The 115,343-nt window shown below is 30.5% G+C and carries 115 protein-coding genes and 1 tRNA gene (2 of these 116 running past the window's edge); 80 read left to right on the top strand and 36 right to left on the bottom strand.

All coding sequences use genetic code 11. The annotated features are described in order from the left end of the window. The 5 genes from G6N05_RS08070 to G6N05_RS08050 form a co-directional block, all read left to right on the top strand. On the top strand, positions 1-747 hold the 3' portion of the coding sequence (locus G6N05_RS08070; RefSeq protein WP_166126470.1) for a TerC family protein. Its footprint begins 201 nt before the window's first position; only the last 747 of its 948 coding nucleotides appear in the window; its start codon lies beyond the left edge, outside the window; the stop codon is at positions 745-747. Beyond that, positions 747-1,316 (top strand): cob(I)yrinic acid a,c-diamide adenosyltransferase, encoded by a 570-nt coding sequence (locus tag G6N05_RS08065; protein ID WP_166126468.1) that lies wholly within the window; start codon positions 747-749, stop codon positions 1,314-1,316. Before G6N05_RS08070 ends, G6N05_RS08065 begins: the two co-directional genes overlap by 1 nt. 173 nt (positions 1,317-1,489) lie before the next feature. Further along, complete coding sequence (locus tag G6N05_RS08060) at positions 1,490-1,711, top strand: DUF2795 domain-containing protein (RefSeq protein ID WP_022828503.1); 222 nt, start codon at positions 1,490-1,492, stop codon at positions 1,709-1,711. Between the two features lie 138 nt (positions 1,712-1,849). Further along, complete coding sequence (secA, locus tag G6N05_RS08055; protein WP_166126466.1) at positions 1,850-5,209, top strand: preprotein translocase subunit SecA; 3,360 nt, start codon at positions 1,850-1,852, stop codon at positions 5,207-5,209. Positions 5,210-5,661: 452 nt separating this feature from the next. Beyond that, positions 5,662-6,051, top strand: a complete 390-nt coding sequence (locus G6N05_RS08050) for a hypothetical protein (protein WP_166126464.1) — start codon at positions 5,662-5,664, stop codon at positions 6,049-6,051. A gap of 320 nt (positions 6,052-6,371) precedes the next feature. Here the strand turns inward: G6N05_RS08050 and G6N05_RS08045 are convergent, their stop codons facing one another. Beyond that, positions 6,372-7,775 (bottom strand): FAD-binding oxidoreductase, encoded by a 1,404-nt coding sequence (locus G6N05_RS08045; protein WP_166126461.1) that lies wholly within the window; start codon positions 7,773-7,775, stop codon positions 6,372-6,374. A gap of 253 nt (positions 7,776-8,028) precedes the next feature. On the opposite strand from G6N05_RS08045, the gene meaB reads away from it, so the two are divergent. From meaB to G6N05_RS07995, 10 genes are all read left to right on the top strand, one after another. Continuing rightward, complete coding sequence (gene meaB / locus G6N05_RS08040) at positions 8,029-9,114, top strand: methylmalonyl Co-A mutase-associated GTPase MeaB (RefSeq protein ID WP_166126458.1); 1,086 nt, start codon at positions 8,029-8,031, stop codon at positions 9,112-9,114. Between the two features lie 44 nt (positions 9,115-9,158). Then, a complete protein-coding gene (locus G6N05_RS08035) occupies positions 9,159-9,854 on the top strand; it encodes a hypothetical protein (protein WP_166126456.1) in 696 nt (231 codons plus the stop codon). Between the two features lie 79 nt (positions 9,855-9,933). Beyond that, on the top strand, positions 9,934-10,506 hold the full coding sequence (locus G6N05_RS08030) for a hypothetical protein (RefSeq protein ID WP_166126453.1): 573 nt from the start codon (positions 9,934-9,936) through the stop codon (positions 10,504-10,506). 73 nt (positions 10,507-10,579) lie between these two features. Continuing rightward, positions 10,580-11,221, top strand: coding sequence for a hypothetical protein (locus G6N05_RS08025; protein ID WP_166126450.1), 642 nt, complete (start codon positions 10,580-10,582; stop codon positions 11,219-11,221). Positions 11,222-11,462: 241 nt separating this feature from the next. Beyond that, on the top strand, positions 11,463-12,815 hold the full coding sequence (locus G6N05_RS08020) for an RCC1 domain-containing protein (RefSeq protein ID WP_166126447.1): 1,353 nt from the start codon (positions 11,463-11,465) through the stop codon (positions 12,813-12,815). 174 nt (positions 12,816-12,989) lie between these two features. After that, a complete protein-coding gene (locus G6N05_RS08015) occupies positions 12,990-13,571 on the top strand; it encodes a hypothetical protein (RefSeq protein WP_166126444.1) in 582 nt (193 codons plus the stop codon). A 67-nt stretch (positions 13,572-13,638) separates the two neighbouring features. After that, on the top strand, positions 13,639-14,424 hold the full coding sequence (locus G6N05_RS08010) for a hypothetical protein (RefSeq protein WP_166126442.1): 786 nt from the start codon (positions 13,639-13,641) through the stop codon (positions 14,422-14,424). Positions 14,425-14,696: 272 nt separating this feature from the next. Continuing rightward, on the top strand, positions 14,697-16,022 hold the full coding sequence (locus G6N05_RS08005) for a DUF262 domain-containing protein (RefSeq protein WP_166126440.1): 1,326 nt from the start codon (positions 14,697-14,699) through the stop codon (positions 16,020-16,022). Then, positions 16,016-17,044 (top strand): AAA family ATPase, encoded by a 1,029-nt coding sequence (locus G6N05_RS08000; protein WP_166126437.1) that lies wholly within the window; start codon positions 16,016-16,018, stop codon positions 17,042-17,044. The genes G6N05_RS08005 and G6N05_RS08000 overlap by 7 nt, the downstream gene beginning before the upstream one ends. Position 17,045: 1 nt before the next feature. Continuing rightward, entirely contained in the window at positions 17,046-17,909 is an 864-nt protein-coding gene (locus G6N05_RS07995; protein ID WP_166126435.1) for a hypothetical protein, read from the top strand. 72 nt (positions 17,910-17,981) lie between these two features. On the opposite strand, the gene G6N05_RS07990 is transcribed toward G6N05_RS07995, so the two are convergent. Beyond that, complete coding sequence (locus G6N05_RS07990; RefSeq protein ID WP_166126433.1) at positions 17,982-18,527, bottom strand: hypothetical protein; 546 nt, start codon at positions 18,525-18,527, stop codon at positions 17,982-17,984. Between the two features lie 327 nt (positions 18,528-18,854). Here G6N05_RS07990 and G6N05_RS07985 point away from each other — a divergent pair, with 327 nt between their 5' ends. Further along, entirely contained in the window at positions 18,855-19,355 is a 501-nt protein-coding gene (locus tag G6N05_RS07985; RefSeq protein WP_166126431.1) for a hypothetical protein, read from the top strand. A 196-nt stretch (positions 19,356-19,551) separates the two neighbouring features. On the opposite strand, the gene G6N05_RS07980 is transcribed toward G6N05_RS07985, so the two are convergent. After that, a tRNA-Arg gene (locus G6N05_RS07980) sits at positions 19,552-19,625 on the bottom strand. A gap of 150 nt (positions 19,626-19,775) precedes the next feature. Here G6N05_RS07980 and G6N05_RS07975 point away from each other — a divergent pair. Then, entirely contained in the window at positions 19,776-20,288 is a 513-nt protein-coding gene (locus G6N05_RS07975) for an adenine phosphoribosyltransferase (RefSeq protein ID WP_166126428.1), read from the top strand. Here G6N05_RS07975 and G6N05_RS07970 read toward each other — a convergent pair. The 3 genes from G6N05_RS07970 to G6N05_RS07960 form a co-directional block, all read right to left on the bottom strand. Next, positions 20,278-20,430, bottom strand: coding sequence for an SsrA-binding protein (locus G6N05_RS07970; RefSeq protein WP_166126426.1), 153 nt, complete (start codon positions 20,428-20,430; stop codon positions 20,278-20,280). The two genes, G6N05_RS07975 and G6N05_RS07970, sit on opposite strands and share 11 nt — an antisense overlap. Positions 20,431-20,520: 90 nt before the next feature. Continuing rightward, the gene (locus tag G6N05_RS07965; protein ID WP_166126423.1) at positions 20,521-21,189 is read right to left on the bottom strand and encodes a hypothetical protein; all 669 of its coding nucleotides are present in this window, start codon (positions 21,187-21,189) and stop codon (positions 20,521-20,523) included. A gap of 26 nt (positions 21,190-21,215) precedes the next feature. Then, the gene (locus G6N05_RS07960; protein WP_205729748.1) at positions 21,216-21,494 is read right to left on the bottom strand and encodes a hypothetical protein; all 279 of its coding nucleotides are present in this window, start codon (positions 21,492-21,494) and stop codon (positions 21,216-21,218) included. A gap of 261 nt (positions 21,495-21,755) precedes the next feature. Between G6N05_RS07960 and smpB the strand changes: the two genes are divergently transcribed. Beyond that, positions 21,756-22,214, top strand: a complete 459-nt coding sequence (smpB, locus tag G6N05_RS07955; RefSeq protein WP_166126420.1) for an SsrA-binding protein SmpB — start codon at positions 21,756-21,758, stop codon at positions 22,212-22,214. 237 nt (positions 22,215-22,451) lie between these two features. Then, complete coding sequence (locus G6N05_RS07950; protein WP_166126417.1) at positions 22,452-23,627, top strand: PAS domain-containing sensor histidine kinase; 1,176 nt, start codon at positions 22,452-22,454, stop codon at positions 23,625-23,627. A 198-nt stretch (positions 23,628-23,825) separates the two neighbouring features. Here G6N05_RS07950 and G6N05_RS07945 read toward each other — a convergent pair whose 3' ends face one another. The 4 genes from G6N05_RS07945 to G6N05_RS07930 form a co-directional block, all read right to left on the bottom strand. After that, positions 23,826-24,719 (bottom strand): hypothetical protein, encoded by an 894-nt coding sequence (locus G6N05_RS07945; RefSeq protein WP_166126414.1) that lies wholly within the window; start codon positions 24,717-24,719, stop codon positions 23,826-23,828. Positions 24,720-24,870: 151 nt separating this feature from the next. Next, the gene (locus tag G6N05_RS07940; protein ID WP_166126411.1) at positions 24,871-26,382 is read right to left on the bottom strand and encodes a M56 family metallopeptidase; all 1,512 of its coding nucleotides are present in this window, start codon (positions 26,380-26,382) and stop codon (positions 24,871-24,873) included. A 2-nt stretch (positions 26,383-26,384) separates the two neighbouring features. Then, positions 26,385-26,744 (bottom strand): BlaI/MecI/CopY family transcriptional regulator, encoded by a 360-nt coding sequence (locus G6N05_RS07935; RefSeq protein ID WP_166126409.1) that lies wholly within the window; start codon positions 26,742-26,744, stop codon positions 26,385-26,387. Between the two features lie 65 nt (positions 26,745-26,809). Further along, complete coding sequence (locus G6N05_RS07930; protein ID WP_166126407.1) at positions 26,810-28,042, bottom strand: MDR family MFS transporter; 1,233 nt, start codon at positions 28,040-28,042, stop codon at positions 26,810-26,812. A gap of 42 nt (positions 28,043-28,084) precedes the next feature. Between G6N05_RS07930 and G6N05_RS07925 the strand changes: the two genes are divergently transcribed. Both G6N05_RS07925 and G6N05_RS07920 read left to right on the top strand, forming a co-directional pair. Beyond that, on the top strand, positions 28,085-28,756 hold the full coding sequence (locus tag G6N05_RS07925; RefSeq protein ID WP_262887789.1) for a TatD family hydrolase: 672 nt from the start codon (positions 28,085-28,087) through the stop codon (positions 28,754-28,756). A 12-nt stretch (positions 28,757-28,768) separates the two neighbouring features. Then, a complete protein-coding gene (locus G6N05_RS07920; protein ID WP_166126402.1) occupies positions 28,769-29,485 on the top strand; it encodes a tRNA threonylcarbamoyladenosine dehydratase in 717 nt (238 codons plus the stop codon). A 56-nt stretch (positions 29,486-29,541) separates the two neighbouring features. Here the strand turns inward: G6N05_RS07920 and G6N05_RS07915 are convergent, their stop codons facing one another. From G6N05_RS07915 to G6N05_RS07900, 4 genes are all read right to left on the bottom strand, one after another. Next, complete coding sequence (locus G6N05_RS07915) at positions 29,542-30,639, bottom strand: WG repeat-containing protein (protein ID WP_166126400.1); 1,098 nt, start codon at positions 30,637-30,639, stop codon at positions 29,542-29,544. A 105-nt stretch (positions 30,640-30,744) separates the two neighbouring features. Then, a complete protein-coding gene (locus G6N05_RS07910; protein ID WP_166126397.1) occupies positions 30,745-31,692 on the bottom strand; it encodes a phosphoribosylaminoimidazolesuccinocarboxamide synthase in 948 nt (315 codons plus the stop codon). Between the two features lie 103 nt (positions 31,693-31,795). After that, positions 31,796-32,260 (bottom strand): IS200/IS605 family transposase, encoded by a 465-nt coding sequence (gene tnpA, locus G6N05_RS07905; protein WP_166126395.1) that lies wholly within the window; start codon positions 32,258-32,260, stop codon positions 31,796-31,798. A 382-nt stretch (positions 32,261-32,642) separates the two neighbouring features. Further along, complete coding sequence (locus G6N05_RS07900; protein ID WP_166126392.1) at positions 32,643-33,593, bottom strand: PhoH family protein; 951 nt, start codon at positions 33,591-33,593, stop codon at positions 32,643-32,645. Positions 33,594-33,701: 108 nt separating this feature from the next. Here G6N05_RS07900 and G6N05_RS07895 point away from each other — a divergent pair, with 108 nt between their 5' ends. From G6N05_RS07895 to G6N05_RS07780, 24 genes are all read left to right on the top strand, one after another. Further along, the gene (locus G6N05_RS07895) at positions 33,702-34,532 is read left to right on the top strand and encodes an SAM hydrolase/SAM-dependent halogenase family protein (protein WP_166126390.1); all 831 of its coding nucleotides are present in this window, start codon (positions 33,702-33,704) and stop codon (positions 34,530-34,532) included. A 52-nt stretch (positions 34,533-34,584) separates the two neighbouring features. Beyond that, positions 34,585-34,881: a putative quinol monooxygenase gene (locus G6N05_RS07890; RefSeq protein WP_166126388.1), complete on the top strand. Its 297-nt coding sequence runs from the start codon at positions 34,585-34,587 to the stop codon at positions 34,879-34,881. 63 nt (positions 34,882-34,944) lie between these two features. Then, on the top strand, positions 34,945-35,670 hold the full coding sequence (gldF, locus tag G6N05_RS07885) for a gliding motility-associated ABC transporter permease subunit GldF (protein ID WP_166126386.1): 726 nt from the start codon (positions 34,945-34,947) through the stop codon (positions 35,668-35,670). Next, entirely contained in the window at positions 35,670-37,355 is a 1,686-nt protein-coding gene (gldG, locus tag G6N05_RS07880; RefSeq protein ID WP_166126383.1) for a gliding motility-associated ABC transporter substrate-binding protein GldG, read from the top strand. Before gldF ends, gldG begins: the two co-directional genes overlap by 1 nt. A 70-nt stretch (positions 37,356-37,425) precedes the next feature. Next, the gene (gene dnaN, locus G6N05_RS07875; RefSeq protein ID WP_166126381.1) at positions 37,426-38,544 is read left to right on the top strand and encodes a DNA polymerase III subunit beta; all 1,119 of its coding nucleotides are present in this window, start codon (positions 37,426-37,428) and stop codon (positions 38,542-38,544) included. Positions 38,545-39,494: 950 nt separating this feature from the next. Further along, entirely contained in the window at positions 39,495-40,895 is a 1,401-nt protein-coding gene (gene mnmE / locus G6N05_RS07870; protein WP_166126378.1) for a tRNA uridine-5-carboxymethylaminomethyl(34) synthesis GTPase MnmE, read from the top strand. Between the two features lie 161 nt (positions 40,896-41,056). Continuing rightward, positions 41,057-42,190 (top strand): site-specific integrase, encoded by a 1,134-nt coding sequence (locus G6N05_RS07865; RefSeq protein ID WP_166126376.1) that lies wholly within the window; start codon positions 41,057-41,059, stop codon positions 42,188-42,190. Between the two features lie 4 nt (positions 42,191-42,194). After that, on the top strand, positions 42,195-42,941 hold the full coding sequence (locus G6N05_RS07860) for a hypothetical protein (RefSeq protein WP_166126374.1): 747 nt from the start codon (positions 42,195-42,197) through the stop codon (positions 42,939-42,941). A 92-nt stretch (positions 42,942-43,033) separates the two neighbouring features. Further along, complete coding sequence (locus tag G6N05_RS07855; RefSeq protein ID WP_166126850.1) at positions 43,034-43,366, top strand: helix-turn-helix transcriptional regulator; 333 nt, start codon at positions 43,034-43,036, stop codon at positions 43,364-43,366. A 32-nt stretch (positions 43,367-43,398) separates the two neighbouring features. Continuing rightward, on the top strand, positions 43,399-44,331 hold the full coding sequence (locus tag G6N05_RS07850) for a phage/plasmid replication domain-containing protein (RefSeq protein WP_166126371.1): 933 nt from the start codon (positions 43,399-43,401) through the stop codon (positions 44,329-44,331). A 104-nt stretch (positions 44,332-44,435) separates the two neighbouring features. Continuing rightward, positions 44,436-45,158: a hypothetical protein gene (locus tag G6N05_RS07845; RefSeq protein WP_166126369.1), complete on the top strand. Its 723-nt coding sequence runs from the start codon at positions 44,436-44,438 to the stop codon at positions 45,156-45,158. A gap of 35 nt (positions 45,159-45,193) precedes the next feature. After that, the gene (locus tag G6N05_RS07840) at positions 45,194-45,568 is read left to right on the top strand and encodes a helix-turn-helix domain-containing protein (RefSeq protein WP_166126367.1); all 375 of its coding nucleotides are present in this window, start codon (positions 45,194-45,196) and stop codon (positions 45,566-45,568) included. 9 nt (positions 45,569-45,577) lie between these two features. Beyond that, a complete protein-coding gene (locus tag G6N05_RS07835; protein WP_166126364.1) occupies positions 45,578-46,054 on the top strand; it encodes a DUF488 domain-containing protein in 477 nt (158 codons plus the stop codon). A 35-nt stretch (positions 46,055-46,089) separates the two neighbouring features. Beyond that, a complete protein-coding gene (locus G6N05_RS07830; protein ID WP_166126362.1) occupies positions 46,090-46,755 on the top strand; it encodes a recombinase family protein in 666 nt (221 codons plus the stop codon). A 293-nt stretch (positions 46,756-47,048) separates the two neighbouring features. Beyond that, positions 47,049-47,414, top strand: coding sequence for a hypothetical protein (locus G6N05_RS07825; protein WP_166126359.1), 366 nt, complete (start codon positions 47,049-47,051; stop codon positions 47,412-47,414). A gap of 200 nt (positions 47,415-47,614) precedes the next feature. Then, on the top strand, positions 47,615-48,862 hold the full coding sequence (locus G6N05_RS07820; protein WP_166126356.1) for an SIR2 family protein: 1,248 nt from the start codon (positions 47,615-47,617) through the stop codon (positions 48,860-48,862). Position 48,863: 1 nt separating this feature from the next. Then, positions 48,864-50,732, top strand: a complete 1,869-nt coding sequence (locus G6N05_RS07815) for an ATP-binding protein (protein ID WP_166126353.1) — start codon at positions 48,864-48,866, stop codon at positions 50,730-50,732. Between the two features lie 11 nt (positions 50,733-50,743). Continuing rightward, a complete protein-coding gene (locus tag G6N05_RS07810; RefSeq protein WP_166126350.1) occupies positions 50,744-51,556 on the top strand; it encodes an endonuclease in 813 nt (270 codons plus the stop codon). Positions 51,557-51,578: 22 nt separating this feature from the next. Beyond that, positions 51,579-53,264, top strand: a complete 1,686-nt coding sequence (locus G6N05_RS07805; protein ID WP_166126348.1) for a DUF6035 family protein — start codon at positions 51,579-51,581, stop codon at positions 53,262-53,264. Between the two features lie 3 nt (positions 53,265-53,267). After that, positions 53,268-53,981 carry an AbiV family abortive infection protein gene (locus tag G6N05_RS07800; protein WP_166126346.1) on the top strand — a complete coding sequence of 238 codons (714 nt, stop codon included), beginning with the start codon at positions 53,268-53,270 and terminating at the stop codon, positions 53,979-53,981. Between the two features lie 2 nt (positions 53,982-53,983). Continuing rightward, positions 53,984-55,726, top strand: coding sequence for a hypothetical protein (locus G6N05_RS07795; protein ID WP_166126343.1), 1,743 nt, complete (start codon positions 53,984-53,986; stop codon positions 55,724-55,726). 57 nt (positions 55,727-55,783) lie between these two features. Beyond that, complete coding sequence (locus G6N05_RS15535; RefSeq protein WP_187003003.1) at positions 55,784-58,486, top strand: McrB family protein; 2,703 nt, start codon at positions 55,784-55,786, stop codon at positions 58,484-58,486. Further along, positions 58,479-59,747, top strand: coding sequence for an McrC family protein (locus G6N05_RS07785; protein WP_166126341.1), 1,269 nt, complete (start codon positions 58,479-58,481; stop codon positions 59,745-59,747). The genes G6N05_RS15535 and G6N05_RS07785 overlap by 8 nt, the downstream gene beginning before the upstream one ends. 157 nt (positions 59,748-59,904) lie before the next feature. Beyond that, positions 59,905-60,903 carry a metal-dependent hydrolase gene (locus G6N05_RS07780; RefSeq protein WP_166126338.1) on the top strand — a complete coding sequence of 333 codons (999 nt, stop codon included), beginning with the start codon at positions 59,905-59,907 and terminating at the stop codon, positions 60,901-60,903. Between the two features lie 10 nt (positions 60,904-60,913). Here G6N05_RS07780 and G6N05_RS07775 read toward each other — a convergent pair whose 3' ends face one another. After that, positions 60,914-61,372, bottom strand: a complete 459-nt coding sequence (locus G6N05_RS07775) for an RNA methyltransferase (protein WP_091312088.1) — start codon at positions 61,370-61,372, stop codon at positions 60,914-60,916. Positions 61,373-61,533: 161 nt separating this feature from the next. On the opposite strand from G6N05_RS07775, the gene G6N05_RS07770 reads away from it, so the two are divergent. The 9 genes from G6N05_RS07770 (at position 61,534) to G6N05_RS07730 (ending at position 69,389) form a co-directional block, all read left to right on the top strand. After that, positions 61,534-61,911, top strand: coding sequence for a hypothetical protein (locus tag G6N05_RS07770; RefSeq protein WP_166126336.1), 378 nt, complete (start codon positions 61,534-61,536; stop codon positions 61,909-61,911). Between the two features lie 192 nt (positions 61,912-62,103). Then, entirely contained in the window at positions 62,104-62,964 is an 861-nt protein-coding gene (locus tag G6N05_RS07765) for a DUF3347 domain-containing protein (RefSeq protein ID WP_166126333.1), read from the top strand. Positions 62,965-62,970: 6 nt separating this feature from the next. Next, positions 62,971-63,435 carry a TlpA family protein disulfide reductase gene (locus G6N05_RS07760; RefSeq protein WP_166126331.1) on the top strand — a complete coding sequence of 155 codons (465 nt, stop codon included), beginning with the start codon at positions 62,971-62,973 and terminating at the stop codon, positions 63,433-63,435. A 1-nt stretch (position 63,436) separates the two neighbouring features. Further along, a complete protein-coding gene (locus tag G6N05_RS07755) occupies positions 63,437-63,934 on the top strand; it encodes a heavy-metal-associated domain-containing protein (protein ID WP_166126328.1) in 498 nt (165 codons plus the stop codon). Then, positions 63,934-64,749, top strand: coding sequence for a hypothetical protein (locus G6N05_RS07750; protein WP_166126325.1), 816 nt, complete (start codon positions 63,934-63,936; stop codon positions 64,747-64,749). The genes G6N05_RS07755 and G6N05_RS07750 overlap by 1 nt, the downstream gene beginning before the upstream one ends. A gap of 490 nt (positions 64,750-65,239) precedes the next feature. Next, on the top strand, positions 65,240-65,497 hold the full coding sequence (locus tag G6N05_RS07745) for a heavy metal-binding domain-containing protein (protein ID WP_166126323.1): 258 nt from the start codon (positions 65,240-65,242) through the stop codon (positions 65,495-65,497). A 25-nt stretch (positions 65,498-65,522) separates the two neighbouring features. After that, entirely contained in the window at positions 65,523-66,083 is a 561-nt protein-coding gene (locus G6N05_RS07740; protein WP_166126321.1) for a helix-turn-helix domain-containing protein, read from the top strand. Between the two features lie 94 nt (positions 66,084-66,177). Continuing rightward, positions 66,178-66,891 carry a heavy-metal-associated domain-containing protein gene (locus G6N05_RS07735; protein ID WP_166126319.1) on the top strand — a complete coding sequence of 238 codons (714 nt, stop codon included), beginning with the start codon at positions 66,178-66,180 and terminating at the stop codon, positions 66,889-66,891. 2 nt (positions 66,892-66,893) lie between these two features. Further along, a complete protein-coding gene (locus tag G6N05_RS07730; protein WP_205729747.1) occupies positions 66,894-69,389 on the top strand; it encodes a multicopper oxidase domain-containing protein in 2,496 nt (831 codons plus the stop codon). Positions 69,390-69,402: 13 nt separating this feature from the next. Here the strand turns inward: G6N05_RS07730 and G6N05_RS07725 are convergent, their stop codons facing one another. Then, positions 69,403-70,080 (bottom strand): Crp/Fnr family transcriptional regulator, encoded by a 678-nt coding sequence (locus G6N05_RS07725; protein ID WP_166126316.1) that lies wholly within the window; start codon positions 70,078-70,080, stop codon positions 69,403-69,405. Between the two features lie 110 nt (positions 70,081-70,190). On the opposite strand from G6N05_RS07725, the gene G6N05_RS07720 reads away from it, so the two are divergent. From G6N05_RS07720 to G6N05_RS07685, 8 genes are all read left to right on the top strand, one after another. Further along, positions 70,191-72,578, top strand: a complete 2,388-nt coding sequence (locus G6N05_RS07720; RefSeq protein WP_166126313.1) for a heavy metal translocating P-type ATPase — start codon at positions 70,191-70,193, stop codon at positions 72,576-72,578. Between the two features lie 102 nt (positions 72,579-72,680). Next, positions 72,681-72,848 carry a cbb3-type cytochrome oxidase assembly protein CcoS gene (ccoS, locus tag G6N05_RS07715; protein WP_166126310.1) on the top strand — a complete coding sequence of 56 codons (168 nt, stop codon included), beginning with the start codon at positions 72,681-72,683 and terminating at the stop codon, positions 72,846-72,848. Between the two features lie 13 nt (positions 72,849-72,861). Continuing rightward, entirely contained in the window at positions 72,862-75,039 is a 2,178-nt protein-coding gene (gene ccoN, locus G6N05_RS07710) for a cytochrome-c oxidase, cbb3-type subunit I (RefSeq protein WP_166126308.1), read from the top strand. Positions 75,040-75,043: 4 nt separating this feature from the next. Then, on the top strand, positions 75,044-75,214 hold the full coding sequence (locus tag G6N05_RS07705; RefSeq protein ID WP_166126305.1) for a CcoQ/FixQ family Cbb3-type cytochrome c oxidase assembly chaperone: 171 nt from the start codon (positions 75,044-75,046) through the stop codon (positions 75,212-75,214). 12 nt (positions 75,215-75,226) lie between these two features. Next, complete coding sequence (locus G6N05_RS07700) at positions 75,227-76,162, top strand: cbb3-type cytochrome c oxidase N-terminal domain-containing protein (RefSeq protein ID WP_166126302.1); 936 nt, start codon at positions 75,227-75,229, stop codon at positions 76,160-76,162. Between the two features lie 49 nt (positions 76,163-76,211). After that, on the top strand, positions 76,212-77,633 hold the full coding sequence (gene ccoG / locus G6N05_RS07695; RefSeq protein WP_166126300.1) for a cytochrome c oxidase accessory protein CcoG: 1,422 nt from the start codon (positions 76,212-76,214) through the stop codon (positions 77,631-77,633). A gap of 12 nt (positions 77,634-77,645) precedes the next feature. Then, on the top strand, positions 77,646-78,092 hold the full coding sequence (locus G6N05_RS07690) for a FixH family protein (RefSeq protein ID WP_166126297.1): 447 nt from the start codon (positions 77,646-77,648) through the stop codon (positions 78,090-78,092). 160 nt (positions 78,093-78,252) lie between these two features. After that, complete coding sequence (locus G6N05_RS07685) at positions 78,253-78,954, top strand: sulfite exporter TauE/SafE family protein (protein WP_166126294.1); 702 nt, start codon at positions 78,253-78,255, stop codon at positions 78,952-78,954. A 399-nt stretch (positions 78,955-79,353) separates the two neighbouring features. Here G6N05_RS07685 and hemN read toward each other — a convergent pair whose 3' ends face one another. Beyond that, on the bottom strand, positions 79,354-80,715 hold the full coding sequence (gene hemN, locus G6N05_RS07680) for an oxygen-independent coproporphyrinogen III oxidase (RefSeq protein ID WP_166126292.1): 1,362 nt from the start codon (positions 80,713-80,715) through the stop codon (positions 79,354-79,356). Positions 80,716-80,933: 218 nt separating this feature from the next. Between hemN and G6N05_RS07675 the strand changes: the two genes are divergently transcribed. Then, complete coding sequence (locus G6N05_RS07675) at positions 80,934-81,848, top strand: DUF4349 domain-containing protein (RefSeq protein WP_166126289.1); 915 nt, start codon at positions 80,934-80,936, stop codon at positions 81,846-81,848. 151 nt (positions 81,849-81,999) lie between these two features. Here G6N05_RS07675 and G6N05_RS07670 read toward each other — a convergent pair whose 3' ends face one another. Further along, positions 82,000-83,697, bottom strand: coding sequence for an APC family permease (locus G6N05_RS07670; RefSeq protein WP_166126286.1), 1,698 nt, complete (start codon positions 83,695-83,697; stop codon positions 82,000-82,002). A gap of 181 nt (positions 83,698-83,878) precedes the next feature. Here G6N05_RS07670 and katG point away from each other — a divergent pair, with 181 nt between their 5' ends. The 6 genes from katG to G6N05_RS07640 all read left to right on the top strand — a co-directional run bounded on the left by katG (position 83,879) and on the right by G6N05_RS07640 (position 90,321). Further along, entirely contained in the window at positions 83,879-86,074 is a 2,196-nt protein-coding gene (katG, locus tag G6N05_RS07665) for a catalase/peroxidase HPI (RefSeq protein ID WP_166126283.1), read from the top strand. Positions 86,075-86,409: 335 nt separating this feature from the next. Beyond that, positions 86,410-87,045 carry a peroxiredoxin gene (locus tag G6N05_RS07660; protein WP_166126281.1) on the top strand — a complete coding sequence of 212 codons (636 nt, stop codon included), beginning with the start codon at positions 86,410-86,412 and terminating at the stop codon, positions 87,043-87,045. 109 nt (positions 87,046-87,154) lie between these two features. After that, positions 87,155-87,463, top strand: coding sequence for a thioredoxin family protein (locus G6N05_RS07655; protein WP_166126279.1), 309 nt, complete (start codon positions 87,155-87,157; stop codon positions 87,461-87,463). A gap of 145 nt (positions 87,464-87,608) precedes the next feature. Beyond that, entirely contained in the window at positions 87,609-87,866 is a 258-nt protein-coding gene (locus tag G6N05_RS07650) for a DUF6952 family protein (RefSeq protein ID WP_166126277.1), read from the top strand. A gap of 121 nt (positions 87,867-87,987) precedes the next feature. Next, positions 87,988-88,455: a hypothetical protein gene (locus G6N05_RS07645; protein ID WP_166126275.1), complete on the top strand. Its 468-nt coding sequence runs from the start codon at positions 87,988-87,990 to the stop codon at positions 88,453-88,455. Between the two features lie 144 nt (positions 88,456-88,599). Then, positions 88,600-90,321, top strand: coding sequence for an alpha/beta fold hydrolase (locus G6N05_RS07640; RefSeq protein WP_166126273.1), 1,722 nt, complete (start codon positions 88,600-88,602; stop codon positions 90,319-90,321). 50 nt (positions 90,322-90,371) lie between these two features. On the opposite strand, the gene G6N05_RS07635 is transcribed toward G6N05_RS07640, so the two are convergent. The 8 genes from G6N05_RS07635 to corA form a co-directional block, all read right to left on the bottom strand. Next, positions 90,372-90,986 (bottom strand): arsenate-mycothiol transferase ArsC, encoded by a 615-nt coding sequence (locus G6N05_RS07635; protein WP_166126271.1) that lies wholly within the window; start codon positions 90,984-90,986, stop codon positions 90,372-90,374. 1 nt (position 90,987) lies between these two features. Next, positions 90,988-91,617 carry a class I SAM-dependent methyltransferase gene (locus tag G6N05_RS07630; protein WP_225875142.1) on the bottom strand — a complete coding sequence of 210 codons (630 nt, stop codon included), beginning with the start codon at positions 91,615-91,617 and terminating at the stop codon, positions 90,988-90,990. Beyond that, positions 91,602-91,727 carry a hypothetical protein gene (locus tag G6N05_RS15715; RefSeq protein ID WP_262887788.1) on the bottom strand — a complete coding sequence of 42 codons (126 nt, stop codon included), beginning with the start codon at positions 91,725-91,727 and terminating at the stop codon, positions 91,602-91,604. The genes G6N05_RS07630 and G6N05_RS15715 overlap by 16 nt, the downstream gene beginning before the upstream one ends. A 26-nt stretch (positions 91,728-91,753) precedes the next feature. Beyond that, on the bottom strand, positions 91,754-92,248 hold the full coding sequence (locus tag G6N05_RS07625) for a hypothetical protein (RefSeq protein ID WP_166126270.1): 495 nt from the start codon (positions 92,246-92,248) through the stop codon (positions 91,754-91,756). 18 nt (positions 92,249-92,266) lie between these two features. After that, positions 92,267-92,740 carry a DUF6428 family protein gene (locus G6N05_RS07620; RefSeq protein WP_166126268.1) on the bottom strand — a complete coding sequence of 158 codons (474 nt, stop codon included), beginning with the start codon at positions 92,738-92,740 and terminating at the stop codon, positions 92,267-92,269. 78 nt (positions 92,741-92,818) lie between these two features. Then, positions 92,819-93,142 carry an ArsR/SmtB family transcription factor gene (locus tag G6N05_RS07615; RefSeq protein WP_166126266.1) on the bottom strand — a complete coding sequence of 108 codons (324 nt, stop codon included), beginning with the start codon at positions 93,140-93,142 and terminating at the stop codon, positions 92,819-92,821. A 54-nt stretch (positions 93,143-93,196) separates the two neighbouring features. Beyond that, the gene (locus tag G6N05_RS07610) at positions 93,197-93,730 is read right to left on the bottom strand and encodes a DUF1003 domain-containing protein (protein ID WP_166126264.1); all 534 of its coding nucleotides are present in this window, start codon (positions 93,728-93,730) and stop codon (positions 93,197-93,199) included. 18 nt (positions 93,731-93,748) lie between these two features. Further along, positions 93,749-94,813: a magnesium/cobalt transporter CorA gene (gene corA, locus G6N05_RS07605; protein WP_166126262.1), complete on the bottom strand. Its 1,065-nt coding sequence runs from the start codon at positions 94,811-94,813 to the stop codon at positions 93,749-93,751. A gap of 48 nt (positions 94,814-94,861) precedes the next feature. On the opposite strand from corA, the gene hutI reads away from it, so the two are divergent. Further along, positions 94,862-96,100 (top strand): imidazolonepropionase, encoded by a 1,239-nt coding sequence (gene hutI, locus G6N05_RS07600; protein ID WP_166126259.1) that lies wholly within the window; start codon positions 94,862-94,864, stop codon positions 96,098-96,100. 361 nt (positions 96,101-96,461) lie between these two features. Here the strand turns inward: hutI and G6N05_RS07595 are convergent, their stop codons facing one another. Together G6N05_RS07595 and G6N05_RS07590 are read right to left on the bottom strand one after the other, a co-directional pair. Beyond that, the gene (locus tag G6N05_RS07595) at positions 96,462-98,117 is read right to left on the bottom strand and encodes a hypothetical protein (RefSeq protein ID WP_166126257.1); all 1,656 of its coding nucleotides are present in this window, start codon (positions 98,115-98,117) and stop codon (positions 96,462-96,464) included. Between the two features lie 127 nt (positions 98,118-98,244). Next, positions 98,245-99,915, bottom strand: a complete 1,671-nt coding sequence (locus G6N05_RS07590; protein WP_166126255.1) for an RluA family pseudouridine synthase — start codon at positions 99,913-99,915, stop codon at positions 98,245-98,247. A gap of 143 nt (positions 99,916-100,058) precedes the next feature. Between G6N05_RS07590 and G6N05_RS07585 the strand changes: the two genes are divergently transcribed. Both G6N05_RS07585 and rlmH read left to right on the top strand, forming a co-directional pair. Beyond that, on the top strand, positions 100,059-100,775 hold the full coding sequence (locus G6N05_RS07585) for a YebC/PmpR family DNA-binding transcriptional regulator (protein WP_091311983.1): 717 nt from the start codon (positions 100,059-100,061) through the stop codon (positions 100,773-100,775). Between the two features lie 124 nt (positions 100,776-100,899). Next, positions 100,900-101,373 carry a 23S rRNA (pseudouridine(1915)-N(3))-methyltransferase RlmH gene (rlmH, locus tag G6N05_RS07580; RefSeq protein ID WP_166126253.1) on the top strand — a complete coding sequence of 158 codons (474 nt, stop codon included), beginning with the start codon at positions 100,900-100,902 and terminating at the stop codon, positions 101,371-101,373. Positions 101,374-101,404: 31 nt separating this feature from the next. Here the strand turns inward: rlmH and G6N05_RS07575 are convergent, their stop codons facing one another. Continuing rightward, entirely contained in the window at positions 101,405-101,833 is a 429-nt protein-coding gene (locus tag G6N05_RS07575; protein ID WP_166126251.1) for a DUF6210 family protein, read from the bottom strand. A gap of 23 nt (positions 101,834-101,856) precedes the next feature. Continuing rightward, positions 101,857-102,684 (bottom strand): dihydropteroate synthase, encoded by an 828-nt coding sequence (gene folP, locus G6N05_RS07570; RefSeq protein WP_166126249.1) that lies wholly within the window; start codon positions 102,682-102,684, stop codon positions 101,857-101,859. Between the two features lie 47 nt (positions 102,685-102,731). On the opposite strand from folP, the gene G6N05_RS07565 reads away from it, so the two are divergent. The 5 genes from G6N05_RS07565 to G6N05_RS07545 all read left to right on the top strand — a co-directional run bounded on the left by G6N05_RS07565 (position 102,732) and on the right by G6N05_RS07545 (position 106,785). Next, positions 102,732-103,271 carry a DUF1599 domain-containing protein gene (locus tag G6N05_RS07565; protein WP_166126247.1) on the top strand — a complete coding sequence of 180 codons (540 nt, stop codon included), beginning with the start codon at positions 102,732-102,734 and terminating at the stop codon, positions 103,269-103,271. A 183-nt stretch (positions 103,272-103,454) separates the two neighbouring features. Beyond that, a complete protein-coding gene (locus G6N05_RS07560) occupies positions 103,455-104,549 on the top strand; it encodes a MauE/DoxX family redox-associated membrane protein (RefSeq protein WP_166126245.1) in 1,095 nt (364 codons plus the stop codon). A gap of 24 nt (positions 104,550-104,573) precedes the next feature. After that, the gene (locus G6N05_RS07555) at positions 104,574-105,068 is read left to right on the top strand and encodes a TlpA family protein disulfide reductase (RefSeq protein WP_166126243.1); all 495 of its coding nucleotides are present in this window, start codon (positions 104,574-104,576) and stop codon (positions 105,066-105,068) included. Between the two features lie 116 nt (positions 105,069-105,184). Further along, positions 105,185-105,934, top strand: a complete 750-nt coding sequence (gene tpiA / locus G6N05_RS07550; RefSeq protein WP_166126241.1) for a triose-phosphate isomerase — start codon at positions 105,185-105,187, stop codon at positions 105,932-105,934. 77 nt (positions 105,935-106,011) lie between these two features. Then, positions 106,012-106,785: a sulfite exporter TauE/SafE family protein gene (locus G6N05_RS07545; protein ID WP_166126239.1), complete on the top strand. Its 774-nt coding sequence runs from the start codon at positions 106,012-106,014 to the stop codon at positions 106,783-106,785. A gap of 96 nt (positions 106,786-106,881) precedes the next feature. Here G6N05_RS07545 and G6N05_RS07540 read toward each other — a convergent pair whose 3' ends face one another. Genes G6N05_RS07540 through G6N05_RS07530 form a run of 3 tightly spaced genes read right to left on the bottom strand, consistent with a single transcriptional unit; the run spans position 106,882 to position 109,830 of the window. Then, a complete protein-coding gene (locus G6N05_RS07540) occupies positions 106,882-107,286 on the bottom strand; it encodes a hypothetical protein (RefSeq protein ID WP_166126237.1) in 405 nt (134 codons plus the stop codon). Between the two features lie 19 nt (positions 107,287-107,305). Next, positions 107,306-107,893, bottom strand: a complete 588-nt coding sequence (locus G6N05_RS07535; protein ID WP_166126235.1) for a dual specificity protein phosphatase family protein — start codon at positions 107,891-107,893, stop codon at positions 107,306-107,308. Beyond that, complete coding sequence (locus tag G6N05_RS07530) at positions 107,893-109,830, bottom strand: LTA synthase family protein (RefSeq protein WP_166126233.1); 1,938 nt, start codon at positions 109,828-109,830, stop codon at positions 107,893-107,895. The genes G6N05_RS07535 and G6N05_RS07530 overlap by 1 nt, the downstream gene beginning before the upstream one ends. A gap of 106 nt (positions 109,831-109,936) precedes the next feature. Between G6N05_RS07530 and G6N05_RS07525 the strand changes: the two genes are divergently transcribed. After that, the gene (locus tag G6N05_RS07525; protein ID WP_166126231.1) at positions 109,937-111,712 is read left to right on the top strand and encodes an AMP-dependent synthetase/ligase; all 1,776 of its coding nucleotides are present in this window, start codon (positions 109,937-109,939) and stop codon (positions 111,710-111,712) included. A gap of 1 nt (position 111,713) precedes the next feature. Further along, on the top strand, positions 111,714-112,745 hold the full coding sequence (locus tag G6N05_RS07520; RefSeq protein WP_166126229.1) for a proline iminopeptidase-family hydrolase: 1,032 nt from the start codon (positions 111,714-111,716) through the stop codon (positions 112,743-112,745). Positions 112,746-112,852: 107 nt separating this feature from the next. Here G6N05_RS07520 and G6N05_RS07515 read toward each other — a convergent pair whose 3' ends face one another. The 3 genes from G6N05_RS07515 to G6N05_RS07505 are packed head-to-tail and all read right to left on the bottom strand — an operon-like array spanning position 112,853 to position 114,600. After that, positions 112,853-113,332, bottom strand: a complete 480-nt coding sequence (locus tag G6N05_RS07515) for a hypothetical protein (protein WP_166126227.1) — start codon at positions 113,330-113,332, stop codon at positions 112,853-112,855. 3 nt (positions 113,333-113,335) lie between these two features. Next, positions 113,336-113,824, bottom strand: coding sequence for a hypothetical protein (locus G6N05_RS07510; protein WP_225875141.1), 489 nt, complete (start codon positions 113,822-113,824; stop codon positions 113,336-113,338). A gap of 8 nt (positions 113,825-113,832) precedes the next feature. Continuing rightward, positions 113,833-114,600, bottom strand: coding sequence for an MBL fold metallo-hydrolase (locus G6N05_RS07505; protein ID WP_166126225.1), 768 nt, complete (start codon positions 114,598-114,600; stop codon positions 113,833-113,835). A 104-nt stretch (positions 114,601-114,704) separates the two neighbouring features. On the opposite strand from G6N05_RS07505, the gene G6N05_RS07500 reads away from it, so the two are divergent. Next, a protein-coding gene (locus G6N05_RS07500) for a TonB-dependent receptor (protein ID WP_166126223.1) crosses the window boundary here: on the top strand, positions 114,705-115,343 show its beginning. The gene runs 822 nt beyond the window's last position; 639 of the gene's 1,461 nt are visible here — the first part of the coding sequence; it begins with the start codon at positions 114,705-114,707; the stop codon falls past the right edge of the window.

Raw genomic sequence — 115,343 nt, 5'->3', positions numbered from 1 at the left:
AAACCACTTGAAGCTTCCATTAAATTCATAACAGGTTATTTAATTGAACTTTCTTTAAGCGCCGATAATATATTTGTAATCGCCATAATTTTTGCATCATTCAAAATACCACAAAAATACCAACACAGAGTTTTATTCTGGGGAATCATTGGAGCTATTGTATTTAGAGGTTTAATGATCTTTTTAGGTGTTGCGCTTATCAATAGATTCGAATGGATTATTTATGTTTTCGGAGCATTCTTAATCTTCACTGCTATGAAAATGCTTTTCAGTAAAGAGGAAGAAGAATTTGACCCAAAAGATTCTAAAATTTACAAATTCATAGGTAAAATATTTCCAGTTCATACTGAAATTGAAGGACAAAAATTCTTTATTAGAAAAAACAATATTAACTATGTAACTCCTTTATTTATTGCTTTAATCGTAATTGAAGTTATGGATGTAATTTTCGCTTTAGACAGTGTTCCTGCCATTTTAGCAATTACATCTGACCCGTTTTTAGTATTTAGTTCTAATATATTTGCCATTTTAGGATTACGTTCTATGTATTTCTTTTTAGCGAATATGATTGAAAAATTTAGCTATATCGAATATAGTTTAATTGCTATTTTAACTTTCGTAGGTATCAAAATGTTATTGATTCACCACTTTCCAGAATTTTTCCCAGAATGGTTGTCCTTAGCTTTTATTGCTTTATCTATTACACTTGGAGTTGTAGTTTCGTTACAGAAAAATAAAAACAAGTAATGAAAGTATATACTAAAACTGGAGATAAAGGTACTACTGCCCTATTTGGAGGAACACGTGTACCAAAAGACCATATAAGAATTGAAAGTTATGGAACTGTTGACGAATTAAATTCTTACATTGGATTAATTCGTGATCAAGATTTTAATCAACATTATAAAGACATTTTAATCGAAATTCAAGACAGATTATTTACTGTTGGTGCTATTTTAGCTACTCCTCCAGAAAAAGAAGTTTTGAAAAATGGCGAAAAACGATTACAAAACCTAGGAATTCTTGAAAGTGACATCGAATTACTAGAAAAAGAAATTGATGCTATGGAAGAAGAATTGCCACAAATGACTCATTTTGTTTTGCCAGGCGGACATACAACCGTGTCATATTGTCATGTAGCACGTTGTGTTTGTAGAAGAGCGGAGCGTTTAGCAGTACATTTAAGTCATAACGAACCTGTCGCTGACATAGCAATTAAGTACTTAAACCGACTTTCTGACTATTTATTTGTATTGGCACGAAAGTTGTCTCATGATTTGAACGCTGATGAAGTAAAATGGATACCTAGAAAGTGAGTTTAGAGTAAAGAGTAATTTAGTAAGGAGAAAATAGAAAAACTCTCAACTAAAAACTACTAACTCTCAACTAAAAATTAAGTTCTTAAAATTTATTAAAAAATAATTCAAAAAAAACTTGTCTTTTTAAGTAATAAATTTATTTTTGCATTAAACTAAAAAATCTAAATAAGATGTATTGGACGTTAGAATTAGCATCATATTTAAGTGATGCGCCATGGCCTGCAACAAAAGACGAATTAATTGACTACGCGATTAGAGCTGGAGCACCATTAGAAGTAGTGGAAAACTTACAGTCTATTGAGGATGAAGGTGAAATTTATGAGTCAATGGAAGAAATTTGGCCTGATTATCCAACAGACGAAGATTATCTTTGGAACGAGGATGAATATTAAAAAATAAATAACCAAATAAAAAGTCTCTTCGGTGAGGCTTTTTTTTTGGTTATCTTAGCAAACAGAAAACAAAACCGAAATAAGTTCTGGAGAAACTGAAACAAGTTCAGTTTAAACAAAATATATAAAAAACAGATTATGAGTATTATAAATTCGATATTAAAAGTATTTGTAGGTGATAAAGCTGCAAATGATATCAAAGCCATTCAGCCAATTGTGAACAAAATCAATTCTTTTCAAGAAGGATTAAAAAGCATTTCACACGACGAATTGAGAGCTAAAACTGCTTTCTTCAAAGATAAAATAAAGCAAGCTCGTTCGGAAAAAGACAACAAAATTGAAGCGTTAAAAGCAGAAGCAGAAAATACTGTTGATGTTGATGCGAGAGAAAACATATATTCAGAAATTGATAAGTTAGAAAAAGAAGCTTACGAGATTTCTGAAAAAGTATTAAACGAAATTTTACCTGAAGCGTTTGCTGTATTAAGAGAAACAGCTCGTCGTTTTAAAGAAAACTCATCTATTACAGTTACTGCAACTGCAAAAGACAGAGAACTTTCTGCAGATAAACCTTATATTACTCTTGTTGGTGATGAAGTAAACTGGGCAAATTCTTGGGATGCTGCTGGTAAACCAATTACTTGGGACATGATTCACTATGACGTTCAGTTAATGGGTGGTATCGTATTACATCAAGGTAAAATTGCCGAAATGCAAACGGGAGAAGGAAAAACTTTAGTAGCAACATTAGCACTTTACTTAAACGCACTTACAGGAAACGGAGTACACTTAGTAACCGTGAATGACTACTTAGCAAAACGTGATAGTACTTGGAAAGCACCAATATTCGAATTTCATGGTTTAACTGTGGATTGTATTGACAACCACCAACCAAACACAGAAGCTAGAAGAAAAGCCTACAACGCTGATATTACTTACGGTACAAATAACGAATTTGGTTTCGATTATTTACGTGATAATATGGCCAATTCTCCTGAAGATTTAGTACAAAGAAAACACAACTTCGCCATTGTCGATGAGGTCGATTCAGTATTAGTGGATGATGCAAGAACGCCATTAATTATTTCTGGACCAGTGGAAGATGGTGACAGACATGAATTCTTAGAATTAAAACCAAAAGTTGAAAACTTATTCGCTTTACAAAAGAAAATCGCAACAGATTGTTTAACTGAAGCAAAACGTTTATTAAAAGAAGGAAACACTAAAGATGGTGGTTTCCAATTATTAAGAACGTACCGTGCTTATCCTAAAAACAAAGCATTAATTAAGTTTTTATCTGAAGAAGGAGTTAAACAAATTCTTCAAAAAACAGAAAATGCACACATGCAAGATAACAACAGAGAAATGCCTAAAGTAGATGAGGCTTTATACTTTGTTATCGAAGAAAAAAACAACCAAGTAGAATTAACGGATAACGGAATTAAGTATTTATCACAAGATACAGATGAAACTTTCTTCGTTTTACCAGATATTTCTACTGGAATTTCAGCTATTGAAAAACAAAATTTAGATAAAGACGCGGAAGCAGAATTAAAAGAAGATTTATATAGAGAATTCTCTATTAAATCTGAAAGAATTCACACGCTAACGCAATTATTAAAAGCATATGCAGTATTTGAAAAAGATACAGAATATGTAATCATGGACAATAAAGTAATGATTGTTGATGAATCTACAGGTCGTATTATGGATGGTCGTCGTTATTCTGACGGATTACACCAAGCGATTGAAGCCAAAGAAAATGTAAAAATTGAAGCAGCTACTCAAACATTTGCAACAGTTACTTTACAGAATTATTTCCGTATGTACAGCAAATTAGCAGGTATGACGGGAACTGCCATCACTGAAGCTGGTGAATTCTTCGAAATCTATAAATTAGATGTTGTGGAAATCCCAACAAACAGAGGAATGGCTCGTATTGACAGAGAAGATTTAATTTACCGATCTGTACGTGAAAAATTCAATGCTGTTATTGAAGACGTTGTAGAACTTTCAAAAGCAGGAAGACCTGTTTTAATTGGAACAACTTCTGTAGAAATTTCAGAATTATTAAGTAGAATGTTAAAAATGCGTGGTATCAATCATAATGTATTGAATGCCAAAATGCATAAAAGTGAAGCAGAAATTGTAGCAGAAGCTGGTCAACCAGGAGTTGTAACTATCGCAACAAATATGGCAGGTCGTGGAACGGATATTAAATTATCTCCAGAAGTAAAAGCGGCTGGTGGATTAGCAATTATCGGAACAGAACGTCATGATTCTCGTCGTGTTGACAGACAGTTACGTGGTCGTGCTGGTCGTCAAGGTGATGTCGGAAGTTCACAATTCTACGTTTCATTGGAAGATAACTTAATGCGTTTGTTCGGTTCAGAAAGAGTCGCAAAAGTTATGGATAGAATGGGATTAAAAGAAGGTGAAGTGATTCAACATTCTATGATGACAAAATCTATCGAACGTGCTCAGAAAAAAGTAGAAGAAAACAACTTTGGAACGCGTAAACGTTTATTAGAATATGATGATGTCATGAATTCACAACGTGAAGTTGTTTACAAACGTCGTCGTCATGCATTACAAGGGGAAAGATTAAAAGTAGATATCGTAAATATGATTTATGATACTTGCGAAGTAATTGTGGAAAACAACAAAATTGTAAACGATTTTAAAAATTTCGAATTCCAATTAATTAGAACTTTTTCTATCACTTCTCCAGTTACGGAAGCAGAATTCGGAAAATTAAACCAACAACAAATTGTTGCTAAAACATATAAAGCAGCTTATGCTTATTATGAAGACAAAGTAATTCGTGATGCAAAAGAAGCCTATCCAATTATTAAAGACGTTTACGAAAATAACAACGGTCAATTTGAAAGAATTGTAGTACCATTTTCTGACGGAATTAAAACATTAAACGTAGTTACTAATTTAACGAAAGCCTATGAATCAGAAGGAAAATCGTTAATTACTGACTTCGAAAAGAATATCACTTTAGCTATTGTAGATGAATCTTGGAAGAAACATTTACGTAAAATGGATGAAATGAAACAATCGGTTCAATTAGCTGTTCACGAACAAAAAGATCCTTTATTAATTTACAAGTTCGAAGCGTTTAAATTATTTAAAGCGATGATTGAACAAGTAAATAAAGATGTGATTTCATTCTTATTTAAAGGGGAATTACCAAGACAAAACGCTAACGATATTCATGAAGCGCGTCAGGAAGCTAAGAAAACAAATTATACAGAATCTAAAGACGAAGTATTAAATTCTGATGAATTAGCTGAAGCGAACAGAGAAGCAGGAAACAATGCGCAACAACGCCCAGCAGTTACGGAAACTATCACTCGTGACCAACCGAAAATTAACAGAAACGATAATGTAACTGTTAAACACGTTATGACTGGAAAAAGCGAAACAATGAAATACAAAAAAGCAGAAAGCATGATTGCTTCTGGCGAGTATGTAATCGTAAATGAATAATTTGTCACACTGAGCGGAGTCGAAGTGTCTCAACAAAACAAAATCCTTAATTAGAAATAATTAGGGATTTTTTGTTTTAAAATAGTCTTCTTATCCTGAAAGGTTTCAAAAACCTTGTAGGTCTTACTTTTTAATACCTACAAGGTCAAAAAAAAGACCTTGCAGGATATCCAAAACAAAAACAAGTTGAATATGCCAATCTATTAAAGTTAAAAAACTATCTTTACTAAACAAATAATGCGCAGTAACTATAAAACTAACCATCATGGCTAAAAGTCAAGACGCAAAAAAGGTTGCCAAAAAAGAACCATTAAAAACGGCAAAAGAGAAAAAAGAAGAAAAAAGAGATAAGAAAAACAATCCTAAAAGAGATTAAATAATCCAGTCCTGAATTAGCAATAATTGAGGACTTTTTTATTACAAACTTTTAGTACTTTTACAAAAAAATTAAAATGATTTACTTAGAACCCATTCACGCCATATTTGAAGCACTAAAAACAAGTTTAGCTAACGGAACATTTGCCAAATTAACCTTAGGTAAAACCATTGGAAAAACAGAATTAACGAATATTTATTTCCGTACGATTGTAGATAACGACGTATTGAAATTCAATGTAACTTTTAGATATTTATCTGAAGAAATTGTAGAAATAAAACCAATTGAAGATGTAGTGATGCTATTAAGTCAATACATCAACAATCCGTTTTTGACTGTAATTTTATTCACTACAGAAAAAGACATCCTAATCAAACTAAACAAAAAACGTATTGCTACAGTTTCAGAAATGGACAATACATTCAAAAATGCAGATCCTGTTTTGTTAGAATACTTGAAGAAATAGTAAATACTTGTCATTCTGAACTTGTTTCAGAATCTCAAACGCTATATATCATTATTAAATTGCCACGAATTTTGAAAATAAATCGAATACTTACTTCGAAAAATTCGAAAATTCGTGGCTAAGTTTTTTATAGTGATTCTCATATAGATACTGAAATAAGTTCAGTAAGACAAGATTACAGAAGTAGATTGAGTGAGATGCTTTCAGCATGACAAACTATGCGTATAACTTATGTGAACTATTTCGAGCGGAGCGACTTTACTCACAAACCAAACTATGTTCCTATGTGTTTAAAACTAATATGACATATATGTTTTAAATTACAACTCATCCGGAAAAATTTTCCCAGGATTTAATATATTATTCGGATCAAAAATGGCTTTAATGCGTTCTAATAATTCCAAATGCACTTTTCCAAAAGCAATATCCATGTAGTTCTTTTGTACCAAACCAATGCCATGTTCACCAGAAAGTGTGCCTTTTAAAGCAACTGTCAATTCAAATATTTCTCTAATCCCTTTCGGAACTTCAATTTGCCAATTGTCATCTGACATGTTTTCTTTGATGATATTCACGTGTAAGTTTCCATCACCTGCATGTCCGTAACAAACCGAACGAAATCCGTATTTATTTCCAATTTCTTTAATTCCTTTTAACAATATTGGCAATTCGTAACGTGGCACCACCGTATCTTCTTCTTTATATATCGAATTCGATTTTACCGCTTCACCTACTCCTCTACGCATTCTCCAAAGTGCATTTTTTTGTTCTTCCGTATCGGCAAACAAAACCTCATCAATATCAAATTGCTCTACAACTTCTAGTATTTTCTCCGCTTCAATCATTAAAATTTCAGGATAATTCCCATCGACTTCAATTAACAAATGTGCTTGATGTTCGGGTTTAATATCTACAGAAATGCCGTCTAAAAATTTGACTGTCCAATCAATCGCATCGCGTTCCATAAATTCCAAAGCACTTGGAACAATTCCTGCTCTAAAAATCGCTGAAACGGCTTCACAAGCTTGTTCTGCTTTGTAAAATGGCACTAACAACAATACATTATGTTTGTTTTGCGGAATTAATTTTAAGACGATTTTCGTAATTACACCTAAAGTTCCTTCACTTCCCACCATCAATTGCGTTAAGTTGTAACCTGTTGAATTTTTTAACGTGTTTGCTCCTGTCCAAATAATATCTCCTGTTGGTAAAACGACTTCTAAATTTAACACATAATCTTTTGTTACGCCATATTTTACAGCACGAGCACCTCCAGAATTTTCGGCAATATTTCCGCCAATCCAGCAACTTCCCATACTACTTGGGTCGACAGGATAAAACAAGCCTTTTTCGGCAACTGCTTCACGTAACACTTGAGTAATAACAGCAGGTTCTACAATAACTTGTAAATTATTCTCGTCGATTTCTAAGATTTTATTCAAACGTTCTAACGACAAACCAATTCCTCCATAAATGGATAACGAACCACCACTTAATCCTGTTCTAGCACCAATTGGTGTAGTTGGGATTTTATATTGATTCGCCACTTTTAAAATTTCAGAAATTTCTTGAGTATTTGCTGGTTTTATTACGACTTGAGGCGGAAAAGATAAATCTTCTGTTTCATCGTGTCCGAAATGCAATAAAGTTTCTGCATCGGTAAAAATATAGTTTTCGCCAACAATAGCGGTTAGTTTTTGAAAGGCTTCAGTATTGAAATTCATTGTTTTAATGTTTTTTTTATTTGCCACGAATTCACGAATTTTTCGAATTAATATTCGTGCATTCATGGCTTATATTTATTTGATAATCAAATTTTTATTATGAAAACGATTGCCCTAGCCCTGATAGTAGCGGCATCCTTTTTAAAATATGTTGCCTGAGGCTCTCGAAGGCAACATATTTTAAAAAGATATAGCGGATAGCAGGATTTGGCTTCTGAAAAAAAATTCTTACTTTTACACAAAGCAATATTCATTGAGTAAAAATAATAAAATATCTGCACTTTCCGAAAAAGACGGAGTAAATAAACCTGAAATACTGAGTTTACAGGTGGCAAAGCATATTCAAGCATTTAGAAAGAAAGAAATTCTGGCGTCTGAATTAATTGAAAAAATTATTGCTGGCGATAAAGTCGCTTTGAGTCGTGCTATAACTTTAATTGAAAGTACGAATATCAATCATTTAGAAAAGGCGAATGAAGTCATCAATGGTTGTTTGCCTTATGCGAATAAATCGGTGCGAATTGGGATTACTGGAGTTCCTGGTGTTGGAAAAAGCACGTTTATTGAAGCGTTTGGAAAACATTTAACTGGTTTAGGTAAAAAAGTCGCAGTTTTGGCTATCGACCCAAGTAGTACATTGAGTCACGGAAGTATTTTAGGCGATAAAACCCGAATGGAAGAATTGGTGAAAGATGAAAATGCTTTTATTAGACCAAGTGCTTCTGGCGAAAGTTTAGGCGGAGTAGCAAGAAAAACACGCGAAGCCATTATTTTATGTGAAGCTTGCGGATTTGATACCATCATTATTGAAACCGTTGGTGTCGGACAAAGTGAAACAGCCGTTCATAGTATGGTGGATTTCTTTTTACTATTAAAGATTTCTGGTGCTGGCGATGAATTACAAGGAATCAAACGCGGAATTATGGAAATGGCAGATGCCGTTGTGATTAATAAAGCGGATGGCGACAACATTCAAAAAGCCAAAATGGCTAAAGTAGAATTCAACCGAGCTTTGCATTTATTTCCGATGAAAAATTCTGGTTGGAGTCCGAAAGTGACGACTTGTAGTGCCGTAACCACAGACGGAATTGCAGAGGTTTACGATATAATTACAGAATATATTACGTTAACAACAACTTCTGATTATTTTAACGAAAAACGTGAAAAACAAAACCAATATTGGATGTTAGAAACCATCAATGAACAATTGAAAAGTAGTTTTTACAACCATCCTGAAATCATCAAACAATTAGAATTGGTGAAACAACAAGTTTTCAATCATGAAATTTCACCTTTTTCAGGTGCGCAATTTTTGTTGGATGTTTTTAAGAAGATTTAAATTATAAAAAACCATTAGCCCAATTTACAAAATAAAACAAAAGCATGAAAAACATTGCATACATTTATTTAATAGCTTTTACTTTACTATTCGCATGTAATTCCGAAAAAAAAGAAAATATAATCGTAAAAAGTATTCCTCCTAAATTAACTGAAACAACACAAGAAAATGACGAAAAAATAATTTATGACGACAGGAGAGAAAGCTTAAAATTATTTATAAAAGACACAATAAAATCATCTAAATCATACTTTTTTTCAAACACTAAAACTAAAGATTTATTTCAGCTTACTATCATGCCTGGCTTAGTTAAAAATTCAAAGTCTGAATTACAAATAAAAAATGCAGAAAACAAAGTAATTTATTCTCAAACATTCGATTCTTTTTATTTTATTAGAGAAATTTATGACCCAGAAACTACCCCTACAACTGGTGGTCAAAAAGCTTATGAAGAGTATGTTGCTAATTATTGGAAAACATTGACACCTAAACAATTTGAAAATTTTTTCAATAAAAATGTAAAAGATTTTTTTGGTCATATTTCCTTTTTTGAGAAAGAGGACTATAAAGACATCCTTTCAACTGAAGAAATAATTAATGATGATTTTTTACAAGAAGTTAAAGCTGATTCTACTATCCTATTAATTAATGTTACCTGTTTTGATTGTGATGAAGGAGGAATGGCAATGGGATATTCTCAAAAACAAAAAAAAGTTGTAACTGTATCGGAGCATGATTAAATTATATATCTCGATAACCCACACATGCAAAATTGAATACACAATGAGCTTGTGCCACATAAAACCAAACTAATCACATATGAATTTCCAAAAAATTTTAATCGTTATTACGTTATTAACTGTATCGCAAAATTGTTTTTCAAATGAAAAACTTTCAAAAGATTTAGATAATGATAATATAAAAGACCAGATAATTTTTGATAAGAAAAATGCACAAATAATTTGCAAGTTATCAACGCAAAATTTTTTACCAATTAGAAGTCAAAAATTGGAATATTTGAATGATACTGCAGGAATTCAATCGACAAAAAATGGGTTTCAATTTTACAATCATTCTATGAGATTAGGGTATTATTGTCAATTTAGATATAACCCAACTGAAAAAAAAATTGAACTGATTGGAATGAGCAGATACAATCTAGGTAATGTAATGCAAGATGGTAGTGGAGAATCAAGTGTAAATTTATTAACTAAAAAATATATTGGTGAGTGGATTCGTTTCAATGAAAAAGCTCAAAAACACGTTAAACTACCAACAATATATAAACCATATAATATTGATAAAGTTTATTTAGAAGGTTTCAGTGTGAAACAACCTGATGATTTTGTTGCTTTTTGCGACAATCTAAGAAACAAAATTGTATATAAATAAACAATCTGCTACGCAAAGTCTCTCAGCTTTGCTCTTTTCTAAATTTAAAAAACAAAAACCACCTAAAGAAATTATGATAAGCAAAAATAAAATTACAATTTGTTTGATTTACTTATTGATAATTTCTTGTAGTGATAAGAAAGAAAGCAATAGCAATCTATTAAAAACTAGAGAAAATGTTCAAGTAAATAATTTTTCTAATAGTAATAAAGATAACGTTTTATCAGACACCAATGAAGCTGATACTTTGTCAAGTACTTATGAAGAGAGTAATGACAATTCAGAAATTGGCTATGAAGTTATGGAAAATGAAAGTGTTGGTCAACTTAAGTATGGTTTATCGTTACAAAAAGTAATTGATTTATTTGGAAACCCTAGTAAAGAAACTAAAACTGAATTATGGACTGGTGATGGTGAATATCATCAAACAATCAAATACTTTGAAGAAGGAATCGAACTTGATGTGATTGGCGAATCAGAAACTCAAAAAAAAGTAAATATGATTACTATATCCAAACCATCTAAGCTCAAAACTTTAAAAAATATTGGAATAGGAAGTGATTATAATGATGTTGAAAATGCATATAAAGATCAAATAGCTACAGATTTTTCAGATAAAGAATCTATTGTCGTTGGTTCAATATATGGTGGTTTAATCTTTACTTTAAAAAACAATAAAGTAGCATCCATTTTTATTGGATCTGCTTCCGAATAAATAACCTACAACGCAGATTTACTTCGTTAGTTCATCTAAAGCCTTGATATAATCCGACAAACTAAATCCTGAAAGTTCTATTTTCAGGATTTTTAGTTTGTAGGTTTTTTTGTATGTTTGCAATCCTCTAATAAAATGGAGATATAACTACTCTTTTTAGAATGTAGTTGCTCAATAAAAAAGGCAACAGCTAAGCTATAAATGAAGTTAACATAAACCTTAAAATAACAAACAAAAAATCATGAAACGAATTTGCAACATTAAAATAAAACTGATACTAATCATTTTTCTACTTCTTTCAAGTATAAATATATACTCCCAATGTTGGAATAAAGTGCAAGGTGGTCATTGGAACTCTTTTGGATTAAAAAATGACGGGACGCTTTGGGGTTGGGGAGATAATGATTATAGACTTCCAACAACATCGAATATTCCTTTACAAATTGGTAATGACTCCAATTGGACAAATATTTCAACTTCATATTGGTATACACTTTTACAAAAGTCAAATGGAACATTATGGGGTTGGGGTGGTGACCCATTTGGAAACGGAATAAACTATAGTGATATTCCAACACAAATTGGTACATCAAATGATTGGGTAAAATTTGAAGCAGCTATATATCATTCTTTAGCTATAAAATCAGATGGTACGCTATGGACTTGGGGGAGAAACCAAAATGGTCAACTTGGGGATGGAACAAATACATTTAAATATTTACCAACACAAATAGGTACATCTACAAACTGGACTCAAATATCAGGAGGAGATAGACATTCACTTGCAATTAAATCTGATGGTACTTTATGGGCATGGGGCGCTAACGATTTTGCTCAACTTGGTAATGGCACAACAACTGCAACAAATGCCCCAATACAAATAGGCACAGCAACCAATTGGGCTAAAGTTGAAGCTGGAGAATTATGCTCTTTTGCAATTAAAACTGATGGAACATTATGGGCTTGGGGTTATAATTATTTTAGTCAATTGGGAAATGGAAACACTCAAACCTTAGTAGTTCCTACACAAATTGGAACTTCAACAAATTGGGGTAATGTAATTTCTGGTCATTCCCATACATTAGCCACTGACAATAATGGTAAATTATATTCGTGGGGAAATAACAGTAATGGACAATTAGGAGGTGGAGGAAACAATAGTACACCTGTTAACAATGACATAGATTGGAATACGATAAGTGTTGGCTATACACATTCATTAGTGGAAAAAAACGATGGCTCAGTTTGGGTTTTTGGAGAAAATTACTTTGGTCAATTAGGAAATGGAATTTCTATAGATTTATGGACTCCAACCGTTATTAGTTGTCCTACTACTTCATTATCAATTGAAGATTTTGATACTAGTCAATTAAAAATTTATCCAAACCCAAGTAACAACATAATTAATATTGAAAATAATAAATATCAAATAAAAAAAATAGAATTATATGATGTAACAGGTAGACTCCTAAAAACAGAAATAGTAAATACAAATAATTTTATTTTAAATATTTCAGATTTAGAGAAAGCAACTTTTATTTTAAAAATTCAAACTGAAAATAATTCACAAACTATAAAAATAATTAAAAACTAAAAACAGAGAACTATCTGATAACAGCAGTTATAAGAAATTGAGTTTTAACACCCGATAGCTCAATTTTGCAATCCGCACCACAACAAAAAATCCTGAAAGTTTCTATTTTCAGGATTTTTGTTTTGTAGGAAGTTATGTATATTTGGAAACCTTAAATAAGTTAGCCAAAATCTTATGAGAAAAACATTTTATTATATAGTCCTATTAATTATAACTCTTTCTTGTTCAGAGAAAAAGACGCCATCAGAAAATAGCAACCTTAAAAATAGTAAATCTGATACGGTTTTAAAAACAGAAGAAATTAATCAATTGGAAGACAATTCTGATTGTGTTTTTGAAGATGATTACAAAAAAGTAACAGAAGATTGGCTAAATGATCTTGAAATCAAAAAATATGTTTGGGATCCAAAAACTAACAAAGCAATCGTAATCTATAATGGAGATACTTTAACTTTATATAGAGGTGGCTGTAACCATTTTATAAGTTCCGTAGAATTTAAAACAGCTATTTACCCAAATAAAACACTCGACACTACTCTATTAAGAAAAATTAAGGAGGTAGCCTGTAAATTTAAATTTGACAATTATTGCAAAAAACTTAGTGAAGGTTTGTATAAAAAAACAGAAAATAGTAATTCATCATTTTTTTTAGAATTTGAAGATGATAATACGGAAGACAATTTATTTTTTAATGGGATTCAAATTATAGAAAAAGAAAAAAGAACAAGTATTAACATATCTGAATATTACAATTAACACCCACTACGCAAAGTCTCCCACCTTTGAACAATAAACAACTTAGCAATAATTATAAAATAACAAAATGAAAATCCAAATTTCTATTATTACCCTCTTGTTTTTCATCAGTTGTAAAAAAACCGATACGAAACAAGCGACTCAAAATACCGAAAATAAAACCCAAAGCGTAATCAAATCAAAAGACACACGCAATAAAGAGAAAGTAGAATTTGAAAAATATTCCGCATCTGGAATTATTATCTATCAAAACAATAGATTATTTGACGAAAACCTAAAAGCAATAGGTCAACTCTATTCCAAAGGATTTGAAAAAGTGCAGATTTTAGAAAGATCTAAAAAGATGTATAATCTAGAAAACAGCTCTGAATATTGCGAAAAAGCCTATTTCATAAAAATAAGATACAACAACCAAGATTGCATCGTATTCGGAAAAGACGTTTATGAAATCGATATGAAACAAAAATTTTCATTTCAAGACCCAAATGGCGACCAACTATCCTTATTTCCTGTGACAAATTTCGAAATGGGCGCCTCAGATGATGATGGTTTAACGGGTTGCGATGATTATAGCTTTTTAATAATTGAAAATAAAAACAAGCGAACTTTTACTTCTATAAAGTATCCTACAAACGGAACTAATGATAAAATCAAAAAACTAGAAAAAGCAGTATTAATTCATGACGAAGGTGCTAATGAAGAAATACAAAGTGTGGCTACAAAAAAGGATACTTTAGTTATTGCCATGAAAGCAACCTATCAAGAAGGCGGAAGCACATTCAATTTAAAAACAACATTTAAAGACCATTTCTCAAAATCTATCATAACAGACAAAATTATTTTTGAAGAATGACTTTGAGAGTTTTTGTTTTTAGAATTTTGTTTTTGTAGGATTTTTTAGTTTGTGAGAATTTTTGTAGGTTTGGGAAGAGCTAAACAAAACTTCCATAAACAATCTTTTTTAGAAAGATTGTCGAAATAAAATTTGGTATATATACAAATTGGTAGTAATGTTACTATGAATAATTTTCAAAATAAAGATTATTTAAATCAAATTTTTATTAAAAATACAATTATTGAAATTTAATTAAATAAATACTATTTTTGTAATGTAAAATTTATAAAATGGATAATGAATTAATAGATCATTACGACGAAATTGAAGGAGAAGAAACTTTAAGTAATGAAGCAAAAGAAAAATTAAATAAAACTGAAACTTCAGAAGACAATCCATACCCATATGAGAATATAAATATTGGAAGAGATAATTTCTCTGCATTTCAATTATACAGAAAATACAAGGACAACATAATAAAATTAGACCCTGATTTTCAACGAGAAAGCAACGTTTGGAATCCAAAACAAAAATCTGAACTTATAGAATCTATATTAATTGGTATACCATTACCAATTTTTTATGTTAAACAAGATAAAAAAGGGAATTTAATTTTAATAGATGGTAGACAAAGACTTTCAACTATTTTCGATTATATGGATAATAAATTTTCTTTATCAGGCTTAAAAATATTATCAAAATTTAATGGTTTTCTTTTCAAAGGAAAAGATGAAGATGATGAAAAATCATTGAAAAGTATTTACAGAGGGAAAATTGAAGACGTTAACTTGACTCTTCATATTATCAAAGAACCAACACCCGAAAAACTAACTTATGATTTATTTGATAGAGTTAATCGTGGAGGAACACGATTAAACAATCAAGAAATGAGAAATGCAATCTACCAAGGTAGTTCAACCCTATTTTTAAAAACTTTAAGCAAATTAGAGAGCTTTAAGAATGTAACAGAGACTATTTCTCCATCAAGAATGAAAGATCGATATTTAATATTAAGGTTTGTTGCCTTTTATTTATGGAGAAAAAAAATAACTATTGATTTTAATAATAGAAATCCATTAGATTATAAAAGTGATTTAGAGGACTTTTTAGCCAAAACTATGGATTTTCTTAATTCTAAAGAATTTGAAGTAAAAGATCTTGAATTAAAAAGTGAAGAAATATTAACGCTAACTGTTAATAATAACGAGATTTGTTTAAAAGATAACAATGAAATATTTGTTATAAAATCAGATTTAATATTTTCAAATATTCAAATTTCATTTGAAAAGGCAATGAAAAACATTCTAAATTTATTTGGAAATAATAGTTTCAGATTACCTAAAAAAGAAGGTGGTACGTTAAGACCAATAAATATGGCATTATTTGAAGTTATTACCTATTTTTTTATTGAACTTGAAGATGAATTTGACGAAAAAAGAAAAATAATATTAGATGAGTATAATAAATTGATTAATAATGAATTATTCAAAATCACTAACAAAGAAGATGATGATTTTGTTGGAAGTTTGACCTATACTGTTGATAGTAATAAGTCGGTTATCAAAAGATTCACCATAATTGAGAAAAAAATTAAATATATAAAGGAAGAATGTTAAAAAAACTAAACATATCAAATTTTAAATGCTTTAACGAAGTATCTATTTCTTTTGGAAAGATTACGCTTTTTAGCGGAACTAATTCATCTGGAAAGTCCTCAGCCATTCAAGCATTATTATTAATAGATAACTCATCACAAAATACAAATTCACAACTCAATAGCGATTGGTTGGACCTAGGTTCCTTCGAAGAAGCAAGGAATTTCATTACAAGAGCTGAATCATTTTCAATAGAACTTGAAACAAATGACAATGCTAAAAGTAGTTTTACATATAGTGAAAAAGAAAAAATTGGATTTCCAATTACAAATTTCAATCACATTTTACTCAAATTTAATTATCTATCTGCTCATAGAGTTGGTCCACAAAATTTTTACTCTAAAAACTTTGATTCAAAAAACATTATAGGAAAAAAGGGAGAGTTTTTAATTGATTTATTAAATCAAAATAAAACATTTAACGTTGAAAAATCAAGAATTATTACCGAAGATAGTTACACACTAGAATATCAAGTAAATTATTGGTTAAAAAAAATACTAAATGTTAAACTAGATGTGCAGGATTTAGGCATTACAAATTTGGTTTCAGCAAGTTATTCGTTTAATGATAATAAAATGGTTAGACCATACCATGTTGGAGCTGGTATTAGTTACATTGTAGGTATTATTATTTTAGGTCTTTATATTGACAAAGAAAGTGTTTTAATTATAGAGAATCCAGAAATACATTTACATCCAAAAGCACAATCAGATTTAGCTGATTTCTTTTGTTTTATAGCAAACGCTGGGGTTCAAATTATTATTGAAAGTCATAGTGACCACATCTTCAATGGTATACGAAAATCTGTATTTAACAAAACTATTTCAAATGAAGATGTTAAAATTCATTTTTTTAGTATGAATGATGAAAATTTATCTCAAAATAATTTAATTGAACTCTCTGAAAGAGGAAAAATTTTGAACTATCAAAAAGGGTTATTTGATCAATTTGATAATGATTTAGACATACTTTTAGGGTTATAATATGGAAATTTTAATAAACGAATTATCTTTACATGGTCAATTCAATAATATTGAAGAATTCATTAATACTTCTTTAAATAAATTTGTAAAAATATATTCACTACTTGAAAAACAAAATATTTATCCATTAAAAAATTATAACTTTTACAATTTAAATATTACACAAAATCAGACTTTTAATTTTTTACTAACATTAAAAGATATAAATGGTGTTTCTGATGAAGTAAGAAAATTTAAAATGATAGCTGATAAATGTATAAATGAACCTTATTGGGAAAATAATTTAAAACATAATCCAAATGATATTTTCACTTGGAAAAATGAAGTTGTTTCAAACACTTCATTAGCAGAGGCATATATTCGAGATTCTTCATTAGTTTCTTTTATTCCATCACCATTTGATATTAATTCAATAGAGATAATAAATAATGATATTTCTAAAAATGTATTAAATTTTTATGATGATTTAGAATTAGCAAAATACTTATACAATAATAATAAAATGACTTTTCATCAATTTTGTATTGTGTTTTTTAGAGATTCTAAATTATGTTTTGATATGGTAAATCAGAAAGAATCTTTTGATTTAATAATTGATAAAAATGATGAAATTGAGTTTTTAAATTCATTTAAATTATTTACAGAAATGAATTGGCCTGATATTTTAGCACAAGGAGGTAAAGGAAAAAATAAAACAGGATTGGCATTTGAGCAATATCATGACCAAAATTATTTCAAAAATTATTCACCACCTAATGAGATTTGTAAATTTAGATGTTCACAGAAGTTTAGAACATACGGTTACAGAAAAAATGAAATATTCCATGTTTTAGTATTCGATTTAACACATAAATTGAGTGATTAAAATACCGACTTTGAGCTTTATTAAAACATAAAACCAAAAAGAGCACCAATCCCTTGATGCTCTTTTTTATTTCTACTTTTCCAAACCTTTTATTTTTTTTTCTAAAGTTGTTTTTAAAATCTCAAGATTTTCCTTTTTTAGCTGGAGTTCCGTTAAAGCATACAAATCATGTTGTTTTAAGGTTCTTATCGCTCGCGATCGGATGCCTTTTTCAAATGAATCGATTGGATGCTTCTCTTCTTGGTTTTCTATAAACTCGGCGACTTCTAACGCTGCAAAACATTCTTTTCTGATGTTTTCAATTCTAGCAATTTCTTTGGCAATCTTATACTGTTTGATTTTAATGGTAGTATAATCATATTGTAATTTATGTTGTAGCTTTTCAAGTTCTGCTTTTTCAAATTGTTGTCGCGCTTCTGAAAGAGGCTTCTCTTTTTTTAAATGTTGCAATAAAGCTGTTAATTTGATTGTGCCATTTAGAGGCAAACTTCTTTTACCACTTACAACCATTGACCAAAGTCCCCTACTTACACCAAAATATATTGCCGCTTCCACTTGGGATAATCCTAAGATGTTTTTTAATGTAGTATGATTTTTCATTTGTTGCATTTTTTTCAAATATAACGATTTACAACAAATTTTGTTGCAAATTTTAAAAAATTATTATTTGCAACAAAAATTGTTGCGATATTTATAAAAAAAATATTTTGCAACATGAAATATAATTATCTTGTTTATCCTATTTAGTATAAGAAAATCTGCTACTCAAAGTCTCCCGACTTTGAGCTATCAATAAATTTAAAAAAAAATGTAAGTTCAAAGTCAGGAGACTTTCCACAACATATTAAAACAAATAAAGAGTATCAATTTCATGATGCTCTTTTTAGTATATTTGTAACCATCAGTAATAAAAAAACCTTTAAAATAATTATAAAAAACAAAAACATGAGCCGATTCAAATTAATAGTAGCACTATTTATTTTCCTTCCTAATTTTATCTTTTCACAAGATGTAAAGGAATATACTAATGTAAAAACAGCAACCAGCGAAGTAAAAGTTCCAGGAAAATGGGAAACATTAAATACTATGGACGATTCAGGTCAAACCTATTTAAAAAATAATGATGGCGTAATAATTGCAATTGCTCAAAACCCTAAAAAAGCTTATCCTTTTTTTAATAGTAAGAAATCAGCTTATGAAAACGTAAAATTATTTTATACTTGGGATTCCGATTATAGAAAAGAAATGAAATCCAAAACAGATAAGATTCAAGAAAACGCTAAATCAGAATATGTAATTTGGAAATATAATGATGGAAAATTGGATAATGTATTCCTATTCGGTACAGTTAAAGATAATTTCTTAAACCTACTAGTTTACACAGACAAATGGACGGAAGCAGAAAAGATATCTTTTTTAGAAAATTTGTATAAACTAAATAAGTAACGCCATACAACAGTTACAAAAAGTATAAAACGAAAAAAGAGCATCAATAACTTGATGCTCTTTTTTGTTTGTTGTGGCCTTGCTCCTACTGGATTGACTTCATCCTTCCAGCAAAGCTCCGCTTTGAAATCTAAAAGTCATAAAAAAAACGACTAAGTAAAACTTGTCGTTTTTTTTGTGCCTTTCAGCTTTTTTGTGACCTTGTCTGGATTCAAACCAGAAACCTCTTGAGCCGTAATCAAGTGCGCTATTCAGTTGCGCCACAAGGCCTTATTTTTGTGAGTGCAAATATAGGAATAAATCCATTCCTTCCAAATGTTTTTTAATAAAAAAATAAATAAAAAAACATGGGTGATATCATTCTATTGTAAATCAACATTCTGTATCTTTAACTTATCAACATAAACTAATTAAGAACATATGAAAATTGAAGATTTTCTCAGAGATATTCCTGATTTCCCAAAAGAAGGGATTCTTTTTAAAGACATTACTCCACTATTATTGAGTCATGAAGCAACAAAATTATGTTTGGACACTTTAGTTAGTACTCTAAAAGACAGAAAAATTGATAAAGTAATTGGAGTGGAAAGTCGAGGTTTTTTCTTCGGAACGCTTTTGGCTCAAAAATTAAATGCAGGATTTGTACCTGTTCGTAAACCCAAAAAATTACCTTATAAAACCATTTCTGCTTCTTACGCTTTAGAATATGGAACCGATAGTCTTGAAATACATATTGATGCTATCCAACCTGGTGATAAAGTACTTATCCACGATGATGTATTAGCCACTGGCGGAACTGCTGAAGCCGTTTGTAAATTAGTAGAACAATTAGGTGGTGAAATTGTACAAGTAAATTTTCTAATGGAATTGTCTTTTTTAAACGGAAGAAACAAATTAACTGGAAAAGAAATATTTGCTGCTATTACTTATTAGTTTCATCTAAAGCTTTACAAGTAATAAAGTAGCGCCAAGCAATTATTGCTTTTTGTAATTTGGTAGCTTTCGCTAAATCAAGACGTTGCTTGGAATAACTTGGCAAAAGGGCTTTATTAATTTTGGCTATTATTTTAAACATTCTTTTTTTGTTTGGCGCAAAACTAATAAAAAAAATCCCATATCGTTGTTAAAACAATATGGGATTTTGAACTTTACAATATAATAACTTCTATTTATCGTCGCTAATATAGGTTTTGTTACCATTTTTATTGATGTAGTATCTTCCACCTCTTGGTCCAGTAAATACTTTTTTACCATTATAAGTTCCAGTAACTTTGTCTGCTACTTTTTTCTCTGCTGCTTTTGAAGCTGGAGTTTCTTTCACATCTTCTTTAATTTCAGCTGGTGTTTTTTTCTTTACTTTGGTTTTAGCTACTGCTTTGCTAGTCTCGGTTTTTGCTGCTGCTTCTGCTTTATTTCCGGCTGCTTTTGCTTTTCCTGCTGCCGATTTAGCCGCTCCAGTTGCAGAGGCACTATTTTCTTTTGCTTTAGCTGCCTTTGCTTTTGCCGCAGCTTTCGCTTTGTCTGATTTTGCTTTATCCGCTTTTAATTTATCTGCAGTCTCCTTGGTTTCTTTCGCTTTTTTATCAGCTACTTTGGCTCTTGCATCTGTTTTTTCTTTTGTTGCTTTCGCTTTTGTTGCTTCTTTTTTAGCTGTTGCTTCCATTTTCTCTTTGGCTACTTCAGCTTCTTTTTTAGCTTTTGCTTTTTTCTCTTTTGCTACTCGCTCTTTTTTCGCTTTTTCAATTTGAGCTCTTTTTTCACCAGCAGATGTTTCTTGAGCTATTGCTCCATAAGACAACATCAATGACAAACATAATAAAAGGATTTTCTTCATAGTTCTGTTTTGTTTTAGTTTTAATGTTAAATAATTTTATGAATTCTGTTAATAGGTATAATCACCCCTTTTTTTAAAATCACTTCATCTGCTGTAATTCCCCAAACCGTGGTTTCTGTAACTCTTTTAGAAGATTCATCTTCAAAAAAGATTTTAATTTTTAAATGTTCTAAGTTTCCTAATGTTAAAGCACGTTCTAAATCAGATTTACGTTGAATTACATCATCTCTATCCGACATGACATCTTTATGCGGAAATTTCAAAGAAGCAACTTCTTCTTTTTCAATTAGTTGAAAATCGCTCATAATAATAATTTTTTAAGTTAGTTTGGTTAAGTTATATAAAGTTACTCTTTTTTATATTTATGAACAAATGTAAATCCTAAAAATTAAATATTTTCTTTCGTATGTAGCTGATTATTGTATTTTATTGGTCATGCGTTATAGTCTATCTTTATTGGTGTTTATCTCAGTAATATATTTCCCATCGGTTTTCGATGATTTACAATTGCAAGCAAACTTATTTTTTGTGGCTATTTCAAAAATAAACCTTAATTTTGCCCTACTATGCAAAAGATTATAAACATATTAAACAAACGAGCACGATTCGACTATGAAATCATAGACAAATATGATGCTGGTATTGTATTGACTGGAACGGAAATTAAATCGATACGTTTAGGAAAGGCTTCTATTGCGGAAAGTTTTTGCGAATTTAACGAACAAACCGAATTATTCCTTATTAATGCGACAATTGAAGAATATGCTTTTGGTACGCATTATAACCACAAAGCGAAAAGTGAACGAAAATTACTTTTAAATAAAAAAGAGCTTAAAAAACTAGATAAAGATTCGGATAATAAAGGTTTAACAATCGTTCCGTTGAAATTATATACGAATGAAAAAGGGTTCGCAAAAGTAGAAATTGCATTATGCAGAGGTAAGAAAAACTACGACAAACGTGAAACCATGAAAGAAAACGATACCAAACGTGATATTGCCCGAATTAAGAAAGAATTTAGGTAATTTGGGATTTACGATTTGGGATTTACGAAGTATTCATAAAAAAGCCAAAATTTTCAAATGAAAATTTTGGCTTTTTTATGAATAACAAACACTTAGAATTTAAACAGTTAGTAATTTCATGTTAATTTTTTATTATAAATAGAAAAAATTATTTAAAAAAGATAATAATTCAAATTCATTTAACTAAATTTGAGATACCTACCGTTAATTTTTCAAAATTGACATAAAAATTCGTAAATGGCAAACAATTCTTTTACCTATCAAGAATTAGAAAATCAGATTGTAGAGCTAAAAAGACAAAATGAAATTCTAAAATTACATTCTTTTATACAGAAAGAAAAAAGAAGAGAATATTATTACACTAGTATTCTTAATAATATTGGTGACCCTGTTTTTGTAAAAGATGATCAGAGCAGATTGCTTATGGTTAATGATGCTTTTTGTGAAATTTTTAACCTTCAAAGAGAGCAAATTATTGGAAAAACCCTTTCGGAAGACGTATCTCCAGAAGAACGAGACATCTTCTTAAAAATTGACAAACAAGTTCTTGAAAATGGAATTGAAAATATAAACGAAGAAACTTTAACAGTTCGTGGAGGAGAAACTCGAATAATTTCTACAAAAAAAACACGATTTCTTGATGCAGATAATAAAAAGTATCTCGTTGGAGTTATTCATGATATTACAGATCGAAAAAAAACAGAAAATTCACTAAAAGAGCTTATCGCAACAAAAGATAAACTTTTTTCAATTGTAGCTCATGACTTAAGAAGCCCTTTTAACAGTATCATTGGATTTTCAGAATTGTTAATAGAAAACAGTAATGATATTTTGTTAGAAGATTCAGAACAGTATATTAAAATTATAAATTCTTCAGCAAAAAACACACTTATTTTACTAGATAACTTATTAAATTGGGCAAAATCTCAAACAGGACAACTGAGTTTTAACCCTGAAAAAATTCTTTTCTCAGAAGTAGCTCAAGAAATAATAACACTTTCAAAAAATATTGCAAAATCAAAAAATATTGCATTAGAATGTTCTTGTACAGATAATTTAGAAATTTATGTTGATGTAAATATGTTAAATACAGTATTAAGAAATCTAATTTCAAATGCTATTAAGTTTACCAATGTTGGTGGCCACATTAAAGTTAGTGCAGCTTCAAAACAAGATCATGTTGAAATTACAATTTCTGACAATGGAATTGGTATCCCTAAAGAAAAGTGTAATGAACTTTTTAGTATTGCTTCAAATACAACAACACTTGGAACTGCAGACGAAAATGGATCGGGATTAGGATTAGTACTTTGTAAAGAATTTATACAGAAAAACAACGGAGACATTTGGGTTGAAAGTGAAGAAAACAAAGGAAGTAATTTCATATTTACCTTACCGATTTACAAATCATAAAAACAATACCAAACGAGATGTTGCCAGAATTTAGAAAGAGTTTAGGTAAATAAGGGATAAGGCAAAAGTTATAAGGCAAAATAAAAAAGCCAGAATTTCTAATGAAATTCTGGCTTTTATTTAAGGCACTTCGATACGCTTAACAGTTTAACACTCAAAAATACGAATGAAAACTTTTTACTTTTGCCTTTTGCCTTTTTACTTCTTTCCTATAACTCCTTTATCTTTTTGTAAATCGGTTTTAAGCTTTTCCAAATCAGTTTTGGTTTTTTCTAATTCCTTTTTTAAGTTTTCTAAATCCGATTTAGTGTCATCATTCAAATTATATTTTTTCTCAATCTTCATTTTTCCTGATTGGTTTGGTGTTCCGCTTCCGAAATTCTCTGAGAAAATCATGGTATTTCCTTTTCCATCAGAATATTTCTTAGTTACGGTTCCGTTTTCATCGGTTTTTTCTTCTTCTAATTTCATATCTGGATTGTCGCCTAACATTTCACCATCTTTAAAAGTAAACGATTTGAAATTTCCACCACCTAAAGAATCCATTGAAAATCCTTTTTGTAATTCTTTTAACTTTTCTAAATCGATAGTATTATTGTCCATTAAACCTTTAAACATATCGTTATTAAACATTCCGTCGAAACCATTCATATCGAAACCATTTCCTAAACCTGCAAAACCGTTTCCAAAAATATCATTTCTTTTATCGCCAGATTGAATATTGATTAGACCTTTTCCAGTTCCATCGAATTGTTTTGTGATAGAAATTGGATTAATCGGTTTATCAGAACCTACATTATAATTTCCTGAATTGCCATCTTTGTCTTTATAAGCGATTTTAATAGCCGTAATTTCTTTTTTGTCGTTACGCTTCACACCTGTGAAAGAAACTTCAAAATCGAACTTCTTAGCATCTGATTCGTCTTGTTTCAATTGTGCGTCGGTCATCGCTTTGTCAATTCGCAACTCGAAACTATTGTTTTTGGGTTGAGACAATTGCTGTAAGCGGTTGTTTTGAGCAAAAGTTGGATTTGGCAAAAAGGTTATTGCACTTGCCAATACTAATCCTTGAAATAACATTTTAGCGTTCATAATATTTATTGTTTATAATTTTCTTGTCCAAAAATATAATTTTTATGAAAATGAAATTTTAAAATTTTGTTAATTAACGGGTTTTAACAAAAAAATAGCTTGAGATTTTATTCTCAAACTATTTCTTAAATTTTAATTTAACTTTTAATTTTTATTTTTTTTTAGATTTAATTTTTAATTGGTTTTTACCGCCAATTTCTTTCATAATAAAAACATCTTCAATTCCATCATCGTTAATTTGTTCGTATTTAACTTCTTTATTATCTGAATTTTTAGCTATAATTTTAATTGCAATTATTTCCTTTTTATTGTTTCGTTTTATATCGGAAAATTTCACACTTACATTTTCTTCTTCAACAATTGATAATCTGGAAATTAGTTCATTATCAGTATCATTCTTTGTAATATATGCTACCTTAAAATTACTGATATTCTTTCCTTCTTTCATTTTATGTTCAAAGAAACCTATTTGGCCTTTTCCATTTTCATCTGTATCAACAGAAAAATGAATAGGATCTATTGGTTCGTCACCAATTACTTCATGATCGCCATTATTTCCTTTATTGTCATTGTATGAAATTTTAATTGCGATAATTTCATTTTTTTCATTTCTCTTAATATTTGAAAACGTGAAATCTATGTTATGATCTTTTTTTAAAGATGCTGCGTCATTTTTCATTTCATCATCTGTTGAAAATTTATTTGTTACATAACCAATACCAATAGCTACAGCTGAATCTACAACTGCAATATTCTTATCTTGATATGTAGATTTAAATTTAACCGACTTTTTCTCTTGTGCAATAACTTCTACCTGAAAAAGGTAAATAAACCCTGCAATAATTGGAAGAATTAATGCCATTTTCCAAATGTTTTTTCTGTTTGATTTGTTTGTGTTTAACATAATGATTCGTTTTTTGATTGATGATTGATTAAATGTATTAATGATTGAAATATTTGATGCTTGTGTGGTGATTTTCAACATGGTTTTCTGATACACCGTTCTATCCGAAACTTGTTGAATAGCAAAACTATCTGCTAAAAATTCTAAATTTTGAACGATACTTTTTCGATAGAACCAAACGATTGGATTGAACCAAAATAAGATAATAAAAAACTGCGCTAACAATGTATCGAAACTGTGTTTTTGCATAGAATGTGCTTCTTCATGTTTGATTATGTTTTGTAATTCAATTGGATTGATGAGTTCCGAATTGAAAACTATATAATTAAAGAATGAAAAAGGCGTGTGCACTAAATTCGTGTTGATATAAACCAATTTATCTCTCTTTTCCGAATTGGAAACTTTGATGATTTTAAACAATTTGAAAAAATCGAATACTGTTTTAATCAAAAACCCAAAACAGATCATTCCGTATACCAAAAACAAGATTTCTTGATTCGTTAAAATGGGTTCTTGCACAATTTCATTAGTGGCAGTTACTGCATGAAAAAATTGGTTGTCAATTGAATTTTTTACTTCGTAATATTCAATTTTAGTAAAAGTTACAAAAGGTAATACTAATGAAACGAATAATCCTGAAAGCAAAAACCATCTCGAATGTTTGTAAAAGGTTTCTCTAGAAAGTGCCAATTGGTAAACCAAATAAAACAATACAACTAAAGCATTGACTTTTAAAATGTAGATGAAAACCGTTTCCATACCTATTTCTTTTTCTCGATGATATTTAAAATCTCACGAAGTTCGTCTGCTGATATTTTTTCTTCTTCAGCAAAAAACGAAACCAAATTTTTGTATGAATTACCAAAGTAATTCTGAATAGCCGTTTTCATAAAGGTTTTTCTGTATTCTTCAATATCCACAGTTGGATGATATTGATGCGTATTTCCATACACATTATAAGAAACATATCCCTTTTCTTCTAAATTTCTGATAATTGTAGAAAGTGTGTTGTAGTGTGGCTTGTCATCCGTAAACTCTGCCAAAACATCTTTTACAAAAGCTTTTTTTAGCTTCCATAAAATGTGCATCACTTCTTCTTCCTTGTTGGTTAACTTTTGCATAACTATAATTTTGTTATACAAACCTATAACTATATTTTTAGTTACGCAACTATTTTTATAGTTATTTAACTATTTTTAACGTTTAGTTTTTCTTTTTCAACTAAATTATACACGTAAATTCCAATTAAAGTTCCAATAAAACCAAGCGTTCCCATAACTAACCAATTGGTTTGATAACCATATTTGTCAATAATAGTCATTCCTATTTTAGCACTTAAGATATGCGCTAAACTATAACTCATAGCAAAAATTGCCATGTATCGACCTTGATGATGTTTGGGAGCACGACTCAAAGCAAACGCGTTGGAAAACGGAAAGTTGAACATTTCTGCGAAGGTCATGAACAACATCATAATTAATAAAATTCCTGCCCAAGTGTTTACTAACATTAAGAATAAACTAATGGTCATTAAGAAACAACCCAAAATAATTACTTTTAATTTATCTTTTTTATTCTTTTCGATATAGTTCACAATTGGCATTTCTAAAAAGAAAACCAACACACCGTTTAAGGTTAATAATAATCCTGTTTGAAGTTCGGTTAACCCGAATTGTTCTCTGTGATAAATTGGAATAGTCGTAAACAATTGAAAAAACATAATTCCAACAATTAAGGTTGAAGCTAAAAACAACCAATATATTTTATCTTTAAAAACCGATTCTACCAAAACATCACCAGGATGTTCTTTATCTAAATACGTAGATTTTTTCTTCTCTTTTACTTTAATCCAGAATATTAAAATTGCAATTATACAAGTCAATCCGTCAACCCAAAATAACCCTTTATAACCGATATTCATAATAATCAATCCGCCTAAAGCTGGTCCAGCGGCAAATCCTAAATTAATAGCTAAACGAACTAAAGTTAGCGCTCGAGTTCTGTTTTCTGGCTTCGCATATGCGCCCAAAGAAACGAACATTGCTGGTCGAAACATATCAGAAACCGTCATGATTAGGAACATACTAATACATAAACCGTAAAATGAAGTAACAAATCGTAATCCAAAAAACATCAGACCACTAACTAGTAAACTAAATATCATAATTTTATAAAACCCAATGGTATCTGATAGCTTTCCACCTAACCAAGAACCTAACATAGAACCTATACCAAAAAAGACCATAATGGTTCCCACTTGCGATAACGAAAAATGTAAATCTTCGTGCAAGTATTTGGACAAGAATGGTAAAACCATAGTTCCAGCTCTATTGATAAAAGTAACAAGTGTTAGTATCCAAACCTCACGAGAAAAACCCTGAAAGTTAGAAATGTAGTTGCGAAATGCTTTCTGAATCATAATAAAATATCTGATACAAATTTAGACAAATAACTTGTTAAAATGTGTTATTTTTGTGAAAACAATTATATGCAATTTGTTAATTTACATACTCATTTTTACACGAATTCTGATTCGATTTTAGAAATTGTAAATCAATATCCGAATGAATTTTCAGAAGAAATTCCGCTATATTCTATCGGAATTCACCCTTGGCATATCAACGAAGAGCGTTTGAATGATGATTTAAAAATTATTAAAGAAAAACTTTCACTAAACGAATGTATTGCATTGGGGGAATGCGGATTAGATAAACGTATAGATAAAATCTATAGTGCACAAACAGACGTTTTTGAGTCGCAACTTGACCTTTTACACGAAATTTCAAAGCCTGTAATCTTGCATTGCGTCGCTTCATTTGACGAAGTAATTTCATGTAAAAAAAACAGCGGACTCACCTCCCCTTTTATCATTCATGGGTTTTCAAAAAATGTTCAAGTGGCTAGGCAATTATTGAATCAGGATTTCTATTTATCTTTTGGAAAATACTTACTTCGAAATCCAGAATTAGGAGAAGTGTTTCAACAAATCCCGAATGAAAAAATTTTCTTAGAAACAGATACAATTGCGGAAAGTTTGGAAGAAGTTTATACTTTTGCAGCAAAATGTAAAAACATCTCTATTGAAGAAATGAAGGAAATTGTTTGGAAGAATTACCAAACCGTTTTTAAATAAAAAGTAAAAGTTATGGCAAAGTGGCAAGAAAGAGCAGAGTTATTATTTAAAGAAGAAGGCTTAAATAGATTAAAAAATTCCAACGTATTAGTTGTGGGTTTAGGTGGCGTTGGTTCGTTTGCCGCTGAATTTTTAGTACGTGCAGGCGTAGGCAAAATGACAATTGTGGATGGTGATACTGTTGATATCACAAATATTAACCGACAATTACCTGCTTTACATAGTACAGTTGGTGAACCAAAAGTTAAAATAGTTGGAGATAGGTTAATGGACATCAATCCAGAATTGAGCCTAATCAGAGTAGAAGAATTCTTATCTCCAGAACGCGCCACTGAGATTGTAACGCCTGAATTTGATTACGTTTTAGACTGCATTGATAGTTTAACTCCAAAAATTAACCTTTTAGTTGCCGCTAAACGCAAAAAAATAAAGGTAATAAGCAATATGGGTGCTGGTGGTAAATTTGACGTGAATAAAGTTGTGGTTAGAGATATTAGCAAAACAGAAGTTTGTCCATTAGCAAAAAATATCAGAAAAAGATTAAAAAAGGCTGGAATAAACAAAGGCGTAAAAGCTGTCTATTCGATAGAGCATCCTGACGCTTCAAGTTTGAAGACTACAGACGGCTCTAACTTTAAAAAATCGTTTTACGGTACGAATAGTTGGATGCCAGCACTTTTTGGCTTACACGCCGCAGAAACGGTCGTAAAACACTTGATTAAGGAATAAAAAAGAAAACCTAACAAAATGAACTGTTAGGTTTTCTTTTTTTTTATAAACTAAAATTATTTTGTTGAATAATTATTTACAGCATTAAATTTAGCTTTATATTTACCATTGGTATTAATTTTTGAAAACAAATCCAAATCAATACTTTCAAACTTTGGTTTTACAGTAAATTTTCCGCTTTTATCAATTATACCATATTTTTCTCCAGACTTAACCATAGCAAAATCTCCAAAAAATGAAGTTCCATGGGAAAACTGTGGTTTTATAACTATTTTACCTTTTTTATCAATATATCCATAGCCATTTTCAGCATCTGTTTGAACTAGCGCTAAATCAGAATTAAAAAAACCTGAAATCCAATTGTACTGAGGTTTCACAAAAACTTTTCCGCTCTTATCACACCATCCATATTGCTCGTTTTGTTGAATCATAAAATCATCCCCATCTATTCTAATTGCTTGATATTGAGGTTTTATTATAAATTCCCCATTACTATTTATCACTCCTGCTTTATCTCCTTTAAAAACAACTGCCTTACCATTATTAAAATCTAATGCGTCATCAAATTGAAAATCAATTACGACTTTTCCTGTTTTATCAATAAACCCCCATTTTTCATCATTGTTTTTAACAGCACATTTTCCTTCATAGAAATCTTTAACTCTAGCATATTTAGGTTTTATAACTTTTTCTCCTTTAACATTTACAAATCCCCAATTAGGAATTGAATCACGAATAACATTAAACGCTGCTAAATCTTCATTAAAAAACCTTAATTCATCGGCATCTTTTAGAGTAAATAATGTTATTCCTTCTTTATTAATAACAGTTGGCGCACCATTTTCTTCAACGACTACAGCCTTACCTTCATTAAATATTGATGCCATAACATATTTAGCAGTAATTATAAATTTTCCTTCTTTATCAATATATCCAAATTTACCACTATCAAAAGTTTGAACTAAAGCAATGTCTTCACTAAATACAGAAGCAGATAAAAATTGAGGTTTAATAACAGTTTCACCTTTTACATTAAAATAACCAAATTGTGTATCATTTTCAAATGGAAACAAATCTTCTTCTGAACCCGATTTGAAAAAATTACAAGAAAGTAGAATAGGAATAAATAATAAATAAAAAAATTTAGTTTTCATTTAGTTTTTGTTTTAATAATTAAGCATAGAATTACAACGATACATTTATAAATGTGTCGTTTTAGATATGCACGCTGTTTTTAATTTTGATTTTATTTTGAAATATTATTTCGCTAAATAAGCCTGAACGTTATTGAAAATTCTTTCTTCAATATTAGAAATATCACTTTTTACGAATTTTTCCCCTAAAATATTTTCGAATAATTCGATATATCTTTCAGAAACGGAAGCAACATAATCGGAATTCATTTCTGGAATTTGTTGTCCTTCTTTACCTTGAAAACCATTTTCAATTAACCAACGACGTACAAATTCTTTTGATAATTGCTTTTGTTCTTCGTTATTATTTTGTCTTTCTTGATACCCTTCAGCATAAAAATAACGAGAAGAATCTGGCGTATGAATTTCGTCAATCAATACAATTTTACCTTCTTTCGTTTTTCCGAATTCGTATTTTGTATCAACCAAAATTAAACCTCTTGATGCGGCGATTTCCGTTCCTCTTTGGTATAAATCTCTGGTATATTTTTCTAAAACTAAATAGTCTTCTTCAGTAACAATTCCGTTAGCTAAAATCGCTTCACGAGAAATATCTTCATCGTGTGAACCATTATCTGCTTTAGTTGTTGGCGTAATTATTGGTGTTGGAAATTTATCGTTTTCTTTTAAACCTTCTGGCATCGTAACACCACAAATCGTTCTTTTTCCTAAAGCATATTCACGAGCAGCATGACCAGATAAATACCCACGAATTACCATTTCGACTTTAAATGGCTCACATAAATGTCCAACCGCAACGTTTGGATCTGGAGTTGCAATTAACCAATTTGGAACAATATCTTGCGTTAATTGCATAAATTTTGTTGCAATTTGATTCAATATTTGTCCCTTATACGGAATTCCTTCAGGCAAAACCACATCAAAAGCAGAAAGTCTGTCTGTAGCAATCATAACTAATAAATTGTCATTGATGTTGTAAACTTCTCTTACTTTTCCTCTGTAAACGGATTTTTGACCTGTAAAATTAAAATTTGTAGTGGTAATTGTGTTCATTTTGACGTGTTGTTTATTCCAAAATAATTTCAGAATTTGTTGTTGTGGTGCAAAAGTAGTTGTAATTATTTATATTCAAAAGTAAATTTATTGGAAATAACATTTAAATATCAATCCACTCAAACAAATATTTTTCGTCATATTCGATTGCGAATTTCTGTAAAAAATCTAAATATTCTTCTTTGAATGTTTGTTTTCTATGATGTTGCTTTTGATTATTAATATACTTAACCACATGATCAATATGACTCTGACTGTATGAAAAAGCTCCAAAACCTTCTTGCCAATGAAAATTTGATGCAGTCAATTTTTGCTCATTTATAAAACTATTAGAAGCTTTTTTAATTTCTCTAACTAAATCAGATAAATTACAAGTAGGTTTCATTCCAATAAAAATATGAATGTGATCTGGCATCCCATTTATCGCAATTAATTTCTGACCTTTATTCTGAATTATTCCTTTAATATATTTATACAAATCATCTTCCCATGATTGGTGAATAAATGCTTTTCTGTATTTAACGGCAAAAACAACTTGAATATAAATTTGTGAAAACGTATTTGGCATGGCGTATAAAAATTAATGGTTTGGATTAAAAATTTTGATTTTGGCGATAAATATTTGATTCGGTCTAGAAATATGTGATTCCGATGGAATCGATTTAGTTTATGTGAATTGTTTTGTGTTATAAATATGTGATTCCGATGGAATTGATTTAGTTTATGTGAATTGTTTTGTGTAATAAATATATGATTCCGATGGAATCGATTCTGATTGCGTTAATTGTTTTGTGTTATAAATATGTGATTCCGATGGAATCAATTCTGTTTATCATATTATTTTTCTTTTTCAAATAAATGATTCCAGAGGAATCACACATTTCTAGAATCATATATTTATAACAAAAAAACCGTTAGGTTTTAATACGACCTCAGCGAGGTCGTACCTACTAATCTGTATTCTCTATACTTTTATAAGCATTAATAACCGCTTTCACTAAACGGTGACGTACAATATCTTTATCATCAAGATATAAAATACCAATGCCGTCCACATCTTTTAATACCAAAATGGCTTCTTTTAATCCAGAAATCGTTCTTCTTGGTAAATCGACTTGTCCAGGATCTCCATTAATGATAAACTTGGCGTTTTTCCCCATACGCGTTAGAAACATTTTCATTTGCGAATGAGTGGTATTTTGAGCTTCATCTAAAATTACGAAAGCATTATCCAAAGTTCTACCACGCATAAATGCTAAGGGCGCAATTTGAACAATTCCTTTTAAAATATAATCTTCCAAAGTTTGTGGCGGAATCATATCGCGTAACGCATCATACAAAGGTTGCATGTACGGATCTAATTTTTCCTTCATATCACCAGGTAAAAAACCTAAATTCTCCCCTGCTTCTACTGCTGGTCTGGTTAAAATGATTCGTTTGACTTGCTTTTCTTTTAATGCTCTTACCGCTAAAGCTACAGCAGTATACGTTTTACCAGTTCCGGCCGGTCCAACAGCAAAAACCATATCATTTTTATTTACAAAATCGACTAACTTCTGTTGATTTGGCGTCATCGCTTTAATCAGCTTTCCACCTAAACCGTGAACTAAAATTTGATCGCCTTTAGGCATTTCGCCTGTTTGCTGTGCATCACCTTCAATTACGCGCATAATTACATTGTCGTCAATGGTATTAAAACGGGTAAAATGCATCATTAACCTTCGGAAACGCTTTTCAAATTCATCTAAAACCTCAGCTTCGCCAAATGCCTTCAAAACCGTACCTCTGGCAACAATTTTCAATTTTGGATAATACTTTTTAATTGTCTCTAAATGACTGTCATGTGCGCCCCAAAAATCTTTAGGTGCAATGTTTTCTAGTTCAATAATTCTTTCGTTCAAAGGCTATAAATTTAAATTGTTTTTATTCTGTAAAAAAAAGATTAGTTTTGTATCACTCAAATATAGCAAAAACAACTATTCCATTTCAAATAAGTTATAAACAATAAAATGTCAATAATTACTCTTACTACAGATTATGGTCTAAAAGATCATTTTGCGGGAATTTTAAAGGGTAAGATATTCTCCATTTTGCCAGAAACCAACATTGTTGACATTACGCACACCATTGACAAGTTTAACGTTTTGGAAGCTAGTTATTTACTTTCCGTTTCTTATGCTCATTTCCCAAAAGGAACCGTTCACATAGTTTGCGTAGATGCTTCAAGAAACGCTGATACAGTGCATGTTGCAATGCTTTATGACGGACATTATTTTATTGGTGCCGATAATGGTATTTTTGGTGGATTAACCAGTAAATTAAATGCTGAAAAAATTGTTCAAATCAATATTCACGACAGATTAATCAACGGTTCTAGCGATTTAGATGTTTTTGCAACTGTGGCCACTCATTTAGCGAAAGGCGGAGAAATGAATGTCATTGGCGCTCCAATTATTGAAATCAAGAAAATGAATGTTTTGGTGCCGATTGTGGATCAAAATGCAAAATTTATTCGTGGAAATGTGGTTTATATTGACGATTTTGGAAATTGTGTAACTAATATTTCTAAAAGTTATATTGAAGAAATTGCAAAAGGCCGACAGTTTTCTATACGTTTTTCTTCCCATAGTATTAAAAAGGTAAAAAATAATTATTCCGATTTTAAAGATAATTCATCTGCAGCTTTGAATGCAATGGCTGGAAATGAAATCGCCATTTTTAATCAAGATAACTTCTTGGAAATTGCGATTTACAGAAGCAACCCTTCTCGTTCTGGTTCCGCACAAACTTTATTGGGTTTGAAAATACAAGATGTAGTAATTGTGGAATTTACTGAATAAAGCTGGAAGATTGAAGTTGGAAGTTGGAAGCGAATAAATTAAAAATATAAATATGTTTGTACGAATAGTGAAGTTAACGTTTCAAGAAGATAAAATAGACGCTTTTTTAGCCAATTTTGAAGAAATTAAGCATCAAATTAGAAATTTTGAAGGCAATGAGTTTTTAGAATTATATCAAGATAAGCAGGATGCTCGAATTTTCTTTACATATAGTTATTGGAAAGATGAAGACGCTTTAGAGAACTATAGAAAATCGGCACTATTTAATGAAGTTTGGACGTATACCAAAACGCTATTTGATGATAAACCAGAAGCGTGGAGTGTAAACAAATTGGCAACTTTAACATAAAAAGTAAACTTTGAAAAATTAGTGTTATTTTCGCAAAATATATCAACTCAATAAATTAATAGAATGAAAGCATTATTGCTACGTGAAATAAAATCCTTTTTTGGTTCGCCAATTGGTTATTTGGTTATAGCCATTTTTCTGTTATTAAACGGATTATTTCTATGGGTTTTTGATGGAGATTTTAATATTCTAAACTCGGGCTATGCAGATATGAGTCCGTTTTTTAAATTAGCTCCTTGGATTTTGATTTTCTTAATTCCAGCAGTAACCATGAAAAGTTTCTCAGACGAGAAAAAACAAGGAACCTTAGAAATCCTATTCACCAAACCATTAAGTCTTTGGGAAATTGTAAACGGAAAATTTTTAGGCGCTTTTATTTTAATTCTAATTGCGATTATCCCTACTCTTTTTTACGTGTTTATCGTTTCAAGTTATACAGCTGCACAAAGCACTTTCGATTACGGTAGCACCATTGGTTCGTATTTCGGATTATTATTCTTAATTGGTGCTTACACGTCAATTGGCGTGTTCACTTCTACGCTTTCAGACAATCAAATTGTAGCTTTTATTGTTGCCGTTTTCTTATGCTTTTTCTTCTATTTTGGTTTTGATGGCTTATCTAATTTATTTGGAGGTTTCAGCAACATTATCAAAACATTAGGAATGGATTTTCACTTTAAAAGTATGAGTCGTGGGGTTTTAGACACAAGAGATATTATTTATTTCATAAGTATCACCATCTTATTTTTAGCTGGAACAGTGTATCAACTTAAATCGCTTAAATGGTAATGAAAGAAGTTCAAAAAAATAGTTTAAAAAAATTAGGATTCTTAGCCATAGGTTTATTCCTTTTAAACTTTGCGAGTTATTATATTTACAAGCGTTTCGATGTTACGCAAGACCAAAGATATACGCTTTCTGAAACCACTAAAAAAATTATTGATGGTGTCGATTCGCCTTTAATTATTGATGTTTTTTTAGAAGGAAATTTCCCTGCTGATTTTAAGAAATTACAAACGGAAACCCGCCAATTATTAGAAGAATTCTCCGCTTATAATTCAAACATCACGTTCCAATTTGTAAATCCGATTGAAAAAGAAGAAGAACGCGTGGAAGTAATGAAAAAATTCTTCGACAAAGGTTTAACACCAATCAATGTTTCTGTTGAAGATAAAGGAAAACAAACGCAAGAAGTCGTTTTCCCATGGGCTTTAGCTAATTACGGAGATAAAGGTGCGAAAGTGCAATTATTGAAAAACTTAATGGGCGCTTCTACCGAGAAAAAAGTAGAAAGTTCAGTACAACATTTAGAATATGCTTTCGCGGAAGCCATCAATAAAATTTCAAAAGAAAAACAACGTAAAATTGCCGTTATTAAAGGAAATGGTGAATTAGACGATATTTATATTGCCGATTTCTTAAAAACCATTCGTGATAATTATTACATCGGGCCAATTACTTTAGATTCTGTAGCTTCACAACCCGAAGCTACGCTAAAAGCTTTAAATGTTTATGATTTAGCTATTATTGCGAAACCAAGAGAAAAATTTACGGAGCCTGAAAAGCAAGTGTTAGACCAATTCATCATGAAAGGTGGAAAAACACTTTGGTTAGTGGATGGAACAACTGCCGAAATGGATCAATTGTATAATGAAACGGGTACGACTTTAGTTGCAGGTAACGATTTAAATTTAACAGACATGTTCTTCAAATACGGATTCAGAATTAATCCGCAAATGATTAAAGACGAATATGGAACGCCAATAAAATTAGCCTCTGGGAATGAAGGAAGCGAAAGCCAAATGGAAGAATACAATTGGAAAATGGCGCCGTTTATTTATCCAGCTTCAAAACAACATCCCATCGTAAAAAATACGGATGGTGTAAAATTCGAATTCTGTTCGCCAATTGAATTATTAAAATCTGACGTAAAAAAGACGATTTTACTAGAAAGTTCTCCTTATTCTAAATTTATAGGAACACCAACAACAGTTTCATTAGAAATGATTGGAGAAGAAAGTTCTCCAAAAGATTATCCAAATGGAGGATTAATTCCAGTTGCGGCTTTGTTAGAAGGTTCTTTCACTTCCATGTATAACAATCGTGTATTGCCTTTTAAAGATGCTAAATTTTTAAACAAAAGTGTTCCAACAAAAATGATTGTGATTTCTGATGGTGAAGTTATTAAAAATCAATTAGACAAAGGCGCTCCTATTGAATTAGGGTACGATAAATACACAGGACAATATTTTGGAAACAAAGAATTTATCTTAAATAGCGTAAATTACCTTTTAGACGACAACGGACTTATTAACATTAGAAGTAAAGATGTAACCTTAGCACTTCTAGATAAACAGAGTGTTCATGACAATTATAGTCGAACACAAATGCTAACAGTAGCGTTACCTATTGTATTATTAGGAATCTTCGGATTTTTATTTACGTATTTGAGAAAGAAGAAATACAACCGCTAGTTGTTGATAAGTATATTTTTAGATTAAGCAGTAACCCATTATATTTGTAAAGCAAAAAAATTAGATGATGATGAATTTTATAGTATCCAGTTCGTATTTATTAAAACAATTACAAGTTTTAGGAAGCGTTATTAATAGTAACAACACTTTACCTATTCTTGATAATTTTTTATTTGAATTAGATAACAATCAATTACACGTTTCAGCTTCTGACTTAGAAACTACTATGTCGGCAAGTTTAGAAATTGAATCGAATAGTACAGGAAGTGTTGCGATACCAGCAAAACTTTTGTTAGATATTTTAAAAACGTTTCCAGAACAACCTCTTACTTTTACTGTAGAAGAAAACAATACGGTAGAAATTAGTTCTAACTCTGGAAAATACGCTATTGCTTATGCAGCTGGCGAAGAATTCCCGAAAGCAGTAGCTTTAGAAGATCCATCAACAACAGTTATTCCAGCAGAAGTTTTAGCAACAGCTATTGGAAAAACTATTTTCGCTACAGGAAACGACGATTTACGTCCTGTAATGAGTGGTGTATTTTTCCAATTTTCTACAGAAGGCTTAATCTTTGTAGCAACTGATGCTCATAAATTAGTAAAATATGCACGTGCCGATGTAAAAGCATCTCAAAGTGCAGAATTTATTATGCCTAAGAAACCTTTAAACATTTTAAAAGGAATTTTAGCCACTTCAGATGCAGAAGTAAAAGTAGAATACAACGATTCTAATGCAACGTATTCATTTGAAAACTACGTATTAACTTGTCGTTTAATTGATGGAAAATATCCAAATTACGAAGCGGTAATTCCTAAAGAAAATCCGAATAAATTAATCTTAAGTCGTGTTACTTTTTTAAACTCGGTGCGTCGTGTGGCTATTTTTGCTAACAAGACTACGCACCAAATTCGTTTAAAAATTGCAGGTACAGAATTAAACATTTCTGCTGAAGATATTGATTATTCAAACAAAGCAGATGAGCGTTTAACATGTGATTACCATGGTGACGATTTGCAAATTGGTTTCAACTCACGTTTCTTAACAGAAATGTTGAACAATTTAACAAGTGACGAAATTCAATTAGAAATGTCATTACCTAACAGAGCCGGAATCCTTACTCCTATTGACGGATTAGATGAAGGTGAAACTGTTACTATGTTGGTAATGCCAGTAATGTTGAATAACTAATTACGAGTATACATAATAGAAGGAAGAAACATCAACTTTCTGATTTCGAAATTATATATAGCTAATCAAAAACTACTACTTTGAACCACGATTGCCGAAAAGCGATTGTGGTTTTTTTTATTTGATGGGTACACAGATGACGTGGATTGGGATCGATTGAAAGGATTTTGATTTTGCTACGTTGCGAGTAATTGGCACGCGGATTTAAAGGATTGAAATGGATTTTAAACATATAAGTCATATAAGTTTTATCGTCAAGTTTGTGATGCTGTAAGCATCTCACGCATACCATGGAAAAACTGTAACAAGTATTACGTGAGATCCTTTCAGGATCACAAGTTTGTGGATAAGTTATGGCGAAAGTTGATTATGAGATTCCTTCCCGAATGCAATCGGGATAAGAATGACAAGATTGTGGAAGTGGTTTGCGTGAGATCCCTTCAGGATGACAAGTTTGTGGTGATTGGTTTGTGGTAATTGGCACGCGGATTTAAAGGATTGAAATGGATTTTAAATTTATAAGTCATATAAGTTTTACTATCAAAAGCGCAAACTACGGAAAAACTGTAACAAGTATTACGTAAGATCCTTTCACTCCCGAAGCTTCGGGAGACAAGTTTGTGGTTACGGTGTGGTTAAATTGTATTTCCTGCAAGGTTTCCAAAACCTTGTAGGTATTTCTATTTGATACCTACAAGGTCGAAATGACAAGATTGTGGTTACGTTATGTTGAAAAAGTAATTATGAAAAACTAAAAGTTCTATTATAGACCCGATAGGAACGGCATCTTTTTTTTCGGTGGCTTCGAGAACCTCAGACACCGAAAAAAAAATATAGTGGATAGCGGGACAAGTGGTGTTTTGAAAACAATTTGTCTTCTCCTAAAAAACTTCCAACTACCCACTTCCAACTTCTAACTTTTCCTATCTTTGCATTTCAAAACCCAAAATATGATTCCACACGAAACCATAGTTGCTTTGGCTACACCATCTGGTGCGGGAGCAATTGCTATTATTAGATTATCCGGCGCTGATGCGATTGCTATTGCTGCTGACGTATTTGAATCGGTTTCGGGAAAAGACATTAGTAAGCAAAAAACGCATACGATACATTTAGGGCATATTGTGGATGGCACAAAGGTTTATGACCAGGTGTTACTTTCTATTTTTAAAGGTCCGAATTCGTATACGGGTGAAAATGTGGTGGAAATATCTTGTCATGGTTCGGTTTTTATTCAGCAACAAATTATTCAGTTGTTACTTCGTAAAGGAGCAAAAATGGCGCAAGCAGGTGAATTCACCTTAAGAGCCTTTTTAAACGCTAAATTAGATTTATCTCAAGCAGAAGCTGTGGCCGACTTGATCTCATCGGATAACGAAGCGAGTCATCAAATAGCGATGCAACAAATGCGTGGCGGCTTCAGTAACGAGATTGCCAAGTTGCGTGAAGAATTATTAAACTTTGCTTCTTTAATTGAATTAGAATTAGATTTTGCCGAAGAAGACGTAGAATTTGCCGACAGAACCGCATTTTACGAATTATTAACTCGAATTGAATTTGTTTTAAAACGATTAATCGACAGTTTTGCTGTGGGTAATGTGATTAAAAACGGAATTCCGGTTGCGATTGTGGGTGAACCAAACGTAGGAAAATCGACGCTTTTGAACGCTTTATTAAACGAAGAACGCGCGATTGTTTCAGACATTGCAGGTACGACTCGTGATACGATTGAAGACGAATTAGTCATTGACGGAATTGGTTTCCGATTTATTGATACAGCTGGAATCCGTGAAACAAAAGATGTGGTAGAAAGCATCGGAATTCAGAAAACTTTTGAAAAAATTGAACAAGCGCAGGTGGTTTTGTATTTGTTTGAAAGTTTAAAGTTTCAGGTTTCAGGTTCGGAATACATTAATGAAATTGAAAAAGTTAAAAACAAATATCCGCTTAAAACTTTATTAGTCGTAATTAATAAAGTGGATTTATTAACGAATGACCAAATTTCAAACATTCAGCAGCAACTTGAAACGTTAAATGTTAAACTTTTACCTATTTCTGCGAAACAAAAAACAGGAATTGATGATCTGAAAAATCAGTTGTTATCATTCGTAAATACTGGAGCTTTAAGAAACAACGAAACTATCGTAACCAACACACGTCACTACGATTCGTTATTAAAAGCGTTAGAGGAAATTCAGAAAGTACGTTTTGGTTTAGACAACAATATTTCTTCCGATTTCATGGCGATTGATATTCGTCAGGCTTTATTCCACTTTGGAGAAATTACAGGGCAAGTATCTAACGATGAATTGCTTGGTAATATTTTTGCGAACTTCTGTATCGGAAAGTAAAGTTGTCAAATAATATCTAATAAACAACCAATAAAACACTATAAAACAAGGATTTACTAAAAATTAGACTTGATGTTGGTTTACTTATTTTTGCTACAATATCAATATTTTTTGCTACATATTTGTTTTTAATTATATCTTTGTAGCAAATTGTAACAAACATGAAAGTACATATTAGAAAACGTAAAAATGTAGGTGGGGATAAATTTAACTTGTCATTGGAAATCTACAAAGGTTACACCATAAACCAAGATGGAAACACTAGAGCTAATAGAGTAACTACAAAATTGGATTACTTCTTATACGTCAACCCTAAAACGCCTTCACAAAAAACACATAATAAAGAAGTCGAAATTAAGATTGAAATAATTCGCTCTGAAAAAGAAAAAGACTATTTGAACGGTAAATATGGCTTCAAATCTGATTCCAAAGGAAAAGCAAATTTTATAGAATATTTTAGAAAACTTACAGAAGAAAGATTAGCAAGTAAAGGAAATTATGGAAATTGGGATAGTGTTCTAAAACACTTAATCAAGTATGGTGGAGAAAACAACTCAATTGAAAATATTGATTTAGAGTATTGTGAAGGTTTTAAAAAATATTTGATGATTACTGCTAAAACTAGTTCTAATAAAAATCTTTCTACAAATTCAGTAATATCCTATTTTTGCAAATTACGAGCAGCTTTGAACACAGCTGTTGACGATGAACTTATTTTGGTAAATCCATCACTTAAAGTTTCAATTCCAAAAGAGATTGAGTCCAAAAGAGAATATTTAACTATTGAAGAAATACAAGCTTTATTTAAAACTGAATGCAGGTATGATGTATTAAAGCGTGCTTTTTTGTTTTCTTGTTTAACTGGTATGAGATGGGCGGATATAAATAAAGTTACATGGTCAGAACTAAATAAAGAGGGAGAAAATTGGAAAATTAATTTTCATCAGCAAAAAACAAACGGATTACAATATCATTACGTCAGTAAACAAGCAAGAGATTTATGCGGAAATGAAACAAACAAGGAAGATAAAATTTTTGCAGGTATAAAATACTCAGCTTATATGAATACTGCTTTAATGCAATGGGTTTTAAAAGCAGGAATTACCAAACATATAACATTTCATTGTGCAAGACATTCGTATGCTACTATTCAAATAACAAGAGGCACAGATTTATTCGTTGTTTCAAAATTACTTGGACATAAAGAAATACGCACAACTCAAATTTATGCTAAGGTTATTGACCAAAAGAAAATTGAAGCAGCCAATGTGATTCCTAACTTTGATATAATTTAAACTTATGGAATCTATAAAATTAATCAGTCCAATAAATAATTCTTTAGCAAACATAAAAGAAAGCTTATTCAAAAGAGAAGTGATTAGTATAGCGAATGAAAGTATATTATATGGAACATTTGAAAATGAATTTGAAAACTTTAGCATTGATAGCAAAAGATTAGGTAAAACAGTTTATAAAATTGATTTTTTATATTCAAAACTAGAACAACTAAATAAAATTGAAATTCAAGTTTTAAATTTTGAAAAGCAAAATGAGAATATAGAATACAGTAGTACTTTAAAAGCAATTCAAAAATTAAGAAACCTAATATCTGAATTTATTTCATTTGAAAATCAACCGTTAAAAAGAAATGAAAAAACAATTTTAACTTATAAAAAAATTGTAAAAGACGATAAAATTAATACTTTATTCAACTTACTAAAAAAAAATAATTTAATAGAGAAAAAAACCTCATTTAAAGATTTTTCTATTGTTTTTAATAATAAAAATATTTCAGATATAGTAAATCCAATAGTTTGGCTCTCATCAAACGCAAGTGAACTACTTTATTTTATCATAAATATTCAAGATGTTATAATTGAGAAGACAAAAAGACAAAATTATTTATTACTAAAATCTTGTTTTTTAAAACCTAATGGTATAGAATTTTCCGAAAATTTTAAAAATATTAATACTGAACTAGAAATAAAGTTAAGCAAGGAAAAACAAAGAACAATTTATAACATTATACAAGAAATAGCTATATAAAATAGTTCACTTTACAGTTCACTTCTATTTTAAGTGAAAAGGTTTAAAATGCACAAATGCACAATTTCGCAGTGAATTTAAAACCATTTATTATGCTAAAATCTGAATTGCTTGAAGAAATTTCTCATGAAGAAATTAGAACAAAATTAAAAAGCATTGAGCAACTTCTAACCGCTCAATCTTTAACCAACAAATCAATTTTCAATATTGATGAAGTTGCTACTTATACAGGATTATCAAAACTTTACCTGTATAAATTAACGTCAAAAAACGATATACCACATTACAAGCCAAATGGTAAAAACATTTTCTTCAATAAAGCTGAAATAGACAACTGGCTTCTTCGTAACAGACAATCCACAAACGAAGAAATTAATGCAGAAGCAATTAATTACTCCGTGAACAAAATTAAAGCTTCTCTATAATAAGCATTAACTATTGACTGAATTTGTCAATTATGTTTGATACTATTTACATTGAACTACCTATACAGAGTATTAAAGATTTAGATGATAAATCTGATACTATTGATAGTGAAACTGGAGAAGTAAGATATTCAGTAGGATTTACTGATTGTATAAAAATCAGAAAGGTTGGAGAAGTTATGACGGTAGAATGTAGCCTACCTAAACTTTTGAAAAGAAATAATATTTATTCACTTTCATTTTCAGAAGTAGGATTAGCACTCAAAATGATAGAAGACAAATTAGGAATTTCAATACAACAAGGTATAGTTAGAAGAATTGATTGTCATTACACTTTTGAAACAGAATTAAAAGTGAGAGAATACTTTAGGTATTTAGGAGATTGTAAGTACTTTCGTAGAAGTAACATCGATTCAGATTCACTCTATTACTCTAATGAATCAAGAGTGTTCAATTTTTATGATAAAATAAAAGAAATTAAAAGTAAAAGAGATAGTATTCCATATGAATTTATTGGCAAAAATATTATGAGATGCGAGTTCAGATATAAGACGAAATATCTTAAAATAATGTCTAGTAAACTTGGAATTGAAAAATTGAAAATTGAAAATTTAACAGATAGAAATACCTATAATCAAATAGCTGAATTAGTTTATGCAGACTATCAATCCATCACAAAAATTAGGCAATCTTATTTTGATGAAGTAACAATTTCTTCAAAAGCAAAATTTCAAGAACAATTTGTTTTTGCAGGAGTTATGGCATATGGAGGTTTAAATGCTGTATTGGATAAAATTGATGCTTCAAAAGCACTGAATAAAAATCTATCGCCAGAATATTTTAGCAGACGGAAATCAGAAATAAAAAACATTATGAAAATTAATAAACAAAATATTGAAGGAGAATGTATAAATGAAATCAATTATAAAATTGAGCAAATTCATTTACAAAGATTAGATGAGTGATTTCTAAAATTTACAGGCTATTAGTGACTTATCAATAACTTTATAACACATTAAAAGTCAATGAATTATTTTGTAAATAATCAGAATTACACTATCTTTAAGTGATGGATAAATTAATAATACTGTGTAGCTTTAATGAGATTGAAGCTAGACTTAATGAAGGTTACAAGGTCATTTCTATTACAGGTAAAGTTTATGGAAATTACTTAAAGAAAGAAGAAGTTAAAACGATAAGAGGTTTAAGTACATATCGAAGTTATTATCACGAACGAGCTAGGGATTTCCTAGCTTGTTTAATTTTATATGACAAAGAGCTGGAAAGATTAGGCTATGAAAGAATACGTAACTCAATACTTGAAGCATCTGGAGAAAGAAACAAAATTGCTATTTGTGATAAGAATGAAGATTCAGACTTTTGCTACCGATACATTTTTGCGAATTTTTTATTGCAGAACGGCTACAATAACGTCGTGATAGATGAAGCGGTTATGAATAAACAGAAAGAACTTTGGAGCTATGATGTTTATAAAGTTAGAGGGCATCATAATATTGCCCTAGAAACAATCAAAGCATCATTTGAAACCGCTAACTGGCATTTTGCTAAAACGATGCCTAAAAATCCACATTCTTATACTTTGAGGAAAGAATTTGGTAATGATGAGTTGTTTTTATCAATAGTTAAGCATATTAGGAATTTTGGTGCAATCCAAATTTTTGAGAAACAGATTTATAGAACCTTAACCATAGATAACCATCAGTATTGGACTATGGCGTGTGATTTAGAAGACGAGGATTGCGACTTGATAAATAAGTGCGAATTAAATTAAAATGTTACAAAATGTTACACATAAAAAAGAAGACGATGAGACTAAGTACAAAACAGAAGAAAGTTAAGATATTGGAAATATTCGCTAGTAGTTTTGGCCTGTCTGTAGATTCAGCTTGTAAGATTGTTGATATATCTAGGAATACTTTTTACAATTGGCTTAAAGAAGATCAGAAGTTTAAAGAAACCTATGAAGCTCTAGGAGAGAGTATATTAGACTTAGCAGAGGCTTCACTTATAAAGCAGATACAAGAAAAGAATACTACAGCTACGATTTTCTATTTGAAGACCAAAGGTAAGAAGAGAGGTTACATAGAACAGGAGAATGTGTTACGAGTGAATACTAACTTACAGGAAATGGAAACCAAATCAGATGAAGAGTTAGAAGCAATCTTGAATAGGAAAGTTTAAAATAAATTTATGACGTTTTGTATTTACACAGTTGGATATGGAAATCTCTCGATTTCCGAATTTATCCAAATCTTAAAAGACAATCAAATTCAAGTAGTTGTTGATGTTAGGTCTGTCCCCTCTTCCAGATACAGGCCAGCATTTAATAGAAATGTGCTTGAAAAGCATTTAGCAGATTCTGGAATTAGTTACATGTTTAAAGGAAACGAACTTGGAGGATTACCAAAAGACCCGAACTTACAAACAGATAATTTACCAGACTACGAAAAAACCAGAAAGACCTTGCCTTATCAGCAGGGTCTTTCTGATTTAGAATGTGGTATTGAACTAGGTTACAGAATTGCTATACTATGTGCTTGCCCTCATCACAAAGATTGTCACAGAAACAAACTTATCGGAAAGGATCTAGCTGAAAAAGACATAACAGTTTTACACATAAATAAAGCTGGTTCAATTGAAGCACAAACTTCATTAGATTTTTTATAAAGTTTATTAAACCAACCTTTAACAAACATTACAAAATGAAATATATAAGCTACTATAGGGTTTCTACAAAAAAACAAGAGCAATCTGGTTTAGGATTAGAAGCACAAAAAACAGCAGTTGAAAAATTTTTGAATCAAGACAACATTTTAATTGCGGAGTACCAAGAGGCAGAAAGCGGAAAGGATAATGAACGACCTCAACTAAAAAAAGCTATCGCACATTGCAAAACTACTGGTGCTATTCTTTTGATAGCAAAACTTGATAGACTTTCCAGAAATGCAGCCTTTATACTCACATTAAGAGATTCAAAAGTTGAATTTGTTTGTACAGATATGCCTACTGCTAATTCTGTTACAATTGGTATTATGGCAATTTTAGCACAGGACGAAAGAGAACGGATTAGCCAAAGAACTAGAGTTGCACTTGCCGAACTAAAAGCAAGAGGTAAAAATCTTGGTTCACCCCAAAATTTAACTAATAAATCCAGAACACGAAGTATTGAAGTGAGAAAATTTAATGCTTTAGTAAATGAAAACAATAAAAAAGCATCTGCATTTATAAGCTCTCTAAGGAAAGATAATTTAAGCTATAATAAAATCGCTTCGGTTTTAAATGAAAATGGATTTAAAGCAAGCAGAGGAGGTAATTTTACAGCATCGCAAGTATTAATCTTGCACAACAGATGTAATTTTAACAAATAAATCACTAAAATTTTGTTTAAAAACAATATTTTTGTAAAAATCAACTAGGTAATTAAATGAAATAAAAAATAAATAAATATTGATAAAGCGTTAATCGTTATTCAAGCTTTGGAAAACTGGTAATTTAAAAAGTATACAAGAATAATAGAATTAATGCTCACGTCGGTCTGGCGTGGGCTTTTTCTATTTTGTATACAGGTATACCAGTACCGCCAAAGCAGATAGATTAAGTTCCACGTCTTTTTTATGGTCTAACTTTAACAGCTTTTTGGAACTGAAAGCATAATTATTTTATGAAAAAAGTTGTTTATATCCTAGCTGGAATTATAGCGATAGGAGTTATTGGAAATTTAATTAATCCAAGAAAGAAAGAAGTAAAAGAGGAAGTAAAAACCGAAAATAAGCCTAATGTAGTAAAAAATGAAAAAAAATCAGAAATGGAATTAGATAATTCTGAATTTTGGACTTTATATGACCCAATGGTTAAAGAAAGGATTTACAAACTGATTGAAGATAAAGATTGCAAGGGATTACAAGATGAGTTTAATGTTACGGCAGAAAATATGGATAGACTTCAAAAAACTGGAAAAAGTGCATCAAGAAATATTGACTTAATGGATTTTTTAGAAGATAAAATGAAAGAGCTAGGTTGTCATTAATATTACTACATTTTCTTTTTAAATAATTGCATCAGTATTAAAATATTGATGCTTTTTTGTTTTAAGTTAAATATATTCTTTATCAAGATAGAAATGTTAATAACAATATATTCAAATCTATTTTTAGATAGTTAATAATTTGTTTTAAAGCAGTATTTTTGAGAATTACAGAAATTAAAAATTAAGAAATCTTATTAAATATGAGTCCAATAAGACCTCAACTAGATCCAGAAGAAATAAAGATTGAAAATCCATTGGAGAAGAAAATAGAAACTTTTAAAAACATTATTCAAGATTGTAATATTAGTTTTTTGATTGGTTCTGGTTTATCTGTTCCTTTTATGGGAACATTAGGAGGCATTGAAACTTGGCTTACAGGTCTTGAAGAAAACAAAGAAATTTCTAATGAATTAAAGCAATACATCAAAGCATCTTTATATAAAAGTTATTTTGATGTGGCAATGAAAGACAATATTGATATTTTAGATTTCATATTTGGCGAAGATAGTTGTTGGTCTTTAAGTTCAAAGTCTTCTGAATTAAAACAAACCTATAAAGCGTATAAAGACTTTTTAAGAATCATTAATCAAGTTTTATATGAAAGACGAAGTAACACCGTAAACAAGCAAGTTAATCTATTCACTACCAATATCGATGTTTTTTTTGAGAAAGTAATAGAGGACTTAGATTTACAATTTAATGATGGATTCAATGGGGTTTTTAGAAAACAATTTCATTTAAGTAACTTCAAAAAATCATTTTATCAAAAGAGCCTTCATTATGATAATATAGCAGAAATTCCAGTTTTTAATTTATTGAAAATTCACGGTTCTGTAACTTGGAGATTAGAAAACACAAATATTGAATTTGCAGGATTAGATGTATTGAAAAAAGTTATTAAAGTAGCTGGAACATCGGATTTGATAGATATAGTTTCATTAAGCACTAAAAAGTGGGACGATACCAAAACAGATTTAACGATTGAAGAAATTATAGAGGAAGCCACCAAAAAAGCCCCTATTCCATCAACTGCTGAATTTATTGAAGCATACGAAAAGTTACAGGTGGTAAATCCTACAAAAGATAAGTTTAGAGATACAACTTTTAACAAAACGTATTATGAAATGCTTCGACTTTATGCAAATGAATTGGAGAAAGAAAATTCCGTATTATTTGTAATGGGTTTTTCAATGGCAGACGAACATATAAGAGATATTACGTTTAGAGCCATTAAATCAAACCCTACCTTAAAAGTATTCATTTGCTCATATACAGAACAAGCCAAAGATATTAAACAGAACTTGCAAAACGACCGTATTGATTTAAAAGACTTTCATAATGTTGAATTATTAAATCCAACAGATAAGTTTGATTTGCAAAAGATGAATGAGTTACTTTTTAATCCTTTGTTAGAAAGCATATTATTAAGAAAAAATTTTGAAAAGTAATATGAAAACATCTATACAAAAGGATTCTATATTTAAGGTTGGTAAAGTTACTTCTGTTGAGGGTAGAACTATTAAAATTGAGGTTGATAAAACTAAAAACAGTTCTCATTTGTTGTATGATGGGGAACTTTTAAGAAATATATCTGTTAATAGTTACATCAAAATAACAAAAGGATTTACTAAAATAATTGGTAAAGTTGAAGGCGAATTTATTGTTGAAGACAAACAATATTCCGAAAAGAATTATACAAATGAAAACAAGAAAATAAAACGGTTGCTCATTGTTAGTTTACTGGGATTTTTTAGTAAAAAAGGATTTGAAAGAGGTATTAAAGAACTTCCACTAATTAACAATGAATGTTTTTTATTGGAAAGAGAAGAGTTTAAAGATGTTCATGATTTTGTTAAGAAAGACGATGAACCGCTTGTTATTGGTACACTTACTCACGAAAACGGACAAGAAATAAGCGTTGGTGTAAATGATTTATTTGCAAGCCATATTGGAATTTTCGGAAATACTGGAAGTGGAAAATCCTATACTTTGGCAAAGATTTACAGAGAATTATTTTTGAAATTCATTGAAAATAAAAAATTTAAAGAAAATGCACAATTTTACTTTATAGATTTTAATGGAGAGTATATAGAAGATAATGCAATTTTAGAAAAAGAGCATAAGAATATTTTTTGTTTGAATACGAGAATTTCAAAAGATAAATTTCCGATTTCAGAAGCCTATATTAAAGACCATCATTTTTGGGCGTTAGTATTAGAAGCAACAGAAAAAACACAAAAACCATTTTTACAAAGAGCAATAGATAACGAATATTTAGAAGATAAGATAACGGATAAAGATTGTTTAAAAAGTTTTTTAAAGCAATTGATTGCTAAAATTATTGATAAAGAAGATGATAATTTGAAAACAAATATAATCATTGACTTATTGTATAATGTAGAAGTTTGCTTGACAAATAGTAATATTAATGAGGTTTTAAGTGTTATTAGAGAAAGTTTACATTTCCATAGTAAAAATAAAAATTTCTATTTTAGAGATGAAAATGGGAATGATTATTATAAAAGCACGACACCATCAGTTCTAAATAAGATTGAACCTATTTTAGATGAAATTGAATTTGATGAAATACAAACTGATTTTTTAATCAAAATTAGATTAAGAATTATTTTGCAGTATTATCACGAAATAATAAGCGGTTTTTCAAATATTGAACACCTTTCGCCATTAATAAAAAGAACGCCAACCAGAATAAACGATTTAAAAAAAATCATAACAATTCAAGATTTTGTTTCAGAAAAAAACATAACTGTTATTTCTTTGAGAGATGTAAACTTGCAGATGAGAAAAATGTTACCACTATTAATATGCAAACAATTATACGAAACAAAGAAAGAATTAAAAGAACAAGATAAAAAGAACGGACAAGAAAAGTATCTGAATATTATTATTGATGAAGCACATAATATTTTATCGTCAGTATCTGAAAGAGAGAGCGAAACTTGGAAAGATTATAGGCTGGAAACATTTGAAGAAATTATAAAAGAAGGTAGAAAATTTGGTGTTTTCTTAACCATAGCAAGCCAACGCCCTTACGATATTTCAGCAACCATAATTTCGCAATTACATAATTTCTTTTTACATAGATTGATTAATAACAATGATATTAATGCAATAGAAAGAACCGTATCATATTTAGATAGGCTTTCATTTGAAACGTTACCAATTTTACCTACTGGAACGTGTATTTTGGCTGGTTTGTCGGCACAAGTTCCAGTTATGATTGATGTAAGTGAAATTGATAAAAAATATGAACCCGACAATAAGACAATGAAATTAATTGATAACTGGAAGGATTAAAACAATTAGAAATGGCAAAATACCAACTCCCACCACTCAAAGACGAAAAATTATTTGAAGAATTTATATGTGATTTATTCAATGTAATTGAAAATACGAATACCTACAATAACACCGATTTTCAGACTTTTGGAGTAAAGGGTCAAAATCAAAAAGGAATTGATGTTTTTTCGGTTCAAACCAAAACGGTTATCCAGTGCAAATTGAAAGATATTAGAAAAAAAGATACAGAATTAAGAAAGAATTTGATTGAAGATATTACGTTAGATTTAGAAAAAGTAAAAGATTTAAAGATTGAATTTGACCGATTTATTTTAGCATCTACTTTTAGAGATGATACAAAATTGCAAGAATTTGTAAATGAAATTAGAAATCAACAAAACCTATCATTTCACTTGTACTATTGGGGTTGGGACACAATCATTAAACACGCTGAACAGTCTGAAATGATTTTAAAAAAATATTTTCCAGAGTTCAAACCAAAGTCTGTCAAACCAAAAATTGAGTTACCAGATGGAGCATTAGGAAAAGATTTGACGAAGAAAAACTATATCAGTTATTTAATTAAACGATACGGAGATTGGAAACAGATTGAATTGAACAGAAAAAACGAAAAATTTAATTGGGCAAGTTTTAATAAACACATTATGAATGAGTTTAAAGCAACTGGCATAAATTATATTGACATTAGATATTTTGAAAAGTTAGTTGAATATCTGAATAACAGAATTGATAAAACAACCTTTGGAAGAAATAGAAAGGCAAAGGATGTGAAAAATTACTCCACATTTGAGGAGTTTGTAAATGGCGTTTTAGTTGATTAGTGAAAGTGAAAATATTAGGAGTGTGAAATCAGTCAAAAATCTTGATACTGATGAGATACTTATTGCTGATATTTTTTTAGCATTAGACGACAATATAGTTTTTCCTTTCAGAGAAAAATGTGAATTTGCACGTAAGAAGATAATCGACCCTTTTCTTGTATGTGAAGTTTGTGGACAAATGGTACAAATAAAAGGTGGAATAGGTAAAAATGCTAAAATAACACATTTTAAACACCTTAAAGACAGTGAGGATTGTCCTTATAAAACTGATACAAAAATAGATAGAGATTGGATTTTAAGAGGTAAATTTAATGGTCAAAAGGAAGGAGCGTTACATATTGAAACCAAACAATTAATTTATGATTTTTTGTGTTTGAATAAAGATACTAAAGGCGAAGTTTCATTTGCTAAACAGGAAATGGTTAATAAAAGTGATAGGGATTATCTTAAATGGAAAAAGCCAGACGTTACATCAATCTTCAAGAATAAGAAATTAGTTTTTGAAATTCAACTTGCAACAACTTTTTTAGATGTTATATGTGAAAGACAGCATTTTTACAAAGAAAATCAATCATTTATAATTTGGGTATTTAAAAATTTTGAAATTGAAGCAGATAAACAACGATTTACTCAAAAAGACATTTTTTACTCAAATAACAGAAATGCTTTTGTTTTAGACGAAGAAGCAATTAGATTGTCTAATTTACACAATGATTTGTTTTTGTTATGTCAATTTCAAAATCCAATAGAGAAGGATGAAAAAATTGAATATGAATGGGAATGTAAATACGTTAATTTAAGTGATTTGACTTTTGATGAAGAAACTTTAAAGGTCTATTATTTTGATGTAAGCCGAGCCGAATATGAAATTGCGGAAATCGTTGAAAAGAAAATTGCAGGGCGTAAAGAAGCCGAAAAAAATTTAAAAGCAAAACAAGAAAAATTAAGATTACAAGAAATTGAAGTTTGGGAAGAAGAACAAAGACAAATCGAAGCTAAACAAGAGAAGATACGTTTAGAAGTAATTGAAAGACAGCAGCAACACGAAATATATAAGGCTCAAAGACAAAAAGAAATTGATGCTGACCAGCTTGATTTTGAAAATAAGAATGCTTTATTTTTTGATAGGTTGGAAAAAAATTATAGTGCGTTAAGTCCATTACAGCTAATATTCAAATCAAGATTATATGAAATTAGTTCAAGTATTGATGAATTGTTCAAAAATGGATACGAACCAAGTAATGAAGATATTACATTCCTTTACAACGAATACAAAAATGAAATAAACCACTATAAAGTACCTTTTAGACTATCAATTCTATATTACTTATCAATTACCATAATAAAAACAAAAATTAGGCGTAATTCAGTTTATAAAGAGCAATTACCAAAAATTGAAAGAGTATTGGTTGCAATTTTATCAATTAAAGAAAAAAAAGTAATTGGATATAGTTATAGTTTAATACAACTTGCAAATCATTTTTTTAATCCTAAAAATGAAAAGAATTATAGCTTTGCATTCATAATATTAGAAGCAATTAAAACGTACTACGGATTAGATAATTTTTTACACATTGAAGATAAAAAAGGAAATTTCAAAAGAAAATTAGAAGAGTATAATATTGCTATTCCTTTTAAAGAATTAAGTTATAATCAAATAATATCAAGTGTGTTCAAAGAGTTAAAATTTGAAAACAATATATCTTAAATTATGAATACATTTATCAATTTAACGGCACAAAATTCTAAAGGTATTGATTATACTATTTATAAAAATGCACGTCAATTAAGAAAAGATGCGTTATTAATTGCTGAAACTAATAAATCTTTTTCCTCTGCTACTTCTTTACTTATTTTAAGCTCCGAAGAAGTTATAAAATCAATTTTGGTATTACTTCACAGTCAAGGTTACAAAACGTATTTAATAAAAGATTCTAAAAAGTTTTTTTCAGACCATAGAGTAAGACATCAACTTGCACAGTTAATGGAATTGTCAATTGGTATCCTTGAAAGTATAGAGAAAAAAGCATCAAACGAACCAGTTACTTTACTAAAAACTAAAAGTGAATTTTGGAATGGTCTTATAAATGGAATTTTAGAGATTGCTTTGGCGAGTAAGCCTTTCCTCGATTCAGCACAAAGAGTAAAAAAATTAATGGAATTCAACGACAAAAAAAATCAAGGTTTGTATGTTGATTTCAGAGATAAATTATTAATTCCACAAATAGAAATATCCGAAAGCGATTTCATAGAAACTAGATTGATTGTAAATAGAATATTTAATGTTTACAAAGGTTTAAAAATCATATTCCATCCTAAAGTTCAAAATCATTTCAAAAATGATGATATTGAACTTTTAAAAAAACAATTACGAGTGCTTATTGATGAGGCATTAAAGGACTATTCATTTCAAAATATCAAGTAATCATGGTGGGACATCTAGTTAAATATACAAAATTTTACTCTGAACCAATTCCAGAGAATCCGATAGAATTATTATTTGATATTCCTAAAGAAGAATTGATTGTTACAATATCGGCAATAAATGCGTATTTAAAACCAATTTATAATTCATTCTTTGATGATTCAAGAACAACACAGATTGATTGTATAAGAGTTCTTTTTTTAGATACCCAAAACCCATTTCATCATTCACATTCAAAAGACATTATCATTAAATATAAGAACGAATTTCAAGAAAATTATAATCTTTTTTCAAGAGTAACATGTTTATATGCACTTCAAGAAATAATAAATCATAATGAATTTGTTGAAGAAACACCAGAATATACTTTTGATTTAAGAGAACGTATTTTTAAATTTCTATTGATTTGTAATGATAAAATATTAACCGCAGATGAAAATTATAAAGAAGATGATTATGAAAAACTTGGAGATGATTTTTTTGAATTTTTTATGTTTAGAGAACTACATCACAATCAATATAATGAAGCTTCAAATTCTGTTAATTCGTTTTATAAATCTTGGTCATTATTTGAAGCTTTAATTAATGATGATTTTTTTGGAAGTCATTTTAAAAATTATTTAATAGATGTCTTTGGCACAGATGATATAAATGAATTTTTTAAAAAGCAGATTTGGTCATATTTTAAGAGCTATGATGATAACTTAAAATTTAATTATCTAAATGTTCCTATTGAAGAGACAGAAGCGTTAAAAATATTAGATAAATTAAGCGAAAGACAAATTATAGACATACCGCCTGCTAATGATTTACGAATTTTTGATTTTTTACAAATAAAGAAAAGTCCTTTATTCAGAAAAGAAGAAAATGATGGAAAGAACATTATTTCATTTGTTGTTATGGATAACATTCTTTTTGTAGAGAAGACTTATTCTTTGTTAATAAATGATTTTTGGTTTGACTATTTAAAAGATAAAGAAATATGTAACAGAAAAGATTGGGGAAACTTTATTGGAGCTTCCTATTTTGAACCTTTTTTGGAAAAAATATTCAATGTTGCATTTTCAAATAAACCCAATTACACAATTAGGTCAACAGATGCTCTAAAGTTTACAATAAATGGAAATTCAATTGAATATGCAGATTTTTATATTAGAGAAAAACAGAATATAATTCTCGCTGAGGCAAAAAGTAATTATCTACCAATGGTTAATGGATATAAAACCGTTTTAACATTTGAAGATTATAAAGCATTAGATTTAAAAAAATTCTACAAAGATTATGGACTTACTCAATTAGCTGAAAAAACAATCAAAGAATTTCACAAGTACAAAAGTTTAATTGATGATGATGGATTTAATTACAATAGAAAAGTTCAGTTATATCCATTATTAATTGTAAATGATCCAATATTTAGCTCTTCATATTCGTCTTTTGTTTTTAAACGAAAATTTGATGAAATGTTAGATAATGAAGGTATTAATAAGAAATCAAAAGAGCATAATATTAAACCTTTAAGTATTATCAATGTTTCTGAATTACTCGAAATTGAACAAAGTTTAGAAGAAAACGAAATAAATATTTTTAACATTCTTGATTTGCTTTTTTCAATGTCAGATATTAAAAATAAAGGTAATGCCAAAGATTATAATTTTTTAAGAACAATAACTCATGTAATTCAAAGAAAAGTGGAAAAGGACAAACTTATTCCTGAAAGAGTAAAACACCTAAAATGGTTAGAATAAAAAATGGTAAAAAAAAAACTTGACATTCAATACAAATAAAAATTCAATAAAACATATATGGCATTCAAACCAAACGAAATAACAAAAGACCACATTCTAAAAGCTATTGAGAAAATAGAGAAGGAAGCCATTGTGTTAATTTCTCCTACTCGATGGAATGTTGAAATAAACAATAAAAAATACCCCCCAAAAGAAGTAATGCGTTACGCCCACGAACAAATGAATGGGGAAAAAGTTTGGGAATATGGTGGTGGCGAAGGCACGAATAAATTTTTAAAAAAATTTGATTTTCCAATTTTAGATATGACTGGAAACCCATTACAAGAAATTGTAAATCGCTATAAAAAATACATTCATGAAAATGGATTGAAAGAAGAAATTTATAAATGGAAATTATTAGGTAAGTTCCAAGGAAGACCAAATATCAATAATCAAAATTTTAGCGAAGAAATAAAAGATGTAAAATTTGAAAATTTAATTTACCCTGTTGGTCAAGGAGCGATAAAACATTTAGCGGAAGCAAGAACTGAGCTATATAGAGACTGTTTTAAGGCATTATTTGACGAAAACCTCCCTTTGCTTGATAGAATTAAATTTTTTAACGAAGAGACTCTGAAAATTTACAGACAAATTGTTCCAGAGGAAAGGTTTTCTCATCATCAAGACGAGCGTACAATGTCCACTTTTTTAACCTACCATAATCCGAACCTGTACACTTTTTATAAAAATACCTTTTATCAAAAATTTTGTGATATTCTAGGTATAAAGCCAAAAAAGAAAAATGAAAAGTATGTTCACTATATGGGTTTAGTAAATGAATTCATTGACGATTATATAAAAGATGATGAAGAATTAATTGATTTAGTTAGAAGTCAAATTCCAAGCGATGCATTTCAAGATACTAACTTCAAAATTCTTGCCCAAGATATTTTATATCAGTCGCTAGACAAACAATTGGGAGCAAATAGAAACTATTGGAGAATAGGAACAAAAGACGACACTCAAAGTTATTGGGACTATATGAAAACCAATAATTTGATTTGTATTGGTTGGTCAGATATTGGCGACTTAAATGAAGCAGAAGTAAAATCAAAAGATGACATTAAGAAACTTCTTGAAAACGAAGGAATTTATAAAGACAAGAAAGGCGTTCTTACTAGAAAAGCAGGAGAAATTTTTGATTTTTACACTAAAGTAAATATTGGAGATATTATTTTGGCACAAGATGGCGAAACCGTTTTAGGTATTGGTATTGTTAAAGATGAATACTTTTTTAATGAAAAAGAAAATTTTGCACATCAAAAACTGATAGAGTGGAAAGTGTTAAATCCTAAACTCAAAAATAAAGAAGGACTGCAAACCACAGTATACAAACTTTCAGAAATTACGACGCACCATAAAATTGATGCGATATTAAACAATTCAGACTTTACAAAAAATACAATTAATGCTAATATGAAACCATCTTTAAATCAAATCTTATTCGGTCCCCCTGGTTCAGGCAAAACTTACAGCACAATAAACAAGGCTTTAGAAATTGTTGGAGTAGATATAAATGGCAAAACAAGAACCGAAATAAAAACATTATTTGACGAAAAAGTAAAAGAAAACAGAATTGTCTTTTCTACTTTTCATCAAAGCATGAGTTATGAGGACTTTGTAGAAGGAATAAAACCAATAACATCTGGAAACGATGTTTTGTATGAAGTACAAGACGGCATATTTAAAAATATATGTAATTCGGCAACAAGTAATGTTTCGGTAGAAAATTTTGATAAAGTATATCAAATGCTTTTAGAAAAAATAGAGAATGAAACTGAAGAATTATTGGAACTAAAAACAATTAAGGAAAAATCATTTTGGGTGGGTATAAACAGTAATAATAATTTAAGTCTATACACTACCGCAAAGAAAAATTACCAAGGTGTCTTAACTAAAGAAAAAATTGAAGCTTATGCCAATGGCTTCAAAACATTTACTGGTTGGGACGGTTATGCTTCTGGAATTGATAACTATTTGAAAGAAAAACTAAATCTAAAAATAGCACCAAGAAAAGATAACAACAATAATTTTGTATTAATAATTGATGAAATTAATCGTGGAAATGTTTCAGCAATATTTGGAGAGTTAATTACATTAATCGAAGAAGACAAACGACTAGGAAAACCTGAAGCGTTGAAAGTTACTTTACCATATAGCAAAAAAGAGTTTGGTGTACCTTCAAATCTTTTCATTATTGGCACAATGAATACTGCAGACAGAAGTGTTGAAGCATTAGATACGGCATTGAGAAGAAGATTTAGTTTTGAAGAAATGCCACCAAATTACGAATTAGATGAATTGAGAAATTCTATTTTTGATTTCCCAGCCTCAAGTATTTTGAAATCAATAAATCATCGAATTGAAAAGTTGTTAGATAAAGACCACGCCATTGGTCATTCTTATTTTATTTCAAAAGACGAAGTCTCAATTGTAGAATCCTTTTACAAATGTATTATTCCATTGTTGCAAGAATACTTTTTTGGAGACTACGGAAAAATTGGCTTGGTGCTTGGAAAAGGTTTTGTTAGACAAAAAGAATGGGATAAAACTTCGGATTCATTTGCAGATTTTGATTACGATAATTCTAACGATTTTGAAGAAAGAAATGTTTTTGAAATAATTGATTATCGAAATGAAAATCACAATTATTCAATTGGTACTATTTCAATGACATTTGAAAAGGCAATAAAAATATTGATGAAAAATAAAGTTGAGTAAAGATAAATTACATATTACAGTTTTTGAATACGAAAAACTTTTAGTTGGCAAAGGAGAAAAAAATATTTCCGATGACCAATTCAAAGCATTACAGCGATATTATGGAAATGGTGTGCCATTTTTTAAACTGATATACAATGGTGTAGAGTTCAATGAACACGTTGGCGTTATCCAAGTTGGGAATACGCTCATTGAAGTTTTACCAAAAGCAGATAAAAATCCACATTCTGAAATTGAAGATAAAAAATGGCGAGATATTTTAATAAATATGCTCCGAGCAGTTGGCGGATTTGATATAAAACAGACTAGTTCAAGTAACCTAAAAATTAAACCAAATACAATACTCGATTTATATTTTGAACTTTTCGTTAAAGAGGTTGAATATCTAGTACATTCGGGACTGGTTAAGCAATACCGTAAAAAAGAAGGTAATGTGACCGCATTAAAAGGGAGTTTACAATTTAGTAAACACATACAACAAAATCATACACATAAAGAGCGATTTTTTGTTAGACATACGACTTATGATGTGGAGCATACTTTACACTTCATACTTTACAAAACAATTCGATTATTAAAGCAAATAAACGCAAATGCAACACTAAATAGTAGAATTGGTACTTTGTTGTTACTTTTTCCAGAAATGCCTGAAATTAAAGTAAGTGAAGCCACTTTTGAAAAACTGAACTTCAATCGCAAAAACCAGCATTACACAAAAGCAATAGAAATTTCAAAACTAATATTACTTCAGTATCACCCAGACGTTAGTAAAGGCAGAAACCACGTTTTAGCTTTGATGTTTGACATGAATCTACTTTGGGAACAATTCATATTTACAAGTTTAAGAAAGCACAAAGGATCAAATACTAAAATTACAGCACAAACCTCAAAATATTTTTGGAAACCACTAGCAGGCAGACGCTCAAAAATGAAACCTGATATTGTAATTGAACACGAAAACGGAAACATAGTTTTTGATACCAAATGGAAAAATCTAAATGGTTATAATCCGTCGCCAGAAGATTTGCGACAGATGTATGTTTATCACGAGTATTTTGAAGCTAATCGAGTTGCTCTAATCTATCCAAACAATATTTCTAGTATTAGTAGTGGAATGTATTTAGATAGAGCTACTAGCGACCTAACAGAAAAGGAATGCAGTGTGATTTCGATTGCAGTAAACAAAAATGTAAAAGATTGGCAAATTGAGATAAATAAAAGAATAAATTCGTTTATTTGTAGTGAGATACAAAGCAGTTAAATTGTTCGTTTTTGACTTTGTTTAGTTATAAAATAGCCTTTATTTATTGAGTATTTACTGCATATTTGCTACAAGAAAAAATAAATCATCTACCAAGCCTAACAAACACTATATCTAACGAATTTACTACATATTTTGTATCGGGAAATAAACTCAAATGGACTCTTTTACTCAAATAGTTTTAGGAATTGCTACTGCAGAAGTTTTCGCAGGCAAAAAACTACAAAACAAAACTTTTTTATATGGTGCCGTTTTAGGAACAATTCCTGATTTAGATATTATCATCGGAAAATTTTTAAATGATGTAGATGGAGTTGCAATTCACCGAGGATTAAGTCATTCCCTACTCTTTTTTGTTTTTTTAGCACCACTTTTAGGTTGGATAATTTCAAAAATTGAAAAAAAGAAAATCAATTTTAAAAATGCTACATTATTAGCTTTTTGGTGTTTATTCACGCATATATTACTCGATTTATTTACTTCTTGGGGAACTCAAATTTTATGGCCTTTAGAACATCGTTTTGCACTTAAAACAATTTTTGTAATTGATCCTTTATATACTGTTCCACTAGGCGTTTCATTAATTTATGTTTGGAGAAATACTGATTTTTCTATTCGTAAAAAACACTTAAGAAAAGGATTAATTATAAGTTCTTGCTATTTATTACTAACCTGCATCATTAAACTTTTTGCTTTACAACAATTTGAAAATTCACTAGAAAACAATAAAATTTCATATCAAGACATAATTGTAAAACCTACAGCTTTTAATTGTATTCTTTGGAATGCGAATATTGCCACGACAACAGGTTATTATTTAGCTGATTATTCTTTATTCGATTCAAAACCTATTAGCTTTAAATTTTATTCAAAAAATAAAGAACTAGAAAAGAATTTAATACAAAATTCGGATTTTAAAAAACTTCAAGTAATTAGCGAAGGTTGGTATTTGATAACAAATAAAAACAATACTTATTATTTTAACGATTTGCGTTTTGGACTAATAAATGACAACCCAAAAAACCCACAATTCGCTTTTAGTTACGAGTTTATAAAAGACAAGAACGGCAATTTAATTGCTCATGAAGTTCCCAATGCGAAACGTGATGGTAAGTTATTATTACAAAAGATATTTACACGAATAAAAGGGAATTAAAATAGTTTATTTAAATCCTCGGCTTATTCAAACCTCTGTCATACAAAACAATGCTTCCAGCAATAGAAACATTCAAACTTTTTTCCGATTTAAATTTGACTAAATGATGGCATTTTTCCATAGCATTTTTGGTCATGCCGTGGTCTTCTGCTCCTAATAAATACACGCAACGTTGCGGATGGTGAAAAGTTTCTAAATCTACAGCAGAATCGTCAAGCTCTACTCCTACTAATCGAGCGCCTTTTGGTAAATTTTGGTAAAAAGCTTCAAATGTATCGTAGTGAAAATAAGGAATCATTTTAACGGCATTATGTGTGTCGCAAGCTTGTTTCGCATAGCGTTTTCCAATCGTAAAAATAAAACTCGCACCAAAATTTTGGGCCGTACGCCAAAGCATACCCAAGTTTTCAGGTGTTTTTCCGTTTTGTATGCCTATTCCAAAGAATTCATTTATAAAATTGTCATTCATATCGATACTAATTAAAGTAGCCGCAAAATTAGATGAAAAATTTCAACTTCAACAAAGGAAAGGAAAAAGAAAATTCAGAAAATTACACGCAACTATTTAACAGTATTTTAGCTTAAAGCAAATAATTTTTATCTAATTTTGCTTCGTTCTTAAAATAAGAAATGAAAAAATACCACTACATATTAATTGTATTACTAGGCTTTATATTAATGCCTAGCAGTGTTATGGCTTGTGGTAAAAGTTCTGAAAAACATACTTGTAAAAAAGAAATTTCTTCTAGTAAAACAGAAAAAATGAGCTGTTGCAACAATGATGCTTCTTCAGAGAAAGACAACAAAGGTTGCCAAGGAACTTGTGATCATTCAGATTGTAGTTGTTCTTCAACATGTTCTTCTACTCCATTAAATTTACTTTTAGAAGTTGTTTTTCAAAACAGCACACTTAACGACTCAATAATCGAGAAAGCTAAATTTTCTTATTCTTCACCATCAATTTTAGATGGTTTTCATTCCATTTGGGTCATTCCTAAAATAAGCTAAATTCAAATTTTGACAGCCATAATTGCGTCAAATCTCCATAGCATTTGCTATACAAAAATTCCAGTTTTATAATAATTTTTGTAACACAAATTAATGTGTAATCAATATTTATTACCAACTGTTATTTATTCAAATTTATTTTTTTATCAACTTATCAAAGTAATTCACTTTGATTACTAATACATTATTAAAATGAAAAATTCATTTAAAAATATAATGGTAGCAACTTTTGTATTGCTATCTATTACAGTCAATGCACAAATTAAAAATTCAAAAACTGAAATAGTTAAAATCTATGGTAACTGTGGGATGTGCGAAACCAAAATTGAAAAAGCAGGAACTATCAAAAAGGTTGCTACAGTTGATTGGAATCAAGAAACTCAGATGGCAACTTTAACTTATGATGCAACTAAAACAAATCAAGACGAAATACTAAAGAGAATTGCATTAGCTGGTTATGATAGTGATAAATTTCTTGCTCCATATGATGTGTATGATAATCTTCATGGTTGTTGTCAATATGAAAGAGTTGCTAAAGTTGCTGTAACCGAAGAAATAAAATCGGAAACTACAAACAAAAATCATTCTGGACACGATACTACTTCTAAAGAAGCTCAAGATAAAAATCAGCTAGAAACTATTTTTGACAATTACTTTTTGGTAAAAAATGCTTTAGTAAAATCAGATGGGAATTCAGCATCAACAAATGCTACCAAATTACTTTCAGAAATAAATGCTGTTAAAATGGAGAATTTAAAAGCGGACGTTCACGTAGTTTGGATGAAAGTAGTAAAAAATTTGAAAGAAGAAACTAAGCTTATTTCGGAAACAAAAGACATCAAAGTTCAAAGAGATTATTTTGATACACTTTCTGTAAAAATGTACGAATTAATTAAAATTTCAAAACCAGAAACTCCAATTTACTACCAAAATTGCCCAATGGCAAACGACGGAAAAGGTGCTAATTGGTTAAGCAAAGAAAATGCAGTGAAAAACCCTTATTATGGTTCCATGATGTTAACTTGTGGTAAAACCATTGAAACTATAAAATAATTTAAAATGAGAATAATAGTTTTTGTTTTTTTATTAATTGCTAATTTAGCTACTGCACAAATTAAAGTTGGTGATACACTACCGTCAATTACACTCAAAAACAGTGATAATAAAGATGTGAACATTACCTCTTTTAAAGGGAAATATGTACTTATAGATTTTTGGGCATCTTGGTGTGCACCGTGTCGTTTAGGTAATAAAAAATTAGTTAAATTACATAATGATATCAGTCAAGATAAAATTGAAATTATAGGAATCTCAATTGATACAGATGTAAACAAATGGCTTAAAGCTATTGAAAAAGATAAAATTAAATTTACCCAATTGATAGATTCCAAGGGTTTTGATGCTGACACAGCTTTACAATTTGGTGTAGATGAAATACCATCGAAATATTTGTTCAATCAAGAAGGTATTCTAATTGCAAAAAACCCAACAGAAGAAGAAATAATTAAATTAATAGAAAAGTAAAATGAAAAAAATAAATAAAGTTTATATGGTAATAGCATCAATGGTTTTGATGTTTTCAATGAAAAGTAATGCACAAATTGTTAAAGCAGAAATTAGAGCAACGGGTTTAACTTGTTCCATGTGTTCAAATGCTATAAATAAACAACTTAAAGCATTACCAGAAGTTTCTAATGTAGAAACCGATTTAAATACAAATACATTTACCGTAACACTTAAAGAAGGAAATGAATTAAGTCCAAAAATATTTAAAGAAAAAGTTGAAAAAGCAGGTTTTTTCATTGGATCATTGATATTAACTGCAAAATCAGAAACTATCAGCAATAGCTCTTTTATTTTAGTTAATGCCAAAAAAAGTGACACAGCGGAAGTTCAATTTCAAGTTGTTGATAAAGGGTATGTGACAGAAAAAGAATTTAAAAAATTATCTAAATCATATAAGGATATTGCTACTTATATGGCAAATAGCGAAGATGATTTTCACATTAAAATTTTAAACTAATGAGAAAAATTCTTTTATTGTTTCTTGTAATAAATTCCCAAAATATTTTTAGTCAAGAGTTATTTGTAGTTACCGATCCAGCTAGTAATGTACCAGCAAATTCACTTGCGGTTAACATAATGCAATCCGCTTTTAAAGAAAAATTTGAATCAGGTTACAATTACCATTTTATGCCTGAAGTAACGTATGGTTTAAATAAAAATTTAATGTTTCGTGCTTCTGCTTTTGTAAGTAATAGAAATAACGATTTGGTTACAGAAGGTGGTAGTTTTTATACAAAATATCGTTTTCATTCAACGGATGATTTAAATAGTCATTTCAGATTAGCTGCTTATGGAAGATATAGTTTCAATAATTCGGATATTCATCAAGAACAAATTGAAATTTTAGGGCACAATTCTGGTTTTGAAACCGGAATAATTGCTACAAAATTGATTAAAAAAGTAGCTATAAGTTCTTCAGTAAGTTTTGAGAAAGCATTAGACAACAAACCTAATTATCTATTTCCAGATAATATTGGCGATAATGCAACTAATTATACACTTTCTTTTGGTAAATTGATGTATCCAAAAAAGTATACTAGTTTTAAGCAAACCAACATCAATTTGATGGTTGAATTTGTTGGACAAACTATTAATGAAAATGGCAGATCTTATTTGGATGTAATGCCAGCTGTACAATTTATTTTCAATAGTCAAGCACGTTTGGATTTTGCTTACAGACATGAATTGGTAAGTTCTATGTTAAGAACCGCTCCAAATGGCTTTTATTTCAACTTATATTATACTTTTTTCGATTTAAAAAGTAAAAAATAATTTAGTATGAATTATACAACTTAAACAAATAAATCTGTAATACTATAAACATTATTAAGATGTAATTTTATTTGTAGAAATTAATCTACGGTTAATAAATTCATAAAATGAAAAATGTCAATATAAGTATTGAAGCGTGTTTAGCTTGTATGGTTGAATGTGAAAAATGTTCCTCGGAATGTTTAATAATGGATGGACACGCAGAATGCGTTAAACTATGTCGTGATTGTGCTGACATTTGTGCTCTTTGTGCAAAATTATGTGCAAGAGGCTCTAAATTTGCCGATGCCCTTTGTGCGTTATGTGTTAAATGTTGTGAAGATTGTGCCAACGAGTGCAACAAACACGATATGGAATGCTGTAAAAAATGTGCAGAAGCTTGCAAAAAATGTGCAGATGCATGTAGAATGTAAAAAATAATCATATCAATATTAAATACATGAAACAAGTATTTAATATTGATAAAAAAAATGAAAAAAAATGAAAAAAAATGAAAAAAACAATCTTTTTAGCCTTTATAATGGCAGCAGTATTGGTTTCTTGTAATCAAAAAAACAATGAAAACACAACAAATACAATTGAAAAATTGGAAAATGATAGTATGGCTATGGAAATGGAAATGGATTCTATGAAAATGAGCCATGACACAAAAATGTTTGCTTGCTCCATGCATCCAGAAGTTCAAGGTAAATTAAATGATACTTGCTCAAAATGTGGTATGAAATTAACTGAACCAGTTGAAAAATAAGAAAGTAAATAACAGTTAAATCAATATGAAACTATACATCAAAAACATGGTTTGTAGTCGTTGTAAAATGGTTGTGAAGTCCGAGTTGGAAAAGCTCGGACTTCAATTGTTTTCTGTTGAATTAGGAGAAGTTGAAACCATTTCAGAAATCTCAGATTTACAAAAAAAAGAAATTGCCCATCATTTAAAACTATTTGGATTTGAATTAATTGACGACAAAAAAAGTAGGATTATAGAAAAAATAAAATTACTAATCATTGATTTAGTTCATACCAAGAATAACAATATCAACTCCAATCTTTCTGATTATATTGTGGGTCATTTATCTCAAGATTATAATACCATTAGCAATTTATTTTCGGAAGTAGAAAACACTACTATTGAAAAATACTTTATCCATCAAAAAATAGAAAAAGTAAAAGAATTATTAATGTATGATGAAATGAATTTAAGCGAAATTGCTTTTCAATTAAATTATAGCAGTGTGTCACATTTAAGTAATCAATTTAAAAAGGTTACGGGCTTTTCTCCTACCTATTTCAAACAATTAAAAAACAATAAACGAAAACAAATAGAAGATTTATAAATGTTAAAAATTTTACCTAAAATTATGTAAACAATAATTTGTCATTCAGTCTGAACTTTGTCCCATTATTAATAACAATTAAAAAACAAGAAAGATGGTACACAAATATCAAATAACAGGAATGACTTGCACTAGTTGCGAATCAAAAGTAAAATCGGCTTTACTACTAGTTGAAAATGTAACTGCCGTTGAAGTTTCAAAAGAAGAAAATTCGGCAACAATAACAATGGATAAACATATTGCTTTAACCGATTTGCAAAAAGCGTTAGATTCAAAATATAAAATCTCTGCCATTCATCATAACGAAATGGAAGAGCAAGCAAAATCATGGTTTGAAACCTATAAACCTATTTTATTAATTTTCTTTTACATCAGTTTAATAACTGTTTTAATTCAGTTTAAAAATGAAAAAATTAATATTATGGAAGGAATGCAGCATTTTATGGCAGGCTTCTTTTTGGTTTTTTCTTTTTTCAAATTACTAAATCTGAAAGGATTTGCAGAAAGTTATGTGATGTATGATGTTTTGGCTAAGAAAATTCCAGTTTGGGGATATATTTATGCCTTAATTGAATTAGCTTTAGGTATTGCTTTTTTGATTAATTTTAATCCGTTGCTAACAAATTCCGTTACATTCATTGTAATGTCGGTTAGTATTATTGGTGTTTTACAATCGGTTTTAAACAAAAAGAAAATCCAATGTGCCTGTTTAGGTGCGATTTTCAATTTACCGATGAGCACAGTAACCATTATTGAAGATGCTTTAATGATAGTTATGAGCGGAATAATGATTTTAAATTTAATTTAAAAATGAAAAAAATAATTCAAATAGTCTTTCTGCTTTCAATTGGGATTTTTACTCATGCTCAAACCAAAAAAGTAGCGCAAGAAACGTTTTACACTTGTGTGATGCATCCAGAAATTCACGAAAAGAAACCCGGGAAATGTCCAAAATGTGGAATGGCTTTGGTTAAAGAAAAAGTAAAAACCACTCAAAAAACGGTAATCAAAAAACCAATTGTAACCAAAAAAGTAATCATAACTCCTAAAAAAGAAGTTTCTGAACCCAAAAAAGAAATTTCGGAAATTTCGGAAACTCCAAAAGACGAGACTAAAACTGAAATTAAAATCGTAACCAAAACCATTCCTAAAACAGTTCGATACGATCTATATGTTCGAGACACTCTTGTAAATATAGGAAACAAATCCAAAAGAGCCATTGCTGTTAATGGACAAATTCCAATGCCAACTTTAACTTTTACTGAAGGCGATACGGCAGAAATTTATGTCCATAACGAATTGAAAGAAAGTACTTCTTTACATTGGCACGGCTTATTTTTACCTAATAAAGAAGATGGCGTTCCAAATTTAACTCAAATGCCTATTGAACCAGGTACAACGCATAAATATACTTTTCCAATTATCCAACACGGAACACATTGGTATCATAGTCATTCGGGATTGCAGGAACAAATTGGGATGTATGGTTCTATGATTTTAAACAAAAAAAATGAAGACGAAACTTTTAGAAACGGAATCGATGATTTACCAACAATTCCTGTGATTTTAAGTGAATGGACAGATGTCAAACCCGAAAATGTGCATCGTATGCTACACAATGCCACAGATTGGTTTGCTATCAAGAAAGGAACTACTCAAAGTTATGCAGAAGCTATTCAACAAGGACATTTTAAAACGAAAGTAACAAACGAATGGAAACGAATGAATGCCATGGATGTAAGCGATGTTTATTACGATAAATTTCTCATTAATGGTAAAAATGAAAGTCAACTTTCACAATTTAAAGGTGGTGATAAAATCCGATTGCGCATATCTAATGGTGGCGCATCTACTTACTTTTGGTTAACGTATGCAGGTGGAAAAATTACAGTTGTTGCCAATGATGGAAACGATGTAGAACCTGTTGAAGTGGATAGATTACTCATTGCTGTTTCTGAAACGTATGATGTAATTGTTACCATTCCGGCTGATAAAACAGCTTTTGAATTTTTAGCAACTGCAGAAGACAGAACAAAATCGGCATCTTTATTTATTGGTGACGGAATAAAACAACTGGTTTCACCTCTTCCAAAATTGAAATATTTTGAAGGTATGAAAATGATGAACAGCATGATGAAAATGAATGGCGATTTAGATGATATGGGTATGAAAATGTCCTACAATCAAATGGATATGAATGTAGTAATGTATCCCGAAATTACTGGTGAAACAGAAGTCAGAAGCGATAAAAAAATGACTGAAGATGATTATAATAGCAATGAACTTTCTGATATTACAACTTTAAACTATGCGATGCTGAAGTCGCCAACACAAACCACACTCCCAAAAGACGCACCTGTAAAAGAATTACGATTTGAATTATCAGGAAATATGAACCGATACGTTTGGAGTTTAGACAATAAAGTAGTTTCTGAAACGGATAAAATCCTAATTAAAAAAGGAGAAAATGTTAGAATCACTTTGTATAATGGCTCTATGATGCGACATCCAATGCACTTGCACGGTCACGATTTTAGAATTTTAAATGGTCAAGAGGATTTTGCGCCGCTAAAAAACATTATTGATATCATGCCAATGGAAACTGACGTGATTGAATTCAATGCTAATGCAGAAGGTGATTGGTTTTTTCATTGTCATATTTTATATCATATGATGGCTGGAATGGGAAGAATTTTTACTTATGAAAATCAAGCGCCAAATCCATTAATTCCAAATCCGAAATTAGCCCAAAGAAAGTTATTTGCAGATGATAGAGCTCCCCATTTTATGGCAGAAAACGATTTTGCAACTAACGGAATGGATGGTATGGCAATGTTGAGCAATACCCGTTGGAGCATCGGTACAGAATGGCGATTAGGGTATAATGATCATCATGGTTATGAAACAGAAACGCACATTGGTAGATATATTGGAAAAATGCAATGGCTGATGCCTTTTGTAGGTTTCGATTGGCGCTATAGAAAAATGGAAGAAGGCGAAATGGAAGAAAATCTTTTCAACCAATCCAATACAAAAGACAATCGTTCTGTTTTTAGCGCTGGTGTAGAATATACTTTACCAATGCTAGTAAAAGCACAAGCTGAAGTATTTACAGATGGAAATTTCAGATTTCAGTTAGAACGAATGGATATTCCTGTTTCTAAAAGAGTACGAATGGATTTGATGTGGAATACCGATAAAGAATATATGGCTGGTTTACGATATATTATAAAAAGAAACTTTAGTTTTCGTACACATTATGATAGTGATATGGGTTTTGGCGTTGGAGCTTCTCTTAATTATTAAATGTAAAATTCATTTAAATCATTTTTTGTAACTCTTTCTTATTTGTAATCGTAATTTTTTTACCTTGTAAAGCAATCCAACCTTCTTTATTAAATTCAGACAATAATCGGATACAACTTTCTGTGGCTGTTCCAATCAATCCAGCAATTTCATCACGAGACAATTGTAATTTTAAACTACCATCTTCATTGTTTCCAAAATCGGATTCTAATTTCAATAAAGTTTCTGCTAAACGTTGTTTTACAGTTTTCTGAGCCAAATTCACCATTCCATCATCGGCATCTTTTAAATCACCACAAACAGATTTCATCATGTTCAATGAAAACTGATTGTTCTCATTAAAAAACTGTAAAATTTCTTGTTTTGGAATATAACAAACCTGCATGTCTTCAATGGCTACGGCACTCAAATTGGTAGTTTCTTCACTAATTAAAGAACGCTGACCCAACAATTCTCCTTTTTTAACCAATTTTACAATTTGGTCTTTTCCGTTATCGCTAAGTTTTGACAATTTACAAACGCCATCTTTAATGCAATAAATTCCGTTTAAAGAATCGCCTTCATCAAAAATAGTCTCTCCTTTTTTAACGGTATAAGAAGTTTTACAATCTGCTATTCTAATTAATTCGTCCTTATTTAATGCTTTTAAAGCACTAAACTCTCTTACTATACATTGTTCACATTTACCCATTTAGACAAAATTAATTGATGTTGGTACAAATTTACGAAATTGTATGACAAATATCATATTTTACTTATAAACAAAATTTGACCTTTGTTCTAGGTAAAATGAGCATTATTATGGATATTAAAAATTGTTTTCATTGTGGTAAAGAACATACTGCAAAGGAGGAAATACAATTTGACGCAAAATCATTCTGTTGTGTAGGATGCAAAACAGTGTATGAAATTTTTAGTCAAAACGATTTAACGTGTTATTACGATTTTCAATTGGCTCCAGGAGCAACACCATTAGAAATTAAAGGTAAATATGATTTTTTAGATGATGAGAAAATTCAATCCAAATTATTGGAATTTCAAGAAAATGCAACACACATTGTTTCCTTGTACATACCACATATTCACTGTAGTTCATGTATTTGGATTCTGGAAAATTTACAAAAACTTCAAAAAGGAATAAGTACTTCTCAAGTTAATTTCACACAAAAGAAAGTCAGAATTACGTATAACGCTGAAACGACTACTCTAAAAGAAATTGTAAATCTTTTATCATCAATTGGTTACGAACCTTATATCAGTTTAGAAAATTACGAAACAGGCAAAAAAGAAATCGACAGAAGTTTAATTTATAAACTAGGAATTGCCTTTTTCTGTTTCGGAAACATCATGCTTTTATCGTTTCCAGAATATTTTGAAGTAGACGAATTTTGGATCAACAAATACCGAAATTTCTTTAGAACATTAATTTTCTTCTTATCGTTACCATCGTTTTTATATTCGGCAAGTGGTTATTATATTTCTGCCTATAAAAGTATCAAATCGAAAATGCTAAATATTGATATTCCTATCGCTTTAGGAATTATTGTAATGTTTGTACGAAGTGTGATTGATATTACTTTCGATTACGGACAAGGATTTTTCGACAGCTTAACAGGTTTAGTTTTCTTTATGTTATTAGGAAAATTATTCCAACAAAAAACCTATGATTTCTTATCATTTGAACGCGATTATAAATCCTATTTTCCAATTGCTGTTTCCTTAGTTAGTCCTGAAGGAAATGAAAAACCTTGTCAGATTTACGATATTAAAAAAGGCGACCGACTAATCATTCGAAACCAAGAATTAATTCCCGTTGATGGGATTTTAATTTCTCCCAAAACTTCTTTAGATTATAGTTTTGTAACAGGCGAAGCGGTTCCAATTGAGAAAAAATCAGGTGATAAAGTCTTTGCTGGTGGAAAACAAATGGGCGGAATTATTGAGATGGAAGTCTTGTTTTCGGTTTCACAAAGTTATTTAACCCAATTGTGGAGTAATGATGTTTTTCAAAAGAAAATAGATCAAAAACACAAATCCATTACAGATAATGTGAGTCAGTACTTCACTCCTGCTCTACTATTATTGGCTTTTGGTTCCCTTATTTTTTGGTTATTTATTGATGCTTATATTGCTTTTAATGTTTTCACGGCGGTATTAATTGTAGCTTGTCCTTGTGCCTTAGCGTTAACCGCTCCTTTTACTTTAGGAAACGTATTGCGAATTATGGGTAACAATAAATTGTATCTAAAAAACGCTCAAGTTATTGAACAAATGGCAAAAGTAGATACGATTGTTTTTGATAAAACCGGAACCATTACCTCATCCCTAAAATCGAATATTGAATATGTTGGTGAAACGTTAACTCAAATTGAATTTTCAAAAATTAAAAGCATTGTTAGAAATTCTAATCATCCGTTAAGTCGAAAATTATACGAATTTTTACCACAATCGCAAGTAACTGAGATTTCAAATTACGAAGAAATTGTGGGTAAAGGAATGTTGGCTACTATTGAAAACGTTACATACAAGATTGGTTCGCTAGAATTAATGAACAATTCAAATATTATCGAACAAGATAAAAACACAAAAGTGCATATTGAAATTAATAATTTGTATAAAGGTTATTTTGTATTCAATCATCAATATAGAGAAGGTTTACACGATTTGTTTTACCAATTGAATTCAAATAAATATCATACGATTGTTCTTTCTGGAGATAATGATGGTGAAAGAGCATTCTTGAAAACTATTTTGCCAGAAACCACAACATTAGTATTCAATCAGAAACCGGAACAAAAACTGGAATTTATTGAAGCACTTCAAAAAGAAGGAAAAAATGTAATGATGGTTGGTGATGGTTTAAATGATGCTGGAGCTTTAGCACAAAGTAACGTAGGTATTGCACTTTCGGAAAATGTAAATGTATTTTCTCCAGCTTGTGATGGAATTATGGATGCGTCCAAATTTCAAAAACTATTCCATTATATCCAGTATTCTAAAAATGCGATGAAAACAATCTATATGAGTTTTGGTTTGTCGTTATTATACAATGCAGTCGGATTAACTTTTGCCTTAACAGGTGAGCTTTCTCCATTGTTTGCCGCGATTATTATGCCCATGAGCGCCATTACAATTGTAAGTTTTGTAACCATTTTAAGTAAGTTTTATGGAAAAAAAATCAAATCGTAAATCCCAAATCGTAAATCGTAAATAAAAATAAATCCAATACATGACAAATGTCATATTTAATGAATCCGCACTAAACTAACTTTGTTTAAAACTTATAGAGGTATGAGTATCATATATTTTCTTATAACCATTAGCATCTTTATTGCCATTGTGTTCTTAATTACTTTCATTTTAGCCGTTAGAAGCGGACAATTTGATGATGATTATACACCTTCTGTACGTATGCTATTTGACGATGAATTAAAAAAAACTAAAACTAAAACTAAATAAATAATCAGTAATTATGGAAATGCAACAATTTCGTTATGATAATAAAATCGTTCGTAATTTTATTTATGCATCACTACTTTTCGGAGTAGTTGGTATGTCGGTAGGATTACTAGTTGCTTTATTTTATCTATTCCCAAATTTAACAGACGGAATTTCGTGGTTAAGCTACGGAAGATTAAGACCTTTACACACTAATGCCGTAATTTTTGCTTTCGTTGGAAATGCGGTTTTCGCTGGAGTATATTACTCACTTCAACGTTTACTTAAAGCCAGAATGTATAGCGACTTTTTAAGTCAAATTAACTTTTGGGGTTGGCAACTTATCATTTTAGGAGCGGCTATTACTTTACCAATGGGAATCACAACTTCAAAAGAATATGCCGAATTAGAATGGCCTTTTGATATTGCAATTGCATTAGTATGGGTAGCTTTTGGTATCAACATGATTGGAACCATTATTAAACGTAGAGAACGTCATATTTATGTAGCCATCTGGTTTTATATTGCCACTTTTGTAGCCGTTGCTATATTACATATTGTAAACAGTATTGCGATTCCGGTATCTCTAACAAAAAGTTATTCTGTTTATGCTGGAGTACAAGATGCTTTGGTGCAATGGTGGTACGGACATAACGCCGTTGCGTTTTTCTTAACCACGCCTTTCTTAGGTTTGATGTACTATTTCTTACCAAAAGCAGCAAACAGACCTGTTTATTCTTACAAACTATCAATTATTCACTTTTGGTCATTAATTTTCCTTTACATCTGGGCTGGACCTCATCATTTATTATATTCAACTTTACCAGACTGGGCTCAAAATTTAGGAGTTGCGTTTTCTATTATGCTTATCGCGCCATCTTGGGGTGGAATGATTAATGGATTACTAACTTTAAGAGGTGCTTGGGATAAAGTAAGTACAGATGCCGTTTTAAAATTCTTCGTAGTTGGGGTTACAGGTTACGGAATGGCCACTTTTGAAGGACCAATGTTATCTCTTAAAAATGTAAATGCTATTGCGCACTTTACAGACTGGATTGTAGCTCACGTTCACGTTGGTGCATTAGCTTGGAATGGTTTTATGACATTTGGTATGATTTATTGGATTATCCCAAGAATTACAAAAACAAAATTATATTCTGAAAAGCTAGCTAATTTACACTTCTGGATTGGAACATTAGGTATCATTTTATATGCGTTACCAATGTATGTGGCAGGTTTTGTGCAATCGTTAATGTGGAAACAATTTAATGAAGACGGAACGTTAGTTTACGGACAATTTATGGATACGGTTGTAGAAATTATGCCGATGTATGCGATGCGTTCTGTGGGTGGTGTTTTATACTTAGCTGGAGTTTTAGTGGGTGTATATAACGTATTTAAAACAGTAAAACAAGGTTCTGCCGTTGAGGATGAAGAAGCAGAAGCAGCAGCTTTACCAGTTATCGCATCAAGCCGATTAAGAAATGAAAAAGTACACGCTTGGTTAGAACGTAAACCTGTTCAATTTACCATATTAACGGTATTAGCGGTTTCCATTGGAGGTTTAATTCAAATTGTGCCGATGTTAATTGTAAAATCGAATATCGCTACCATTACAAGTGTAAAACCATACACACCGCTTGAATTAGAAGGAAGAGATTTATATATCCGTGAAGGTTGTAATAACTGTCACTCACAATTGGTTCGTCCGTTTAGAAGTGAAGTAAAACGTTACGGTGAATCTTCAAAATCTGGAGAATATGTTTATGATCATCCACATTTATGGGGTTCAAAAAGAACGGGTCCAGATTTAATGAGAGTTGGTGGAAAATATCCTCACAGTTGGCACTTTAGTCACATGTGGAATCCGCAAGCAACTACAACTGGTTCTATTATGCCAGCTTATAAATGGATGTTTGATAATAAGAAAATGAAGCACGATGACATTCAGAAAAAAATGAGTGTGATGAAAACTTTAGGAGTTCCTTATACAGATCACGACATCGCCAATGCCTTTACTAGTATTGAAAAACAAGCGACAGAAATTGAAAAAGGTTTAGAAACGGATCCAAATTTCTCCAAATCATATGCTGCAAGTAAAGAAAAAGCAAAAATCACAGGTGAAAAATTTGTTCAAATGAGAGACAGAGAAATTGTAGCCTTAATTGCTTACTTACAACGTTTAGGAACTGATATTAAAGTTAAAAAATAAGAAGATGTTAAAATTTGTCAAACACAATTTAGAAGGTATCAACGGAGTAGAAATTTACCCTATAATATCTCTAGTAATTTTCTTTACCATTTTTGTTGGTTATTTAGTTTATGCTTTATCATACAGCAAAGAACAAGTGAAAATTATGAGTGAATTACCTTTTAACGAAAACTAAAAATTCAAAATAATGAGAAAATATATTCCAGTATACGTTAGGTTTCCATTTTTTTATGCGATGGTTTTTGCACTAACAGAATATTTCATCGATTCTGGTGATAGACCGGCTTTTTTAAAATTTCCAATTGTACCTATAATTCATGTTATCTTAATATTTGTTTTTATTGCAGTTGAAGTAATAACGAAAGCAGTAGATAGTATTTCCTATCATCTACTTACAGACGAAGACAAAATAAAATTTGATATTGAAGAGGCAAAACCATTTACTCAAACCGAATTTTATAAAAAATGGATGTTCAAATTTTCGGCTTTACAGCCAATTGAAAATGAAAAAGATATTGAATTAGAACATGATTATGATGGTATTAAAGAATTAGACAACGGTTTACCGCCTTGGTTTACGGGATTGTTTTATGCTACAATTGTGTTTGCTTTGGTTTATTTAGTTCGTTTCCATGTTATTGGTGATTATACACAGGATCAAGAATATGTGATTGAAAATACTTTAGCAGAGAAAAAAGTAGAAGAATACAACAAAACAGCTCCAGATTTAATGAATATTGATAAAGTAACTTTATTGACTGAACCAGCTGCTGTTGCGGAAGGAAAAGCAATTTTTACTACTAATTGTGTCTTATGTCATAAAGCTGATGGTGGTGGTGCAATTGGTCCAAACTTAACTGATGCCAACTGGATTAATGGTGGTGGAATTAAAAATTTATTTAAAACAATTTCAGAAGGTGGCCGACCAGGAAAAGGTATGGTCGCTTGGAAAGAAAGTTTAAAGCCAACTGAAATTCAAAAAGTGGCGAGTTATGTCATGTCTCTTCAAGGAACGAAACCTGCTGCAGGAAAAGCGCCAGAAGGAGATGTTTGGAAAGAAGATGGTGCTGAAAAATCAACAACGCCTGAAATTGCAGTAACTGATACAATTGCAAAAAAATAACATCATTTGTTCTAAATTGTTACAGCAGAAATGCTAAATATAAAATGTAATGTCAAATATAGAAGACGATAGTTTCCGAGATTCCATCGGAACCATAAACGAAAAAGGAAAAAGGAAATTTATTTTCCCTAAAAAACCTCAAGGTAAATATTACAACAGAAGAAAATTACTGAGTTACGTTTTATTAGTTCTTTTATTGTCGAGTCCATTTATCAAAATTAATGGCAATCAGTTCTTATTATTTAATGTTTTAGATCGAAGATTCAATATTTTCGGAATGCCATTTTGGCCACAAGATTTCTATTTAGTGGTGGTTCTAATGATTACTGGAGTGGTTGGATTAACCTTATTTACAGTCGCTTTCGGTCGTATATTTTGTGGTTGGTTTTGTCCGCAAACTATTTTTATGGAAATGGTTTTCAGACGAATTGAATATTGGATAGATGGCGATAGAGGTGCACAAATTAAACTCGACAACCAAGAATGGAATGCCGAAAAAATTAGAAAACGTGCGGTAAAATGGACAGTGTTTTTAATCATTTCATTTATCATTGCGAATGTATTCTTAGCTTATTTAGTAGGAAGTGATACTCTTGAAGCGATGATAATTGAAGGACCTTTGAGTAATGTAAAAACCTTAATTGTGTTGTTCATTTTTACAGGTATTTTCTATTTTGTATTTACTTGGTTTAGAGAACAAGTTTGTATTATCGCTTGTCCTTACGGAAGATTACAAGGTGTTTTGTTGGATAATAAATCGATAGTTGTTGCTTACGATTATGTTCGTGGAGAAAACGAAAACGGAAGAGCCAAAATTAAAAAAAATGAAGACCGACAAGCTTTAAAGTTTGGTGATTGTATCGATTGCCATCAATGTGTAAATGTTTGTCCAACTGGAATTGATATTCGTCACGGTACGCAATTAGAATGTACCAATTGCACCGCATGTATGGACGAATGTGACTTAATGATGGAAAAAGTGAACTTGCCAAAAGGGTTAATTCGCTTTGCAAGTGAAGTGGAAATTACCAAAAAGGAAAAGTTCCAACTTACTACCAGAATGAAAGGATATATTGCGGTTTTAGTCATCTTAACGACAGTAATGATTTCTATGATTTTATTACGAACAGAAGTTGATACTAAAATATTACGATTATCAGGTCAGTTGTACGAAGAAAAAGGGAAAAACATCAGTAATGTGTACACGTACCGAATTATTAATAAAACGAACGATAATTTAAAAAATATCACGTTCAAATTAATCAACCCGAAGCAAGGAACACTGAAATTAGTTGGAAATCCAATTCTTCACGTGGAAAAAGCAAGTGCAGCAACAGGAACTTTATTTGTTGAAATTCCTGGTGTATTACTAGAAACAGACAATACTAAAATAAATATAGAAGTGCATCAAGGCGATAAAGTGATTCAAACCATATCCACTAATTTTCTTGGTCCTAGAACGTTTAATTAAAAATATACAGATATGAAGTTTAATTGGGGAACAGGAGTAATCATAGGTTTTGGAAGCTTTATGACTTTTATACTATTTTTTGTGTTTTTAGTACAATCTAACTCAAAATACGATAACGAATTAGTTGCGGACGATTACTACAAACAAGAAAGTAAAGTGCAAGGTGATATTGAAAGTCAAACGCTTTCAAATGCCTTGAAAACAAAATTAAAAATAGAAAAAACAGCAGAAGGATTACAAATTGTTTTCCCTGCAGATATCGATTATAAAAAAATAACTGGAATTATTTCCCTATACAGACCGTCTAATCAAAAGTTGGATTTTGAAACCAAAATTTCTTTATCAAATCCAATAATGCTCATACCTAATCATAAATTGGTTAGCGGTCTTTGGGAAATATCTATCAATTGGAAAGTTGATGAGGTTACGTATCTAAATAAAGAAACAGTCTATTTTTGATTTACGATTTACGATTTACGATTTGGGTTTTACGATTTGAATTCATAAAGGCTTCGACAAGCTCAGTCTGACATTTAGAAACATTTTTACTTTTTACTTTTTACTTTTTACTTTTTACTTTTTACTTTTTACTTTTTACTTTTTACTTTTTACTTAAACAATGCTTTATTCTGCACTCATATTCGGATTTATTAGTAGTTTACACTGCGTAGGAATGTGCGGTCCAATTGCATTGATGATTCCTGTAGATAAAGACAATACTGTGAAAAAATGGCTGCAAATTAGCACATACCAAATTGGTAGAGTAACCGCTTATACTTCATTAGGAGTTGTATTTGGATTTTTAGGAGCTGGATTTTTCTTGGCAGGTATTCAACAACAATTATCAATAGCTGTAGGGGTTATGATGATTTTAATTGCCATCATTCCAGAGAAAAAATTAGCACAGTACAATTTCTCAAAACCTATTTATAAAATTATTTCTGAAGTTAAAACCCAATTAGGACTTCAATTCAAAAAGAAAAGTTACAAATCATTGTTTTTAATTGGTTTATTCAATGGGTATTTACCTTGCGGAATGGTGTATGTTGCCCTATTCGGAGCCATGGCAATGAACAATGTCTTTTTAGGAAGTTTATATATGACTTTATTCGGATTAGGAACTATTCCGTTGATGATGGTATTAGTGAATTTCTTAAAAACGACTCAATTTTCTTATTACTCAAAATTTCAAAAAGTAATTCCAATACTAATAATTTGTATTGGAATTCTATTTGTTTTGAGAGGTTTCGGATTAGACATCCCTTATATTTCTCCAAGTATTTTGCACTTGCATATTCAATCTGAAGTGAATTGCCATTAAGTTGTTGCTCGCAAAGACGCAAAGGTTTTCGCAAGGTTCGCAAAGTTTATTATCTTTCTTTTGTTTTTTTGTATGCGAATAGAAAGGATTGAAATTGATTAGCCTAAAATTCGTCATCTTAAACCTAAGAAGAAGTCTTTACGTAAATCCCAAATCTAAAATCGTAAATATAAAATCATATAAGTTTTTTTTACCACATAGATTTATGTTGGATTGTGGATAAAGTCGCTTCGCTCAAAATAGTTCACTTAAGCTGTGTGTATAGTTTGTCATCCTGAAAGGATCTCACGCCAACTACTTCGGCAATGTTTAATCTCTTAGAACTTCACGTAAATCCCAAATCGTAAATAGTAAACCACATAGAACTTCACGTAAATCCCAAATCCCAAATCTCAAATATTAAATCGTCATAGAAAACAATTCCGTTTGTGGTGCAGCTCTTTTCAATCTTAAATCGAAAGCCATACAAATGTTTCTTACATAGCCTTTTCCTAAATCGGTAACGGTTAATTTTTTATCTTGAATGATTAATAAACCATCATGTTGCATTTCTTCCAGACTTTCTAAAACCTCATATATTTCTGGGAAAAATAAAGAATATGAATCCCAAGAAGTTTCAAAATGACACATTAAATTTAAAATATGTTGTCTGATAATTAAATCTTCTTCTGTTAAATGATGCCCTCTAAAAACGGGTATTAAATTCGCATTTATTTTAACATAATATGCATCTAACGACTTCTCATTTTGTGCAAAACTGTTCCAACTATCGCTAATTGAAGAAACGCCTAAACCTATCATCACATCTGTTTTTGAAGCCGTATAGCCCATAAAATTACGATGTAATGTTTTGTTTTGAAACGCCACATACATTTCGTCAGTTGGTAAAGCAAAATGATCCATACCAATTTCTATATAGCCAATTTCTAATAACATTTTCTTCCCTAATTCATACAATTGTCTTTTTGCATCGCTTTGTGGAATATCTTCGTCATTAAAACCGCGTTGACCGTTTCCTTTTAACCAAGGCACATGTGCATAACTGTAAAACGAAATTCTATCTGGTAATAAAGATTTGGTTTTCAAAATAGTATCTTCCACATCTTCCAAAGTCTGAAAAGGCAATCCGTAAATTAAATCATGACCAATAGAAGTATAACCTATTTCTTTAGCCAATAAAGACACTTTCGAAACATTATGAAACGATTGCATTCTGTGAATGGCTTCTTGTACTTTCGGACTATAATCTTGCACACCAAAACTCACTCTTCGGAAACCTAAATTGTATAAGGTTTGCAAATGTTCTTTTGTAGTATTGTTGGGATGTCCTTCAAAACTAAAGATATAATTTTCTGCTTTATTTGCTGTTTCGAAAATACCATTAATTAATAAAGTCAAATTTTCAGTTGAAAAGAAAGTCGGAGTTCCACCACCTAAGTGAATTTCTTTAATATTCGGTTTTCTAGAAAATAAATTACAATACATGCGCCACTCTTTAATTACAGCCTGAATGTAAGGTAATTCTACTTCGTGACGTTTTGTAATTCGTTTGTTACAACCACAGAACGTGCATAAACTTTCGCAAAAAGGCAAATGAATATATAAACTAATTCCGTCTGTTTGGTTGCTAATTTTAAACGTTTCTTTTAAATCATTTATCCATTTTTGTTCCGTGAATTTTTCTTCATTCCAAAACGGAACTGTTGGATAACTAGTATATCTCGGACCTGGAACATTATATTTTTGAATTAAAGACGTCATAACTTTAGAATTTATGTCAAAATTATATCGTTTCGTAGAATTAAATTATGATAATTGTCATACGAAGATTTTTTTTGCTTTAGCACTACTCTATTTTTTGCAACAAAAATTTTTGGCACAGTTTTTAGTAGGTAAATTCATATCACCTAATCATAAAAATTTGTTAATGGCGCACAATTACTTTTTACTTATTAACCAACCATTAAATACAAATTATTATGAACAGAAAATTCAAAACTGGAGGCGCCATCCTGCTTCTAACTTTAGCCATCGCATGTAGCAAAAAAAGTGAAAAAGGTATCAGTAGAATGGATCTAGAAGCTGTTGTGGACAGCAGTTCAGTCGCTGACGACATGAGTTCTTCCGCAGCCGTGGAAGACAAAAATTCAAATCGAAAATTTATTAGAACCGCCGATGCGCGTTTTAAAGTGAAGGATGTCGCACTGTCGACTTACAAAATTGAAAATGTAACTAAAAATTGTGGTGGATTTGTAACGCTTTCGGAATTAAGAAGTTCCGTAACCGAAAACGATGAAACGCAAGTTAGCCAAGATAGTTTATTGAAAACCACACGTTACGAAGTGAACAATACGATGGCTTTGCGTGTGCCAAACGTCAAATTAGACACGCTTTTAAGAAGTTTAGCTAAAGAAGTTCAGTTTTTAGATTATCGAGTGATAAAAGCGGACGATGTGAATTTACAACTCTTAGCCAACGAATTATCTCAAAAAAGAAATGCCAACACAACTAAAAGATTAGAAACGGCTATCGATAAAAAAGGCAATAAATTAAAAGAAATTAATGAAGCTGAAGCGAATTTGGCTACTAAAAAAGAAAATTCGGATACTTCGTACATCAATAACTTATCGCTAAAAGATCAAGTGAATTTTTCAACTGTAACATTAGAATTATACCAAAACGAAAAACTAAAATACGAATTGGTTGCCAATGAAAAAAACATAAATGCCTACCGACCAAATTTAGGTTTACAAGTTTGGGAAAGTATCAAAACAGGTTGGTTTATTTTTGAAGGAATTGTGGCGTTTTTAGTCCAACTATGGCCAATAGCTTTCTTCGGATTTTTAGCTTGGTTCGGATTCAAAAAATGGAAAACGATTAAGAAAATAGCTTAAACTTATACCATAAAAAAAGGTTGTCTAAAAACAAAACTGTCATTCTGAATTTATTTCAGAATCTCAAAAAAACTAATTTTAGTAATAATAAGAATCTGAAACAAGTTCAGATTGACAGAATAATAGTCTTTCAGACAACCTTTAACTTATTTTAACCTTCTACCTCAGTATTCAATTTACTATTATTATAACTAAATGCGAAATAAATTATCAATCCAATTACCAACCAAACGCCAAACCACATCCAGTTTGAAACCGCCATTCCTGTTAGTAAATAACAACAAGAAATCAATCCTAATAAAGGAATTAAAGATAGATTTTTCGTAAACGATAAAAACATCATCACAACAATAAGGATAAAAAAGATAACCATTGGTAAATTTTTGGCTAATTTATCACTTGAAAAATCAAAAGTTTCTGTAAAAAATCCTGGAACAAAAGTGGCTACTAAGAAAATAGAAAGTGCCACTAATCCTGAAAATATAAACTTCGCATTAACATAAGGCAAATGAAATTTACCTGCTTCTTTTTCTCTTCTAGGAATTAACAAAACACCACCACAAACTAATACAAAAGCGAACAAAGTTCCGATACTTGTAAAATCTAAAACAAAAGTTTTGTCTGTAAAAACAATAGGAATTCCAACTACTAAACCAGTAATAAGTGTAGCAAAAGAAGGTGTTTTATATTTTGGGTGAATTGTAGAAAAACGCTTTGGCATTAAACCATCACGACTCATAGTCATCCAAATACGCGGTTGTCCCATTTGAAAAACTAACATTACACTTGTCATGGCAACTACCGCACATATCGCAACTAAAAAGTGCATCCAAGGTAAATCAAAATTTTGCTTCTCAAAAATAAAAGCTAAAGGATCACCAATTCCTTCAAAGGTTTTATAGTTAGCAGCACCCGTTAAAACTAAAGTTAATAAGATATATACAACGGTACAAATCACTAAAGAATATATCATACCACGAGGTAAATCTCTTTGTGGATTTTTACTTTCTTCGGCCATAACACTTACTGCATCAAAACCAATATAAGCAAAAAACACACCACTTACAGCCATCATCACCCCACTAAACCCATTTGGCATAAAACTTGGAATACCTACTGAATTATTAGGTGTCCAATTTCCAAATAAATCGTTTTTGAAAATTAAAATCGTACCAACAATTATAATTAATCCAACAACTAACATTTTAATCCATACCATCAAATTACTAAAGTTTTTACTTTCTTTCACTCCTCTATATACCAAGAATGTAATTATGAAATTTATAAGTAAGGCAGGTAAATCTAAGATAAGTTTTAAGCCTCCTATTTCAGTAGCCGTAGTCCATGCTTTTAAAGCTTCACCTTGAATATTTCCCTCAAATGCTTTAGAAGCTTCCATGTAACTGGTAGACAAATAAGCTGGAACATGAATATGACATTGTTCTAATAAAGAAGTGAAATAATCACTCCAACTGTAAGCTACATAAATATTTCCAATGGAATATTCCATAATTAAGGCCCATCCAATAATCCAAGCAAATAATTCTCCAAAACTGGAATAGGCATAGGTATAGGCACTTCCTGCTACAGGAATTCTACTGGCAAATTCCGAATAACAAAAAGCTGTGAAAGCACAAGCAACAGCTACAATTACGAATAAAAAAACAACACCTGGCCCACCATTAAAAACAGCACTTCCTAAACTACTGAAACTTCCAGCTCCTAAAATAGCTGCAATCCCAAAAAAAGTTAAATCTTTTACTGTCAATACTTTATTTAAACCAGAATGCTCTCCATCTCCTCCTTCTTTCAAAATTGTAGCAATAGGTTTTCTTCTAAATAGTTTCATTTTTTTAGTAATTTTGGTTAGGAAGGCAAATATATAATTAAAATTGAAATTGATTTCAGTTATTAAAATTAAATTACAATAACCTAAAACTATTGTAAAATAAATTTATATAATTAAAATTTATTAATTAACTTAGTTTAAACTTTACTTTTGTAAGAGAAATAATCAAAAACAAAATACTATGGAACACAACACAAATTCAACAGGAGGAAAATGCCCTTTTTCAGGAGGTTTAGCAAACCAATCTACTGATAATGCTACAAAAAATCAAGATTGGTGGCCAAAATCATTGAACCTTGATATCCTTCATCAACACGATTCAAAAACAAATCCTTTAGGAGAAAATTTTAATTATGCAGAAGAATTCAAGAAATTGGATTTAGAAGCTGTAAAAAATGATTTAAAAGCATTTATGACGGACAGTCAAGACTGGTGGCCAGCAGATTATGGTCATTATGGTGGATTGATGATTCGTATGGCATGGCATTCTGCTGGAACGTACAGAATAGCCGATGGTCGTGGTGGCGCTGGGACAGGAAACCTGCGATTCGCTCCTTTAAACAGTTGGCCTGATAATGGAAATTTAGATAAAGCCAGACGCCTATTATGGCCTATCAAAAAGAAATATGGAAATAAAATTTCTTGGGCCGATTTAATGATTTTAGCCGGAACGATGGCATATGAATCAATGGGATTAAAAGTTTTCGGATTTGCAGGTGGTCGTGAAGACATTTGGCATCCAGAAAAAGATATTTATTGGGGAGCTGAAAAAGAATGGTTAGCCAAATCAGGAAGTCCAGGAACAAGATATTCTGGAGAAAGAGATTTAGAAAATCCATTAGCCGCTGTAATGATGGGATTAATTTATGTTAATCCAGAAGGTGTTGACGGACAATCAGACCCTTTAAAAACAGCACAAGATGTTCGTATCACATTTGAAAGAATGGCGATGAACGATGAAGAAACCGTAGCTCTAACTGCTGGTGGACACACCGTTGGAAAAGCACACGGGAATGGTGACGCCTCAATTTTAGGAAAAGAACCAGAAGCTGGTGAAATTGAAAATCAAGGTTTTGGTTGGTTAAATCCAAAAGGAAATGGAAACGGACCTGACACGGTAACGAGTGGATTGGAAGGCGCTTGGACTACCCACCCTACTCGTTGGGATAACGAATATTTCAATTTGTTATTAAATTACGATTGGGAATTAAAGAAAAGTCCGGCTGGAGCATCGCAATGGGAACCTATCAACATGAAAGAAGAAGACAAACCTGTTGATGCTTTCAATCCGTCAGTAAAAAGAAATCCAATCATGACAGATGCCGATATGGCTATGAAAATGGATCCAGCTTACCGAGTAATTTCAGAGCGTTTTCACAATGATCAAGCTTATTTTTCAGAAGTTTTCGCTAGAGCATGGTTCAAATTAACGCATAGAGATTTAGGTCCGAAAGACCGCTATTTAGGTGCAGATGTTCCTGCTGAAGATTTAATTTGGCAAGATCCAGTTCCAAAAGTAGATTACACGTTATCTGATTCAGAAATTGAAGAATTAAAAGGAACATTATTAAATAGTGGTTTATCTAGAGCGGAATTGATCAATACCGCTTGGGACAGTGCCAGAACGTTTAGAGGTTCCGACTTCAGAGGTGGTGCAAATGGAGCAAGAATTCGTTTACAACCTCAAAGAAGTTGGGTAGCCAACGAACCGGAAAGACTTCAAAAAGTTTTAACTAAACTTGAAGAAATTCAAGCAGGCTTGAGTAAAAAAGTAAGTATTGCCGATTTAATTATTTTGGGAGGAAGTGCAGCTGTAGAAAAAGCGGCACAAGAAGGAGGATTCAATGTAAAAGTTCCTTTCCATGCTGGACGAGGTGACGCTTCACAAGAAATGACTGATGTAGAATCTTTTGAAGTTTTAGAACCAACTAATGATGCTTTCCGAAATTTTATGAAAGATAAATATGTAGTGCAACCAGAAGAATTAATGCTAGATAAAACACAACTTCTTGGATTGAATGCAGCTGAAATGACTGTTTTACTTGGCGGAATGCGTGTTTTGGGAACCAATTACGGTGGAACACAACACGGTGTTTTCACTGATAAAGAAGGCGTTTTATGTAATGATTTCTTCGTAAATCTTACAGATATGAATTACAGTTGGAAAGCAGCGGGCGACAATCTTTACAATATAGTAGATAAAAAATCGGGTGCAACAAAATGGACAGCTACAAGAGTTGATTTGGTTTTTGGTTCGAATTCCGTTTTAAGAGCGTACGCTGAAATTTATGCTCAAGACGATAACAAAGAAAAATTTGTAAAAGATTTTATTGCGGTTTGGACAAAAGTGATGAACGCAGATCGATTTGATATCTAAAAAATATTATTTGCCACGAATTCACGAATTAAAATTTTCTAATTATCTTAAATTTATCGTCTAAGACGATAATAATTCGAATTAAATCGAAATAAACACATCGATAATTTGTGAATTCGTGGCTAAAAAATCATCAAAATCACATGAATTAAACAACCTATTTCAAAGGCGATTTGGAAACAAATCGTCTTTTTTCTTTACATAAAAATAACCTAAAATTTCATCATAAGCATATCCTATTAACAAATAGGAAATTACAATAAATTCCACTTGAAATACTGATAATAATCCCTAATTTTGCACCAGAAATTAAAAACAATAAAATAAATAAAATTATGGCATTAGTAGGAAAACAATTCCCAAACATTACCGTTGACGCTATCTCAGAAATGGGTGACAACTTAAGAATTAACGTTTTAGAAGAAGCTACAAAAAACAACAAAAAAGTACTTTTATTTTGGTATCCAAAAGACTTTACTTTTGTTTGTCCAACTGAATTACACGCTTTTCAAGCCGCTTTACCAGAATTTGAAAAAAGAAACACAATTGTAATTGGTGCTTCTTGCGATACTAACGAAGTACACTTCGCTTGGTTAAACACTGCAAAAAATAACGGTGGAATTGAAGGTGTAACTTATCCTTTAATTGCTGATACAACTCGTAACTTATCTGCTGCTTTAGATATTTTAGATGCAGAATGGGTATATAACGAAGAATTAAACGATGAAATTTTAGAAGGTTCAAACGTTACGTTCCGTGCGACTTATTTAATTGACGAAACTGGTAAAATTTTCCACGAAAGTGTTAACGATATGCCATTAGGTAGAAACGTAAACGAATATTTACGTATGGTTGATGCTTACACACATATCCAAACTAAAGGAGAAGTTTGTCCTGCAAACTGGGAAGCTGGTAAAGAAGCTATGAACGCCGACAGATTAAGTACTGCTGCGTATTTAAGCCAAAACTAATATAATTAGTCAATTATCAATGTGTCGATAAGTCAATTATTGACACATTGATTTCTATACAAACCATGCATTGGCATATTGCCACATTGACAAATTGATAATTAAAAAAATGTTCTTAGAATTAGAAAAAGATAATTTAGCAGAAGTAATTGCTTCAAACGAAGTAGTTTTAGTACAATTTTCAGCCTCTTGGTGTGGAAATTGCCGAATTATGAAACCAAAATTCAAAAAAATGGCTTCAGAAAACGAAAACGTTCCTTTTTTAATGGTAGATGCTGAACTATTTCCAGAATCAAGAAAATTAGCAAACGTAGACAATTTACCAACATTCGCTGCTTTTAAAAATGGCGTATTAGTCAACCAAACACAAACCAATAAAGCAGAAGTTTTAGCGGAATTAGTAGCAAGTGTAGTTTAAAAGTTTAATGGTTTAAAAGGTTAAAAGGTATTGTGGATAAACTTTACGCACAAACCCTTTTAAACACTTAACCTTATAAACTTCTAAACTAAATACACACAATCCCTTTTAAACTCATAACCTTATAAACTTCTAAACTCAAAACATGAAATTACCCGTAATAAAACACCTTAACCAATTTGTAGAAGAAAACGATGCAGATTATTTAGTGGAAACCATTGCCGTTTTAGAACATCTTTGCGAATTAGAATCTTTAAAAGAGGAAGAATTAGATGTTATAGCTGAATTAATTTCCAATATGTATGGCGCCATTGAAGTTAACAAAATGGTCAAAGAAGGTAAAGACAAAAAAACAGCCCTAAACGATTTTATGAAACGCGTTTTAGGTGCTATTGATAAATAACAGAAACTCTCAAGAAATTGAGAGTTTTTTTTTGTAGTAATTTTCAGAAAAATAATATATTTGATAAGTTGTCTTAATAATTAATACATAAAAGATAGTAACAATTTATAAATCCATTCCAATGAAAAAACTATTATTCTTATTTGTACTTCTTTCTCAATATGCCATTGCACAAAACCCAAAACCATTTGTAACTTGTAGTAAAAAGATCTCATACACTGTTGATGATTTGAACTTACGAAAAAAAGTTGGAATGGATTTAGCCTTTCCACTTTCGAATCCTACTTATTTTGGAGGTGAAGAAGCCTTAAAAAAATATTTTTTGACAAATCCACTTAATACTTCTAAAACTTTCAGAACTTTAATTGGCTTCGCTGTAAATTGTAAAGGAAAACTTGGCAACTTTCTAATTGCTAGCAATGGCGAAGGAGAAATGCTAACTTTATCTGAACAAGTTTTAGAAATCGTAAAAAAAATGCCCCTAAAATGGAAACCAGCAACCTCAGCAGATGGTAAACCAGTTGATTCGTATCAAGTTATTCAATTCACGATTGTAAATGGTAAATTTAGTGATGTGTATTATAAATAAAACACAATTTAAATTCCCTATCAAAACCTTTATTTTACTAAAAAAATTTGTGATATGTAAACTTATTGTTAATAATTTAACAAAAAAAGGTTAAATATTAAATGTGTTTATTTATATTGCTATACTAATTTACTATGTATGCATATGAAAAAAACTACTTTATTGACAATATTTTCCCTTTTTTCAATTACAATTGGTGTTGCACAAGACATATTATATAAACCAAGACCAGCTGAATTTGAATTTCAAGAAATTAGAAACGATACTATTTTTCCATTAAAATCTGTTAATCAGAATAACAAATTAGTTTTCGAAAGTAAAAACCCCTATCCTATCCTTTTTATTCACGGCTTAAATTCAAGTTCAACAACTTGGGATGCCTCTACTGCTTATTTTGATACGCAATACGGTTATACCTTTGGTGGAAGATTTGATTTTTGCTTAAACGCAGATGGAAATAACGGAACAGCAAATTTAAATATTTTTCCAACTCCCGGAGCCGATATCGCTGCTTTTGAAACTACAATGATCAATGGTGATTATTATACTTTAAATTTCAACGTGAATACCAATGGTTCGATTGGAACTGGTGCTTTAAGTAATCAATCTGCTATTTACAAACAAGGAATTGCGGTTAAAAAAGCTATCGAAAGAGTAATGCAATTAACCGGCAAAAACAAAGTAATTTTAGTTGGCCACAGTATGGGCGGCTTGGCTTCTCGTCAATATTTACAAAATACCAATTATTGGCAACCTGATAATGCACATCACGTAGCAAAACTATTAACTTTAGGAACTCCACATGGTGGAAGTAATGCCAGCGACACTGGTTTGGGTTGGTTTGCAGGAATCGATACCAAAAGTGAAGCGATTAGAGATTTAAAAATATCGTATTATTATAGTGGAGATGTAGGTCGCTTTTTATCTGGAGGAATTGAAGTTAACGATCCAAATAATATGAATGAACATCTTTTTGGAGCTGATTTCTATAATTACGATGTGAATTGTAGCGGAAATATTGGAGATAATATTATAGGATTAAACCAAAAACCAATTGATAACTATATTGATTTTTCAAGTGTAATTGGTAGAATTACAGGCGGAACTACAGATGGAGTTGTAGCTGAACCACAATCTATTATGGATACTTATTACACGAGTTTAACGTATCCAACAAAATTTTTCTATTTTAATTCAGGTTTTGATTTCATAGAAAACCATACTGAATTACCAGGATATTATTATGAAATCATGCAAGGTTTAGACGAACCAAACTTTAAAGAATTGGCTTATATCGTCAACACAAATAAAATTTACAATGGTTTTACAACTTTACAATCAAACCCTGTAAATGCAGATCAAGACTTTTATAAATTCACTATTTCTGGAGGAACGATGACTGCAAATGTAGATATTACTTCTATCACAACAAGTGCGATGAATGCTTCAATTTTAGATAATAGCGGTACTTTAATTGACACTGCGGTAAACAATTCTGGAAACACCCTTTCGTTTGTAAGAACTTTAACTCCTGGAGATTATTTCTTAAAAGTAGTTAGCACAACACCAACAAATACAAATTATCAAACACCATATAATTTTGTAATTAATACAACTTTAGGAACTTATCAAAATGAAATTAATAAAGTCTCATTCTATCCAAATCCAGTAAAAGACATTTTGTATATAGATAATATTGCTGCTTCAAAAGCTACAATTTATTCGTTATTAGGACAACAATTAGAGGTAAAAGACATTGATACTTCTTCTTCAACAATTGATATGTCGAAACATGCTAAAGGAATTTATATAATTACGTTAGAAAACGAAAATCAAACGCAAACTATTAAAGTTATTAAAGAATAATTGAATATGTTTATTACAAAAAATCCCGCTAAAAACGGGATTTTTTTATTTTAAAGATGTTTAATATTAGAAAAAACATAATACATTTCCGAAGCAATTTCTAAACTTCTTTCTGTGTATTTTTCGTTCATAACTTCTGTTCCATCAAAAGCTTTTGGATCCTCATATTTTATTGGAAATCGAGCTTCTGCACCAAAAACCATCGGGCAACCTTCATCTGCGTTGTTGCAAGTCATAATCGCACCAAAATTAGTTTTCGGATTAAATGCATCAAAATACGTTTTCGAAAAAGCTATAACAGATGTTTCATTATCTGAAAATTTTATAGCGTAAATTGGATTTTCATTTTTACTTAATTGCTGAATTTCAAATCCTTGATTGACTAAAGTTTCTCCAACTTTCGAAAACATAGCCGTAGCTTCCGTTCCACCAGAATAACAAAACACATTTTGAATTCCAAATTGAAACGCCATAGTTTGTGCCCAAATTTGACTCAAATGACTTCTTCTCGAATTGTGCGTACAAATAAAATTCAAACGAATTAACTCATTTCCATTCACTTTATTTTGAATGTAATTTACTAAAGGTTGTAAAACTTCTTTTCGTTCTTGAGAAACAGAAATTTTTGAAATTATTTCTATCGTTTGGGATAAGTTTTGAAACATATTATTTCTTTTTAAACGTGCAAAAGATAAAATTTTGAGTCGTATCAAAAGGCGTTTGATGATTTTCTGTAAAACAATTCATTTTAGAGAAATTGGTACCGAAAATACGTTCAAACTTTTCTTCTGAATATTGAGTAATTTCTAAACCACTGCATTTTAATGGACCATTTTCAGAGAAAGTTCCTAAAAACATAAATCCATTTTCCGAAATAGAATTAGAAACTAAATTTTTATACATTTCGATTTCTTTTTCAGTCGTTAAGAAATGGAAACTTGCTCTGTCGTGCCAAACATCAAAAGTAGTTTTGGGTTGAAAATCTAAAACATCAGAAACTATAAAAGTTACTTTTTCCGACTTTGCTCCTAACCTATTTTTAATACGTTCAATCGCATTGGCAGAAATATCTAAAAGAAATAAATTTGTGTAGCCTAAATCTAATAAACTATCAATCAAATAGCTATCACCGCCACCAATGTCAATAATTTTAGCGTCTTTTGAAATGTTGTTTTCAGTAAAAAAATTAATAGAAGTTTCCGGTTTTTGTTGGTACCAACTCACTTCTTTTTCTTGCTTATTAGCAAAAACATTTTCCCAATGTGCTTTTCTATTTTCCATTACACTAACAACCATAATAAATTAATAATTGTAAATCGAGCATCAAACCCAAAGTAAATATTTAAAGCTGTAATTCCAACTGTAATTACAATTGGTTTTTTATATTTTATGATAAATTCCTTCATGTTAAAATTCTTTATTTCTTTTATACTTATTCACATTTTTTTGTATCAGCGCAACAAGGCGCTTCCGCATTATCTAATTTCACAACATTCACTTCTGTAGGAGTCGTTACTTTTTGAGTTTCAGAATTATAATTTTGAACTTCAAAATAAGTAAAAAACACAATACTTGCCACTAATCCAACCCAAAAAGACCAAAATGGAAAGGTTTTATGAAGTGGTTTTTGAAGTGTATCACAACCACAATCTGTTTCACAAGAAGTCGCTGATGCGTATTTTGGCAAAACATATAATTTATAATACGAAATGGTAAATGCCACTGCACTAATGACTAATAATAATGGAAATAACGATTTCATCAAAGGCGAAGCCGTTAAACTCGCACTAGAAATTCCAAATATTGAGGCAATTGGACTCACACAAACTGCAGTACAAGCGCCACTTTTACAAACTGCAAAAAACAAAGGAATAGCAGCACTAACACTTCCTGTAATGGTGGTCCATATTGATTTTATTTTATTCATTTTAGAATTTAATTATTATTAACAACATCCAGAATCTGGTGCACAAGAAGTTACTTTTGGTTTCCATTCCCCAATTTTAACTTTTAATTTTTCTGGTGGAATTCCGCAATTGTCTTTGGCTAAACAATCCGTTAACTTCGATTTCAATTGGAAATTCGTACCATCAAAATCTAAACTAAATTTTCCAATAGTTTCTTTCATTTGGTATTCGACTTCAATTTCTAAATCTGGAATTTGTAGTTTATCTTCCGAAAGTTCTATAATATGAAGAAATTTTTCTGGATGCAACCGGTGATTATAGTCATTCGCTTCCCAAAGTTGAAAATTCACTACTTCTTCGTTACGAACCACACCACCACAATCGATGAAATGTTTGGTAATTTTACCCACTTCCGTCACATGAAAATGACTCGGAACTAATTCGCCATTAGGCAATTGAAAAGCTATATTCGTAAGCTTTTTAAGCTGATTTTTAATTTCTGATAATTTCATTTTTTTTTAGATTTTTGGATTATTAGATTTTTAGAATGTTAGAAATCTAACTTGTCTAAGTCGGTCTAATTTATCTAGTTAACAACATTTATTTTTTAATTTTTGAGAAATTCCACCAAAATAACGTTCAATTTTCGACATTGTTTCTGGATTGATGCAATAACAAATTGATTTCCCTTCAATGGTTCCTTGAATGATATTTGCGTTTTTTAATTCTTTTAGATGTTGAGAAATTGTTGGTTGCGCCAAAGGCAATTCGTTGACAATATCGCCACAAATACAAGAATCGACTTTCAACAAATACTGAATAATCGCCACACGCGCGGGATTAGCTAAGGCTTTCAATAAGTTAGCTATTTCGTTTTGTTCGTCTGTAAAAGATTCTGATTTTGTAATTCCCATTCTATATCATATTTATATATTGCAATATTACGATAATAAAAGGTAACAAAAAAATTATTTCATTTTTTGTTCAATATTTTTAAGAATTTCCAATTGTTTCGCCTGACTATCAAATAGAATTTTGATTTGTTCTTCCAATAATAAGTCGATTTTTTGGTTTAAAGCTCTGATTTCTAATTCCGATTTTAGATTAATTAAGTAGTCGTTTTCACTGCGCTTTCTGTCTTTTTCTTCTTGACGGTTTTGGCTCATCATAATAATTGGCGCTTGCAAAGCTGCAATACAGGACAAAATTAAATTCATTAAAATAAATGGATACGGATCAAAAATAAAGTTTTTTAAAGCAATCGTATTAAAGACAATCCAAATTAAAAGCACCACAAAAAAGGAAATAATAAACGCCCAACTTCCTCCGAAATTAGCTACTTTATCAGAAATAATTTGTCCTTTTGATAATTTATCCGTTGGCGGATGAAGTAAATTATTGATGATTAATTGTTCTTCGTCAATCGTTTTTCTAACAATTTCTTGTAGTTTTTTTAATTGTTCATCTTCAGAATCTAACAAGTTTTTTGTTTCCTTTTTCATTTTAAATGAATTTAACAATTAATACCATTTTCTTTTCTTAAAGTAAATAATCATTCCTAAAAGCAACAAAAACATAGCCGCTAAAATGATAAAATAACCATATTTCCAGTGCAATTCTGGCATATTATCGAAATTCATTCCATACACTCCAACGATAAAAGTCAATGGCATAAAGAACACCGAAACGACAGTTAAAGTTTTCATGACTTCATTCATTTTATGACTTTGCATCGAAAAATAAAAAGCGGAAGCACTATCTAAGGAATTTAAGTCGGCATCCACTTGATCTAAAAGTTCTAAACATTTTTGATGTAATCGAGAAAAAAACGTGTAATTTTCTGCTTGAATAACGTTAAAAACATCATCATCTTTCATGCTTTTTATAGAATACAACGAATCGCGAAGTGGCACAATTGAACGACGTAAAAAATTTAAATTATCTCTGTGTAATTCAATATCTTCTAAAATATTTGGATTAGGTGTTGTCTTAATTAAATCTATTAAACTATCAATTTTCTGCTCTTCACTTTCAATTGTAATATAAAAATTCTCCATTACCGCATCTAACAACAAATACAGTAGGTAATCGACTTTTCTATCTCTTACAATTCCAGCGTGTTGACGCATTCTTTCTCGAATATGTAAAAAGAAATCACTCTTTTTTTCTTGAAACGAAAACAACAATCCATCACGTAAAATAAAACTAATTTGTTCTACATCAATCCCATTAGATTCAGGTAATAACGACTTAATATTAAAAAACAAAGTATGATTGTATTCGTCAACTTTGGATCGTTTTAGAATATTTAAAATATCTCCTAAAATGAAATCGTCAATTTTAAATTTTGCACCAATTTCTTTAATTAAAGCAACATCTGATAAACCATGTAAATTAATCCAATTGTTTTTATCCGACTCCATATGTTTATCCAATTGAGACAGTTTTATGTCTTCATATTCAGATAATTCATCAGAATCGTACACAAACAATTGCATTTCTGGCTTTGTATCATCGTGTTCGCCAGTGTATTCAATTATTGATGGTACAACTTTTCGACCTTTTTTGTATAATAGTTTTCGCACTTTATTTTAAATAAGTATTTTTACCATTCACAAATATAACTAAAAGTTATGCAAACCCTTATTATAAACATCAAACAATTACTACAAGTTAGAGAAACTTCCATAAAAAAAGTTTCAGGTGTAGAAATGGCGAATTTACCAATACTAGAAAACGCTTTTTTAGTTTTAGAAAACGATTTAATTTCCGATTTCGGATTGATGGAAAATTGTCCAAAATTAGAAAATGCAACTATTATTGATGCGACTGGAAAAATTGTGATGCCAAGCTTTTGCGACAGTCACACGCACATTGTGTACGCCGGAAATAGAAGTGGTGAATTTGTAGATAGAATTAACGGTTTGTCTTATGAAGAAATTGCGAATCGTGGTGGTGGGATTTTAAATTCGGCTAAGAAATTAAACGAAACTTCCGAAGAAGAAATTTATAACCAATCGAAAAAACGTTTAGAAGAAGTGATTTCACAAGGAACTGGCGCCGTTGAAATTAAATCGGGTTACGGATTAACAGTGGAAGGCGAATTGAAAATGCTTCGCGTCATCAAAAAATTAAAAGAAAATTATCCCATTGCTATAAAGTCAACTTTCCTTGGTGCTCATGCTTTTCCAACAGAATACAAAGAAAATCATCAAGCGTATATCGATTTGATTATCAATGAAATGTTACCAAAAATAGCAGTTGAAAATTTAGCCGATTATATTGATGCGTTTTTAGAAACCGGTTATTTCAGTGTTTCAGAAACCATTCAAATAATGGAAGCTGGAAAAAAATATGGTTTAACACCGAAAATTCACGTGAATCAGTTTACAGCCATTGACGGAATTAAAGCTTGTGTAGAAAATGGCGCATTAAGTGTCGACCATCTTGAAATTATTACTGAAGAAGATATTGAAGTTTTAAAAGGTTCCGCTTGTATGCCAGTGGCTTTGCCAAGTTGTTCGTATTTTATTTCGATTCCCTACACACCAGCACGACAAATGTTAAACGCAGGTTTACCTTTAGCTTTAGCTTCCGATTTCAACCCAGGAACTACTCCATCAGGAAATATGCATTTTGTAGTCGCAACAGCATGTATCAAAATGAAAATGACACCAGAAGAAGCGATAAACGCTGCGACAATTAATGGAGCTTACGCGATGGAATTAAGTGATTCTCACGGAAGTATTACAAAAGGGAAAAAAGCCAATTTGATTATCACAAAACCCTTACATAGTTTTTACGAAATTCCGTATTGTTTCGCTACGAATTTAATTGATAGTGTTTGGTTGGATGGGGAGATTTTTGGTTAATAGGTACGCAGATTTAAAGGATTTAGAAGATGAAAACTAAATTTATCATTTACATAATATTATTATTCTCAACAATTGTTAGTTTGTTTTACTTATCTGGGATTTCTTTTTTTATGTATTTTGGTAATAGAAGGAATATTGAAATTGATACAGCAATTGACAACCAATTAAAAATCAATTATTCAATACCTTTTATTCTAATATTGATAATATTTTTATTGATTAACAGAATTAAAAAACTAATCAAAATTTAAAATAGTATCTGATAAGTCTACTAAGATTTAACTCTATATAATTCTGACAATAAAAAAACCTCCAAGAAGAAATTACTTTTTGGAGGTTTTATGTTTTTAAAAGACTTTTAAAGTTTTAACATGTTCACTTTAATCATTATATCTTCTTTTTTCTTTTTATACACTTCAATCATAAATGAGTTATCACTTGTTTTAAAAACTCTATCTACTGCAAATTGATACATCGTAAAGTCTTCAATATCTCTTCCATTAAAAACAGAATCTTTTTTCAAAGTCCCATCAGAATCTGAAATTTTCACAGAAGTTAAATAACCACCTTTCCCATCTGAATGCAAAGCTGGAGGTAAATTTTCTGCTAAATTGATATTTTTTACGTTATCTAAAAATAATAGATAGTGAGAATTATTAGCAACAAAATATTTATATGACATTCCTCCTCTTCCTCTAGAACCAGATTGTTCTTTAGGAATTTTTTTCATCCATTGTAAACTACCATCAACACCAATTTTAGTTGCTAAAATGTCACAATAATGGTATGTATAATACGTTCTACCAGCAGAACCATTCATTCCAGGTGAATAATGTGATTTAACAAATATTTTTTCTCCAATTAACACGATACTTCCATCTTGATTAACTAGTAAATTATTTAATTCTAAATCATTAAATTTTGCTCCTTCACCTTTTTTCTCGGCTTTTAAGTTCTTTTTAATAAATTTCTCACTTTCGTATTGATTAATAATTTCTAAAGGAATTTCATGACTATATGAATCATAAATCTTACCAGTTCTATCCACTTTAAACGTTAATAAGCCATCAACATCATCAAAATAATCACCTTTTCCATTATTATAAAAACCTCCACAAACAATGAAATTTTGATCTGAATCAAACAACCATAATTTTGTTATGATTTTTTCTTTGTTATCAAATTTTGAAATTTTAATTTCATTTGTTCCATTGGCAACAAAAAATAATTCTATATGATAATTGGCTAATTCATCTTTTCTTTTCTTTTTTTCATTTTTTGAATCATCATGAAAAACTTTAGTTAACATATATAAATTACCATCATTATCTAAATGATAATCGATATTATTCATCGTTTTGACTGAATAAGGCATCGTAATTTCTTTTTCCGAAATTTGCTTTAAATTAGAATCATATGTTACTAATCCAACAACAGAAAAGCTTTCTTTATCATTTTTAACTAATTCTTTTTTTGAATATTGAACAAGCACTCTTTTACTATCATGTGATACTAAAAAATCAAATTTATCTTGAGTACCAGCAATCATTTCACTAAAAGTACCTCCCCAAAAACTAAATTCTTTTTTTCCAGTAATTTTCCCTGCAATTTTTAAAATATTTCTATTGTCTTTAAAAGCACAGGTTTCAAAATCTGCTTCAACAGCAAATAATTGCTCATTGTCATTATCGCCATCCCAAGAAGAATAAAATACATAGACTTTCGAATCTAATTGTAATACTCTTTCGATTTTATAATTTTTAGGAAAATAATTTTCAAATAATTTTTCTTTAACAAAAGACGGTTTGTCATTATTGAATTTTTGCAACAATACTTTTTTACCATCAAATTTTAATGCAATAGAATGATTTCCTTTTGTAAAATAATATTTTTGATCCGCATCAAAAACTTTATAAGGAGTACTTACATTGTAACTATAGTCATTAGAAAGTTGACTTTGAGAAAAACTTAAAGAAACAATCAATAAGCATAAATAGAAAAATATTTTTTTCATTTTTTTTGTTTTAACATTTGCTGGCAAAAGTACATTTATTAACAATTAATTTCTTTAAAATGCTTATTATTTTAGCGTTAAATGTTTTATATTTATAAAGTCTTAATTATAAGTGTTTTATACGATTTTAAAACTCCGCTTCCACCACAATCTCCATTATTTCTTTGGTAATTGGATGCTCAAACTGAATATATTCAGCGTGCAAATGCAACCTATCAGCTTTTGTACCGTATAAATCGTCACCAACAATTGGCGCGTGTAGTCCTAAATTATGAGAAGCATGAACACGTAATTGGTGCGTTCTTCCTGTTATTGGATAAAAATGAACCTTCGTTTTTCCGTTTTTGACTTCAATGGTTTTCCATTTGGTTTGTGCAGGTTTTCCGTGTTCGTAACAAACTAATTGCCTTGGTCTATCGTCTAAATCTACTCGTAAAGGCAAATCGATATAACCGTGAGATTTTTCTAATAAACCATCTAATAAAGCGACGTAACGTTTCTTAATGGTTCGATTAATAAACTGACTTTGTAATTGTACCGCTGTAGCTTCATTTTTCGCGATAAGCATAATTCCGGAAGTCGACATATCTAATCGATGCACAATTAGCGGACCAGTCGCCTCAGGATATTTGTCCTTAATTCGAGCGTAAACCGAATCGGAAATGGTTTTTCCTGGAACGGATAAAAATTCTGTAGGTTTATTTATGGCTAGCATCACTTCATCTTCGTACACAATTTCAATATCTTTCCCTTCTGCATGATTCATAATAAACGGATTTTCTTCCATTTCTAAATCTTGTAACATATGCCCCATCAAAATCGGTTCACATTTACTTTTACAAGACGGATAAAATTGTTTGTGTTGTCGTACTTCTGAGTTTGGCGATTGTCCCCACCAAAATTCTGCCATGCAAATCGGCTTTAAATTATGTTGAAAAGCATAATGTAATAACTTCGGCGCAGCACATTCTCCTGCTCCAGCGGGCGGATTATTATTGAAAATTTCGCCTAAACTTTTCTTTTCTTTATACTGATTAAAAAACGAATATTCCGCAAATAATTTTTGTTGTAAAGCTGCCGATTTCGCCTTTCTTTCTTCTTTTAATTGCATTAATTCATTGGAAAACACTAACCCTTTTTCTTCTAAAGTTTGCAAAGTTAATTTCCAATATTTGGTCATTTTCTTTAACAAAATGCTTTCTTTCTTACTTTCTTCAGCTAGTTGTTCGTTAAATTCCAATAATTCTTCTTCGTTTAAAGTGGCTTCTATTTGAATTCTTCTTTCGTCACGAAGTATTTTTTGTTCTTTAATTCTGATTTTCTGATTTTGTAATTCAGTTTCCGCTTGAATCTTAGTTTTCTTGAAATTTTCTAATTCATTTAAATAATCTTCAGAAATTTCTAAATTTTCAATTTTACGATTGTAAGCATTTAACAGCGCTTCTTCTTTACGGAAAAAACTATTGTCGACTAACATATCAAAAACCGTTGGCACGAAATAATCATGGTGATTTTCATTCGCTAATTTCCCTGAAAACGCCCATAAATACCCTAATTCACCCTTTTCATTTTGACAAACCAAAACACCAAACATTTTCCCAATCACTAATCCGTTTTGATTGGCATCTAATCCAAAATTATGATCAAAATTAGTTTGCAATTCTAAGTAATTTTGCAAAGCCGTAGCCGCAATTTCACTCAATGGATGTGGCTGATAATAAAACGGAAACGTAAATTTTTCAGGTAACGAAATTCCTGAAATATCGGCTGAAATAGGTTGAAAAAATTGGTTTTGCATAGGGCAAAGATAAAGCAATTGACATATTATTTAATCTGTAAAAATTGGAAAAATTAGATAACCATAAAAAAAACACTCAAACATTTTTTTTTACTGCTTGCTTATTTTATTTTTGCACTTATATAAAAAAACCAAAACGAGAAATGGGAAGAGCGTTTGAATTCAGAAAAGGAAGAAAAATGAAGCGTTGGTCGGCAATGGCTAAAGCGTTTACCAGAATTGGTAAAGATATTGTAATGGCGGTTAAAGAAGGTGGTCCAAATCCGGAAGCTAACTCGCGTTTAAGAGCCGTTATTCAAAACTCTAAGGCAGTAAATATGCCAAAAGAAAACGTAGAACGTGCCATTAAAAAAGCTACAGATAAAGACACAGCGAACTATAAAGAAATTTTATTTGAAGGTTACGCACCACACGGAATTGCGATTTTAATTGAAACTGCTTCAGATAACAACAACAGAACCGTTGCGAATATTAGAAGTTATTTCAACAAATGTAATGGAACAATGGGAACGCAAGGTTCGGTTGAATTTATGTTTGATCATACATGTAACTTCAGAATCCCTGCTGCCGGACAAGATATTGACGAATTAGAATTAGAAATGATTGATTTCGGTGTAGAAGAAATTTTCGCTGATGATGAAGATGGAATTTTAATGTACGCGCCTTTTGAAAGTTTCGGAGCGATTCAGAAAGAATTAGAATCTAGAGGTTTAGAGATTTTATCTTCTGGATTTGATAGAATTCCACAAGTAACGAAAGAATTAACACCAGAACAAGTAGCTGATGTGGAAAAATTATTAGAAAAAATTGAAGAAGACGATGACGTAATGAACGTTTTCCATACCATGGTGGAGAATTAGTTTTCAGTTTACAGTCGCAGTTTACAGTATACAATTGAATGCAGAATTTAATATTTTAAATTCTGCATTTTACTTACTCCTAACTCCCATCTCCTAACTCCCATCTCCTAACTCCCAACTCAATATGAACATCAAACTTATAGCCATTGGCAAAACCGACAATAAAAATCTGCAAGCTTTAATAGACGAATATACGAAGCGATTGGGTTTTTATATTAAGTTCGATTTGGATGTTATTCCAGACATCAAAAACGTAAAAAACTTATCGGAAAGTGAGCAAAAAACGAAAGAAGGACAGCTTATTTTATCCAAATTAACGCCAACAGACCAATTGATTTTATTGGACGAAAATGGAAAAGAATTCAATAGTGTTGGTTTCTCCGATTTTTTACAAAAGAAAATGAATTCCGGAATTAAAACGTTGGTCTTTGTAATTGGTGGACCTTATGGTTTTTCGGAAGAAGTCTATCAAAAAGCACAAGGAAAAGTGGCCTTATCTCAAATGACATTTTCACATCAAATGGTACGATTATTTGTGATTGAGCAGATTTATAGAGGCTTTACGATTTTGAATAACGAACCGTATCATCATAATTAATGTTCAATTAGTCAATTTGACAATGTGCCAATTAATCACTATTACTCCAAGTTAACACACCTTTTAAAGGAAAATTAAAACAATCTAAAAGATCATGTTTTTCATCATAATAAACATCTACATAAATCCATGATTCGTGTGATTGTTTTAACATATCTAAATCAATTTTAATAAAATCTGATAATTTATATTTATCTAGAATTTTATTTATAATTTCAATATCGACTTCTCTTAAGAAATCACATCCATATTTTGAAAAATATTCAAATAATTCAATTTCTGGACTTATTAATTCATTTGATAAACTACAAGAATTTACAATTGGCAAATAAACACCTTCAATTGATGGTTGATAACAAGTAGTTCCTCCAGTTTGATTTGAAATTTCTACACCAGATGGATAAGAAATTATTAATCCCAAACCAACTGCATCATATAATTTTATTTTAGGTTTTAACATAATCTTGGTAAATTGACTAATTGTTAATTGCCTAATCGGCACATTAGTTTCACACATTCAACAGCTTCTTTTACATCGTGAACGCGTAAAATATTTGCTCCTTTTTGTAAACAAAAAGCGTGTAAAAAGGTAGTTCCGTTTAATGCTTCTTCTGGTGAAGTTTCTAAGGTTTTATAAATCATTGATTTTCTTGAAATTCCAGCTAAAATAGGTAATTCTTGGAATTGAAGCAACTCTAAATTCTGTAATAATTCGTAATTATGTTCGATTGTTTTGGCGAATCCAAATCCGGGATCGATGATAATGTCGTTCAAACCAAAACTTCTCGCTTTCGAAATTCGTTCCGAAAAATAAAAATTCATTTCTTTTAATAAATCGTCATAATTTGCTAAGCTTTGCATTGTTTTTGGTGTGCCTTTCATATGCATCATAATATACGGAACTTGTAATTTCGCAACGGTTTCAAACATATTCTCATCTAACAAACCAGCCGAAATATCATTGATGATTGCCGCGCCATTTTCTACTGCTTGCTTCGCTACTTCACTTCTAAATGTATCAATCGAAAGTAAAATATCTGGAAATTTCTCGACTAATAACTTCACAATTGGTATTACTCGATTTAATTCTTCAGATTCAGAAACAAAATCTGCTCCAGGTTTACTTGAATAACCACCTAAATCAATAAACGTAGCACCATCGTTTAGCATTTTCTCAACTTGACCTAAAATTTCATCAGAATTGGTCAGTTTTCCACCTTCAAAAAATGAATCTGGCGTAACATTGACAATTCCCATGACTTTAGGTGTTGATAAATCGATGAGCGTTCCTTTACAGTTTATTGTTGACATACATTTTTTTAGTTATATTTGAACTTTGATACAAATATAATATAATAATGAGCAATACCTCACAAGAATACGACAAAGTAATTGCAATTTGCAGAGATTTATTTACTAAAAAAGCGCACGATTATGGAACCGCTTGGCGCGTTTTACGTTTGCCTTCGTTAACGGATCAAATATTTATTAAAGCGCAACGTATCAGAAGTTTACAAGAAAACGAGGTTCGAAAAGTAGATGAAGATGAAACTTCAGAATTTATCGGAATTATCAATTATTGTGTGATGGCTTTAATTCAAATGGATAAAGGCATTGCGACGCAACCCGATTTAACTGCGGAAGAAGCGATCAAATTATATAATCATAAAATTGATATTACGAAAGAATTAATGGAAGATAAAAATCACGATTATGGAGAAGCTTGGCGCGATATGCGTGTGAGTTCCCTAACGGATTTAATCATTCAGAAGTTATTACGTGTGAAACAAATTGAAGATAACAAAGGAAAAACCTTAGTTTCTGAAGGTATTGATGCGAATTATCAAGACATGATTAACTATTCGGTTTTTGCGTTGATTTTGATGGAAAAACTTTAATAACATCTCATTAACACAATCTATCAAAAAGCCTGTTTATATTTGTTAATGCTAAAATTTTAAACACATATACACATAGAAAATTTAAAAAAAAAGTCGCTTTGCTATTATAGGTAATGTTAACTTTTTTTTACTATAAACAACAATAAACTATGTTTCTCTGTATTTTAAACAAAAAAATAAATGAACAAAAAAAATATATCTTGGACGCTAAGAATAGTTATTGCCTTACTTTTTATCGTTTCGGCAATTGCGAAAATATCTAAAGGTTGGATTTCTGATTTTCCTTTTATCGATTTTTCGCCCTATTTTGCTATTTCTACTTTTGAAGTTAAACAACTTTTAACTTTAGGATTTTCAGAAGCAGTTGCACCCTATTTTTCAAGAATTTTAATTGGAATTGAATTTGCACTTGGGTTTTTATTACTGAATAATAATTTCTTAAAACGAATTACGATTCCAGCAACGATTGGTTTGTTAGTAGTTTTCATCATTCATTTAAGCTATGTGACTTTTTTAAGCGGTGGAAATTCAGGAAATTGTGGTTGTTTTGGCGAATTAATCCCAATGACACCAATTGAAGCAATAATCAAAAACATAATTGCAGTTGGTTTATTAGTTTGGCTTTGGAAAATTCAAGAAAACGATAAAAAATCGAATTTTTGGATTTTAACAACCGTGACTTTAGCTTGTATTTTAGGCTTATTCATGTTAGCACCGATGAAAGCTGCTACTACTTCAAGTTCAATAGATTCAAATGAAGTAGTTTTAACAGATACAATTTCTCAAGTTGAAGACACTGTTCAAGTTGCAGAAATTAAACCTGTCGATTCATCGAAAGTTAAAGTCGAAAAAAATATTGAAGAAGTCAAAAAAGAAGTGGGACCAAAACCAGTCTTTTCTGGTTATTCGGAGTTTTATGCTGATATCGATAACGGTAAAAAAATATTATGTTTCTTCGTTCCAGGTTGCGAACATTGTAGAGATGCCGCTAGAGATTTAAATGCCTTACAAAAGAAACATAAAGATTTTCCACAAGTACAAATTGTATTTATGGATGAAGAAGCGGAAAAAATTCCAGATTTCTTTAAATATGCTGGCAAACAATTCCCATACAAAGTGATTGATGTGATTCCATTTTGGACGAAATTAGGTTCTGGAAAAGATACACCAGGAATCGTATATTTACACAATGGAAACGTAATTAAATTTTACGACGGAATTGCAGAAAATGCATTTAATAGTAAAGCAATTGAGAAAGTTATTTATAAAAAATAGAATATTAATTTAGACAATATTACCATGAAAAAAATCTTAGCAACCTTAGCATTAGGACTTAGCTTAACCTCTTGTCAAGCCCAAGAAACTGAATTTTCAAAAGAAAGTTTAGGTCACAAATTAACAACAACTGATAATAAAGACATCACTTTCGAAGAGATCTTAAAACAAAACGAAGGAAAAGTAGTTGTTATAGAAGTATGGGCATCATGGTGTTCCGACTGTGTAAAAAGTATGCCACAAGTAAAAGAATTAAAAGCTAAAAATCCAAATGTAGCATTTGTAAACCTATCTTGTGATAAAACTTTCGATGCATGGAAAACAGGTATTGAAAAACATAATGTTACTGGTGAAAACTATTTAATTAAGGATGGTATGAAAGGTGAATTCGGACAATCTATCAAATTAGATTGGATTCCACGTTTTATTGTTTTGGATAAAAAAGGAAACATTGCGTTATTCAGAGCTATTGAAAAAGACTTTGATAAAATTAAAGAAACTATAGAAAAATCTAAATAAAATATCATAACCAAAAGAAACATTTTTTATTCTTTGAACACAGATTGGAGAAATTTTAATAATTTAAATAATTTCTCCAATCTGTGTCGAAAAAAAATGTTGTAACTAAATAAAAAATGAGAAAAAACATCGTCGCTGGTAACTGGAAAATGAACAAAACCTTACCACAAGCCATAGAGTTAATTAACGAAATCAAAAACAACAAACCAAACAACAATGCTGAAGTCATTTTAGCTACTCCATTTCCATTTTTAGCAAAAGCGGTGGAATTAGTGGCTGGAACGGATATTAAAATCGCCGCTCAAAACATGCATCAAGCAGAAAGTGGCGCGTTTACAGGTGAAGTTTCTGCGTCAATGTTAACAAGTATTGCTGTGAATACTGTGATTTTAGGTCATAGCGAAAGAAGAGCTTATTTTCATGAAAATGATGCGTTATTAGCAAATAAAGTGGATACTGCTTTAACTCACGATATGACGGTTATTTTTTGCTTTGGTGAAGAATTAAAAGACAGACAAAACGACAACCATTTTAATATTGTTGAATACCAATTACGGGATGGTTTGTTTCATATTTCAAATGAAAAATGGAATAATATCGTATTAGCTTACGAACCAGTTTGGGCTATTGGAACTGGCGAAACCGCTTCTCCAGAACAAGCACAAGAAATGCATTTATTTGTTAGAAACTTAGTTGATAAAGTTTTCGGAAGAGAAATTGCTGAAAACGTTTCTATTTTATACGGTGGAAGTGTTAAACCTGACAACGCCAAAGAAATTTTCTCAAAACCGGATGTTGATGGTGGATTAATTGGTGGTGCAGCATTAAACGCCAACGATTTCTTCGGAATTATTAACGGAATATAAAAAGATGGAAGCTAGAAGCTGGAAGATTTTTTTAACACTTCTAGCTTCAAACTTCTAACTCCAAACTTCCAGCTTCTATGGAATACATCCTAATCCCAATTGTAGCACTACTCGCTTCTGCCCTAACCTTTTTCTCAGGTTTCGGATTGGGAACTTTATTATTACCTGCTTTTGCGCTGTTTTTCCCTGTCGATGTAGCGATAGCATTAACGGCAATTGTGCATTTTTTAAATAATGCGTTTAAACTGTTATTAGTAAAAAAACAAATCAATTGGAAAATTGCCTTACGATTTGGACTTCCAGCTTTACTGTTTTCTTTTCTTGGCGCATTTTTGTTAGATAAGATTACAAATGCTAATATTCTTACTGAATACAGTTTAAACGACAAAGTATTTCAAGTAACTTTAATGAAAATTATTGTTGCGTTTTTACTGATTTTCTTTGCTTTATTTGAGTTAATTCCGAAACTAAAAAACTTACAATTTCCTGAGAAATATTTACCGATTGGCGGAATTTTAAGTGGTTTTTTTGGAGGACTTTCCGGACATCAAGGTGCGTTGCGAAGTGCGTTTTTAACTAAAGTCGGTTTATCTAAAGAAGCGTTTATTGCTACAGGCGTAATAATCGCTTGTATGATTGATGTGAGCAGAATGTCGGTTTATTTTACCAATATTTCAAAAGTGAAAGATTCTTTAAACTTTAACTTGATTTTTGTGGCAACTCTTGCCGCTTTTATTGGCGTGTATTTCGGAAATAAATTGGTCAAAAAAATAACCATAAACACCATTCAGAAAATCGTAGCTTTTATGATTATTTTGTTTGCGATCGCTTTAGGATTGGGGATTGTTTAGATTTAGGAACGCGGATCTTACAGATTAAGCAGATTTTGTCTGTAAAGTTTGTCAATCCGAAAAAGTTTCAAAATTTTGTTTCTAAATTGTTTGAATCTATTCAAAAATCGAAGCTAATATTTCTCCGAAATTCTCAAATATTCCACTAAAAATATCTCCTAATTCAAAAAAAGAAGAATCAATATCTATGTCAGGAATATCTAACCAATTTAAAGATTCACTGTTAGCTATTCCTTGAAACATTTCTGTTTTCATTTCTACATAATTACAATTCTCCCCAATTTTAGAATGGTAAAAATCAAAATCTGAATGAGATGAAAAAGTACTCATTCCCCAACACGAGAAATCCAAACCATCATACCATTTGCTCTTATTATGGGCTTTCTTTACTTCTTCTGGCTTATAAAATGCTTTCTTACCATAATCATCCACCAGAATTTTACCAATATACGTAATGTACTCTTTTTTATTAATTGGTGAAGGTTCACATGTATAACTCATAAAAAACTTTAGCTTAAAACTACTTCGCTGTTTTCTCTTTTCTTTTCACATAACTATGCAAAAAATCACCTTTTGGTTTTCCTAAATCGAAAGAACTAAATTTCGTTAAAAATCTAGTTTCTTTTCTTGCGTCATCTCTGCCCCAATTTTCATATTCTATGCGATAGATTGCTGAATACATTTCGGCACGACCAACACCGTGAAAACAATGAATTAAAACTGGATAATTCGCTTTGTTGTCCATGATTTTAAAAAAATACTCTAAATTTTCAGGTTTTGGCACTTGATCAGAACCTAAATTAAAATAATTTAATCCTTCAATTTTTGATGCTGCTTCTTTTTCGGCAATTAGTTCGGTCGGAATTTCTGGATTATTTACTAAATCGGCAGTACCTGGAAAACGTAAATCGATGATACTTTTAATTTTGTGTTCCTTCACAAATTCAGCCAATTTTTCTGGAGGAATAACACCACTTTTATAGACTTTCCCTTCAGAAATTACTTTAAAATTATGATTCATCTTATAATCATAAAAAAAACTTTTTGCCCAGAAAATAGCTCCAATTACTAAAACTGCAACGACTATTTTTATTATTCTTTTCTTCATTATTTCGCAGTTAATTTTTTATCAATAATTCTATTAAAATAATCCTGAATGAAAGCTTTACAAGCAATTTCCATATCATTCATTTCTTTATTTCGTTTGCCAATTAAATTATGCAATTGTTTTTTGTCGTTTTTGTCATAAAACCCAACCGCGACTTTTCCATCAAAAGCACAAATATAATTTCCTCTAACAAAGTTATATAAACCCGAGTTATGATTGATAACAAAAGGTTGAATTTGTTGCTTTTTGTCTAATAAACTTCTTCCCCAACTTCTAAAAGGTTTGTCATAGCCAATCAAATCCATAACTGTTGGAAAAATATCTATATGTTGCGCTAAATCGTTATTCTCACCTTTCAATTTGAATTTTGGAGAATAAAACAAAATCGGAACTGCTAATCTGTTCGTAACTTTATCAGTATATTCTTCTGAATAATTCACCAAATTACAATGGTCGGCCGTGATAATAAAAATGGTATTTTCAAACCAAGGTTGTTTTTTGGCTGTTTCGAAAAACTTCTTAAAAGCATAATCAGTATAACCAACAGGTTGATGCATTGGATTGGTTCCTTTTGGAATTTTGTTTTTAAATTTTTGAGGAACTACATAAGGTTCGTGCGAAGTAACTGTAAAAATCGTACTGAAAAATGGAGCTTTCTTTTTGCTAATGGTTTGATTCATAAATTGCATAAAAGGTTCATCCCAAATTCCCCAAGAACCATCAAAATCTTTATCATTTCCGTATTCTGTCATTCCATAATAATGGTCAAATCCTAAAATATTTCCAAATCCTAAAAACCCCATGGAACCATTAGGCGCACCGTGAAAAAACGAAGTATCATAACCTTTACTTTTTAAACAAGAAACCAAAGATTCTATTTTTTGTTTCGCATATGGCGAAGAAGTAAAAGCTTCTTTAAACGACGGAATTCCAGATAAAATAGAAGACATTCCGTGAATAGATTTATAGCCATTTGCATAAGCATTAGTAAAAATCAAACTTTCTGCTGCTAACGAATCTAAAAACGGTGTATAGCTTACATAATCTTTAATATTTGTATTTTTATTAAAAGCTCCAATGTATTCACGACCCATACTTTCCGTAATAATTAGAACAATATTTGGAGTTGAAGGACTATTCGATTTGTAAAATTTTATAGGTTGAAAATTGGAAGCAACTACATCTTGTGGAATATTGAATTCTGGTTTTTTAAATGATTGTACACCTAAAGTTCTTAAAAAAGTGAAAGGAGAATTCAGTACTAAATCGGCTTGTTGTGCTTTTTTTACGTGTTGATTGGCATCTACTAAATTAATTGGTCGTGTACTTTTTTTGAAATCACCACGAATTCCACCAATACATAATGTGGCAATAATTAGAAATCCAAAAACGGAGACTAAAACATATTTTACTTTAGAATGTTCTACTAAATTCTCTTTAATCTTCACTCTTTTATATAAGAAAATCCATAAAGCAGAAACGGCAATGAATAATAAAAATACATGCCAATATGTGATTAAAAATCGAAATAACATACCGCCTTTAGCTTCTTCATTTTTAACTAAATCCCAAGCAGCAAGTGTTAAACGAGAAAAATTATATTTATAATAAATGAAATCTACAAAATTGAATGAGAAAAAAAGTAAATTCGAAAAGAAATACAAATAGAATAAAATCTTTTGATATTTAGGTTTCGTATTGATAAAAAAAGGCAAAATAGAAAGCAAAATAAACAGTCCATTTACATATAAAATAGCTGTGGTATCAAATGCTAAACCATGATAAGAAATCTGTAAAAACTCTGAAATGGAATCTACCTCAACAATTTCGCTATTGAAGACATAAAACAAAACTCTGGCAATAAAATAAAAGAAATAAACTAATAAAATTCTGTAAAACAGCACTTTATACTCATCTAATCTGAAAATAGATTTCATATTTTAAAAATTAATTATTGCAAAATTAACAATAATAGAAGTTTAACCGTTAAAATATTTATAAATATCTATTTTTTTTATAAATTGCAGTTTAAAACCAATTCAAATGCAAAACGTTACTAGACTTTTCGATTTCCCATATTATCAATTAGAACACCATAATTTACCAGATGCTTTGGTTACTAAATATGGTAATGATTGGGTAAAAACTTCTACACAAGAATACCTAAATAAAGCCAATTCTTTATCAAGAGCTTTGTTACATTTGGGAATACAAAAAAATGATAAAATTGCTATTATCTCTTCTAATAACAGAACAGAATGGCATATTTCAGATATTGGAATTTTGCAAACGGGTGCACAAAACGTGCCTATTTATCCTACTATTTCTTCAGAAGATTATGAATATATATTAAATCATTCTGAAGCAAAATATTGTTTCGTTTCTGACCAAGAAGTATATGATAAATTAAAATCGGTTCATTCTAGAATTCCATTATTAGTGGAAATATATTCATTCAACGAAATTTCTGGTTGTAAAAAATGGAGCGACTTATTAGAATCTGGTTCAGATACTTCCAACCAAAATGCAGTTGAAGAACGTAAAAATAATGTTTTACCAACAGATTTAGCTACTATAATTTATACTTCTGGAACAACAGGAAGACCAAAAGGTGTAATGCTTTCTCACGATAATATTGTTTCTGATGTTTTAAATTCAGATAAAAGAATGCCGTTAAGAAAAGGAAGTACACGTGCTTTAAGTTTCTTACCGATTTGTCATATCTTCGAAAGAATGTTAACCTATTTATATCAATATGGTGGAATTTCAATCTATTTTGCGGAAAGTATTGAGAAAATTTCCGACAATTTAAAAGAAGTTCATCCGCACGTCATGTCAGTTGTACCAAGACTTTTAGAAAAAGTATACGATAAAATTTATGCTAAAGGTGCTGATTTAACTGGAATCAAAAAGAAATTATTCTTTTGGGCTTTAGATTTAGGAATGGAGTTCAAACCTTATAATGCAAACGGTGCTTGGTATAATTTTCAATTAGGAATTGCAAGAAAATTAATTTTCTCTAAATGGCAAGAAGGTTTAGGTGGCGAATTAGAACTTTTAGTTTCTGGAAGTGCTGCTTTACAAACTCGTTTAACAAAAGTATTTACTGCAGCTGGAATACCAGTTATGGAAGGCTACGGATTAACAGAAACTTCACCAGTAATTTCTGTAAATGATATGAGAAATGGTGGTTTCAGAATTGGAACCGTAGGAAGAGTTATCGACAATGTAGAAGTCAAAATTGCTGAAGATGGCGAAATCCTTTGTAAAGGTCCAAACGTAATGATGGGTTACTATAAAGATGAAGCACAAACGGCTGAAGTAATCAAAAATGGTTATTTCCATACAGGTGACATTGGAGAAATTGACGCTGATGGTTTCTTAAAAATTACGGATCGTAAAAAAGAAATGTTTAAAACTTCGGGAGGAAAATATGTAGCACCACAAGTTTTAGAAAACACTTTCAAACAATCTCGTTTCGTTGAACAAATAATGGTGATAGGTGATGGCGAAAAAATGCCTGCAGCCTTTATTCAACCTGCTTTTGATTTCGTAAAAGAATGGGCAAACAGACATAAAGTGGATTTAGGAAGTACTAACGAAGACATTTGCAATAATCCGAAAGTGATTGCTAGAATTCAAGAAGATATTGATGAAGCTAACAAAAAATTCGGAAATTGGGAACAAGTGAAGCGTTTTGAATTAACACCAGATGTTTGGTCTATTAATGACGGACATTTAACGCCAACTATGAAATTGAAACGTAAAATTATCAAAGAAAAATACCAAACCCTTTACGATAAAATTTATTCAGCATAAAATGAAAAAAATATTCTTCATTTCGTTAATCTTCGCTTTTTTTTCTTGTAAAAAGAGCGAAGATTTTTCGTTACAAAACTATCATACTTTTGAATCAAAAGAAGACCAATATTCTGGAGGTATCAAAATGATTCCAATTAAAACGCCAAAAGGAACGTTTAAGGTTTGGACCAAAAGATTTGGAAATAATCCTAAGATAAAAGTCTTGCTTTTGCATGGCGGACCAGGTTTGACGCACGAATTATACGAATCATTTGAAGGTTATTTACCTAAAGAAGGTATCGAATTCATTTACTACGACCAATTAGGTTCCTATTATTCCGATCAACCGAAAGACAAATCACTTTGGACGAACGAACGCTTTGTGGAAGAAGTAGAACAAGTTAGAATTACGTTAGGTTTAAATAAAGACAATTTTTACATTTTAGGACAATCTTGGGGTGGGATTTTAGCGATGGATTATGCTTTGAAATATCAGAAAAATCTAAAAGGTTTGATTATTTCCAATATGGTTTCGAGTATTCCATTGTATAATAAATATGCGCAAGAAGTGTTAGGGCCGCAAATGAAAAAAGAAGTATACGATGAAATCATGAAATTGGAAAAAAATAATGATTTTGCGAATCCAAGATATTCTGAATTGCTTTTCGAACATTATTATACAGAACACATTTTAAGAAAACCACAAAAGGATTGGCCAGAATCGATTACCAGATGTTTTAAACACATCAATTCTGAGGTTTATATTTCGATGCAAGGTTACAGTGAATTCGGAATCACAGGCGATGCTTATATTAAAAATTGGGATGTTTCGAAACGATTGAAAGAATTGACTGTTCCAACTTTAACTATTGGTTCAAAATATGACACGATGGATCCAGAACACATGAAATGGATGGCAACTCAAGTGCAAAATGGACGCTTTTTATTTTGTAAAAACGGAAGTCATTTATCACAATATGATGATCAAGAAACGTATTTTACAGGTTTAATTCAGTTTTTGAAAGATGTGGATGAGAAGAAGTTTAAATAATAGGTACACAGATTTTACGGATTGATCAGATTTTAAATTCTAAATAAAAAAAGCATCTCAAAAAAATGAGATGCTTTTTTTTATTGAAAAATATGTGACAAATTCAATTAATGTTCCTCGTCTTTTCCTAAAACTTTAGTATCTACAGGAATAGCTGGTTGAAACATTAAGGTTTCATTATAATACAAATTGAATCCTTTTTTGGTACGAAATTCGAAGTTTTTAAATTTGAAGTTATCATCTTCGTTTTCTCTTGTAAAAATGATAGATTCTTTAGAATCTGGTAAGAAAACTTCAGCGATTAAACTGTCTTCATCTACAAAAAAGTAAGCGTTTTTACCTTTACCCAATGTGTCTTTTTCAATAGAGGTTAAACGATACCCTTCATCAAAAACACGTACACATTTTTTAGTCATATTTGACCATTTGTAACCCGCTTTTAAATCGCAACCGTTTTCATTTTTATCGTCGTTCACTTGGTTTCCTACAATAGAGTCTAATACCTCTTCATCTGAGGTTGGATTTTTAAGAATAAAATCACAAGAAAACAAGGAAGCCAGTATTAAAAAATATAGAATTTTCTTCATAGATTAATTGTTAGTATCTGCGTAAATTAACGTTTCAACCGTTTCAAAATCAGTTGGTTTATCTGTATTATGAAAGTATTTTATTAATACTTCACCCCAAATTTTGCCATCAGAAAAATTAGCAATAATCCATCTATGATTTAAAATTTTAACATCATTAATTAAAAACGGACTATCACTAATTTGGTCATAAGAAACATATTTATTTCCTCTTTTATCAGCATTAAATGCTATTAAATCTTCTTTAACTTTCGTTTTTAAAGCTTTTAAATTATGTTCAAAATAATATTCCTGAGCAAATTCATTATTATCTAAAGAAAATTTATCGTTATCTAATAATTTCGCAATTGAATCTTTTGCTTTTTTTAATTCTTTCTTACTGATAGTAGAAACTTCTTCACTTCTTTTTAAAATGTTTGAGGAGTTAACCATCTGGAAAATGTTAATTAATACTGAAAACACTAATCCGTAAAGCAATAAATTCTTCTTCATTTTTGTTGTTATTTAATTTCTATTTCTAAATTATCGTAGGCTAAAAACACATTTTCTGGCAATTGTTTTTGTACTTCTTCATGCAATCCTAAAATATGACTAATATGCGTTAAATACGCTTTTTTTGGCTGCACCAAATTTATAAAATTTATTGCTTCTTCAATGTTAAAATGTGTATTATGTGGTTCAAAACGTAAGGCATTGATAACCAAAACTTCTACATTTTTTAGCTTTACAATTTCTGAAGCTTCCATGGTTTTTACATCTGTTAAATATACGAAATCTTTTATACGGTAGCCAAAAACTTGTAAATTTCCATGCATCGCATTAATCGGGATAATTTCCTGATTTTTGATTTGTATGTTTTGATTGTTTACCACTTCGAACGGCAAAACAGAAGGCGCACCAGGATATTTATTTTCCTTTTCAAAAATATAATCGAATCGTCTTGCTAAATTTTGCAAAACACGTTGATGTCCATAAACTGGAATATCACCTTGTTTAAAATAAAAGGGTCTAATATCGTCTAAACCAGCAGTATGATCAGCATGTTCGTGGGTAAAAAGCAACCCATCAATATGCGAACATTTACTCGTTAACATTTGCTGACGGAAATCGGGACCACAATCAATTACTATAGAAAAATCTTCATCATGAATCCATACAGCAACACGCAATCGTTTGTCTTTATGATCTTCACTTAAACATACGAAATGATTACTTCCAATTACTGGAATTCCTTGAGACGTGCCTGTACCTAAAAAGTAAATTTGCAAAGCGAATATTTTTATACAAAAATAACAAATTACTCTTGTTAAAACCTATAATTTGTTAACTTTGCAATATATATTATAATTTCCCCAAAAATACATTTGAAAAAATGACGACTGAAATAACATTAAGAGGAGACAAAGCAATTGAACAAATTCCTTCAACTAAGGATAAGGCACTCCGTATTAATTTAAACGAAAACATCTACGGAACCTTTGCTGAGATTGGCGCAGGACAGGAAACTGTAAGACATTTTTTCAGAGCTGGAGCTTCTTCTGGAACGATTGCAAAGGCGATGTCTGCTTATGACAAAGACTTTAGTGATGCCATTTATGGTATTGAAGAAGATGGTCGTTATGTTACAGAAAGTCGATTAAGAAAAATGTTGACTCACGAAACCCAACTTATTGAAGATAGATTAGGTCGTGATAAACATCCAAATAAAATGTTTTTTAGTTATGCGAATACGGTTGCTACAATCGATTTTGCAAAACAATTTAAAGGTCATGGTTGGGTTGGAGTTAAATTTCAAGTAGAACCAGATGAAGCGTATAACGAAATTTTAATACATATTCGTTTTAAAGAAAATGATGCGCGTTTACAACAAGAAACTTTAGGTATTTTAGGAGTAAACTTAATTTATGGTGCGTTTTATAAACATAATGATGCGAAGAAATTATTACGTTATTTATACGATCACTTAGAAAAAGACCAAATTGAAATTGATACAGTAAATTTCTCTGGACCA

Source organism: Flavobacterium bernardetii, assembly GCF_011305415.1.
In the GTDB taxonomy this organism is placed as follows: Bacteria; Bacteroidota; Bacteroidia; order Flavobacteriales; family Flavobacteriaceae; genus Flavobacterium; species Flavobacterium bernardetii.
Note: the sequence above shows the minus strand (reverse complement) of the source record. Positions and strands in the feature narration are given on the sequence as shown.

What these genes read in the sequence shown, in the direction of transcription:
- G6N05_RS07685 (WP_166126294.1), top strand. Translation starts at nt 78,253, where the DNA reads ATGCTTTATTCTGCACTCATATTCGGATTTATTAGTAGTTTACACTGC.
- G6N05_RS07720 (WP_166126313.1), top strand. Translation starts at nt 70,191, where the DNA reads ATGGATATTAAAAATTGTTTTCATTGTGGTAAAGAACATACTGCAAAG.
- G6N05_RS07995 (WP_166126435.1), top strand. Translation starts at nt 17,046, where the DNA reads ATGGAAATTTTAATAAACGAATTATCTTTACATGGTCAATTCAATAAT.
- G6N05_RS07825 (WP_166126359.1), top strand. Translation starts at nt 47,049, where the DNA reads ATGAAAAAAGTTGTTTATATCCTAGCTGGAATTATAGCGATAGGAGTT.
- G6N05_RS07910 (WP_166126397.1), bottom strand. Translation starts at nt 31,692, where the DNA reads ATGAACACAATTACCACTACAAATTTTAATTTTACAGGTCAAAAATCC.
- G6N05_RS07625 (WP_166126270.1), bottom strand. Translation starts at nt 92,248, where the DNA reads ATGAATAAAATAAAATCAATATGGACCACCATTACAGGAAGTGTTAGT.
- G6N05_RS07565 (WP_166126247.1), top strand. Translation starts at nt 102,732, where the DNA reads ATGAGCAATACCTCACAAGAATACGACAAAGTAATTGCAATTTGCAGA.
- G6N05_RS07985 (WP_166126431.1), top strand. Translation starts at nt 18,855, where the DNA reads ATGAGCCGATTCAAATTAATAGTAGCACTATTTATTTTCCTTCCTAAT.
- G6N05_RS07835 (WP_166126364.1), top strand. Translation starts at nt 45,578, where the DNA reads ATGACGTTTTGTATTTACACAGTTGGATATGGAAATCTCTCGATTTCC.
- G6N05_RS08060 (WP_022828503.1), top strand. Translation starts at nt 1,490, where the DNA reads ATGTATTGGACGTTAGAATTAGCATCATATTTAAGTGATGCGCCATGG.
- hutI (WP_166126259.1), top strand. Translation starts at nt 94,862, where the DNA reads ATGCAAACCCTTATTATAAACATCAAACAATTACTACAAGTTAGAGAA.
- G6N05_RS07820 (WP_166126356.1), top strand. Translation starts at nt 47,615, where the DNA reads ATGAGTCCAATAAGACCTCAACTAGATCCAGAAGAAATAAAGATTGAA.
- G6N05_RS07945 (WP_166126414.1), bottom strand. Translation starts at nt 24,719, where the DNA reads ATGAACGCTAAAATGTTATTTCAAGGATTAGTATTGGCAAGTGCAATA.
- G6N05_RS07645 (WP_166126275.1), top strand. Translation starts at nt 87,988, where the DNA reads ATGAAAAAACTATTATTCTTATTTGTACTTCTTTCTCAATATGCCATT.
- G6N05_RS07830 (WP_166126362.1), top strand. Translation starts at nt 46,090, where the DNA reads ATGAAATATATAAGCTACTATAGGGTTTCTACAAAAAAACAAGAGCAA.
- ccoG (WP_166126300.1), top strand. Translation starts at nt 76,212, where the DNA reads ATGTCAAATATAGAAGACGATAGTTTCCGAGATTCCATCGGAACCATA.
- G6N05_RS07560 (WP_166126245.1), top strand. Translation starts at nt 103,455, where the DNA reads ATGAACAAAAAAAATATATCTTGGACGCTAAGAATAGTTATTGCCTTA.
- G6N05_RS07750 (WP_166126325.1), top strand. Translation starts at nt 63,934, where the DNA reads ATGAGAAAAATTCTTTTATTGTTTCTTGTAATAAATTCCCAAAATATT.
- G6N05_RS07775 (WP_091312088.1), bottom strand. Translation starts at nt 61,372, where the DNA reads ATGAATGACAATTTTATAAATGAATTCTTTGGAATAGGCATACAAAAC.
- G6N05_RS07855 (WP_166126850.1), top strand. Translation starts at nt 43,034, where the DNA reads ATGCTAAAATCTGAATTGCTTGAAGAAATTTCTCATGAAGAAATTAGA.
- rlmH (WP_166126253.1), top strand. Translation starts at nt 100,900, where the DNA reads ATGAACATCAAACTTATAGCCATTGGCAAAACCGACAATAAAAATCTG.
- G6N05_RS07650 (WP_166126277.1), top strand. Translation starts at nt 87,609, where the DNA reads ATGAAATTACCCGTAATAAAACACCTTAACCAATTTGTAGAAGAAAAC.
- G6N05_RS08000 (WP_166126437.1), top strand. Translation starts at nt 16,016, where the DNA reads ATGTTAAAAAAACTAAACATATCAAATTTTAAATGCTTTAACGAAGTA.
- G6N05_RS07915 (WP_166126400.1), bottom strand. Translation starts at nt 30,639, where the DNA reads ATGAAAACTAAATTTTTTTATTTATTATTTATTCCTATTCTACTTTCT.
- ccoS (WP_166126310.1), top strand. Translation starts at nt 72,681, where the DNA reads ATGAGTATCATATATTTTCTTATAACCATTAGCATCTTTATTGCCATT.
- G6N05_RS07740 (WP_166126321.1), top strand. Translation starts at nt 65,523, where the DNA reads ATGAAACTATACATCAAAAACATGGTTTGTAGTCGTTGTAAAATGGTT.
- G6N05_RS07960 (WP_205729748.1), bottom strand. Translation starts at nt 21,494, where the DNA reads ATGAGCGATTTTCAACTAATTGAAAAAGAAGAAGTTGCTTCTTTGAAA.
- G6N05_RS07640 (WP_166126273.1), top strand. Translation starts at nt 88,600, where the DNA reads ATGAAAAAAACTACTTTATTGACAATATTTTCCCTTTTTTCAATTACA.
- G6N05_RS07610 (WP_166126264.1), bottom strand. Translation starts at nt 93,730, where the DNA reads ATGAAAAAGGAAACAAAAAACTTGTTAGATTCTGAAGATGAACAATTA.
- dnaN (WP_166126381.1), top strand. Translation starts at nt 37,426, where the DNA reads ATGAATTTTATAGTATCCAGTTCGTATTTATTAAAACAATTACAAGTT.
- G6N05_RS07850 (WP_166126371.1), top strand. Translation starts at nt 43,399, where the DNA reads ATGTTTGATACTATTTACATTGAACTACCTATACAGAGTATTAAAGAT.
- G6N05_RS07965 (WP_166126423.1), bottom strand. Translation starts at nt 21,189, where the DNA reads ATGAAGAAAATCCTTTTATTATGTTTGTCATTGATGTTGTCTTATGGA.
- G6N05_RS08010 (WP_166126442.1), top strand. Translation starts at nt 13,639, where the DNA reads ATGAAAATCCAAATTTCTATTATTACCCTCTTGTTTTTCATCAGTTGT.
- katG (WP_166126283.1), top strand. Translation starts at nt 83,879, where the DNA reads ATGGAACACAACACAAATTCAACAGGAGGAAAATGCCCTTTTTCAGGA.
- G6N05_RS07590 (WP_166126255.1), bottom strand. Translation starts at nt 99,915, where the DNA reads ATGCAAAACCAATTTTTTCAACCTATTTCAGCCGATATTTCAGGAATT.
- G6N05_RS07950 (WP_166126417.1), top strand. Translation starts at nt 22,452, where the DNA reads ATGGCAAACAATTCTTTTACCTATCAAGAATTAGAAAATCAGATTGTA.
- G6N05_RS07930 (WP_166126407.1), bottom strand. Translation starts at nt 28,042, where the DNA reads ATGATTCAGAAAGCATTTCGCAACTACATTTCTAACTTTCAGGGTTTT.
- G6N05_RS08020 (WP_166126447.1), top strand. Translation starts at nt 11,463, where the DNA reads ATGAAACGAATTTGCAACATTAAAATAAAACTGATACTAATCATTTTT.
- G6N05_RS07845 (WP_166126369.1), top strand. Translation starts at nt 44,436, where the DNA reads ATGGATAAATTAATAATACTGTGTAGCTTTAATGAGATTGAAGCTAGA.
- G6N05_RS07595 (WP_166126257.1), bottom strand. Translation starts at nt 98,117, where the DNA reads ATGAAAAAAATATTTTTCTATTTATGCTTATTGATTGTTTCTTTAAGT.
- G6N05_RS07840 (WP_166126367.1), top strand. Translation starts at nt 45,194, where the DNA reads ATGAGACTAAGTACAAAACAGAAGAAAGTTAAGATATTGGAAATATTC.
- G6N05_RS07635 (WP_166126271.1), bottom strand. Translation starts at nt 90,986, where the DNA reads ATGTTTCAAAACTTATCCCAAACGATAGAAATAATTTCAAAAATTTCT.
- G6N05_RS07655 (WP_166126279.1), top strand. Translation starts at nt 87,155, where the DNA reads ATGTTCTTAGAATTAGAAAAAGATAATTTAGCAGAAGTAATTGCTTCA.
- gldF (WP_166126386.1), top strand. Translation starts at nt 34,945, where the DNA reads ATGAAAGCATTATTGCTACGTGAAATAAAATCCTTTTTTGGTTCGCCA.
- G6N05_RS07575 (WP_166126251.1), bottom strand. Translation starts at nt 101,833, where the DNA reads ATGTTAAAACCTAAAATAAAATTATATGATGCAGTTGGTTTGGGATTA.
- smpB (WP_166126420.1), top strand. Translation starts at nt 21,756, where the DNA reads ATGCAAAAGATTATAAACATATTAAACAAACGAGCACGATTCGACTAT.
- G6N05_RS07860 (WP_166126374.1), top strand. Translation starts at nt 42,195, where the DNA reads ATGGAATCTATAAAATTAATCAGTCCAATAAATAATTCTTTAGCAAAC.
- G6N05_RS07660 (WP_166126281.1), top strand. Translation starts at nt 86,410, where the DNA reads ATGGCATTAGTAGGAAAACAATTCCCAAACATTACCGTTGACGCTATC.
- G6N05_RS07630 (WP_225875142.1), bottom strand. Translation starts at nt 91,617, where the DNA reads ATGGTTGTTAGTGTAATGGAAAATAGAAAAGCACATTGGGAAAATGTT.
- G6N05_RS07585 (WP_091311983.1), top strand. Translation starts at nt 100,059, where the DNA reads ATGGGAAGAGCGTTTGAATTCAGAAAAGGAAGAAAAATGAAGCGTTGG.
- G6N05_RS07730 (WP_205729747.1), top strand. Translation starts at nt 66,894, where the DNA reads ATGAAAAAAATAATTCAAATAGTCTTTCTGCTTTCAATTGGGATTTTT.
- G6N05_RS07700 (WP_166126302.1), top strand. Translation starts at nt 75,227, where the DNA reads ATGAGAAAATATATTCCAGTATACGTTAGGTTTCCATTTTTTTATGCG.
- G6N05_RS07975 (WP_166126428.1), top strand. Translation starts at nt 19,776, where the DNA reads ATGAAAATTGAAGATTTTCTCAGAGATATTCCTGATTTCCCAAAAGAA.
- G6N05_RS07515 (WP_166126227.1), bottom strand. Translation starts at nt 113,332, where the DNA reads ATGAAGAAAATTCTATATTTTTTAATACTGGCTTCCTTGTTTTCTTGT.
- G6N05_RS07615 (WP_166126266.1), bottom strand. Translation starts at nt 93,142, where the DNA reads ATGGGAATTACAAAATCAGAATCTTTTACAGACGAACAAAACGAAATA.
- hemN (WP_166126292.1), bottom strand. Translation starts at nt 80,715, where the DNA reads ATGACGTCTTTAATTCAAAAATATAATGTTCCAGGTCCGAGATATACT.
- G6N05_RS07765 (WP_166126333.1), top strand. Translation starts at nt 62,104, where the DNA reads ATGAAAAATTCATTTAAAAATATAATGGTAGCAACTTTTGTATTGCTA.
- G6N05_RS07620 (WP_166126268.1), bottom strand. Translation starts at nt 92,740, where the DNA reads ATGAAATTATCAGAAATTAAAAATCAGCTTAAAAAGCTTACGAATATA.
- G6N05_RS07520 (WP_166126229.1), top strand. Translation starts at nt 111,714, where the DNA reads ATGAAAAAAATATTCTTCATTTCGTTAATCTTCGCTTTTTTTTCTTGT.
- gldG (WP_166126383.1), top strand. Translation starts at nt 35,670, where the DNA reads ATGAAAGAAGTTCAAAAAAATAGTTTAAAAAAATTAGGATTCTTAGCC.
- G6N05_RS08035 (WP_166126456.1), top strand. Translation starts at nt 9,159, where the DNA reads ATGAAAAACATTGCATACATTTATTTAATAGCTTTTACTTTACTATTC.
- G6N05_RS07760 (WP_166126331.1), top strand. Translation starts at nt 62,971, where the DNA reads ATGAGAATAATAGTTTTTGTTTTTTTATTAATTGCTAATTTAGCTACT.
- ccoN (WP_166126308.1), top strand. Translation starts at nt 72,862, where the DNA reads ATGGAAATGCAACAATTTCGTTATGATAATAAAATCGTTCGTAATTTT.
- tpiA (WP_166126241.1), top strand. Translation starts at nt 105,185, where the DNA reads ATGAGAAAAAACATCGTCGCTGGTAACTGGAAAATGAACAAAACCTTA.
- G6N05_RS15715 (WP_262887788.1), bottom strand. Translation starts at nt 91,727, where the DNA reads ATGAAGGAATTTATCATAAAATATAAAAAACCAATTGTAATTACAGTT.
- G6N05_RS08025 (WP_166126450.1), top strand. Translation starts at nt 10,580, where the DNA reads ATGATAAGCAAAAATAAAATTACAATTTGTTTGATTTACTTATTGATA.
- G6N05_RS07895 (WP_166126390.1), top strand. Translation starts at nt 33,702, where the DNA reads ATGTCAATAATTACTCTTACTACAGATTATGGTCTAAAAGATCATTTT.
- secA (WP_166126466.1), top strand. Translation starts at nt 1,850, where the DNA reads ATGAGTATTATAAATTCGATATTAAAAGTATTTGTAGGTGATAAAGCT.
- mnmE (WP_166126378.1), top strand. Translation starts at nt 39,495, where the DNA reads ATGATTCCACACGAAACCATAGTTGCTTTGGCTACACCATCTGGTGCG.
- G6N05_RS07810 (WP_166126350.1), top strand. Translation starts at nt 50,744, where the DNA reads ATGGCAAAATACCAACTCCCACCACTCAAAGACGAAAAATTATTTGAA.
- G6N05_RS07890 (WP_166126388.1), top strand. Translation starts at nt 34,585, where the DNA reads ATGTTTGTACGAATAGTGAAGTTAACGTTTCAAGAAGATAAAATAGAC.
- G6N05_RS08050 (WP_166126464.1), top strand. Translation starts at nt 5,662, where the DNA reads ATGATTTACTTAGAACCCATTCACGCCATATTTGAAGCACTAAAAACA.
- G6N05_RS07690 (WP_166126297.1), top strand. Translation starts at nt 77,646, where the DNA reads ATGAAGTTTAATTGGGGAACAGGAGTAATCATAGGTTTTGGAAGCTTT.
- G6N05_RS08045 (WP_166126461.1), bottom strand. Translation starts at nt 7,775, where the DNA reads ATGAATTTCAATACTGAAGCCTTTCAAAAACTAACCGCTATTGTTGGC.
- tnpA (WP_166126395.1), bottom strand. Translation starts at nt 32,260, where the DNA reads ATGCCAAATACGTTTTCACAAATTTATATTCAAGTTGTTTTTGCCGTT.
- G6N05_RS07925 (WP_262887789.1), top strand. Translation starts at nt 28,085, where the DNA reads ATGTGTTATTTTTGTGAAAACAATTATATGCAATTTGTTAATTTACAT.
- G6N05_RS07535 (WP_166126235.1), bottom strand. Translation starts at nt 107,893, where the DNA reads ATGAAGAAAAGAATAATAAAAATAGTCGTTGCAGTTTTAGTAATTGGA.
- G6N05_RS08030 (WP_166126453.1), top strand. Translation starts at nt 9,934, where the DNA reads ATGAATTTCCAAAAAATTTTAATCGTTATTACGTTATTAACTGTATCG.
- G6N05_RS08065 (WP_166126468.1), top strand. Translation starts at nt 747, where the DNA reads ATGAAAGTATATACTAAAACTGGAGATAAAGGTACTACTGCCCTATTT.
- G6N05_RS07705 (WP_166126305.1), top strand. Translation starts at nt 75,044, where the DNA reads ATGTTAAAATTTGTCAAACACAATTTAGAAGGTATCAACGGAGTAGAA.
- G6N05_RS07675 (WP_166126289.1), top strand. Translation starts at nt 80,934, where the DNA reads ATGAACAGAAAATTCAAAACTGGAGGCGCCATCCTGCTTCTAACTTTA.
- G6N05_RS07770 (WP_166126336.1), top strand. Translation starts at nt 61,534, where the DNA reads ATGAAAAAATACCACTACATATTAATTGTATTACTAGGCTTTATATTA.
- G6N05_RS07670 (WP_166126286.1), bottom strand. Translation starts at nt 83,697, where the DNA reads ATGAAACTATTTAGAAGAAAACCTATTGCTACAATTTTGAAAGAAGGA.
- folP (WP_166126249.1), bottom strand. Translation starts at nt 102,684, where the DNA reads ATGTCAACAATAAACTGTAAAGGAACGCTCATCGATTTATCAACACCT.
- G6N05_RS07525 (WP_166126231.1), top strand. Translation starts at nt 109,937, where the DNA reads ATGCAAAACGTTACTAGACTTTTCGATTTCCCATATTATCAATTAGAA.
- G6N05_RS07540 (WP_166126237.1), bottom strand. Translation starts at nt 107,286, where the DNA reads ATGAGTTATACATGTGAACCTTCACCAATTAATAAAAAAGAGTACATT.
- G6N05_RS07970 (WP_166126426.1), bottom strand. Translation starts at nt 20,430, where the DNA reads ATGTTTAAAATAATAGCCAAAATTAATAAAGCCCTTTTGCCAAGTTAT.
- G6N05_RS08015 (WP_166126444.1), top strand. Translation starts at nt 12,990, where the DNA reads ATGAGAAAAACATTTTATTATATAGTCCTATTAATTATAACTCTTTCT.
- G6N05_RS07725 (WP_166126316.1), bottom strand. Translation starts at nt 70,080, where the DNA reads ATGGGTAAATGTGAACAATGTATAGTAAGAGAGTTTAGTGCTTTAAAA.
- G6N05_RS07940 (WP_166126411.1), bottom strand. Translation starts at nt 26,382, where the DNA reads ATGGAAACGGTTTTCATCTACATTTTAAAAGTCAATGCTTTAGTTGTA.
- G6N05_RS07745 (WP_166126323.1), top strand. Translation starts at nt 65,240, where the DNA reads ATGAAAAAAACAATCTTTTTAGCCTTTATAATGGCAGCAGTATTGGTT.
- G6N05_RS07795 (WP_166126343.1), top strand. Translation starts at nt 53,984, where the DNA reads ATGGTGGGACATCTAGTTAAATATACAAAATTTTACTCTGAACCAATT.
- G6N05_RS07755 (WP_166126328.1), top strand. Translation starts at nt 63,437, where the DNA reads ATGAAAAAAATAAATAAAGTTTATATGGTAATAGCATCAATGGTTTTG.
- G6N05_RS07545 (WP_166126239.1), top strand. Translation starts at nt 106,012, where the DNA reads ATGGAATACATCCTAATCCCAATTGTAGCACTACTCGCTTCTGCCCTA.
- G6N05_RS07555 (WP_166126243.1), top strand. Translation starts at nt 104,574, where the DNA reads ATGAAAAAAATCTTAGCAACCTTAGCATTAGGACTTAGCTTAACCTCT.
- G6N05_RS07735 (WP_166126319.1), top strand. Translation starts at nt 66,178, where the DNA reads ATGGTACACAAATATCAAATAACAGGAATGACTTGCACTAGTTGCGAA.
- G6N05_RS15535 (WP_187003003.1), top strand. Translation starts at nt 55,784, where the DNA reads ATGGCATTCAAACCAAACGAAATAACAAAAGACCACATTCTAAAAGCT.
- G6N05_RS07920 (WP_166126402.1), top strand. Translation starts at nt 28,769, where the DNA reads ATGGCAAAGTGGCAAGAAAGAGCAGAGTTATTATTTAAAGAAGAAGGC.
- G6N05_RS07800 (WP_166126346.1), top strand. Translation starts at nt 53,268, where the DNA reads ATGAATACATTTATCAATTTAACGGCACAAAATTCTAAAGGTATTGAT.
- G6N05_RS07510 (WP_225875141.1), bottom strand. Translation starts at nt 113,824, where the DNA reads ATGAAGAAGAATTTATTGCTTTACGGATTAGTGTTTTCAGTATTAATT.
- G6N05_RS07865 (WP_166126376.1), top strand. Translation starts at nt 41,057, where the DNA reads ATGAAAGTACATATTAGAAAACGTAAAAATGTAGGTGGGGATAAATTT.
- G6N05_RS07935 (WP_166126409.1), bottom strand. Translation starts at nt 26,744, where the DNA reads ATGCAAAAGTTAACCAACAAGGAAGAAGAAGTGATGCACATTTTATGG.
- G6N05_RS07530 (WP_166126233.1), bottom strand. Translation starts at nt 109,830, where the DNA reads ATGAAATCTATTTTCAGATTAGATGAGTATAAAGTGCTGTTTTACAGA.
- G6N05_RS07815 (WP_166126353.1), top strand. Translation starts at nt 48,864, where the DNA reads ATGAAAACATCTATACAAAAGGATTCTATATTTAAGGTTGGTAAAGTT.
- G6N05_RS08005 (WP_166126440.1), top strand. Translation starts at nt 14,697, where the DNA reads ATGGATAATGAATTAATAGATCATTACGACGAAATTGAAGGAGAAGAA.
- G6N05_RS07780 (WP_166126338.1), top strand. Translation starts at nt 59,905, where the DNA reads ATGGACTCTTTTACTCAAATAGTTTTAGGAATTGCTACTGCAGAAGTT.